Origin of the sequence: Mesorhizobium sp. C372A (genome assembly GCF_030323245.1) — a bacterium.
Classification (GTDB): domain Bacteria; phylum Pseudomonadota; class Alphaproteobacteria; order Rhizobiales; family Rhizobiaceae; genus Mesorhizobium.
The window spans coordinates 4,424,305-4,536,197 of record NZ_CP100475.1; the positions used below are offsets into that span (position 1 = coordinate 4,424,305).

Annotated in this window: 117 protein-coding genes, 2 tRNA genes and 2 pseudogenes (1 of these 121 running past the window's edge); 67 read left to right on the plus strand and 54 right to left on the minus strand. The window is 61.4% G+C overall.

Annotated features, from left to right (window positions below; genetic code table 11):
* Positions 1-108: 108 nt before the first annotated feature.
* The 11 genes from eno to NLY42_RS21185 all read left to right on the plus strand — a co-directional run bounded on the left by eno (position 109) and on the right by NLY42_RS21185 (position 10,427).
* Complete coding sequence (gene eno, locus NLY42_RS21135; protein WP_023701745.1) at positions 109-1,383, plus strand: phosphopyruvate hydratase; 1,275 nt, start codon at positions 109-111, stop codon at positions 1,381-1,383.
* 137 nt (positions 1,384-1,520) lie between these two features.
* Entirely contained in the window at positions 1,521-1,844 is a 324-nt protein-coding gene (locus tag NLY42_RS21140; RefSeq protein ID WP_023682560.1) for an FtsB family cell division protein, read from the plus strand.
* A 195-nt stretch (positions 1,845-2,039) separates the two neighbouring features.
* The gene (gene pdhA / locus NLY42_RS21145) at positions 2,040-3,086 is read left to right on the plus strand and encodes a pyruvate dehydrogenase (acetyl-transferring) E1 component subunit alpha (RefSeq protein WP_023668914.1); all 1,047 of its coding nucleotides are present in this window, start codon (positions 2,040-2,042) and stop codon (positions 3,084-3,086) included.
* A 15-nt stretch (positions 3,087-3,101) separates the two neighbouring features.
* Positions 3,102-4,523, plus strand: a complete 1,422-nt coding sequence (locus tag NLY42_RS21150; protein WP_023696091.1) for a pyruvate dehydrogenase complex E1 component subunit beta — start codon at positions 3,102-3,104, stop codon at positions 4,521-4,523.
* Positions 4,524-4,541: 18 nt separating this feature from the next.
* Positions 4,542-5,960: a pyruvate dehydrogenase complex dihydrolipoamide acetyltransferase gene (locus NLY42_RS21155; RefSeq protein WP_023755212.1), complete on the plus strand. Its 1,419-nt coding sequence runs from the start codon at positions 4,542-4,544 to the stop codon at positions 5,958-5,960.
* Positions 5,961-5,972: 12 nt separating this feature from the next.
* On the plus strand, positions 5,973-6,392 hold the full coding sequence (locus NLY42_RS21160; protein WP_023748669.1) for a hypothetical protein: 420 nt from the start codon (positions 5,973-5,975) through the stop codon (positions 6,390-6,392).
* A complete protein-coding gene (locus NLY42_RS21165; protein WP_023755213.1) occupies positions 6,389-7,030 on the plus strand; it encodes an SGNH/GDSL hydrolase family protein in 642 nt (213 codons plus the stop codon). The genes NLY42_RS21160 and NLY42_RS21165 overlap by 4 nt, the downstream gene beginning before the upstream one ends.
* A gap of 22 nt (positions 7,031-7,052) precedes the next feature.
* Positions 7,053-8,501 (plus strand): dihydrolipoyl dehydrogenase, encoded by a 1,449-nt coding sequence (gene lpdA / locus NLY42_RS21170; RefSeq protein ID WP_023755214.1) that lies wholly within the window; start codon positions 7,053-7,055, stop codon positions 8,499-8,501.
* 102 nt (positions 8,502-8,603) lie between these two features.
* Positions 8,604-8,861 (plus strand): GlsB/YeaQ/YmgE family stress response membrane protein, encoded by a 258-nt coding sequence (locus tag NLY42_RS21175; protein WP_023668920.1) that lies wholly within the window; start codon positions 8,604-8,606, stop codon positions 8,859-8,861.
* Between the two features lie 127 nt (positions 8,862-8,988).
* Complete coding sequence (lipA, locus tag NLY42_RS21180; RefSeq protein ID WP_023668921.1) at positions 8,989-9,954, plus strand: lipoyl synthase; 966 nt, start codon at positions 8,989-8,991, stop codon at positions 9,952-9,954.
* Between the two features lie 11 nt (positions 9,955-9,965).
* Positions 9,966-10,427 (plus strand): type II toxin-antitoxin system RatA family toxin, encoded by a 462-nt coding sequence (locus tag NLY42_RS21185; protein ID WP_023668922.1) that lies wholly within the window; start codon positions 9,966-9,968, stop codon positions 10,425-10,427.
* On the opposite strand, the gene NLY42_RS21190 is transcribed toward NLY42_RS21185, so the two are convergent.
* Together NLY42_RS21190 and NLY42_RS21195 are read right to left on the minus strand one after the other, a co-directional pair.
* Positions 10,403-10,912, minus strand: coding sequence for a CinA family protein (locus NLY42_RS21190; RefSeq protein WP_023696095.1), 510 nt, complete (start codon positions 10,910-10,912; stop codon positions 10,403-10,405). The genes NLY42_RS21185 and NLY42_RS21190 overlap by 25 nt on opposite strands.
* On the minus strand, positions 10,909-12,132 hold the full coding sequence (locus tag NLY42_RS21195) for a bifunctional 2-C-methyl-D-erythritol 4-phosphate cytidylyltransferase/2-C-methyl-D-erythritol 2,4-cyclodiphosphate synthase (protein WP_023728017.1): 1,224 nt from the start codon (positions 12,130-12,132) through the stop codon (positions 10,909-10,911). Before NLY42_RS21195 ends, NLY42_RS21190 begins: the two co-directional genes overlap by 4 nt.
* Before the next feature lie 139 nt (positions 12,133-12,271).
* On the opposite strand from NLY42_RS21195, the gene dusB reads away from it, so the two are divergent.
* From dusB to hflX, 8 genes are all read left to right on the plus strand, one after another.
* Positions 12,272-13,294, plus strand: a complete 1,023-nt coding sequence (gene dusB / locus NLY42_RS21200; RefSeq protein WP_023728018.1) for a tRNA dihydrouridine synthase DusB — start codon at positions 12,272-12,274, stop codon at positions 13,292-13,294.
* A complete protein-coding gene (locus NLY42_RS21205) occupies positions 13,291-14,436 on the plus strand; it encodes a two-component system sensor histidine kinase NtrB (protein ID WP_023668926.1) in 1,146 nt (381 codons plus the stop codon). Before dusB ends, NLY42_RS21205 begins: the two co-directional genes overlap by 4 nt.
* Entirely contained in the window at positions 14,433-15,890 is a 1,458-nt protein-coding gene (gene ntrC, locus NLY42_RS21210) for a nitrogen regulation protein NR(I) (RefSeq protein ID WP_023755215.1), read from the plus strand. Before NLY42_RS21205 ends, ntrC begins: the two co-directional genes overlap by 4 nt.
* Positions 15,891-16,034: 144 nt before the next feature.
* Positions 16,035-18,323 (plus strand): sensor histidine kinase NtrY-like, encoded by a 2,289-nt coding sequence (locus NLY42_RS21215; protein WP_023755216.1) that lies wholly within the window; start codon positions 16,035-16,037, stop codon positions 18,321-18,323.
* On the plus strand, positions 18,313-19,674 hold the full coding sequence (gene ntrX, locus NLY42_RS21220) for a nitrogen assimilation response regulator NtrX (protein ID WP_023668929.1): 1,362 nt from the start codon (positions 18,313-18,315) through the stop codon (positions 19,672-19,674). The genes NLY42_RS21215 and ntrX overlap by 11 nt, the downstream gene beginning before the upstream one ends.
* A gap of 102 nt (positions 19,675-19,776) precedes the next feature.
* Positions 19,777-20,637 carry a D-amino-acid transaminase gene (locus NLY42_RS21225; RefSeq protein WP_023755217.1) on the plus strand — a complete coding sequence of 287 codons (861 nt, stop codon included), beginning with the start codon at positions 19,777-19,779 and terminating at the stop codon, positions 20,635-20,637.
* A gap of 145 nt (positions 20,638-20,782) precedes the next feature.
* A complete protein-coding gene (hfq, locus tag NLY42_RS21230) occupies positions 20,783-21,028 on the plus strand; it encodes an RNA chaperone Hfq (protein ID WP_006202172.1) in 246 nt (81 codons plus the stop codon).
* Positions 21,029-22,420: a GTPase HflX gene (gene hflX / locus NLY42_RS21235; protein ID WP_023755218.1), complete on the plus strand. Its 1,392-nt coding sequence runs from the start codon at positions 21,029-21,031 to the stop codon at positions 22,418-22,420. It begins immediately after the preceding gene.
* 6 nt (positions 22,421-22,426) lie between these two features.
* Here hflX and mazG read toward each other — a convergent pair whose 3' ends face one another.
* The 3 genes from mazG to NLY42_RS21250 form a co-directional block, all read right to left on the minus strand.
* Positions 22,427-23,251 carry a nucleoside triphosphate pyrophosphohydrolase gene (gene mazG / locus NLY42_RS21240; protein ID WP_023755219.1) on the minus strand — a complete coding sequence of 275 codons (825 nt, stop codon included), beginning with the start codon at positions 23,249-23,251 and terminating at the stop codon, positions 22,427-22,429.
* 80 nt (positions 23,252-23,331) lie between these two features.
* A complete protein-coding gene (locus NLY42_RS21245) occupies positions 23,332-24,516 on the minus strand; it encodes an amino acid aminotransferase (RefSeq protein WP_023691284.1) in 1,185 nt (394 codons plus the stop codon).
* A 129-nt stretch (positions 24,517-24,645) separates the two neighbouring features.
* On the minus strand, positions 24,646-25,083 hold the full coding sequence (locus tag NLY42_RS21250) for a DUF3592 domain-containing protein (protein ID WP_081839910.1): 438 nt from the start codon (positions 25,081-25,083) through the stop codon (positions 24,646-24,648).
* Between the two features lie 175 nt (positions 25,084-25,258).
* Between NLY42_RS21250 and NLY42_RS21255 the strand changes: the two genes are divergently transcribed.
* From NLY42_RS21255 to NLY42_RS21305, 11 genes and pseudogenes are all read left to right on the plus strand, one after another.
* Positions 25,259-25,792, plus strand: a complete 534-nt coding sequence (locus NLY42_RS21255) for a sigma-70 family RNA polymerase sigma factor (protein ID WP_023752287.1) — start codon at positions 25,259-25,261, stop codon at positions 25,790-25,792.
* Positions 25,789-26,565 carry an anti-sigma factor family protein gene (locus tag NLY42_RS21260; RefSeq protein WP_023755220.1) on the plus strand — a complete coding sequence of 259 codons (777 nt, stop codon included), beginning with the start codon at positions 25,789-25,791 and terminating at the stop codon, positions 26,563-26,565. Before NLY42_RS21255 ends, NLY42_RS21260 begins: the two co-directional genes overlap by 4 nt.
* Positions 26,566-26,621: 56 nt before the next feature.
* Positions 26,622-27,338 carry a Bax inhibitor-1/YccA family protein gene (locus tag NLY42_RS21265; protein WP_023755221.1) on the plus strand — a complete coding sequence of 239 codons (717 nt, stop codon included), beginning with the start codon at positions 26,622-26,624 and terminating at the stop codon, positions 27,336-27,338.
* Positions 27,339-27,512: 174 nt separating this feature from the next.
* Positions 27,513-28,391 (plus strand): aldose 1-epimerase family protein, encoded by an 879-nt coding sequence (locus NLY42_RS21270; protein WP_023668938.1) that lies wholly within the window; start codon positions 27,513-27,515, stop codon positions 28,389-28,391.
* 23 nt (positions 28,392-28,414) lie between these two features.
* On the plus strand, positions 28,415-28,852 hold the full coding sequence (locus tag NLY42_RS21275; protein WP_245263569.1) for an NAD(P)-binding domain-containing protein: 438 nt from the start codon (positions 28,415-28,417) through the stop codon (positions 28,850-28,852).
* Positions 28,828-29,190 (plus strand): hypothetical protein, encoded by a 363-nt coding sequence (locus tag NLY42_RS21280; protein WP_245263570.1) that lies wholly within the window; start codon positions 28,828-28,830, stop codon positions 29,188-29,190. Before NLY42_RS21275 ends, NLY42_RS21280 begins: the two co-directional genes overlap by 25 nt.
* 106 nt (positions 29,191-29,296) lie before the next feature.
* The gene (locus NLY42_RS21285; protein ID WP_245263572.1) at positions 29,297-30,073 is read left to right on the plus strand and encodes a DUF8605 domain-containing protein; all 777 of its coding nucleotides are present in this window, start codon (positions 29,297-29,299) and stop codon (positions 30,071-30,073) included.
* A 70-nt stretch (positions 30,074-30,143) separates the two neighbouring features.
* Positions 30,144-31,046, plus strand: coding sequence for an alpha/beta fold hydrolase (locus NLY42_RS21290; protein WP_023682543.1), 903 nt, complete (start codon positions 30,144-30,146; stop codon positions 31,044-31,046).
* 41 nt (positions 31,047-31,087) lie between these two features.
* A pseudogene (locus NLY42_RS21295) lies at positions 31,088-31,987 on the plus strand (translation factor GTPase family protein); the annotation flags it as partial.
* Positions 31,984-32,313: a hypothetical protein gene (locus tag NLY42_RS21300; protein ID WP_023755223.1), complete on the plus strand. Its 330-nt coding sequence runs from the start codon at positions 31,984-31,986 to the stop codon at positions 32,311-32,313. The pseudogene NLY42_RS21295 and the gene NLY42_RS21300, both read left to right, overlap by 4 nt.
* A gap of 341 nt (positions 32,314-32,654) precedes the next feature.
* The gene (locus NLY42_RS21305) at positions 32,655-33,416 is read left to right on the plus strand and encodes a GNAT family N-acetyltransferase (protein WP_023736650.1); all 762 of its coding nucleotides are present in this window, start codon (positions 32,655-32,657) and stop codon (positions 33,414-33,416) included.
* A 23-nt stretch (positions 33,417-33,439) separates the two neighbouring features.
* Here NLY42_RS21305 and NLY42_RS21310 read toward each other — a convergent pair whose 3' ends face one another.
* The 7 genes from NLY42_RS21310 to NLY42_RS21340 form a co-directional block, all read right to left on the minus strand.
* The gene (locus tag NLY42_RS21310; RefSeq protein ID WP_023755224.1) at positions 33,440-34,249 is read right to left on the minus strand and encodes an MBL fold metallo-hydrolase; all 810 of its coding nucleotides are present in this window, start codon (positions 34,247-34,249) and stop codon (positions 33,440-33,442) included.
* Positions 34,250-34,252: 3 nt separating this feature from the next.
* Entirely contained in the window at positions 34,253-35,041 is a 789-nt protein-coding gene (locus NLY42_RS21315; RefSeq protein ID WP_023755225.1) for a TatD family hydrolase, read from the minus strand.
* On the minus strand, positions 35,041-36,591 hold the full coding sequence (metG, locus tag NLY42_RS21320; RefSeq protein WP_023755226.1) for a methionine--tRNA ligase: 1,551 nt from the start codon (positions 36,589-36,591) through the stop codon (positions 35,041-35,043). The genes NLY42_RS21315 and metG overlap by 1 nt, the downstream gene beginning before the upstream one ends.
* A gap of 90 nt (positions 36,592-36,681) precedes the next feature.
* A complete protein-coding gene (locus NLY42_RS21325) occupies positions 36,682-37,737 on the minus strand; it encodes a DNA polymerase III subunit delta' (protein WP_023745049.1) in 1,056 nt (351 codons plus the stop codon).
* On the minus strand, positions 37,734-38,408 hold the full coding sequence (gene tmk, locus NLY42_RS21330) for a dTMP kinase (protein WP_023701723.1): 675 nt from the start codon (positions 38,406-38,408) through the stop codon (positions 37,734-37,736). The genes NLY42_RS21325 and tmk overlap by 4 nt, the downstream gene beginning before the upstream one ends.
* A 72-nt stretch (positions 38,409-38,480) precedes the next feature.
* Positions 38,481-39,647, minus strand: a complete 1,167-nt coding sequence (locus tag NLY42_RS21335; protein WP_023688475.1) for a D-alanyl-D-alanine carboxypeptidase family protein — start codon at positions 39,645-39,647, stop codon at positions 38,481-38,483.
* A 102-nt stretch (positions 39,648-39,749) separates the two neighbouring features.
* The gene (locus NLY42_RS21340) at positions 39,750-40,955 is read right to left on the minus strand and encodes a septal ring lytic transglycosylase RlpA family protein (protein ID WP_023701721.1); all 1,206 of its coding nucleotides are present in this window, start codon (positions 40,953-40,955) and stop codon (positions 39,750-39,752) included.
* Between the two features lie 295 nt (positions 40,956-41,250).
* Here NLY42_RS21340 and NLY42_RS21345 point away from each other — a divergent pair, with 295 nt between their 5' ends.
* The 3 genes from NLY42_RS21345 (at position 41,251) to NLY42_RS21355 (ending at position 44,186) form a co-directional block, all read left to right on the plus strand.
* The gene (locus NLY42_RS21345; RefSeq protein WP_027050850.1) at positions 41,251-41,730 is read left to right on the plus strand and encodes an MgtC/SapB family protein; all 480 of its coding nucleotides are present in this window, start codon (positions 41,251-41,253) and stop codon (positions 41,728-41,730) included.
* 442 nt (positions 41,731-42,172) lie between these two features.
* Positions 42,173-42,631: a hypothetical protein gene (locus NLY42_RS21350; protein ID WP_023755227.1), complete on the plus strand. Its 459-nt coding sequence runs from the start codon at positions 42,173-42,175 to the stop codon at positions 42,629-42,631.
* A gap of 496 nt (positions 42,632-43,127) precedes the next feature.
* Positions 43,128-44,186: a hypothetical protein gene (locus tag NLY42_RS21355; RefSeq protein WP_023755229.1), complete on the plus strand. Its 1,059-nt coding sequence runs from the start codon at positions 43,128-43,130 to the stop codon at positions 44,184-44,186.
* Positions 44,187-44,316: 130 nt separating this feature from the next.
* Here the strand turns inward: NLY42_RS21355 and NLY42_RS21360 are convergent, their stop codons facing one another.
* The gene (locus NLY42_RS21360) at positions 44,317-44,742 is read right to left on the minus strand and encodes a hypothetical protein (protein WP_023755230.1); all 426 of its coding nucleotides are present in this window, start codon (positions 44,740-44,742) and stop codon (positions 44,317-44,319) included.
* Positions 44,735-45,016, minus strand: coding sequence for a hypothetical protein (locus NLY42_RS21365; RefSeq protein WP_156933802.1), 282 nt, complete (start codon positions 45,014-45,016; stop codon positions 44,735-44,737). Before NLY42_RS21365 ends, NLY42_RS21360 begins: the two co-directional genes overlap by 8 nt.
* Before the next feature lie 207 nt (positions 45,017-45,223).
* On the opposite strand from NLY42_RS21365, the gene NLY42_RS21370 reads away from it, so the two are divergent.
* Positions 45,224-45,490 (plus strand): hypothetical protein, encoded by a 267-nt coding sequence (locus NLY42_RS21370; RefSeq protein WP_023755231.1) that lies wholly within the window; start codon positions 45,224-45,226, stop codon positions 45,488-45,490.
* Here NLY42_RS21370 and NLY42_RS21375 read toward each other — a convergent pair.
* Together NLY42_RS21375 and NLY42_RS21380 are read right to left on the minus strand one after the other, a co-directional pair.
* Complete coding sequence (locus tag NLY42_RS21375) at positions 45,487-45,687, minus strand: DUF768 domain-containing protein (RefSeq protein ID WP_023755232.1); 201 nt, start codon at positions 45,685-45,687, stop codon at positions 45,487-45,489. The two genes, NLY42_RS21370 and NLY42_RS21375, sit on opposite strands and share 4 nt — an antisense overlap.
* Complete coding sequence (locus NLY42_RS21380) at positions 45,684-46,544, minus strand: ATP-dependent DNA ligase (protein WP_023755233.1); 861 nt, start codon at positions 46,542-46,544, stop codon at positions 45,684-45,686. Before NLY42_RS21380 ends, NLY42_RS21375 begins: the two co-directional genes overlap by 4 nt.
* Positions 46,545-46,623: 79 nt before the next feature.
* On the opposite strand from NLY42_RS21380, the gene NLY42_RS21385 reads away from it, so the two are divergent.
* On the plus strand, positions 46,624-46,854 hold the full coding sequence (locus NLY42_RS21385) for a hypothetical protein (RefSeq protein ID WP_032896103.1): 231 nt from the start codon (positions 46,624-46,626) through the stop codon (positions 46,852-46,854).
* A gap of 1,504 nt (positions 46,855-48,358) precedes the next feature.
* Here NLY42_RS21385 and NLY42_RS21390 read toward each other — a convergent pair.
* The gene (locus NLY42_RS21390; protein WP_031197086.1) at positions 48,359-49,045 is read right to left on the minus strand and encodes an outer membrane protein; all 687 of its coding nucleotides are present in this window, start codon (positions 49,043-49,045) and stop codon (positions 48,359-48,361) included.
* A gap of 556 nt (positions 49,046-49,601) precedes the next feature.
* Between NLY42_RS21390 and NLY42_RS21395 the strand changes: the two genes are divergently transcribed.
* Both NLY42_RS21395 and NLY42_RS21400 read left to right on the plus strand, forming a co-directional pair.
* Positions 49,602-49,805: a CsbD family protein gene (locus NLY42_RS21395; RefSeq protein ID WP_023673385.1), complete on the plus strand. Its 204-nt coding sequence runs from the start codon at positions 49,602-49,604 to the stop codon at positions 49,803-49,805.
* A gap of 375 nt (positions 49,806-50,180) precedes the next feature.
* On the plus strand, positions 50,181-50,492 hold the full coding sequence (locus NLY42_RS21400) for a helix-turn-helix domain-containing protein (protein ID WP_245271307.1): 312 nt from the start codon (positions 50,181-50,183) through the stop codon (positions 50,490-50,492).
* Between the two features lie 96 nt (positions 50,493-50,588).
* On the opposite strand, the gene NLY42_RS21405 is transcribed toward NLY42_RS21400, so the two are convergent.
* Positions 50,589-50,747 carry a hypothetical protein gene (locus NLY42_RS21405; RefSeq protein ID WP_245271308.1) on the minus strand — a complete coding sequence of 53 codons (159 nt, stop codon included), beginning with the start codon at positions 50,745-50,747 and terminating at the stop codon, positions 50,589-50,591.
* A gap of 150 nt (positions 50,748-50,897) precedes the next feature.
* Between NLY42_RS21405 and NLY42_RS32025 the strand changes: the two genes are divergently transcribed.
* Complete coding sequence (locus NLY42_RS32025) at positions 50,898-51,194, plus strand: Y4oE-related protein (RefSeq protein WP_502882138.1); 297 nt, start codon at positions 50,898-50,900, stop codon at positions 51,192-51,194.
* 14 nt (positions 51,195-51,208) lie between these two features.
* Here NLY42_RS32025 and NLY42_RS21410 read toward each other — a convergent pair whose 3' ends face one another.
* Complete coding sequence (locus tag NLY42_RS21410; RefSeq protein ID WP_023673895.1) at positions 51,209-51,493, minus strand: hypothetical protein; 285 nt, start codon at positions 51,491-51,493, stop codon at positions 51,209-51,211.
* 669 nt (positions 51,494-52,162) lie between these two features.
* Here NLY42_RS21410 and NLY42_RS21415 point away from each other — a divergent pair.
* Positions 52,163-52,396, plus strand: a complete 234-nt coding sequence (locus tag NLY42_RS21415) for a hypothetical protein (RefSeq protein WP_023755240.1) — start codon at positions 52,163-52,165, stop codon at positions 52,394-52,396.
* 77 nt (positions 52,397-52,473) lie between these two features.
* Here NLY42_RS21415 and NLY42_RS21420 read toward each other — a convergent pair whose 3' ends face one another.
* Complete coding sequence (locus NLY42_RS21420) at positions 52,474-52,671, minus strand: hypothetical protein (RefSeq protein WP_023755241.1); 198 nt, start codon at positions 52,669-52,671, stop codon at positions 52,474-52,476.
* A 193-nt stretch (positions 52,672-52,864) separates the two neighbouring features.
* Between NLY42_RS21420 and NLY42_RS21425 the strand changes: the two genes are divergently transcribed.
* From NLY42_RS21425 to NLY42_RS21440, 3 genes are all read left to right on the plus strand, one after another.
* Complete coding sequence (locus tag NLY42_RS21425) at positions 52,865-53,074, plus strand: hypothetical protein (protein ID WP_023755242.1); 210 nt, start codon at positions 52,865-52,867, stop codon at positions 53,072-53,074.
* A 419-nt stretch (positions 53,075-53,493) separates the two neighbouring features.
* The gene (locus NLY42_RS21430) at positions 53,494-53,787 is read left to right on the plus strand and encodes a hypothetical protein (protein ID WP_023711577.1); all 294 of its coding nucleotides are present in this window, start codon (positions 53,494-53,496) and stop codon (positions 53,785-53,787) included.
* A gap of 269 nt (positions 53,788-54,056) precedes the next feature.
* A complete protein-coding gene (locus NLY42_RS21440; RefSeq protein ID WP_023711578.1) occupies positions 54,057-54,380 on the plus strand; it encodes a sunset domain-containing protein in 324 nt (107 codons plus the stop codon).
* A 285-nt stretch (positions 54,381-54,665) separates the two neighbouring features.
* On the opposite strand, the gene NLY42_RS21445 is transcribed toward NLY42_RS21440, so the two are convergent.
* The 10 genes from NLY42_RS21445 to NLY42_RS21490 all read right to left on the minus strand — a co-directional run bounded on the left by NLY42_RS21445 (position 54,666) and on the right by NLY42_RS21490 (position 58,523).
* Positions 54,666-54,965, minus strand: coding sequence for a hypothetical protein (locus NLY42_RS21445; protein ID WP_348528045.1), 300 nt, complete (start codon positions 54,963-54,965; stop codon positions 54,666-54,668).
* A 73-nt stretch (positions 54,966-55,038) separates the two neighbouring features.
* On the minus strand, positions 55,039-55,176 hold the full coding sequence (locus tag NLY42_RS21450) for a YHYH domain-containing protein (RefSeq protein WP_198022209.1): 138 nt from the start codon (positions 55,174-55,176) through the stop codon (positions 55,039-55,041).
* 154 nt (positions 55,177-55,330) lie between these two features.
* Positions 55,331-55,651, minus strand: a complete 321-nt coding sequence (locus NLY42_RS21455; protein ID WP_023711580.1) for a hypothetical protein — start codon at positions 55,649-55,651, stop codon at positions 55,331-55,333.
* A gap of 209 nt (positions 55,652-55,860) precedes the next feature.
* Entirely contained in the window at positions 55,861-56,067 is a 207-nt protein-coding gene (locus NLY42_RS21460; protein ID WP_023755245.1) for a hypothetical protein, read from the minus strand.
* Positions 56,064-56,774 (minus strand): hypothetical protein, encoded by a 711-nt coding sequence (locus NLY42_RS21465; RefSeq protein WP_023755246.1) that lies wholly within the window; start codon positions 56,772-56,774, stop codon positions 56,064-56,066. The genes NLY42_RS21460 and NLY42_RS21465 overlap by 4 nt, the downstream gene beginning before the upstream one ends.
* 89 nt (positions 56,775-56,863) lie before the next feature.
* Complete coding sequence (locus NLY42_RS21470) at positions 56,864-57,166, minus strand: DUF6074 family protein (protein ID WP_023755247.1); 303 nt, start codon at positions 57,164-57,166, stop codon at positions 56,864-56,866.
* Positions 57,167-57,319: 153 nt separating this feature from the next.
* A complete protein-coding gene (locus tag NLY42_RS21475; RefSeq protein WP_023755248.1) occupies positions 57,320-57,820 on the minus strand; it encodes a hypothetical protein in 501 nt (166 codons plus the stop codon).
* On the minus strand, positions 57,820-58,014 hold the full coding sequence (locus NLY42_RS21480) for a hypothetical protein (RefSeq protein WP_156933803.1): 195 nt from the start codon (positions 58,012-58,014) through the stop codon (positions 57,820-57,822). Before NLY42_RS21480 ends, NLY42_RS21475 begins: the two co-directional genes overlap by 1 nt.
* Complete coding sequence (locus NLY42_RS21485; RefSeq protein ID WP_023755250.1) at positions 58,002-58,295, minus strand: hypothetical protein; 294 nt, start codon at positions 58,293-58,295, stop codon at positions 58,002-58,004. Before NLY42_RS21485 ends, NLY42_RS21480 begins: the two co-directional genes overlap by 13 nt.
* Positions 58,296-58,523, minus strand: a complete 228-nt coding sequence (locus NLY42_RS21490) for a hypothetical protein (RefSeq protein WP_023755251.1) — start codon at positions 58,521-58,523, stop codon at positions 58,296-58,298. It lies immediately after the preceding gene.
* A gap of 132 nt (positions 58,524-58,655) precedes the next feature.
* Between NLY42_RS21490 and NLY42_RS21495 the strand changes: the two genes are divergently transcribed.
* The 3 genes from NLY42_RS21495 (at position 58,656) to NLY42_RS21505 (ending at position 60,529) form a co-directional block, all read left to right on the plus strand.
* Positions 58,656-59,165, plus strand: coding sequence for a hypothetical protein (locus tag NLY42_RS21495; RefSeq protein WP_023755252.1), 510 nt, complete (start codon positions 58,656-58,658; stop codon positions 59,163-59,165).
* The gene (locus tag NLY42_RS21500) at positions 59,162-60,367 is read left to right on the plus strand and encodes a site-specific integrase (protein ID WP_023755253.1); all 1,206 of its coding nucleotides are present in this window, start codon (positions 59,162-59,164) and stop codon (positions 60,365-60,367) included. The genes NLY42_RS21495 and NLY42_RS21500 overlap by 4 nt, the downstream gene beginning before the upstream one ends.
* A gap of 72 nt (positions 60,368-60,439) precedes the next feature.
* Positions 60,440-60,529 (plus strand) — tRNA-Ser (locus tag NLY42_RS21505).
* Between the two features lie 147 nt (positions 60,530-60,676).
* On the opposite strand, the gene NLY42_RS21510 is transcribed toward NLY42_RS21505, so the two are convergent.
* Positions 60,677-60,838, minus strand: a complete 162-nt coding sequence (locus NLY42_RS21510) for a hypothetical protein (RefSeq protein WP_023691300.1) — start codon at positions 60,836-60,838, stop codon at positions 60,677-60,679.
* Positions 60,839-61,024: 186 nt separating this feature from the next.
* Here NLY42_RS21510 and NLY42_RS21515 point away from each other — a divergent pair, with 186 nt between their 5' ends.
* Entirely contained in the window at positions 61,025-61,216 is a 192-nt protein-coding gene (locus tag NLY42_RS21515) for a DUF3606 domain-containing protein (RefSeq protein WP_023668952.1), read from the plus strand.
* A gap of 347 nt (positions 61,217-61,563) precedes the next feature.
* On the opposite strand, the gene NLY42_RS21520 is transcribed toward NLY42_RS21515, so the two are convergent.
* Positions 61,564-62,286, minus strand: coding sequence for a hypothetical protein (locus NLY42_RS21520; protein ID WP_023755254.1), 723 nt, complete (start codon positions 62,284-62,286; stop codon positions 61,564-61,566).
* Positions 62,287-62,717: 431 nt separating this feature from the next.
* Here NLY42_RS21520 and NLY42_RS21525 point away from each other — a divergent pair, with 431 nt between their 5' ends.
* The 6 genes from NLY42_RS21525 to rimO all read left to right on the plus strand — a co-directional run bounded on the left by NLY42_RS21525 (position 62,718) and on the right by rimO (position 68,200).
* Complete coding sequence (locus NLY42_RS21525) at positions 62,718-63,107, plus strand: sugar 3,4-ketoisomerase (protein ID WP_023682533.1); 390 nt, start codon at positions 62,718-62,720, stop codon at positions 63,105-63,107.
* Positions 63,108-63,150: 43 nt separating this feature from the next.
* Positions 63,151-64,371, plus strand: a complete 1,221-nt coding sequence (locus NLY42_RS21530; RefSeq protein ID WP_198024616.1) for an FAD-dependent oxidoreductase — start codon at positions 63,151-63,153, stop codon at positions 64,369-64,371.
* Positions 64,372-65,298 (plus strand): glycosyltransferase family 2 protein, encoded by a 927-nt coding sequence (locus tag NLY42_RS21535; protein ID WP_023755256.1) that lies wholly within the window; start codon positions 64,372-64,374, stop codon positions 65,296-65,298.
* A 119-nt stretch (positions 65,299-65,417) separates the two neighbouring features.
* Positions 65,418-65,825, plus strand: a complete 408-nt coding sequence (locus NLY42_RS21540) for a DUF930 domain-containing protein (protein WP_032889884.1) — start codon at positions 65,418-65,420, stop codon at positions 65,823-65,825.
* Between the two features lie 262 nt (positions 65,826-66,087).
* Positions 66,088-66,747: a TerC family protein gene (locus tag NLY42_RS21545; RefSeq protein WP_023668959.1), complete on the plus strand. Its 660-nt coding sequence runs from the start codon at positions 66,088-66,090 to the stop codon at positions 66,745-66,747.
* Between the two features lie 139 nt (positions 66,748-66,886).
* Positions 66,887-68,200, plus strand: a complete 1,314-nt coding sequence (rimO, locus tag NLY42_RS21550) for a 30S ribosomal protein S12 methylthiotransferase RimO (protein ID WP_023691314.1) — start codon at positions 66,887-66,889, stop codon at positions 68,198-68,200.
* Positions 68,201-68,339: 139 nt separating this feature from the next.
* Here rimO and NLY42_RS21555 read toward each other — a convergent pair whose 3' ends face one another.
* The 8 genes from NLY42_RS21555 to NLY42_RS21590 form a co-directional block, all read right to left on the minus strand.
* Positions 68,340-69,407, minus strand: a complete 1,068-nt coding sequence (locus NLY42_RS21555) for a BMP family ABC transporter substrate-binding protein (RefSeq protein ID WP_023682527.1) — start codon at positions 69,405-69,407, stop codon at positions 68,340-68,342.
* 50 nt (positions 69,408-69,457) lie between these two features.
* Positions 69,458-70,378 (minus strand): ABC transporter permease, encoded by a 921-nt coding sequence (locus NLY42_RS21560; RefSeq protein ID WP_023682526.1) that lies wholly within the window; start codon positions 70,376-70,378, stop codon positions 69,458-69,460.
* Entirely contained in the window at positions 70,378-71,502 is a 1,125-nt protein-coding gene (locus NLY42_RS21565) for an ABC transporter permease (protein WP_031193354.1), read from the minus strand. Before NLY42_RS21565 ends, NLY42_RS21560 begins: the two co-directional genes overlap by 1 nt.
* On the minus strand, positions 71,499-73,076 hold the full coding sequence (locus NLY42_RS21570; protein ID WP_023755257.1) for an ABC transporter ATP-binding protein: 1,578 nt from the start codon (positions 73,074-73,076) through the stop codon (positions 71,499-71,501). Before NLY42_RS21570 ends, NLY42_RS21565 begins: the two co-directional genes overlap by 4 nt.
* 216 nt (positions 73,077-73,292) lie before the next feature.
* Positions 73,293-74,270, minus strand: a complete 978-nt coding sequence (locus NLY42_RS21575; RefSeq protein WP_023730588.1) for a quinone oxidoreductase family protein — start codon at positions 74,268-74,270, stop codon at positions 73,293-73,295.
* Between the two features lie 18 nt (positions 74,271-74,288).
* Complete coding sequence (gene pcsA / locus NLY42_RS21580; protein WP_023682522.1) at positions 74,289-75,119, minus strand: phosphatidylcholine synthase; 831 nt, start codon at positions 75,117-75,119, stop codon at positions 74,289-74,291.
* Complete coding sequence (locus NLY42_RS21585) at positions 75,116-75,730, minus strand: DUF1326 domain-containing protein (RefSeq protein WP_023755258.1); 615 nt, start codon at positions 75,728-75,730, stop codon at positions 75,116-75,118. The genes pcsA and NLY42_RS21585 overlap by 4 nt, the downstream gene beginning before the upstream one ends.
* 14 nt (positions 75,731-75,744) lie before the next feature.
* Positions 75,745-76,632 carry a DUF2182 domain-containing protein gene (locus tag NLY42_RS21590; RefSeq protein ID WP_023755259.1) on the minus strand — a complete coding sequence of 296 codons (888 nt, stop codon included), beginning with the start codon at positions 76,630-76,632 and terminating at the stop codon, positions 75,745-75,747.
* A 95-nt stretch (positions 76,633-76,727) separates the two neighbouring features.
* Here NLY42_RS21590 and NLY42_RS21595 point away from each other — a divergent pair, with 95 nt between their 5' ends.
* Positions 76,728-77,939, plus strand: coding sequence for a UbiH/UbiF family hydroxylase (locus tag NLY42_RS21595; RefSeq protein ID WP_023755260.1), 1,212 nt, complete (start codon positions 76,728-76,730; stop codon positions 77,937-77,939).
* On the opposite strand, the gene NLY42_RS21600 is transcribed toward NLY42_RS21595, so the two are convergent.
* Positions 77,916-78,878, minus strand: coding sequence for an AEC family transporter (locus NLY42_RS21600; protein ID WP_023741221.1), 963 nt, complete (start codon positions 78,876-78,878; stop codon positions 77,916-77,918). The genes NLY42_RS21595 and NLY42_RS21600 overlap by 24 nt on opposite strands.
* 224 nt (positions 78,879-79,102) lie before the next feature.
* Between NLY42_RS21600 and hspQ the strand changes: the two genes are divergently transcribed.
* Positions 79,103-79,426 (plus strand): heat shock protein HspQ, encoded by a 324-nt coding sequence (hspQ, locus tag NLY42_RS21605; protein WP_023668971.1) that lies wholly within the window; start codon positions 79,103-79,105, stop codon positions 79,424-79,426.
* Between the two features lie 81 nt (positions 79,427-79,507).
* Here hspQ and NLY42_RS21610 read toward each other — a convergent pair whose 3' ends face one another.
* Positions 79,508-80,131, minus strand: a complete 624-nt coding sequence (locus NLY42_RS21610; RefSeq protein WP_023668972.1) for an invasion associated locus B family protein — start codon at positions 80,129-80,131, stop codon at positions 79,508-79,510.
* Between the two features lie 260 nt (positions 80,132-80,391).
* Here NLY42_RS21610 and NLY42_RS21615 point away from each other — a divergent pair, with 260 nt between their 5' ends.
* On the plus strand, positions 80,392-82,212 hold the full coding sequence (locus NLY42_RS21615; protein ID WP_023726575.1) for an extracellular solute-binding protein: 1,821 nt from the start codon (positions 80,392-80,394) through the stop codon (positions 82,210-82,212).
* 49 nt (positions 82,213-82,261) lie between these two features.
* Positions 82,262-82,942, plus strand: coding sequence for a DsbA family oxidoreductase (locus NLY42_RS21620; protein WP_023755261.1), 681 nt, complete (start codon positions 82,262-82,264; stop codon positions 82,940-82,942).
* A gap of 126 nt (positions 82,943-83,068) precedes the next feature.
* Here the strand turns inward: NLY42_RS21620 and NLY42_RS21625 are convergent, their stop codons facing one another.
* Positions 83,069-83,476 (minus strand): hypothetical protein, encoded by a 408-nt coding sequence (locus NLY42_RS21625; protein WP_196814090.1) that lies wholly within the window; start codon positions 83,474-83,476, stop codon positions 83,069-83,071.
* Positions 83,477-84,107: 631 nt separating this feature from the next.
* Here NLY42_RS21625 and NLY42_RS21630 point away from each other — a divergent pair.
* Together NLY42_RS21630 and mgtE are read left to right on the plus strand one after the other, a co-directional pair.
* Complete coding sequence (locus tag NLY42_RS21630) at positions 84,108-85,994, plus strand: ABC transporter ATP-binding protein/permease (RefSeq protein WP_023696128.1); 1,887 nt, start codon at positions 84,108-84,110, stop codon at positions 85,992-85,994.
* A gap of 372 nt (positions 85,995-86,366) precedes the next feature.
* Positions 86,367-87,320: pseudogene (gene mgtE, locus NLY42_RS21635) on the plus strand (magnesium transporter); the annotation flags it as partial.
* Positions 87,321-87,394: 74 nt separating this feature from the next.
* Here mgtE and gor read toward each other — a convergent pair.
* The 3 genes from gor to rpiA form a co-directional block, all read right to left on the minus strand.
* Entirely contained in the window at positions 87,395-88,786 is a 1,392-nt protein-coding gene (gor, locus tag NLY42_RS21640; RefSeq protein ID WP_023691326.1) for a glutathione-disulfide reductase, read from the minus strand.
* Positions 88,787-88,910: 124 nt separating this feature from the next.
* Positions 88,911-89,528: a DUF2059 domain-containing protein gene (locus tag NLY42_RS21645; protein ID WP_023668979.1), complete on the minus strand. Its 618-nt coding sequence runs from the start codon at positions 89,526-89,528 to the stop codon at positions 88,911-88,913.
* Positions 89,515-90,246 carry a ribose-5-phosphate isomerase RpiA gene (rpiA, locus tag NLY42_RS21650; protein ID WP_023755264.1) on the minus strand — a complete coding sequence of 244 codons (732 nt, stop codon included), beginning with the start codon at positions 90,244-90,246 and terminating at the stop codon, positions 89,515-89,517. Before rpiA ends, NLY42_RS21645 begins: the two co-directional genes overlap by 14 nt.
* A 155-nt stretch (positions 90,247-90,401) precedes the next feature.
* On the opposite strand from rpiA, the gene NLY42_RS21655 reads away from it, so the two are divergent.
* The 4 genes from NLY42_RS21655 to NLY42_RS21670 all read left to right on the plus strand — a co-directional run bounded on the left by NLY42_RS21655 (position 90,402) and on the right by NLY42_RS21670 (position 92,717).
* Complete coding sequence (locus NLY42_RS21655; protein ID WP_023691328.1) at positions 90,402-91,085, plus strand: phosphoglycolate phosphatase; 684 nt, start codon at positions 90,402-90,404, stop codon at positions 91,083-91,085.
* A 128-nt stretch (positions 91,086-91,213) separates the two neighbouring features.
* A tRNA-Val gene (locus NLY42_RS21660) sits at positions 91,214-91,288 on the plus strand.
* 470 nt (positions 91,289-91,758) lie between these two features.
* Positions 91,759-92,511, plus strand: coding sequence for a hypothetical protein (locus tag NLY42_RS21665; RefSeq protein ID WP_023755265.1), 753 nt, complete (start codon positions 91,759-91,761; stop codon positions 92,509-92,511).
* On the plus strand, positions 92,508-92,717 hold the full coding sequence (locus NLY42_RS21670) for a hypothetical protein (RefSeq protein ID WP_023755266.1): 210 nt from the start codon (positions 92,508-92,510) through the stop codon (positions 92,715-92,717). The genes NLY42_RS21665 and NLY42_RS21670 overlap by 4 nt, the downstream gene beginning before the upstream one ends.
* A 241-nt stretch (positions 92,718-92,958) precedes the next feature.
* Here the strand turns inward: NLY42_RS21670 and NLY42_RS21675 are convergent, their stop codons facing one another.
* The 3 genes from NLY42_RS21675 to NLY42_RS21685 form a co-directional block, all read right to left on the minus strand.
* A complete protein-coding gene (locus NLY42_RS21675; RefSeq protein WP_023730577.1) occupies positions 92,959-93,231 on the minus strand; it encodes a hypothetical protein in 273 nt (90 codons plus the stop codon).
* Positions 93,232-93,344: 113 nt separating this feature from the next.
* Positions 93,345-96,047 (minus strand): DNA/RNA non-specific endonuclease, encoded by a 2,703-nt coding sequence (locus NLY42_RS21680; protein WP_023755267.1) that lies wholly within the window; start codon positions 96,045-96,047, stop codon positions 93,345-93,347.
* Positions 96,044-96,841: a hypothetical protein gene (locus NLY42_RS21685; protein ID WP_155923873.1), complete on the minus strand. Its 798-nt coding sequence runs from the start codon at positions 96,839-96,841 to the stop codon at positions 96,044-96,046. The genes NLY42_RS21680 and NLY42_RS21685 overlap by 4 nt, the downstream gene beginning before the upstream one ends.
* Between NLY42_RS21685 and NLY42_RS21690 the strand changes: the two genes are divergently transcribed.
* Positions 96,833-97,363, plus strand: coding sequence for a hypothetical protein (locus NLY42_RS21690; RefSeq protein WP_155923874.1), 531 nt, complete (start codon positions 96,833-96,835; stop codon positions 97,361-97,363). The genes NLY42_RS21685 and NLY42_RS21690 overlap by 9 nt on opposite strands.
* Positions 97,364-97,478: 115 nt before the next feature.
* Here NLY42_RS21690 and NLY42_RS21695 read toward each other — a convergent pair whose 3' ends face one another.
* Positions 97,479-98,462, minus strand: coding sequence for a trypsin-like peptidase domain-containing protein (locus tag NLY42_RS21695; RefSeq protein WP_023755269.1), 984 nt, complete (start codon positions 98,460-98,462; stop codon positions 97,479-97,481).
* Between the two features lie 16 nt (positions 98,463-98,478).
* Positions 98,479-100,743, minus strand: coding sequence for a DNA/RNA non-specific endonuclease (locus NLY42_RS21700; protein WP_286488727.1), 2,265 nt, complete (start codon positions 100,741-100,743; stop codon positions 98,479-98,481).
* 508 nt (positions 100,744-101,251) lie between these two features.
* Between NLY42_RS21700 and NLY42_RS21705 the strand changes: the two genes are divergently transcribed.
* A complete protein-coding gene (locus tag NLY42_RS21705; RefSeq protein WP_023668987.1) occupies positions 101,252-101,938 on the plus strand; it encodes a Crp/Fnr family transcriptional regulator in 687 nt (228 codons plus the stop codon).
* Positions 101,939-101,945: 7 nt separating this feature from the next.
* Here the strand turns inward: NLY42_RS21705 and NLY42_RS21710 are convergent, their stop codons facing one another.
* On the minus strand, positions 101,946-106,268 hold the full coding sequence (locus NLY42_RS21710; protein ID WP_023748793.1) for a cytochrome P450: 4,323 nt from the start codon (positions 106,266-106,268) through the stop codon (positions 101,946-101,948).
* 129 nt (positions 106,269-106,397) lie between these two features.
* Positions 106,398-108,170, minus strand: coding sequence for an adenylate/guanylate cyclase domain-containing protein (locus tag NLY42_RS21715; RefSeq protein ID WP_023726586.1), 1,773 nt, complete (start codon positions 108,168-108,170; stop codon positions 106,398-106,400).
* Positions 108,171-108,526: 356 nt separating this feature from the next.
* On the opposite strand from NLY42_RS21715, the gene NLY42_RS21720 reads away from it, so the two are divergent.
* From NLY42_RS21720 to NLY42_RS21730, 3 genes are all read left to right on the plus strand, one after another.
* Positions 108,527-108,784 carry a PepSY domain-containing protein gene (locus NLY42_RS21720; protein WP_023726587.1) on the plus strand — a complete coding sequence of 86 codons (258 nt, stop codon included), beginning with the start codon at positions 108,527-108,529 and terminating at the stop codon, positions 108,782-108,784.
* Between the two features lie 83 nt (positions 108,785-108,867).
* Positions 108,868-109,608, plus strand: coding sequence for a lysozyme inhibitor LprI family protein (locus NLY42_RS21725; RefSeq protein WP_031244658.1), 741 nt, complete (start codon positions 108,868-108,870; stop codon positions 109,606-109,608).
* A gap of 91 nt (positions 109,609-109,699) precedes the next feature.
* A complete protein-coding gene (locus tag NLY42_RS21730; protein ID WP_023668992.1) occupies positions 109,700-110,170 on the plus strand; it encodes a hypothetical protein in 471 nt (156 codons plus the stop codon).
* A 97-nt stretch (positions 110,171-110,267) separates the two neighbouring features.
* On the opposite strand, the gene NLY42_RS21735 is transcribed toward NLY42_RS21730, so the two are convergent.
* Positions 110,268-111,893 carry the 3' portion of a L,D-transpeptidase family protein gene (locus tag NLY42_RS21735; protein ID WP_023755272.1) on the minus strand. It continues 255 nt past the right edge of the window, so the window shows 1,626 of its 1,881 coding nt (coding positions 256-1,881); its start codon lies off the right edge, out of view; its stop codon occupies positions 110,268-110,270.

Sequence of the window (111,893 nt, forward strand, 5' to 3'; positions counted from 1 at the left end):
CGCATGGGGCGACTGTCACCATTATTTCATGCCATTCCTGATTGCCTTTTGCGGCACTTTGGCTAAGAGGGGCGCGACGCTTTCAATCGATCAATCGGGGACATCGCAATGACCGCCATCATCGACATTGTCGGGCGTGAAATCCTGGACAGCCGTGGAAATCCGACCGTCGAGGTCGACGTCGTCCTCGAAGACGGCTCGATGGGCCGCGCCGCGGTGCCGTCGGGCGCGTCGACCGGCGCGCATGAGGCCGTCGAACTGCGCGACGGTGGCGCCCGCTATCTCGGCAAGGGCGTGCTCAAGGCGGTCGAGGCCGTCAATGGCGAGCTGTTCGAGGCGATCGGCGGCTTGGAAGCCGAAAACCAGATCCACATCGACCAGACCATGATCGAGCTCGACGGCACGCCCAACAAGAGCCGGCTCGGCGCCAACGCCATCCTCGGCGTCTCGCTGGCGGTCGCCAAGGCCGCGGCGGAAGCCGCCGGCCTGCCGCTCTACCGCTATGTCGGCGGCACCAAGGCGCATTTGCTGCCGGTGCCCATGATGAACATCATCAATGGCGGCGCGCATGCCGACAATCCGATCGATTTCCAGGAATTCATGATCCTGCCGGTCGGCGCGCCGACGCTGCGCGAAGGCGTGCGCTGGGGCTCGGAAATCTTCCACACGCTGCGCAAGAAGCTCAAGGATGCCGGCCACAACACCAATGTCGGCGACGAAGGCGGCTTCGCGCCCAATCTGAAGAGTGCGCCGGTGGCGCTCGATTTCATCATGGAATCGATCGAGAAGGCCGGCTTCAAGCCGGGCGAGGAGATCGCGCTTGGTCTCGACTGTGCGGCGACCGAATTCTTCAAGGACGGCAATTACGTCTATGAGGGCGAGAAGAGGACCCGCGATCCCAAGGCGCAGGCCAAGTACCTGGCCAAGCTTGCCGCCGACTATCCGATCATCTCGATCGAGGACGGCCTGGCCGAGGACGACTGGGAGGGCTGGAAGTACCTGACCGATTTGATCGGCAACAAGACGCAGCTGGTTGGCGACGACCTCTTCGTCACCAACACGGCGCGGCTGCGCGACGGCATCCGCATGGGTGTCGCCAATTCGATCCTGGTCAAGGTCAACCAGATCGGCTCGCTCACCGAAACGCTCGACGCTGTCGAGACCGCGCACAAGGCAGGCTACACAGCCGTCATGTCGCACCGTTCGGGCGAAACCGAGGATTCGACCATCGCCGACCTCGCCGTCGCCACCAATTGCGGGCAGATCAAGACCGGTTCGCTGTCGCGCTCGGATCGCATGGCCAAGTACAACCAGCTGATCCGCATCGAGGAAGAGCTCGGCAAGCAGGCGCGCTACGCCGGCAAGTCGGTGGTCAAAGCTTAAATTCTGCCGAACTGGCGAAAACGACGAAGGGCGGGATTTTCCCGCCCTTTTTCGTTGCGGCCGCTGGCTAATGCACCTGTCCGTAACCGTCCATTAAGCACAATCGAGCGACAAATGGCGGTCAAAGGATTGCGACCATGTGGACACGCCAGCACAAGCAGAGAAACACCGGCCGGCTGATCATCCCGTCGCTTTGCGTGGCGTTCCTGGCCTATTTCGGCTTCCATGCCTATCATGGCGAGTTCGGCATCAATTCCAAATATCAGCTCGAAGCGCAGACCATCGAATTGCAGGCCAAGTACGATGCCATCAAGGCGCGCCGGATCGATCTGGAGCGGCGCGTCCAGCTGATGCATGAGGGCACGCTTGAAAAGGACATGCTCGACGAGCAGGCACGCCGGGCGCTCAATCTGTCCCAGCCCGATGAAATCACCATCATGCTGCCGGCCAATTCGAAATAACCGAATTTCGGTTAATCGCTGATATCTCTAACGATTCTGGGCGTTTAGGCGCATGCCAGCCATGCGTTTTTCTGCATGGCGAAACGCCGTCTCGCATGTTAGCTTCCTTCCAATCGGTGGGGAGGAGCTGATCCTCTCCGGAGCAGACATGGTCTGCTTTAGTGTCCGCGAAGAGACGCCAACAGGGAGTGATGCATGGCCACCGCCGCCAAAAAAGCGCCTGCCAAATCCGTTAAATCGACATCCGCCAAATCAACGGGGCTTTCCGCCCCCAAGCCGGCCGACTTCACCAAGGACGAGGAGCTTGCCGCCTACCGGCACATGCTGCTTATCCGTCGCTTCGAGGAAAAGGCCGGCCAGCTCTACGGCATGGGCTTTATCGGCGGCTTCTGCCACCTCTATATCGGCCAGGAAGCGGTCGTCACCGGCATGAAGATGTCGCTGATCAACGGCGACCAGATGATCACCGCCTATCGCGACCATGGCCACATGCTGGCGATGGAACTGTCACCGCGGGGCGTCATGGCAGAGCTGACCGGACGCCGTGGTGGCCTGTCGAGGGGCAAGGGCGGCTCCATGCACATGTTCTCCAAGGAGAAGCATTTTTACGGCGGCCACGGCATTGTCGGCGCGCAGGTTTCGCTCGGCACCGGGCTGGCCTTCGCCAACCGCTACCGCGACAACAACAATGTCTCGCTGACCTATTTCGGCGATGGCGCAGCCAACCAGGGCCAGGTCTATGAAAGCTTCAACATGGCCTCGCTGTGGAAGCTGCCGGTGATCTACATCATCGAGAACAACCGCTATGCCATGGGCACCTCGGTGTCGCGCTCGTCGGCGGAAACCAATTTTTCGCATCGCGGCGCATCGTTCAAGATTCCCGGCATTCAGGTCGACGGCATGGATGTGCGTGCGGTCAAATCCGCCGGCGATCAGGCGACCGAATGGTGCCGTGCCGGCAACGGTCCGATCATCCTCGAGATGCAGACCTATCGCTATCGCGGTCACTCGATGTCGGATCCGGCAAAATACCGCTCCAAGGAAGAAGTGCAGAAGATGCGCTCGGATCATGATCCGATCGAGCAGGTCAAGGTGCGGCTGACGGCCAAGAAGTGGGCGACCGAGGACGAACTCAAGAACATCGACAAGGAAGTCCGCGACATCGTCGCCGACGCCGCCGAATTTGCCCAGCACGACGCAGAGCCGGATCCGTCCGAGCTCTGGACCGACATCGTATTGTAACGGGAGGGCAAGGACATGCCGATCGAAATTCTCATGCCCGCTCTCTCGCCGACCATGGAAGAGGGCAATCTTTCCAAATGGTTGAAGAACGAGGGCGACAAGGTCGTCGCCGGCGATGTCATCGCCGAGATCGAAACCGACAAGGCGACGATGGAAGTCGAAGCCGTCGATGAAGGCACGATCGGCAAGATCGTGGTTCCCGCCGGCACCGAAGGCGTCAAGGTCAACGCGGTGATCGCCGTGTTGCTGCAGGACGGTGAAAGTGCAGGCGATGTCGAAAAGAGCGGCAAGCCTGCCTCCACCCAGGATGCCGTTTCCGCTGGCGGTCAGCGGACCGATGCAGCCGAGGAAGGTTCAAAAGCGGCTCCCCAGGATGCCGGCGAGGCTCCGAAGGCAGTTCCCGCCGCTCCGGCGGCCAAACCTGCGGCCGATCCCGATATTCCCGCCGGCACCGAGATGGTCTCGACCACGGTGCGCGAGGCCTTGCGCGATGCCATGGCCGAGGAAATGCGCCGCGACGGCGATGTCTTCGTCATGGGCGAGGAGGTCGCGGAATACCAGGGCGCCTACAAGATCACGCAAGGCCTGCTGCAGGAATTCGGGCCGCGACGCGTGGTCGACACGCCGATCACCGAGCATGGCTTTGCCGGCGTCGGCGTCGGTGCGGCAATGGCCGGCCTGAAGCCGATCGTCGAATTCATGACCTTTAATTTCGCCATGCAAGCGATCGACCAGATCATCAACTCCGCCGCCAAGACGCTCTATATGTCGGGCGGCCAGATGGGCGCGCCGATCGTGTTCCGCGGCCCGAACGGGGCTGCCGCCCGCGTCGGCGCCCAGCATTCGCAGTGCTATGCCGCCTGGTACAGCCATATTCCCGGCCTGAAAGTGGTGATGCCGTACACGGCTGCCGATGCCAAGGGCCTGCTCAAGGCGGCGATCCGCGATCCGAACCCGGTCATCTTCCTCGAAAACGAAATCCTCTACGGCCAGTCCTTCGACGTGCCGAAGCTTGACGATTTCGTGCTGCCGATCGGCAAGGCGCGCATTCACAAGCAGGGCAAGGACGTCACCATCGTCTCGTTCGGCATCGGCATGACCTATGCCATCAAGGCGGAAGCCGAGCTGCGCGGCATGGGCATCGATGCCGAGATCATCGATCTCAGGACCATCCGTCCGCTCGACCTCGACACCGTCATTGCCTCGGTGAAGAAGACCAACCGCTTGATCGTGGTCGAAGAAGGTTTCCCGCAAAGTTCGGTCGGCGACCACATCGCCAACCAGGTTTCGCAGCGCGCCTTCGACTTCCTCGATGCGCCGGTCATCACCATCGCCGGCAAGGACGTGCCGATGCCTTATGCGGCGAACCTCGAAAAGCTGGCCTTGCCCAATGTCGGCGAGGTCATCGAGGCGGTCAAAGCCGTCACGTATCGCTGAGCCGGTCGGGAGGACATCATGCCAATCAACATCACCATGCCGGCGCTCTCGCCCACGATGGAAGAGGGCAATCTTTCCAAGTGGCTGGTCAAGGAGGGCGACAAGGTTTCGCCGGGCGACGTGATCGCCGAGATCGAGACCGACAAGGCGACGATGGAAGTCGAGGCCGTCGATGAGGGCACGGTTGCCAAGCTCGTCGTTCCGGCCGGCACCGAAGGCGTCAAGGTCAATGCTCTGATCGCCATTCTGGCTGGCGAAGGCGAGGATGCAGGGGCGGCGGCAAAGGGCGGCGGCGATGCCGCGCCCGCGAAAGCCGATGCCAAACAGGATAAGGCGTCAATCTCCCCACCCGTGGGGGAGATGTCGACGAAGTCGACAGAGGGGGGCGCTGTCCCGCCGACCTCTCAGTCTGTCGCGCCCCCCTCTGGCCTGCCGGCCATCTCCCCCACAAGGGGGGAGATCAGCCAATCGTCAGGCGAGCGCACTTTCGCCTCGCCGCTGGCGCGGCGCATAGCCAAAGACGCCGGCGTCGATGTGTCCGCCGTGAGTGGCACCGGCCCGCATGGCCGTGTCGTCAAGGCCGATGTCGAGGCGGCGATCGCCGGCGGTGGCGCCAAGGCCGCGCCGGCCGCGAAAGCCGCACCTGCCGGCGCTCCGGCGTCTGCGCCGGCTGCGGCACCCAAGGCGATGTCGGACGAACAGGTGCTGAAGCTGTTTGCCGAAGGGTCCTATGAGCTCGTCCCGCACGACAATATGCGCAAGACCATTGCGCGCCGCCTGGTCGAGGCCAAGACAACCATCCCGCATTTCTACCTGACGCTCGACTGCGAGCTCGATGCGCTGCTGGCGCTGCGCACACAGATCAATGCGGCTGCTCCGACGAAGAAGACCGACAAGGGCGAGGCTCCCGTCTACAAACTCTCGGTCAACGACATGGTGATCAAGGCGATGGCGATGGCGCTGATGGCGGTGCCGGATGCCAATGCATCGTGGACCGAAAGCGCCATGGTCAAGCACAAGCACGCCGATGTCGGCGTTGCCGTGTCGATCCCCGGCGGCCTGATCACGCCGATCATCCGCCACGCCGACGAAAAGACGCTGTCCACTATCTCCAACGAGATGAAGGATCTGGCGAGCCGTGCCCGCAGCCGCAAGCTGAAGCCTGAGGAATATCAAGGCGGCACGACGGCTGTCTCCAATCTCGGCATGTTCGGCATCAAGGACTTTGCCGCCGTCATCAACCCGCCGCATGCGACGATCCTGGCGGTGGGTGCGGGCGAGCAGCGGCCGGTGGTCAAGAATGGCGAGATCAAAATCGCCAATATCATGTCGGTGACGCTGTCGACCGATCACCGCGCCGTCGACGGTGCGCTCGGCGCCGAACTTCTGGTCGCCTTCAAGCGCATGATCGAAAACCCGATGGGCATGCTGGTCTAGGAAGGAAAGGCTGTGCGGAAATTCGTCACCAGCCTTTTCGCCCTGATCCTTTCCGGCCTGGCCGGCGGGCTGGTGGCGCTGTGGCTGGCAATCGCCACCAATGCGAACTCGGAATTCATCCTTGTCTTCATGGCCTCGGCGCTGGTCTCTATCGTTGCGACGGTGGCGTTTTTCATCGCGCAATTGGTGCCAAACCTACAAAGGGCGATCAATCTGACGGGGCTTGTTGGGGTTGCGTTGTTCGTGCTGGCCGGGATCGGGCTGATTGCCTGGACCTTCTCTCAGCCGCCGGGCAAAGCCCAGTGGTCGGGCGATCTCCCCGTTGTCGCCGGTCTGATTTTGCCAAGCATCGCCACGGTCATCGTGCAGTGGCTGTTCGTGGGATGGCGCGTGCGGCGCGGGCTTAAGGCGGAGGCGGGTGCGGGTGCATGAAGACGATCCTCTGCTACGGCGATTCCCTGACCTGGGGCTATGACGCGGCAAGCCTCGGGCGCCATGCGCTGGAGGATCGCTGGCCGAGCGTGCTCAAGGCGGCGCTGGGCGACGATGATATCGAAGTCATTGCCGAAGGTCTGAACGGCCGCACCACGGCTTTCGACGATCACCTGGCTGGTGCCGACCGCAATGGCGCCAAGGTGCTGCCGACGATCCTGACCAGCCATGCGCCGCTCGACCTGATCATCATCATGCTTGGCGCCAACGACATGAAGCCCTGGATCCACGGCAATCCGGTCGCGGCCAAGCAGGGGGTGCAGCGGCTGATCGACATCGTACGCGGCCACGATTATCCGTTCGACTGGGCCGCGCCGCAAATCCTGATCGTCGCGCCACCAGCGGTCAGCCGCACCGACAATGCCGAATTCAAGGAAATGTTTGCCGGCGGCGACGAGGCCTCGAAGCGGCTGGCGCCGCAATATTCCGCGCTCGCCGACGAGGCCGGCTGCGGCTTTTTCGATGCCGGCACGGTGGCCGAGACCACACCGATCGACGGCGTCCATCTCGATGCCGAAAACACGCGAAATATCGGCCAGGCGCTGGCGCCATTGGTGCGCGTGATGCTGGAACTCTAGAGAAAAATCAGGGAGAAACCCCGTGGCTGAATCCTACGACGTGATCATCATCGGCTCAGGCCCCGGCGGCTATGTCACGGCGGTGCGCTCCGCCCAGCTCGGCTTCAAGACTGCCATCGTCGAGCGCGAGCATCTCGGCGGCATCTGCCTCAACTGGGGCTGCATCCCGACCAAGGCGCTGCTGCGCTCGGCCGAGATCATGCACTATTCCGATCATCTGAAGGACTACGGCCTGAAGCTCGAAGGCGGCAAGGTCAGCGCCGACACGGCCGCTGTCGTCGACCGCTCGCGCAAAGTGTCGTTGAGGCTCAATGGCGGCGTCGCCTTCCTGATGAAGAAGAACAAGGTCGACGTTATCTGGGGCGAGGCCAAGCTCTCCAAGCCGGGTGAAATCGTCGTCTCCAAGACGGCCAAGAAACCGATGGAGCCGCAGCCGCCGGTGCCCAAGGGCGTCAAGGGCGAGGGCACCTATACCGCCAAGCACATCATTCTGGCCACCGGCGCCCGGCCGCGCGCGCTGCCCGGCATCGAGCCGGACGGCAAACTGATCTGGACCTATTTCGAGGCGATGGTGCCGAAGGAGATGCCGAAGTCGCTGCTGGTTATGGGTTCGGGCGCCATCGGCATCGAGTTCGCCTCCTTCTATCGCACCATGGGCGCCGAGGTGACGGTGGTCGAGCTTTTGCCGGCGGTGATGCCGGTCGAGGATGCCGAGGTCTCGAAATTCGCGCAGAAGCAGTTCGAGAAGCAGGGCATGAAAATCATCCTCGAGGCCAAGGTGACCAAGGTCGAGAAGGGTGCCAACTCGATCACTGCCCACGTCGAGATGAAAGACGGCAAGGTCGAGAAGATCACCGCCGACCGCATGATCTCGGCCGTCGGCGTGCAGGGCAACATCGAGAATCTCGGCCTCGAGACGCTCGGCGTGAAGACCGATCGCGGCTGCGTCGTCATTGACGGCTATGGCAAGACCAACGTTCCCGGCATCTACGCTATCGGCGATGTCGCCGGACCGCCTATGCTTGCCCACAAGGCCGAGCATGAAGGCGTGGTGTGTATCGAAAAGATCGCCAATTTCCCCGGCGTGCATGCGACAGACAAGCTGAAGATCCCGGGCTGCACCTATTGCAACCCCCAGGTCGCATCGGTCGGGCTCACCGAAGCCAAGGCCAAGGCCGAAGGCAAGGACATTCGTGTCGGCCGCTTCCAGTTCGGCGCCAACGGCAAGGCGATCGCGCTTGGCGAGGACCAGGGCTTCATCAAGACCGTCTTCGACAAGAAGACCGGCCAGCTGCTCGGCGCGCATATGGTCGGCGCCGAGGTGACGGAGCTGATCCAGGGCTTTGTCGTGGCGATGAACCTGGAGACCACCGAGGAAGAACTGATGCACACCATCTTCCCGCATCCGACGCTGTCGGAGATGATGAAGGAAAGCGTGCTTGATGCCTATGGCCGTGCGCTCAACGCGTGATAAATTGCTGCCGCGAGACTCAGACGCATGCGCCGGAGGAACCTTACGGCAAGACAGTTCGTTTCCGGATGCATTTTCACCTGACACTGGAGGAGTTGGCATATGGACGTGAATGGCGTGGGCTGGATTGCGGCCATCATCATCGGCGGTTTGGCCGGGTGGCTGGCCGAGATGGTCATGAAGAGCAATACCGGCGTCTTGATGAACATCATTATGGGCATTGTCGGCGCGGTGGTGCTGAACGCAATTCTCAGGGCGCTCAACATCGAACCCTTCGGTGTCGGCTGGCTCGCCTACCTGATCACCGGCTTCATCGGCGCCTGCCTGCTGATCTTTGCCGGGCGGCTGATACGCCGCTAGACTACCGCTATGCGAAAAAGGCTGTGGCGGCATGCGCCGCCGCGGCCTTTTTCTTTGCACCGAAAAGTCCTAGATGACGTCAGAAGGGCGAATGCCGACGGGCAGACGCCAACAAGTCAGGTTTGAGATGGTCACCGTCCTCGACACGATCGCCAACGCGCCGCGCCTGCGGCACCCCGAGAAGGCGCACAAGCCTGATCAGGACGTGCTGCGCAAACCCGACTGGATCCGCGTCAAGGCGCCGATGTCCAAGGGCTATGCCGAAACCCGCGAGATCGTGAAGTCGCACAAGCTGGTCACGGTGTGCGAAGAGGCCGGCTGCCCCAATATCGGCGAGTGCTGGGAAAAGAAGCACGCCACCTTCATGATCATGGGCGAGATCTGCACGCGCGCCTGCGCGTTCTGCAATGTTGCCACCGGCATTCCGACCGCGCTCGATGCCGATGAGCCGGCGCGTGTCGCGCATGCCGTAAAGCAGATGGGGCTGACCCATGTCGTCATCACCTCGGTCGACCGCGACGATCTCGCCGATGGCGGCGCGCAGCATTTCGCCGAGGTTATCCGGGCGATCCGGGCAGCGACACCTCTGACCACGATCGAAATCCTGACGCCCGATTTCCTGCGCAAGGAAGGCGCGCTGGAGATCGTCGTGGCGGCCAAGCCCGATGTCTTCAACCACAATCTCGAAACCGTGCCGTCGAACTACCTGACGGTGCGGCCGGGTGCCCGCTATTTCCACTCGATCCGGCTGTTGCAGCGGGTCAAGGAGCTCGATCCGTCGATCTTCACCAAGTCCGGCATCATGGTCGGCCTCGGCGAAGAGCGCAACGAGATCCTGCAGCTGATGGATGACCTGCGCTCGGCCAATGTCGACTTCATGACCATTGGCCAGTATCTGCAGCCGTCGAAGAAGCACCACCCGGTGATCCGCTTCGTCACGCCGGAGGAATTCAGCTCCTTCGCGACGATCGGCAAGACCAAGGGTTTCCTGCTGGTGGCGTCGAGCCCGCTGACGCGCTCCTCGCATCATGCCGGTGACGATTTCGCCAGGCTGCGGGCGGCGCGTGAGGCGCAGCTCAAAAAAGCCAGTTAAATCCTGCTTCAATGCCGAAATTCGAAGCCACACGCCGCGTTGCCCACACGCCGGAGCAGATGTTTGCGCTGGTCGCCGATATCGAGACCTATCCGCAATTTCTGCCGCTGTGCGAGGCGCTGACGGTGCGCTCTCGCAAGGAGCGTGATCGCCGCACCATTCTCCTCGCCGATATGAGCATCGGCTACAAGGCGATCCGCGAGACCTTTACGACGCAGGTGCTGCTGAAGCCGGACGAGAACACAATCGACGTCAAATACATCGATGGGCCGTTCAAATATCTCAGCAATATCTGGCGCTTCGAGCCGGCCGACGGCGGCGGCTGCAACGTTCGCTTCTTCATCGACTACGAGTTCAAGAGCCGTATCCTCGGCGTGTTGATGGGCACCATGTTCGATCGCGCCTTCCGCATGTTTTCCGAAGCCTTCGAAAAACGTGCGGACGTCATCTACGGAACGACGCCCATCTCATGAGTGTCGCCGAGCGCGCGCAGGCCGATCTCCAGCGCATGCTTGACCGTCTCGCGGCGGATGAAGTCGCGGCCATTGTCGGCAAACATATTGAGCTCGGCAGCCACCGGCCCACCTCTTAGGGCAACTCCGAACCAGACGAGGCCGACCGGTTTTTCCGGCGAGCCGCCGCCTGGGCCGGCAATGCCGGTGACGGCAAGCGCAAGCCCGGCGCGCGAGCGGGCCAGAGCGCCCTCCGCCATCTCCAGAACCGTTTCGCGCGAGACGGCGCCATGCGCCTCGAGTGTGGCGGGCGAGACGCCGAGCATCTCCATCTTTGCTTCATCGGAATAGGTGATGAGGCCGCGATCGACGACAGCGGACGAGCCGGCAATGTCGGTCAGTGCCGAGATGATCATGCCGCCGGTGCAGCTCTCGGCCGTCGCCAGCATGATGCCGCGTTGCTGGCAGACCTGGAGCAGGGCGTTGGCAAGATCGCTGTTGTTCATGCGGGAACCTCCCCGGGGAAGACGACACTGGCGGTGGCGATGGCGGCGATGCCTTCCTCGCGGCCGACAAAGCCGAGTTTCTCGTTCGTCGTCGCCTTGATCGAGATGCGATCGCTGGAAATGCCCAGCATCGCCGACAGCGCATTGGTCATGGCCCCGCGATGCGGGCCGACGCGCGGCGCCTCGCAGATCAGCGTGATGTCGGCATTGGCGATGCGGCCGCCGCGTTCGCGCACCAACCTGGCCGCATGCTCGACGAAGATCTTTGACGCCGCGCCCTTCCATTGCGGATCGGAAGGCGGGAAATGCGTGCCGATGTCGCCGGCGCCGCAAGTGGCGAGCAGCGCATCGGTCAGCGCGTGCAGGCCGACATCGGCATCCGAATGGCCGGAAAGCTTCTTGCCGTGCGGAATGGCGACGCCGCACAGGGTGACATGGTCGCCGGCCTCGAAGGCGTGCACGTCATAGCCATTGCCGGTGCGAATGTCTGGAAAACGCTCGCCAGTAAGCCGTTGATCCGCCATCGCGATATCCCTTGCCCAGGTCAATTTGACATTGTCCGGCGACCCCTCGACGATTTTTACCGGAATATGCGCCCATTCGGCGATCGCGGCATCGTCGGTGAAATCCGTCTTGCCGAGATGATGGGCTTTTTCGTGCGCGGCGAGCAACGGCCAGAACGGAAAGCCTTGCGGCGTCTGCGCGGCATGAAGGCCGGCCCTTGGCACCGTCTCCTCGATCATGCCGGTGGCCGACTCGCGCTTCAGCGTATCGGCGACGGGCAAAGCGGGCAGCGCGCCCTGGCGCTCGCCAATGGCGGCGATGATACGGTCGATCAGGGCCGTGTCGACAAACGGCCGCACCGCGTCATGGACAAGGACACGGCCGGGCGTACGTTCCCTCAGCGCCAGCAGGCCGAGCCGGACCGAGGCCTGGCGCGACTCGCCACCGACCACGGCGGTAACCCGCTCGGCATACACGCCGGCTGCCTTGTCGAAAAGCGCGCGGTCATCGGCATGGATGGCGACGACGACGGGGCCAATTTTGGGATGCGCCAGGAACGTCTCCAGCGTGCGCGCGATGACGGCACGGCCACCGATGCGTTGATATTGCTTCGGCCCGTCGGCCTGTCCGGCACGCGCGCCGCGGCCGGCTGCAACGATGACCACGCCGACCTTGTCGGTCGTCGCCTCGGCCGGTTTTTCGCTTGCGTCTGTCATGCCGAGAGGCTTAGTCGCGGCTTATGGCGAAGGCCAGCATTTTCCCAAATGCGCCGCAATGTGACGTCATTGCGCGTTGCAGAATGCCTTTCTTATGGCTAGAGAATGTGCAGCAATCCGATATGCTTGGTTTTTGTGCATGCTTGAAGTGACAAAATTGGCTTCGCCGCTCGACGTTGGCGGCGTGACAATCCGCAACCGCGTCTTCCTCGCGCCCATGTCGGGAATAACGGACGAGCCGTTCCGGCAGCGCGCCGACGCGCATGGCGCGGGCCTGGTCGTGTCGGAAATGGTGGCGAGCGGCGAGCTTGCCAAGGGCAGGGCCGGATGCGACCTGCGCATCCGTCATTCCGGGCTGCCCGTCCATATGGTTCAGCTTGCCGGCCGCGAGGCCGAGCACATGGCCGAGGGCGCGCGCATCGCTGCCGGCGAGGGCGCCGACATCATCGACATCAATATGGGCTGCCCGGCCAAGAAGGTGACCGGCGGCTATGCCGGCTCGGCGCTGATGCGCGATCTCGACCATGCGCTGTCGCTGATCGAAGCGGTGATCGGCGCGGTCCAGGTGCCGGTCACGGTCAAGATGCGGCTCGGCTGGGACGACAATGCGCTCAATGCACCCGTTTTGGCGCGCCGCGCCGAAGAGGCCGGTGTTAAAATGGTGACCGTGCATGGGCGCACGCGCTGCCAGTTTTATCAAGGCAAGGCCGATTGGGGCGCCATCGCCCGCATCAAGGACGCCGTCTCGATCCCGGTCGTCGCCAACGGCGATGTGGGCTCGCCCGCGGAGGCCGCCGAAATCCTTGAACAGTCGGGCGCCGACGCGGTGATGATCGGTCGTGCCCATTATGGCGCGCCATGGACGGCGGGCCGCATTGCGGCGAAGGCTGCGGGCGACGCGCTCTCCGGCGTGCCGGAAAGCCCGCAAGCCATGGCCGACTACATCGTTTCCCACTACGAGGACATGCTGACGCTTTACGGCGTCGAAAGCGGCTTGCGCCAGGCGCGCAAGCATCTCGGCTGGTATCTCGACCGCCACTCTGCTGGCGTTTCCGATGAGCGGCGGAAAGCCATCCTCACCTCTTTCGAACCCGCCCGCGTCATTGCCTTGCTGCATGAGGTGTTTTCCGGCGAAGCCACGCCCTTGCGGAGCGCCGCATGAACGCCACCGTCACACCGAGCTCCGACATGGCGGATGCCGCCAGTATCGTGCTGAACACCATCCGCCGTCCGGTCATCATGGTCGATCCGGACGGGTTCATCACCTACGCCAATGCCGATGCGGAAGACTTCTTCCGTTCAAGTGCCAACATGCTTGCCCGCAACACACTGTCCAAGCTGATCCCGTTCGGCAGCCCGTTGCTGCAGCTGGTCGATCAGGTGCGCGAGCGCCGTGCGCCGGTCAACGAATACCGTGTCGACGTGTCGTCGCCGCGTCTCGGCATCGAGAAGGTCGTCGATCTCTATGTCGCGCCGGTGCCGGAATTCCCAGGCTCGATCGTGGTGATGTTCCAGGAACGCTCGATGGCCGACAAGATCGACCGGCAGATGACACACAGGGGTGCCGCGCGTTCGGTCACCGGCCTTGCCGCCATGCTGGCGCATGAGATCAAGAACCCGCTGTCCGGCATTCGTGGCGCCGCACAGCTGCTCGAACTCTCGGCGTCCGACGAGGATCGCGCCCTGACCCGCCTCATCACTGACGAGACTGATCGCATAGTCTCCCTGGTCGACCGCATGGAGGTGTTTTCCGACGAGCGGCCGATTGACCGCTATCCCGTCAACATCCATGTCGTGCTGGACCATGTGAAGGCAATCGCGAAGAACGGTTTTGCCAAGAGGATCAGGATAATGGAGGACTATGATCCATCATTGCCTCCGGTTTTCGCCAACCGCGACCAACTGATCCAGGTGTTCCTCAACCTGGTCAAGAACGCCGCCGAGGCCATCGGCGGCGACCCACAGGGGGAGATCGTGCTGTCGACCGCGTTCAGGCCGGGCATCCGCGTTTCCGTTCCCGGAACCCAGGACCGCGTGTCGCTGCCGCTTGAATTCTGCGTGCGCGACAATGGTTCGGGCGTTTCGGAAGACATTCTGCCGATCCTGTTCGATCCGTTCATCACCACCAAGCCGAACGGGTCGGGGCTCGGCCTGGCGCTGGTGGCGAAAATCGTCGGCGAGCATGGCGGCATCATCGAATGCGATTCGACGCCGCGCGGCACCACCTTCCGAATCCTGATGCCGGCCTGGAAAGAAACACCCATCGACACTGCCGATGATGAAGGCGAAGGAGACCGCAAATGACGGTTCGCGGCAATATTCTCGTCGCCGACGACGATGCGGCCATCCGCACCGTGCTCAATCAGGCGCTGTCGCGCGTCGGCCATGAGGTGCGCGTGACCTCCAACGCCTCGACGCTGTGGCGCTGGGTGGCGGCGGGCGAGGGCGATCTGGTGATCACCGACGTTGTCATGCCGGACGAGAACGCCTTCGACATGCTGCCCCGCATCAAGAAGGCCCGGCCGGAGCTGCCGGTCATCGTGATGAGCGCGCAAAACACTTTCATGACGGCGATTCGTGCTTCCGAAACAGGTGCTTATGAATATCTGCCGAAGCCGTTCGACCTGACCGAGCTGCTCAACATCGTCAATCGTGCGCTGTCAGAGCCGCGGCGGCCGAAGATCGATACGCGGCCGGAAGAGCAGCCTGACTCGATGCCGCTGGTTGGCCGCTCGGCCGCCATGCAGGACATCTACCGGATGCTGGCGCGCATGATGCAGACCGACTTGACGGTGATGATCTCGGGCGAGTCCGGCACCGGCAAGGAATTGGTGGCGCGCGCGTTGCACGAATATGGCCGTCGCCGCGGCGGTCCGTTCGTTGCCATCAACATGGCGGCGATCCCGCGCGATTTGATCGAATCGGAGCTGTTCGGCCACGAGAAGGGCGCCTTCACCGGCGCACAGAACCGCTCGACCGGCCGCTTCGAGCAGGCCGAGGGCGGCACGCTGTTCCTCGACGAGATCGGCGACATGCCGATGGAGGCGCAGACGCGGCTGCTGCGCGTGCTGCAGCAGGGCGAATACACAACGGTCGGCGGGCGCACGCCGATCAAGACCGATGTACGCATCGTCGCCGCCACCAACAAGGATCTGCGCACGCTGATCAACCAGGGGCTTTTCCGCGAGGATCTGTTCTATCGCCTGAATGTCGTGCCGCTGAGACTGCCGGGCTTGCGTGAGAGGTCGGAAGACATTCCCGACCTGGTGCGGCATTTCTTCAAGATCGGCGCCAGCGAAGGCTTGCAGACCAAGCGCATATCGACCGGCGGCATTGAATTGATGAAGCGCTATCCGTGGCCCGGAAACGTGCGCGAGCTGGAAAACCTGGTGCGCCGGCTTGCCGCGCTCTATTCGCAGGACGAGATATCAGCCGAGATCATCGAAGCCGAGCTGAAGACCGGCGAAAGGCCGGTCGTTCCTGGCGGCGGCAATTTGATCCCGGACGATCTGTCCATCGGCCAGGCGGTGGAGCACTTCCTGCAGCGCTATTTCGCCTCTTTCGCCGGTGAATTGCCGCCGGCAGGTCTCTATCAGCGCATCCTGTCCGAGGTCGAATATCCGCTGGTGCTGGCTTCCATGACGGCAACGCGCGGCAACCAGATCAAGGCCGCCGAGTTGCTCGGCTTGAACCGCAACACGCTGCGCAAGAAGATTCGCGAGCTGGGCGTCAACGTCTACAAATCGTCGAGATCATGAGCGCCTACCGCCCGAAGTGACGTGGGGTCATCCCCTTTTCAGGGGATCGGCGGCCGAAAGATTTCCGTCACGGCCACACTTGTTGCATAATCGCCACAATGCGTTGCATACATCCGACGCAATCACTGGCTCTTAGACGGCGACATGGCTTCGCAAGCTCTGACATCAAACGAACCGCTTTTCAGCAGACCCGGCCAGAGGGATGGACGGCGGCTGCTTGCGTTGCCCGGCGTTGTGGCAATTGCCGGCGCGCTGGTTACGGCGGCGATCTCGTTTGCGATTCTTGTCGGCGCGACGCCGATCACGCCAGACGCAAACACAACGCTGACGCTGATTGCGGCCAACGCCGTATTTGTGCTGGCGCTGATCGCCCTGGTCGGCCGCGAGGTGCATCGCATCACCATGGCGCGCCGGCACGGCAAGGCGGCCTCGCGGCTGCATGTGCGCATCGTGACGATGTTTGCGCTGGTCGCCGCCATCCCCGCCATCATGGTGGCCATCATTGCCTCGATCACGCTCGATATCGGCCTCGACCGCTGGTTCGAGATCCGCACCAAGGCGATCGTCAACTCGTCGCTGTCGATCGCTGACGCCTATGTGCAGGAAAACGCTCGCAATCTTCAGGGCACGACGCTGTCGATGGCCTACGATCTCGACGCCTCGCGCACGCTTTATGGCCTCGATCGAACCGGCTTTCTCGACTTGATGAACAAGGAAGCCGTCGGCAGAAGCCTGGTGCATGCGGCGCTGGTCAGGGAAGACGGCTCTTTTGTCGTGAGTGCCCAGACCGATGCCAATTTCGCCATGCCGGCACCGCCCGAGGGCGCGGTGGCGAGTGCGGCCGACGGCAAGCCGGTGCTGATCGAGCCGAAGACGCGCAACATCATGGGCGCCATCATCAAGCTGCGCGAGATCGAAGGCCTCTATCTCTACACCAATCGCCTCGTCGACCCCGAAGTGATCAAGGCACGGGCGATCGTCCAATCCAATACCGCGGAATATCGCGGCCTGGAAGACAACAGGCGGACGTCGCAGGTGGCGTTTGCGCTGCCCTATCTGTCGCTGACGCTGATCATCATCCTGTCGGCCATCTGGACCGGCATAGCGGTGGCCGACCGTCTGGTGCGGCCCATCCGCCAGCTCATCGGCGCGGCTGACGAGGTTGCGACCGGCAATCTCGATGTCGCCGTGCCGGTACGGCCTTCCGACGGCGATGTCGCCTCGCTTGGCGATACGTTCAACAAGATGCTGCTGGAGCTTAAATCGCAGCGCAACGAGATCCTGTCGGCCAAGGATTTGATCGACGAACGGCGTCGTTTCTCGGAAGCGGTGCTGGCCGGCGTCACCGCCGGCGTCATCGGCGTCGATCCCTACGGCATCGTCTCCATCGTCAACAAATCGGCCGAAACGATGCTGGCCATATCGGCCACGGCAGCACTTGGGCAGAACCTGTCCGCCGTGCTGCCGCATGTCGGCCGCGTCTTCGAGATTGGCCGCAAGTCCGGCAAGCCGGTCTATCGCGAGCAGGTCACCTTCTATCGCACTGGGGCCGAGCGCACCTTCAACGTGCAGATCACCATCGAGGCCGGCGACGACGGCGAGGACGAAAAATCCTACGTCGTGACGGTCGACGACATCACCGATCTGGTCCAGGCGCAGCGCTCGTCGGCGTGGGCGGATGTGGCGCGGCGCATCGCACATGAAATCAAGAACCCGCTGACGCCGATCCAGCTCTCGGCCGAGCGCATCAAGCGCCGCTTTGGCAAGGTCATCACCGAGGACCGTGAGATTTTCGACCAGTGCACCGACACGATCATCCGACAAGTCGAAGACATCGGCCGCATGGTCGACGAGTTCTCCGCTTTCGCCCGCATGCCCAAACCCGAGATGAAGGCTATCGATCTGCGCGAATCGCTGCGCGAGGCTTCGTTCCTGGTCGAAGTCAGTCGCGCCGACATCGCTTTCGAACGCGTGTTCGGCAACGAACCGCTCAAGGGCACGTTCGATAGCCGGCTGATGGCGCAGGCTTTCGGCAACGTGATCAAGAACGCGGCCGAAGCGATTGACGGACTGGAACAAAAGGACGGTTCACACGGCATAATCCGGATTCAAGCTGCCCGGCAGAATGGCGCAATCAGAATCGACGTCATCGACAATGGCAAAGGCTTGCCGCGCGAGAACCGCCAAAGGCTGCTCGAGCCCTACATGACGACGCGCGAGAAGGGCACCGGGCTCGGTCTCGCCATCGTCAAGAAGATCGTGGAGGACCATGGCGGGCGGCTCGAATTGCACGATGCGCCCGCGGATTTCCACGGTGGACGCGGCGCGATGATCTCGATCATCCTGCCGCCAGCTGCCGCAACCGCGCCGCCACGCGGTCAAGGCGAAACGGAACACGAACGAGAAACTGAAAAGGTCGGTAATGGCGTCTGATATTCTCATCGTCGATGACGAGGAAGACATCCGTGAACTCGTCGCGGGCATATTGAGCGACGAAGGGCATGAAACCCGCACGGCATTCGATGCCGACAGCGCGCTCGCGGCAATCGCCGACCGGGCGCCGCGGCTGATTTTCCTCGACATCTGGTTGCAGGGCTCGCGCCTCGACGGGCTGGCGCTGCTCGACGAGATCAAGACGATGCATCCGAGCCTGCCGGTGGTGATGATCTCCGGCCACGGCAATATCGAGACAGCGGTGTCGGCCATCCGCCGCGGCGCCTATGATTTCATCGAGAAGCCGTTCAAGGCCGACAGGCTGATCCTGATCGCCGAGCGGGCGCTCGAAACCTCGAAATTGCGGCGCGAGGTGTCCGACCTCAAGCAGCGCAGCGGCGAAACCTTCGACCTGATCGGCATGTCGTCGGCGATGAGCCAGCTGCGCCAGACCATCGAGCGCGTGGCGCCGACCAACAGCCGCGTCATGATCATCGGTCCGTCCGGCTCGGGCAAGGAGCTCGCCGCGCGCGCCATCCACACGCTGTCGACGCGCAAGGGCGCGCCCTTCGTGACGCTGAGCGCGGCCAACATCACGCCCGAGCGCATGGAGATCGAGCTGTTCGGTACCGAATCGAACGGCACCGAGCGCAAGGTCGGCGCGCTTGAAGAGGCGCACCGCGGCATTCTCTACATCGACGAAGTGGCCGACATGCCGCGCGAGACGCAGAACAAGATTTTGCGCGTGCTGGTCGAACAGCAGTTCGAGCGGGTCGGCGGCACCAAGCGGGTCAAGGTCGACGTCCGCATCATCTCCTCGACCTCGCAGAACCTGGAGGCGATGATCGCCGACGGCCGTTTTCGCGAAGACCTCTATCACCGCCTGGCGGTGGTTCCGGTCATGGTGCCGGGCCTGGCCGAGCGGCGAGAGGACATTCCCTATCTCGTCGACAATTTCATGAAGCAGATCGCTCGCCAGGCCGGCATCAAGCCGCGCCGCATCGGCGACGATGCGCTTGCCGTGCTGCAGGCGCACAACTGGCCGGGCAATGTCCGCCAGCTGCGCAACAATGTCGAACGGCTGATGATCCTGGCGCGTGGCGACGATATCGATGCGCCGATCACCGCCGACCTGTTGCCGTCGGAGATCGGCGATGTCATGCCGCGCACGCCGAACCAGTCCGACCAGCACATCATGGCGCTGCCGCTGCGCGAGGCGCGCGAACAGTTCGAGAAGGACTATCTGATCGCCCAGATCAACCGTTTCGGCGGCAACATCTCGAAGACGGCGGAATTCATTGGCATGGAGCGCTCGGCGCTGCACCGGAAACTGAAGTCGCTGGGGGTCTGATCCCCATTGTTGTTGGTCCAGCGGGCCGTGGCCCGTGCAATTGCCGGTTACGGCAGCGGCGGAATCGCCTAGAAATAGCGAGACTGTTCTGAGGGATAACCCATGCCGCGCATTGCCTATGTGAACGGGCGCTATGTCGCCCATGCCGACGCTGCCGTGCATATCGAGGATCGCGGCTATCAATTCGCCGACGGCGTCTACGAGGTCTGCGAGGTGGCGCAGGGCTTTATCGTCGACATGCCGCGCCATCTTGCCCGGCTGAACCGCTCGCTTAGCGAATTGTCGATCGACTGGCCGGTCACCAAGGGCGTGCTGCCGCTTCTTCTGCGCGAGATCGTCCGGCGCAACCACGTCGTCAACGGCCTGGTCTATGTCCAGGTTACGCGCGGTGTTGCCAGCCGCGACTTCGTTTTCCCGGCCGATACACCGTCATCGCTGGTGATTACGGCCAGAAAGGCCGACCCGGCGGCGGCCGCCAAGCGAGCCGAGGCGGGCATCAAGGTCATCACCGTGCCGGAAAACCGTTGGGACCGGGTCGACATCAAGAGCACCGGCCTGCTGCCCAACGTGCTGGCCAAGCAGAAGGCCAAGGAGGCCGGCGCCCAGGAGGCCTGGTTCGTCGACACCGATGGCAACGTCAAGGAGGGCGGCTCGTCCAACGCCTGGATCGTTACAAGGGACGGCGTTCTGGTCACCCGGCCGGCGGAGCATGGCATCCTGCGCGGCATCACCCGCACGACCATGTTCGAAGTGGCGGCAAAGCTCGGGTTGACGATCGAGGAGCGCGGTTTTTCAGTCACTGAAGCCAAGGCTGCGCGAGAAGCTTTCATCAGTTCGGCAACGACAATCGCCATGCCGGTCGTGGCAATCGACGGTGCCGCGGTCGCCAATGGGCACCCCGGTTCGATAACACTTTCATTGCGGCAAGCCTTTTTTGACGTTGCGGAAAAAAGTCCAGCCTGATAACCGCACAGACGGACTGCACATCAATATATCTCGTTCTGCTTGTCGTTACTGACGGCAAGGGGGTGTTTGCAAGCTTGACATGTGCCCGCTAATTTGGCGCATTAGCCTGCAAACCGAAGGGGATCGGCGAAAGACAAGAACAATGGCGGAACGATCGCAAAACCTTCAGGACCTGTTCCTGAATTCTGTTCGCAAGAGCAAAAATCCACTCACCATCTTTCTCATCAACGGCGTCAAGCTGACCGGCGTGGTCACTTCCTTCGACAATTTTTGTGTTTTGCTGCGCCGTGACGGCCACTCCCAGCTCGTCTACAAGCATGCCATTTCCACGATCATGCCGAGCCAGCCGGTTCAGATGTTCGATGGCGAGGAAAGCCAGGGCGCCTGATTGGCACGTGAAAAAGACGCGGACCGCGGCGTCCGCGGGAAACCAGCACATAATTCCGGGACGGAAGCCACAGGTCCGACCCGGGCGGTTGTCATTGTGCCGGTGCTTACCCGGCATCAGCGCAACGATGACGAAACGAACCGTCCACGGCTGCCGCGTTCGGCGGATGCGCGCCACGACGAAGCGGTCGGCCTTGCCCGCGCCATCAACCTGGATCTGATCCACACGGCGGTGGTCACCGTCAACGATCCACGCCCGGCAACCTTGCTCGGCAGCGGCAAGGTCGCGGAATTCGCCGAGATCGTCAAAGAGGGTCACGCGGAGGTGGTCATCGTCGACCATCCGCTGACGCCGGTGCAGCAGCGCAATCTCGAAAAAGAAATGAATGCCAAGGTGCTCGACCGCACCGGATTGATCCTGGAGATTTTTGGCGAGCGCGCGCGGACCAAGGAGGGCACGCTGCAGGTCGAACTTGCCCATCTCAACTACCAGAAGGGCCGTCTGGTGCGGAGCTGGACCCACCTTGAACGCCAGCGCGGCGGAGCCGGCTTCCTCGGCGGCCCCGGCGAAACCCAGATCGAGTCGGACCGGCGGCAGCTGCAGGAAAAAATCATCAAGCTCAAGCATGAGCTGGAAACGGTGCGCCGCACCCGCGACCTGCACCGCGCCAAGCGCAAGAAGGTGCCGTTCCCGGTGGTGGCGATTGTCGGCTACACCAATGCCGGAAAGTCGACGCTGTTCAACCGGCTGACCGGGGCCGACGTGCTGGCCGAAGACATGCTGTTTGCAACGCTCGACCCGACGCTGCGCCGCGTGCGCCTGCCGCACGGCACGCCGATCATCCTGTCGGACACAGTCGGCTTCATTTCGGACCTGCCGACGCATCTGGTCGCCGCCTTCCGCGCCACGCTGGAAGAGGTCGTCGAGGCCGATCTGGTCATCCATTTGCGCGATATTTCGGATCCGGATACCGCAGCGCAAGCCGAGGACGTCGAGCGCATTCTCGCCGATCTCGGCGTCGATGCCGGCGATGCCAAGCGCGTCATCGAAGTGTGGAACAAGGTCGACCTTCTCGACGACGGCAACCGGGAGCGCCTGCTCGCCGACGGCACTGACGCCAACAAGGCGCCGCCGATCGCCATCTCGGCGGTCACCGGCGAAGGCATCGATGCGCTGAAGGCGCTGATCGAGACCAGGATGTCGGGCGAACTCGAGGAATTGACGGTGACGATCGAACCGCCGCAGTTCGGCCTTGTCGACTGGCTATACCGCAATGGCGACGTCGTTTCGCGGGTAGACAATGAGGATGGCAGCGCGACCATCGCACTCAAGGCCACGCACACCGCCCGGCAAGAGATCGAAAGCCGATTGCACCGCAAAAACAGGCAGTAAGCCTGATTATTTCACGCCCTTGGCCTGCTGCCAGAGCACTTCCATCTCGTCCAGCGTGGCTTTTTCGAGCGTGCTTCCCGATGCATCGATCGCGCGCTCGACATAGTGGAAGCGCGAGCGGAACTTTTCGTTGGTGCCGCTAAGCGCCGCTTCCGAATCGAGCTTGAGGTGACGCCCCAGATTGACGACGGCAAACAGCATGTCGCCGAATTCGTCCTTGATCTCAGCCGTTTCGCCCTTAGCCAGTGCCTCGCGCAGCTCGCCGATCTCTTCCTCGATCTTGTCGAGGATGGGTGCTGCCTCGCTCCAGTCGAAACCGACACGCGCTGCCTTTTCCTGCAGCTTCAGCGCACGAGTCAAAGCGGGCAGGGCGACGGGCACGCTGTCCAGGAAACCCTTGCCATGGTCTTCGGGGTCGAGGCCGCGGGCGAGGCGCGCACTTCGCTTTTCGGCTTTTTCCTCAGCCTTGATCTTTTCCCACATGCCCTTTGCCATGCCGGCGTTGCGCGCCTTCTCGTCGCCGAAGACATGCGGATGGCGCCGGATCATCTTGGTGGTGATGGCCTCGACCACATCACCGAAGGCAAAATCGCCGGCTTCCTCAGCCATCTGCGCGTGGTAGACGACCTGCAGCAGGAGATCGCCGAGTTCGTCGCGCAGATCGTCGGGATCGCCGCGCGCAATGGCGTCCGCCACCTCATAGGCTTCCTCGATCGTATAGGGCGCGATGGTCGAGAAATCCTGCTCGATGTCCCAGGGACAGCCGGTCTTCGGCGCCCTGAGCGCCGCCATGATCTCGATCAGCCGGGAAATGTCGCGCGAAGGTTTCATGCGGCGAATGCTATCCCGCTGCCTGTCGTGCGGCCAACGCTGTCAGCTGGCGGCCTGACCTTGTCCACAGCTCAGCCGTATCAGCCGAGTACCGACACAACCGCCTTGGCGAGGTCATCCATGCCGTCCTCGGGCAGGCCGGCGACGTTGATGCGGCTGTCGCCGACCATGTAGACGCCATACTCGGCACGCAGCCGCTCGACTTGCGCCTCGGTCAGGCCAAGCCTGGAAAACATGCCGCGATGGCTGGCGATGAAGTCGAAGCGGTCGGAGTTGGACTGCCGGCGCAGCGCGTCGGCGAACTGGACGCGCAGCCTCAGCATGCGCAGCCGCATCTCCTCCAGCTCCGCCTCCCAGTCGGCGCGAAGGCCATCATCTTCCAGCACCATGCGCACGGCGGCGGCGCCATGGTCCGGCGGCATCGAATACATGGCGCGCGCCGCCGCCAGCATCTGGCTCATCGCCACATCGGCTTGCGCACCATCCTTCGCCAGGATCATCGCCGCGCCGACGCGGTCGCGGTAGACGGCAAAGTTCTTCGAGCAGCTCGAGGCAACGACCATTTCAGGCACCTTGCCCGCGAGAAGGCGCAAGCCGGCCGCATCGGCGTCCAGGCCTTCGCCAAAGCCCTGATAGGCAATGTCGACAAAGGGCAACAGCCCGCGCTCGACGACAAGATCGGTGACGCTGGCCCATTGCGCGATATCGAGATTGGCGCCGGTCGGGTTATGGCAGCAGCCATGCAGCAGCACGATATCGCCGGGCTCGGCTGCGCCAAGGGTTGCCAGCATCTCGTCGAAGCGCACCGCGCCGGAAACGGCATCGAAATAGGGATAATCGCGCACCTTGAGGCCGGCCCCGCGCATCACCGGCGGGTGGTTCGGCCATGTCGGGTCCGACAGCCAGACGGTTGCGTCGGGGCGGGTCCGCTTCAACAGCTCCGCCACCAGCCGCAGCGCGCCGGAACCGCCAGGCGCTTGCGCGGCGCGGATGCGCGTCATGTCGGCAGCGGGGCCGAAGGCCAGCTTGACCATCGCCGTGTTGAAGCCGGTGTCGCCGGCAAGGCCGAGATAGGTCTTGGTGTCCTGGTCCTGCAGCAACCGCTTCTCGGCCTCGCGCAGGGCGCGCATGACCGGCGTCCTGCCGTCGCGGTCCTTGTAGACGCCGACGCCGAGATCGATCTTGCCGGGGCGCGGATCGGCGCGATAGAGGCCGATCAAGGCGATGATCTTGTCAGCCGGGGCAGGTTGCAGGGTCTCGAACATCAATACGGCTCCAATGGCGGCGGAGTAATACGCAAAGCGGCCGCGTTTCGCCAGTGCTTCCATCTGCGCCAGTCCGCTAGCGTACTGGACCGCTACGCCAAGCTTTGTCTGTACGGCAGGGGTCGGCGGCTATGGCGACGGGTTCATTCCAATCCGCCGGATAAGCACCCGTCCAATCACGGCGAGACCGGTGCCGGTCAGCAGGGAGAAACCGCCGAGCATGCCGGCCAGCCCGGCAAGGAACCAGCGTCCGGCGAAGCTGTCGACGGAGGCATTTTGCGGATTGGTTGGGTCGTAAGCGACAGGGACGCTGTCGCCATCACCCCAGAACGAGCTGTGGACGGCATTGTTGAAGCGGATAACGGTGCCGTCGGCGGTCGAGAACTCGATGCGGGGATTGTATTCGGCGGCGACAATCCTGCCTGTCGCCGAAGCGGTACGAGGGCCGTACATCTCGACGATGGCCAGCACGCCGGAAGCGATCATTCCGACAATGCCAAAGATGATGAACACCCTGCCGACGATCGGCAACGCTGCAAAACCCGTTACACGACTACCATTGGCCATCTTTTGCTCCTGGGACAGACGGATAAGGCTAGACTTCATCCATAAAGCAAACATCTGCCGCACGGGAGATGGGTAAGTGCGCAGCGGACTTCTGATTGCATGATGCCTATTGTGGCGACGCAAAAAAGTTTTGGTGGCGATGGATTAAGATCCCCGCCTGTTTCGTAAACGGGGCATGAAACGGTCGATGCCACGCTTCGATATTGTCGGACAGCTGGGTTCGCTCAGGCGCTACGCACGCTCGCTGACGCGCGACAGCACTGACGCCGAGGATCTGGTGCACGATGCGCTGGTGCGCGCCTACGAGCGGCGCGACACATTCCGCTCGGGCGGCAATCTGCGGGCATGGTTGCTGTCGATCGTCCACAACGCTTTCATCGACAAGATGCGCTCGCGCCGGTCGGAAGCAGCGCGTGTCGAGCAGGCCGGCTATCTCACCGATGCCAGCACGCCGGCGCCTCAGGAACATTCCGTGCGACTGGCGCAGGTGCGCGAGGCCTTTTTCAGTCTGCCGGAGGAGCAGCGTTCGGCGCTGCATCTGGTCGCCATCGAGGGCCTTTCCTACCAGCAGGCCGCCGACGCCAGCGGGGTGCCGCTGGGCACGCTGATGTCGCGCATCGGCAGGGCGCGCGCAGCACTGCGCGAGATGGAAAACGCTGCACCTTCGCCGGCCAAAAGCCATCTGAGGATCGTGGGAGACCCGTCATGACCGACCTGTTGCGGGACCCGGTGACCGATACCGATCTCGATTCTTATGTCGACGACCAGCTGGATGTCGCGCGCCGCATCGAGGTCGAGGCGTTCCTCTCGGTTCGTCCGGAGGCTGCGGCGCGGGTGATGTCCGACTTGAGGACGCGCGACGAACTGCGCCTGGCGCTGGCTGCTTCCACAGGAATGGCGCGGCCGGCGACGACTGAAGTCGCGCGCCGGCTGGGCAGGGGGCTGGCCAGTCGCCGCGTCTTCGCCGTGCTGCAGCGGGCGGCCGCGGTCGCCGTCTTTGTCGCTGCCGGCTGGCTGGCGAACGGCCTCTTCGGGCCGCTGCTGGTGACCAAGGTCGTGGCTTCGCCGCCGCCGCCCGCCTATGTCGAAGAAGCGATCCGGGCGCACAAGACGACGCTCATGCGCGAGGCGATGCCCTCGCAGCTGGAGGCGCCCAACTACAATGGCGACGAAATCCGCGCCGCCACCGCAATCGTCATGCCATCGCTGCCCAAGGACTGGAAGGTCCGCGACGTGCAGATCTATCCGTCGCGCTTCGGGCCGAGCGTCGAGGTGGCGCTGGAGACGAAGGATATGGGGCTGGTCTCGCTGTTTGCGATCCGGCCCGGAACCTTCGACGTGGTCAAGCCTGCCATCGCGCCCTCCGGCGACATCTCCTCTGCCTATTTCCAGATCGGCGAGGTCGCGTACGCGGTCGTCGCGCGCAGCGATGTCCACGACCTCGACCGCACCGCCGAGACGCTTGCCAAGACACTTTACTGATCAGGACACTTTACTGATCAAGACGCTTTACTGAGACCACATAAGGAGAACCCGCAATGAATACCCCTGACCTCGGATACCGCATGGGCACTGGCGCGCGCGCCGGCGCCGTCTATGACGAGGGCCTGCGCAGCCACATGCTGCGCGTCTACAATTATATGGGCATCGGCCTCGTCGTCACCGGCATCGTTGCCATGGTGGTGTCCTCGACGCCGGCCCTCTACGTGCCGATCTTTTCCAGCCCGCTGAAATGGGTGGTGATGCTGGCGCCGCTCGCCTTCGTGCTGTTGTTTTCGTTCAAGATGCAGACGATGTCGGCGGCGAGCGCCCAGTTGATGTTCTGGGCCTTCTGCGCGGTGATGGGCCTGTCGCTGGCTTCGGTGTTCCTGGTCTTCACCGGCACCAGCATCGCGCGCACCTTCTTCATCACCGCCACCATGTTCGGCGCCACCAGCCTCTACGGCTACACGACCAAGCGCGACCTGACCCAGTTCTCGTCGTTCCTGATCATGGGTCTGATCGGCGTGGTGATCGCCAGCGTCGTCAACATCTTCCTCGGCTCGACCGCGCTGCAGCTCGCCATTTCGGTGATCGGCATCGCGGTGTTCGTTGGCCTGACCGCCTGGGACACGCAGACGATCAAGGAACAGTATGCTGAGAATTTCGACGCGGAATCGCAGCAGAAGCTCGCCGTCTTCGGCGCGCTGTCGCTCTACCTGAACTTCGTCAACATCTTCCAGCTGCTGCTGAACTTCACCGGCGAACGCGAATAGTCGAACCGTAGCAAGGCAACAATCTCGATCTCGCAGTGGCCGGAGGAGAATCTCCGGCCACTGTCGTTTTGGCGTGGAGACATCGCTCCTCTATCAGCGCGATGTCGCTGCGCCCTTGAGTCCATGCGGGCTTTTGCTAACCTGCCGCTCGCACGCAGCTTTCCGCGAGAACGCATGGAACAAGTGACGCTTCAGGGCGACGGCATCTCGGCAACCATTGTCGGGCAGGGGGCCGAGCTCGTCTCCTTGCGCAATGCCGAGGGTCTGGAGTTTTTGTGGCAGGCCGGGCCGGAATGGCGGCGGCATTCGCCGGTGCTGTTTCCGATCGTCGGCCGGCTGAAGGGGGACCAGCTTCGCCATCGGGGCCGGGTCTATCCCCTGACGCAGCACGGATTTGCCCGCGACAAGCCATTTGTGTGGGCTGACGCGAGCCCCCGATCCTGCACGCTGGTGTTGACCGACGATGCCGATACACGCACGCGCTATCCGTTCGCCTTTCGCCTTGCCATCACCTACACCCTCGAGCGTCGCGAACTTGGTGTGAGCTTCGAGATTGCCAACACCGGCGACGAGACGCTGCCAGCCTCCATCGGTGCACATCCGGCTTTCAATTGGCCATTGCAGCCGGGGCTCGCCAAGACAGACTACCACCTGACCTTTGCCCAGGACGAGCCGGCGCCGATCCGCCGGCTGAAGGATGGCCTGGTGCTGGCTGCACCGCGGCCGACGCCTATCGAAGGCAAAACGCTGGCGCTTTCCGAACAGCTGTTCGAGGCAGACGCCGTGATCCTCGACCGGCCGGCCAGCACCAGCGTGCGCTATGCCGCCGCGAACGGTGCGGCGATCGAGATGTCGTGGCAGGGTTTTAAGGAATTGGGCATCTGGTCGAAGCCGGGCGGCGCTCCGTTCCTGTGCATCGAACCCTGGCACGGGCTTGCCAGCCCCGTGGATTTCGATGGCGAGTTCGCGGACAAGCCGGGCGTGATGCTGATCGCGCCCGGTGAAAAGCGCGTGCTGAGCTATCAGGTACGGCTCGAGCATGCGCCGCTGTGACCGATGAACCAGAGACAGGCGCGATGAAACTTGGCTTCATCGGCACGGGTGCCCTTACAGCGGCCATTGTCAGCGGGCTCAAATCCGTCGCGGATAACTCCGTCTCCGTGCTGCTGTCGCCGCGCAATGAAGAGATCGCCGCAGAGCTGGCAGCCCGTTATCCGGATGTGCGTATCGCTGATGACAATCAGGCGGTTCTCGATCAATGCGACCTGGTCATGCTGGCTGTCCGGCCGCAAATTGCGCATGACGTCCTGCCGGGTTTGCGGTTTCGGCGCGAGCATCACCTCATCAGCTTGATCGCCACGCTGCCGCGCGAGGAGATTGCCCGCTTGACCGCACCCGCGCACCAGGTGACGAAAGCGCTGCCCATGCCGATGATCGCCCACCGGCTGGGGCAACGACCATCTGCCCGCCGGATGCCACTGTCGCTGCCTTGTTCGGCAATCTGGGGAAAGTGATCGAGGTCGAGAACCCAGCCGAATTCAACGCGTTGAGCGTGGCCACCGCAACCTATGCCAGCTACTTTAGATATCTCGATACGATTAACAGCTGGCTCAAGAGGAATGGCGTGGAGGAAGGGAAGGGGCGCGATTACATCGCCTCGCTTTTCAAAGCCTTGGGATGCGCTCCTGATATGTCGCCGGATGCCGACTTCATGCATCTGGCGCAGGACTATGCGACGCGCGGCGGCATCAACGAACAGGTTCTTCGCGAACTCACGGCGCGAAACATGTTCGAGGCGCTCACCGAGAGCCTGGACGGCGTACACCGGCGCATCGTCGGCGATACGCCTTGATGGGCGGTACCTTGAAATTCCCTGATGATCAGGAGTATGGCTCCAACGGATGTTCCGGACCGTTCGGGAGGGTCGGCGGGTGCCTGGATGCTTGAAATTGGGCTTTGTGGCAGCGGCGCTGGCTGTGCTGATTGTCTTTCCGGTCGCTGCCGCCGACATCGACCGCGCCAGCCTCTACCGCGCGCAATCGGTGACCAGCGGCACTGGCGAGGAGAACCGGGCCTGGGGCCTGGCGCCGTGCCTTGAAGAGGTGCTGGTCAAGGTTTCCGGCGACCCGCGGCTGATCGGCGACCCGCGTGTTGCGGACATGAGCCGGCACGCGGCCGACTATGTCACTGGTTTCGGCTACCGCGACCTGCTCAACAACCGCCCGCCGCATGACGAGCAGGGCACCCACGACCGGCCGCATTACATCACCGCCGATTTCGACCCGGACAAGATCGATGCCTTGCTGGCGTCGCTCGGGCGCAAACCGTGGGCGGTGCCGCGGCCAAAAATGGTCGCACTGCTGGATGTAAGGCCGATGAAAGGCGACGGCTTCACGCTGGTGCGCGATGGCGGCGGCGAGCTTGCGGCGGATATGCGCGTTGCGCTGGCGGACGCGGCGCACCGGACCGGTTTGCCGCTGGAGTTGCCTCGGCCGTCCGACGTCGCGCTCGCCGACGTGGCCAACACGCTGGATGGGGACGCCCTGCTTGCCGGCACTTTGGTATGGCGCCAGGAAGCGCTGGGCTGGGTCGGCGACTGGCGGCTCAGCTTCAAGGATAAGGAGTATCGCTGGCAGGTACGTGGCGTCAGTTTCGACGATGCGTTCCGCAACGCCACGCGCGGAACGCTGCAGATCCTGTCGGGCAATGGAGAGCCGGAAGCCGTCACGCCCTGACTTCAAGGGAACCTTCTTGCCCGAGCGCCGTAAACAAAGTGGCGGGCAAGCTTTGAGCAAGGAGGTATAATTGCAACATCGCCGGATCGACATTGACGGAAACAGCATCTTCTATCGCGAAGACGGCCCGCCTGATGCTCCCGTCCTTCTCCTGCCGCACGGCTATCCGTGCTCGTCCTATCAATTCCGACGGTTGATGCCGGCACTTGCCGATCGCTGGCATACATTCGCGCCGGACTTTCCCGGCTTTGGCTACAGCGGCACGCCCGAAATGTCGGACTTTGGCTATGATTTCGATGCCTATGCCGGGTTTCTGACAGCTTTCGCCGATGCGCTCGGCACGTCGCGCTATGCGCTCTGGCTGCACGATTATGGCTCTCAGATCGGACTGCGCCACGCCATCGCACATCCCGAGCGCATCGCGGCACTCATCATCCAGAACGGCGATATATACCAGGATGTTCTCGGGCCGAAATACGCTGGGATAAAAGCCTATTGGAAGGAAAAGACGCCCGAAAAGCACCGGCCGTTGGAAGAGGCGGTAAGCGAGAAGGGCTTCCGGCACGAGTTTGTCGGAGAGGTGGATTACGCTGTAGCCGAGCGCGTGCCTCCCGATCTTTGGAAACTCCACTGGCCTTTGATGGACACGCCGATCCGCCGGCGGCTCGCGGTCGGCCTGATGGAGAAGCTGGAGGCGAACCTCGGCTGGTTCCCGCGCTATCAGAGCTATCTGCGCGAGCACCAACCGCAAACGCTCATCGTCTGGGGCCCCGAGGATGGTTACATGCCGGCACAATCGGCGCATGCCTACCAGCGCGATTTGCGGGAAGCGGAGCTTCATCTGATCGATGGCGCCGGCCACTGGTTGCTCGAAACGCATTTCGATGAGGCACTTCCGCTGGTGCGCGATTTCCTGGCGCGCGTCCACAGTCAGGAAGCGAAAGGGACGGGCAGGGCGGCCGGCCGGGCGTAGACCCCTCCGTTGCGGTCATCGGATCGATCTGCAACCATGGCGTCATGATAGAAAAGTCTGCCGCGCCCTGGCCTCTGCTGCAAATCGCGATCGAGCCGAAGTCGCGGGCGGATCAGGAGAAGCTAGCTACTGCCTTGTCGAAGCTGGCGGACGAGGATCCCTGGTTGCACGTCAAGCAGGATGCGGAATCGGGCCAGACGATCGTCGCCGGCAGGGACGAACTCCACCTCGACATAGTCATCGACCACCTGCGCCGCGAGTCTCGCATTGAGGTGAATGTCGGCGCGCCCAAGGTAGCGTATCGCGAGACGATCACCCGTAAGCACGAGCAGGACTACACGCACAATAAGCAGTCCGGTGGTACGGGTCAGTTCGCCCGCGTCAAGATTGCGTTCGAGCCGAATGGCGGTAGCTGGGACTTCGTCTTCGGGTCCAAGGTCGCCGACGGTGCGCTTCCGAACGAATATGTTGCGGGCGTCGAAAAGGGGCTGCGGAACATTCTGTCTTCAGGCCCGTTTGCTGGCTTCCCGATGCTTGGCGTGAAGGCAACGCTGATCGACGGCGCGTATCACGATACTGATTCCTCGCCCCTGACTTTCGAGATCGCCGGCCGAGCCTGCTTCCGTGAAGCCGCTCCCAAGCTGGGCGTGCAGCTCTTCGAGCCGATCATGCAAGTCGAGGTGAACACGTCGGCGGCCTATGTCGACAAAATCATCGCCGAACTGCACAGCCGCCGGGGCCTGATCCGGAGTCGGGAAATCAGCGGCGTGGTCGTCGTTGTCAAAGCGACAATGCCGCTCGCGAACATGTTCATGCTGGAGGATGCGCTCCGGTCCTGTTCGAACGGACTGGCACGCCTGCGCGCCGACTATTCCGGATACGCTCCCGTACCACTGCCACCCGGCGGCGACCCACCGGCCGCCATGGCCATGGCCAGATGACGTCGCCAAAATTCTCCTCGCGGGCAGGGTTCCTTGTCGGCCTCGGCGTCACGCCGGCCGCCTTTTTCCTGGCGCTCTATTCGGCCGGGGCCGGGCATGGCGACTATGTGCTGGCGCGACTTCTCTATCCGGTCCCCATGCTGGCAACGCTTTTGACCAACACAACGATCACCAGCCTTTCCATCGGATTGGCTGCGCTGCAGTTTCCTGCCTATGGGGCATTTGTTGCGGGCGCCGGCGGCTCCAGATGGCTGGCCCTTGGCGTCTTCCATCTTGTTGCAATCGCAGCAGCCTTCAGCGGCCTCCTGGAAAGCTTTTCGGGATGACGCTCCTGTTCGTTATCCCGGCGCGGGCCGGTCGAGCAGGAAGTCGAGGCCTTTGCGAAAGGCGCCATCCCTTGAGAAATGAAGACCACGCCAACTCATTTCGCCACTGCTTCGTCAACGTTCCTCCCGCCAAGCAATCAGAGCCGCCGGCCCGCATCTCAGTCAGCAGGGCGTATATTGGCACGTCCGTAATGGAAGCAGCAGCCACATATGAAAGTCGCATAAGATAGATTATGGAACTTATGCATCAGGCTGCAGCTGGGAAAGGACGCGGACTTTCATAGGCTTGGCATGATCGACGCGTGTTGCCTTGAGCCGATGGCCAACGCTACGCTGTGTTGATGACAACAGGAAAGCGTGACATCGAAGCGGCGATCGAAGTGTTCGTGCACGGCTTCAGCACCGACAAGAGCCGCACCTTTCCATACGAAGCCAGCCGCGTCGGACCCTTGTGGCTGATGCGCGATGCCGAGCGCAAGAATGCACGCGACTACCGTGGCGAAGAATGGATCGTCCATGACGTCGCCGCCGAGGAAGCCGATGCCATCGTGCGGCAGCATGCGCGGCCGGGCTTTGCCGTTTCGGTCGTGATCGCGAATGACGGCCCGGACGAACCGACGCGAACGGCCTACAAGGCGCTCGGCTACCGGCTGCTGCGGACGGAAGGCTTTTTCATCCAGTCGCTGCGCCAAATTCCAGACCCGCCAGCAATCGTCTCTATCGAACGCGTGAGGACGGCTGAACGCGCTGCACAACTGGGAAAGGTCATACGCAGGCGGCCACTTCCAGACGATCAACTCGGCGACGATGCGCCGTTTCGCCAGTATGTGGCGCTCGATGGCGACGCCATCGTCGGGCGTGTGCGCAGCATAGACGCCGTCGGCGCCACATGGTGCTCGGCAATGTTTGTCGAGCCTTCGCACCGGCGTCGAGGCATCGGCCAGGCGCTGATGGCCAAAATGCTGCATGACGACAAAGCGCATGGGTCGCGGTGCTCGATGCTGTTGGCGACGCGTGCCGGAGCGCTGCTTTATCCCCGCATGGGCTATGAGCGGATTGGAACGCTGCTGATCTTCGCGCCGAAGAACCGAACGTCCTTATAAAGATATGCTCGTATCATGCTGTCTCATAAAGGAATTTCGATCACCATGCCGTCATAGGCCGGAGTGACGTTGGCCGGCACCTCGGCCTTCACCGTGGCATAGTCGAGCGGCACATGCATATGCGTCAGCACGGCCTGTTTCGACGCCAGTTTTTCAATCCAGCCAAGCGCCTGACCGAGCGACAGATGACTGGGATGGGTATGGTACTGCAAGGCATCGATGACCAGCATTTCCAGGCCGCGCAGCCGCTCGGCGGTGGTATCCGGGAAGTCGCTTATATCGGGGCAGTAGGCCAGCCCGCCGATGCGGAAGCCGAGCGAAATGATGTCGCCATGGATCTGCGGCAGCGGCTCGAGGGTGAGGGCACCGCCCTCGCCTTCGATCGTCACCGCCCTTGCGTGATCGATGATGTGCGGCCTGACGATCGGCGGATAGGAACTGCCAAACGGCGTCTCGAAGCAATAGCCGAACGCTTCGCGCAGCCTGAGCATGGTCGGCTGGTCGGCATGGACATCGATCAAATGGCGCTGCTCCAGCACGTAGCCGCGCAGATCGTCGATGCCGTGGATGTGGTCGGCGTGCGGATGCGTATAGACGACGGCGTCGATGCGCCGGACGGCCGCCATCAGCATCTGCTCACGGAAATCAGGCCCGGTGTCGATGACGACCGTGGTTCTGGCGCCGTTGGCTGCTATCCGCTCGACGAGCGCGGCTGAGCGTGTACGCCGGTTTTTCGGATTGGCCGGGTCGCAATTGCCCCAGTCGCCGGTGATGCGCGGCGTGCCAGGTGACGAGCCGCAGCCGAGGATGGTGAGGCGCAGCCGGTCGCTCATGCGTCAGAGCCCGGCGGGCCGCGGCATCTTGCCGAACAGCCGGAAGAAGTTCGCCGTCGTCAGCGTCGCGATCTCGGCTTCGCCAACGCCGACCGTCTCCGCCAGCACCTTGGCTGTATGCGCGACATAGGCCGGCTCGTTGCGTTTGCCGCGGAACGGCACCGGCGCCAGATACGGTGCGTCGGTCTCGACCAGCAGCCGGTCATGCGGCACATCGGCTGCGATGGCGCGTAAATCGGCTGAGTTCTTGAAGGTCAGTATGCCCGAGAAGGACACATAGCCACCAAGCTTGACGCCCACGTCGGCCAGCCGTCGCCCCGACGAAAAACAATGCAGGATGAAGGGGAAGGCGCCCTTCCCTGTTTCGTCTTCGAGGATGGCAGCCATGTCGTCATCGGCATCGCGCGAATGGATCACCAGCGGCAAGCCGGTCTCGCGCGCGGCCGCTATGTGAGTACGAAAGCCCTGCGCCTGCGCATCGCGTGGCGCCTTGTCGTAAAAATAGTCGAGCCCGGCCTCGCCGATCGCCACCACCTTCGGGTGCGCGGACAGGCGCACAAGGTCCTCAGCCGTCACATCCAGCTCTTCGCCGGCATTGTGAGGATGAGTGCCGACCGAGCAATAGATTTCGTCGAAACTCTCGGCAATCTCAAGCACTTGCGCAAACCGCTTCACGCGTGTCGAGATGGTCACCATGTGACCTATACCGGCAGCCTTGGCGCGGGCGACGATGGCCGCCCGCTCCTCGGTGAAATCCGGAAAGTCGAGATGGCAATGGCTGTCGACGAGCATCAGGCGCTCGCCTCAGGGTTTTCGACATAACGCGGAAACAGGCCCTCCGGCGCGGGCAGCGCCGTGCCGGGCACCAGCGCATAGTCGGCATGGACATGCGCGAAGTCACGCTTGTCCGCCGGCACCGCCAGCAGGTCCAGCAGCTTGCCGGCCGACCCCGGAATGTAGGGCTGGCACAGCAATGCCACGCGCCGCACCAGTTCGGCGGTCGTCCACAGCACTGTTTCCATGCGCGCCGGATCGGTCTTCTTCAGCGCCCAGGGCGCCTGCGAGGCGAAGTAGCGATCCGCTTCCGCCACAACGCCGAAGATCGCCGCCAACGCGAGATGGATGCCCTGTTCCGCCATCGCCTGGCGCGCGGTACCCAGCGCTTCCACCGCCTGGTCGAGGATCGCGCTGTCGGCTTCGGTCAGCTCGCCGCGATGCGGCACCACGCCGCCGCAGTTCTTGGCGATCATCGACAGCGAGCGCTGCGCCAGATTGCCGAGACCGTTGGCGAGATCGGCATTTGTGCGGTTGACGATCGCGTCATGGCTGTAGCTGCCGTCCTGGCCGAATGGCACCTCACGCAAGAAGAAATAGCGCACCTGGTCGAGGCCGTAATGCTCGACCATGGTGAAGGGGTCTACGACATTGCCGACCGACTTCGACATTTTCTCGCCGCGGTTGAACAGGAAGCCATGCGCGAAGACGCGCTTCGGCAGTTCGATGCCGGCCGACATCAGGAAAGCCGGCCAGTAGACGGCATGGAAGCGGACGATGTCCTTGCCGATAATGTGCGTGGCCGGCCAGTAGCGCCATTGCTCGGCCTTGGTGTCGGGATAGCCGGCAGCGGTGATGTAGTTGGTCAAGGCATCGACCCAGACATACATCACATGCTTGTCGTCGCCGGGCACCGGCACGCCCCAATTGAAGGTCGTGCGCGAGACCGAGATGTCCTTGAGGCCGGACCTGACGAAGCTCATCACCTCATTTCGGCGCTCGGCCGGACCGACGAAATCGGGCTGGCTTTCGTACAGCGCAAGCAATTTGTCCTGATAGGCGGAAAGCCTGAAGAAGTAGCTTTCCTCCTCATTCCATTCGACCGGCGAGCCAAGCGGCTCGCGGCGCACGCCGTCGTCGCCGAGCGTGGTTTCGCTCTCTTCGAAATAGGCTTCCTGGCGGATCGAATACCAGCCACTGTAGCGGTCGAGATAGATGTCGCCATTGGCCGCCATCGCCTTCCAGATCGCCTGGCACGACTCGTAGTGGCGTGGTTCCGTCGTGCGGATGTAATCATCATTCGAGCCGCCCAGGACCTCTGTCATCGAACGGAAGATCGCCGAGTTGCGGTCGGCAAGCGCGAGTGGCGTTATGCCTTCCTTCTCGGCCGTCTGCTGCATCTTGAGGCCGTGTTCGTCAGTGCCGGTGAGGGAGAGCACGTCCCTGCCGTCCAGGCGCTGGAAGCGGGCCAGCGCGTCGGTCGCAATGACCGTATAGGCGTGGCCGATATGCGGCTTGCCGTTCGGATAGAAAATTGGTGTCGTGATGTAGAATGTGTCGCGTGACATGAATTAACCGTCATGAATGGCCGAATGAATGTGAGCGGTGGATATCGCATCGAGACGGCGATTGCCATCCCGCCCCAATGCCGAAACCGGTCACATTCGCATTGCGGAATTCAGGCGGTCGATCATGGTCAAGGCGTGCTGCTTCTTGTCAAGATTGTAGGTATCGGTCTCAGATATGGCGTTCAGCGCCTCGTGCCAAGTGTCGGACAGCGTTTTCGCCCGCGCGAGATCCCCAGCCAGCGCGGCTTCACTGGCGCCGGTGGAGAGCAGATCGAGCGCGCGGCGGTTGAAGATGTCGAACTGGATCGCCTGGTCGCGGCCGGCGACGGCCTCGGCAAGGCGATAGGCGCCGGCGATGTCGCTCCTGCCCGACGTGACCAGGGCGTCGAGCGTGCCGGCAATCTCCAGCCCGCCATATTGGGTCAGAAGGATCGCATTGCGGGCGCTGCCCCCTGCCCGTTCCGCCAGTGCCGCGCGCGCGGCAGGATCGGAAGGTGGCGGCGGCTCAACGGTTTCCAGAACGCTCATCAGGCTGCCGGCATCGAGCGGCGTCAGCCGCACCATCTGGCAGCGCGAGCGGATGGTCGGCAAAAGGCTGCCCGGCGCATGCACGATGAGGATGAACAGCGTGCGGCTCGGCGGCTCCTCGAGGTTCTTCAGCAAGGCATTGGCGGCGTTGGTGTTCATGTCGTCGGCCGGATCGACGATCACCACCCGGTAGCTGCCGTCATGCGAGGTCAGCGACAGGAAGCGGTTGACCTTGCGGATCTCGTCGACGGTGACGACCGTCTTGAAGCTCTTGGTCTTGTCGTTCAGCGGCCTGGTCAGATGCAGCACGCCGGGATGCGCCCCGGTGGCGATCTGGCGAAACAGCGATGAGGCCGGATCGGGAACGGCAAACACATCCGGCGCCTGGTCGAAGGCCGGATGCTTCAACAGATGGTGCGCCAGGTGAAAGGCAAGCGTCGCCTTGCCGATGCCGATCGGCCCGGCAAAGATCACCGCATGCGGCAGTTTTCCCGAGCGATAGGCGGCAGCGAGCATCGCGGCCGCCTGCTCATGGCCGACCAGGCGCAGCGTCTCGGACGGCTCCGGTACACCGTCCAGCGTGTCGTGCTGCTCGGGAGCGATGCGTTCGAAGATCATGCGGGCGCCGCCTGTCGGTTGCGCGCGGGCGCCCTCGCCTCAAGTGCGGCGAACACCACCGCGGTGATGACATCCTCCACCGTAGCGGGAGGCGCCGACGCGTCGATCACGATGCAGCGGTCCGGCTCGGCGGTTGCGATCGCCAGGAAGGCGTCACGGCGGCGCTGGTGGATGTCCAGCGTCTCCTTTTCGAAGCGGTCCGGACCGTCCTCGGCGCCACGCCGCGCGGCGGCGCGCCGCAAGCCCTCGGCGGGGTCAATGTCAAGGATCAGCGTCATGTCCGGCATCATGCCGTTGATGGCGACCTCCTCCAGAGCTTCCATGAAAGCCGGATCGAGGCCGCCGGTGACGCCCTGATAGACGCGCGACGAATCCAGGAAACGGTCGCAAAGCACGATGGAGCCGCGCTCCACCGCCGGCCGGATGACCTGCTCGACATGGTCGGAGCGCGCGGCGGCAAACAGCAGCGCCTCCATCTTCGGCCCGAAAGGCTCGGCGGCGCCGGACAGGAGCACGTGCCTGACCGCCTCGGCGCCGGGTGACCCCCCGGGTTCGCGGGTGAGGAGGACATCGTATTTCTTGGCGCGCATCTTCTGGGCCAGCCGTTCGATCTGCGTCGACTTGCCGGCGCCCTCGCCGCCTTCGAAGGTGATGAAAAATCCGCTTGCCAATCGAAAGGCCTTTGTCCTGCTTTGCGCTGGTGTCTTAGTCCGCGCCCGAGAAAAGGTCCACGCCGCAGGAACTCAACGCAGCCAGCCTACGGCCAGTTCCCTGGCGGCATCAAACGCGCGTTGCGGCAGTGTGCCGACGCCGACCGATTCGGCGGCGAAAAGCGGCGTTTCCTGGCTCAGCGTATCGCCGATCCAGACGCGCAGCGCGCCGACGGGTTGCCCCTCCTCCACCGGCGCCGATACCGGCCCCTGATAGACGATCCTGGCGGTCAGCTTGTCGCGGTTGGCGATCGGCAGCAGGACGTCGATCGGCGCCTTTGCCTTCAGCGCTACGCTGGATTTGGCGCCGCCGAACACCTGGGCCTCGCCGACCACTTCGTTGCCAGCGAAAATCTCGGTCTTCTCGAAGGAGCGGACGCCCCATTCGAGCAGCTTGCGCGCTTCCTCGGCGCGCTCGCGATCATTGGCCAATCCGCTCATCGCCGCGAACACCCTGGTTCCGTCATGGCTGACCGAGCCGACAATGCCGAAACCGCCCGCCTCGCTCGACCCGACCGCCAGCCCATCGGCGCCGATGCCCATGGCCAGCAACGGGTTGCGATTCTTTTGCGAGATCTTGTTCCAGGTGAAATCGGCCCGGCCGTAATAGAGATAGAGATCCGGATATTCGCGCCATATATGCAGGCCAAGCTGCGCCAGTTCGCGCACTGTCGTCTGCTGGCCGTCGGCCGGCAGGCCGGTGGAATTGACAAATGTCGATTTCGGCAGCCCGATCTGGCGCGCGCGATCGTTCATCTGCGCCGCGAAATTCTCTTCCGAACCGGCCATGCCTTCGGCCAGCACCATGCAGCCGTCATTGGCGGCCTGTATGGTGACCCCCTGGATCAGATCCTCGACCCGGATCGCCGATTTGAGCTTGGCAAACATGGTCGACGTTCCCGAAGGCGCACCGCCCTTGCGCCAGGCATTTTCCGAAACCACGAAGGTGTCGTCGAGGCTCATGCGCTTCGACTTGATGGCGTTGAAGACCATCTCCATCGTCATCAGCTTGGCCATCGAGGCCGGCGGGATCGGTTGGTCGGCATCCTTGGAAAACAGCACCGTGCCGGTTTCGGCATCGATCATGAAAGCCTGCGTCGCCTTGGTCTCGAAAAGCTGCGCGTTGGCCGGAACCAGCGCGGCAAGCAAGAAGCCAAGGCCAAAAAGCCCGGCAAAAGGGTGGAAAAGGCGAAATCGCATGAAGAGGCTCGACTGTTAGCCGGCAGAAACTTGCCGCAACGCTATCAGGCTTCTTCCCGGCGGATCAACCGCGCAATGACAAAACCGGCGTGCCTTTGTTGGTCAGTTGCGCACAGCCAGCGCGTCCGGCGCGCCATGCGACCATGCCGCGCGCAAGAGGTCGTCGACATTGCCATGGCCATCCGGATAGAGATTGACCGCGTACCAGTCATTGCCGTCGAGTTCGGTGCTCTGGATTTCGGTCCTGCCGAACGGTTCGAGAGCCGCAGCCACCCGCTTTGCCTCGGCGGCATCGTCGAAGGATCCGGCGGCGACATAGTCGGAAACGGCAGGCGATGCCTGCGGGTTGGATTTCTTCCACGATTGCAGGATGTCGGCTGGCGACATGCCCTGGTCGTCAAGCGCTGCAAAGACGTCGGCGCGCTGTACGCGCTCATCCGCATAGGAGAGCGAAGCCACGGCAAAGGGCGATTCCGGGCGCTGAGGCACGATCGGCCCGAATTCAGGCAGCGTCACATCGCTTGAGGCCGGTGCCTGCATCGACATCACTGGCTGTGTGTCGGAATTCGTCAACTGACCAGGAAACGGCACTACGGCAGGGGGTGCGCCAACAGATAGGCTCGGCGAAGGTCCGTTCATCGCCACCATGACGCCGGTCGGCAAGCCATCGGACGGGTCCGGGCGGTTGCCCGGGCGGTAGGAGGCGACCAGATATTGGTCGTCGTCGCCGTCGAGCGGTGCGCGGCCAATATATTCCACCTTGACCCTGGCCGTGCCGACCTTGGCATAGTCGAGCATTTGCGCGGCGCGTTCCGAGACATCGATGATGCGTCCCTCGTGATAGGGGCCGCGGTCGTTGACGCGCACGATGACCGAGCTTCCGGTCTCGGTGTTGGTGACACGGGCGTAGCTTGGCAGCGGCATGGTCGGATGCGCCGCCGTCAGATGGGTCATGTCGTAGACTTCGCCATTGGCTGTGAGGCGACCGTGGAAGGCATCGCCATACCAGGAGGCGAGACCGACCTTGGCGTAGCGCTTGTCTTCCTTGGGGTAATACCACTTGCCGCGCACCTGATAGGGCTTGCCCAACTGGTCGCGGCCGCCGCCGCGCCGCATGTACTGAACGCGCGGGCTGGCCTTCACGCCGTACTCGGTCTCGGCAAAATATTCCTTCGAGCGAGGCTTCTTGTAGACCATGGCTTTCGGCTCGGACTGCGGCGACGCGCACGCGGCCAGCAACGCAGCCGAAAGAGCGCACAACACCAAAGCAGGAGCGCGACGAAGACGCCGATGCGTCGTGGTCTGCATGTTTTCCGATGTCCCCTACCGTCTCGACACAGGCGCCGCTTCTAGAATTTCGGCGGAGCCAGATGAGCAATGCCTGCGACGCGCCAATCCCCATCCCTTGTGCGCAGGAATTGTTTATCAGCGTATTAATCGATTGTGTCCGGAACCGGGCAGGAATGTGGCGGCCAGGTCCCGGGCTGGCCGGGCGCCTGTGAGGAGGCATCCGAGACCTCTGTCCTTTGGAGTCTGGAAGTGAACCTGTGGCATGAAGCGCGGCTGCCTGGAACCGACCGACCCGAGATACGTTCTGCGCCTCATGGATGAATTCATTGAACGTTTCGGGCAACAGACGTGGCTGCCCTTTTCCGTAATTTCAGCCAGGCTTTTGCTCGCGGCCGTCCTTGGCTCCATCGTTGGGATCGAACGCGAATGGCGTAACCGACCGGCCGGATTGAGGACACACATCCTGGTCTGTGTTGCGACGGCTCTAATTGCCATCCTCACGATCGAGATTACTCATCTTCACGTCTTCGATGGTCAGGAAATCGCCATTGATCCTATCCGCTTGATCGAAGCCACGACTGCCGGCGTGGCATTTCTGGCCGCGGGCTTGATCTTCTTCTCCAAGGGCGAGGTTCAAGGGCTTACCACTGGGGCGGGCATGTGGCTGGCAGGCGCCATAGGCCTGGCGGTTGGGCTCGGGTTCTGGCAGATCGCGGCTTTGGCTACCTTGCTCGCACTTGTCGTGCTGGGTCTTCTGCAACTTGTGCAGGTCGGCAGCAAGGATCGCAATTAGATCCCGGCTCCTTCGAAAACGGGTTCGCAGCTCCGTTCGGGTAACGAACGCCACCCCCTATTATCCATGGCAGCGCCGATGGTTGACTTGGCGATGGGCAACGCTCTAGAGAAATGAACCGCAAGCTGGTCCGGAAGGATAGGTATCATTCGATACCAACTGTCGTTCACTGGGTCGGTTGATGTTCCTAGATGATTGAAAAGTCACGTTGGAGGGATGGCCGAGCGGTTTAAGGCACCGGTCTTGAAATTCGGTCATTCACATCCCTTCCCATCCCACTACGTCCTTCCAAGTGCCGTCTTTCCAAGGCGTTGAGGCGGCGCCCATACCTTTCAGTCCCGCCTCGTACCTTCGAGTGCTACGCAGTTTAGTTGCAAAAAGCGTAGCAGTTTGTTGCGGAATTGTTCTGGCTAGACATGCCGGACGGCGGAGGAAGATGACAATGGTTTTAAGCGATCTCCTATATTTCTCGCCCATCATCCTGGGCGGCGTCGGCATGATCCTTTCAAAGCTGCCCGACATGATCGACGCCGTCACCGGCGACGATCAGGCCCCTTTCGAGCGGTTCATGATGGATGCCGGCCGGCGCGGCCTCGGCTATGTCGAGGCAACGCGCGAGCTCGATATCCGCACCATCTTCGCCCGGCTCCGGCGCGAGGCCTCCGGCGCCGTAGCCGTCGATATCGAGAATTGGGCAACGATCCTGGATGCGGCCGTCGAGAGATGCCTTGCCGACAACCCGCAACATGATCGCGAGCTTAGGGCGATGATGCGGGGCCTATCCTATGGGCATATCTTGTACCCAGCCGAGGCCGCCATGGTCGATGATCTCTACAGCGGCTTCAGGCGGGGCCGTGGTGGGTTCACCGTTGACGAGCAAGCGGCCTTGCGGGTGACGTGATAGGCGCGAAAATAATTCCGTTTAGTGAACTAGTTTCGCGGCCGGAAATGCTCTTAATGGGAAGCCTCGATGAACACGGAGGCTTCTCATGTCGTTATATGTCTATGAAAACTGGACCAGAGATCGCGGCCGTATCCATCGCGCCGAGTGCTCCGCATGCAATCACGGTGCCGGTATACATGAAGAAGATTCCGGCCGGAACGGAAAGTGGCACGGTCCTTACAATGATCGCGACCAGGCGTTTCGCGTGGCCGCAGATTTAGGCCGAGCGGAAATGTCTGCTTGTGCCCGCTGTGACCCGTAGTGCGCCTACACGGGATTTGCTCCAGCCCGCCGGCCGTGCTTCGCCCTTGCTGCAAAACCGGCGTTTCGCATACTCCGACCGGATGATGACCGTATAATTTCTGGCGTCGCCGGCCGGTGTGACGCGCATCAGGGGTGGTTGAACGACTCCAGGAAAGGCGTCATTGATTTCGCCATCGGGAGGGACTGCATAATGGCTAAGGAACGCTACGCACTTTTCCCTGTGCGTGGAATATTGATGGATCCCGCCGACATCACCTTAGAGCTCTTGAACAGGAATTGGGCTCTCGTGAGTCCTGAACCCGACGCCATCGACGCGCTTGTTCAAAGTCCGGATGGATTCGGCGGCAATGTGGCCATGATACGCGATCGAATGAAGCCCGACGCAATGTTGATAGTTAAGTGCTTCATGGAAGAAATTGACTATGCGGGCTGGCAACGGGCCAGCCTCAAGGCCGAACAGATCATTTCGGCATTAAATGTCATGGCCCTCTACAAGCCAATGTATGAGTTGGCCACCGGCGATGGTCGAGTAGGCGTCCGATCGCTGCCTGTCCCGGTATGGGTAAATCGCGTCCCCGAACATCCAGAATTGCCGATAGTTTTTGACCGAGAGAGGTTCTGGATGTCCGGTCATGCTCAGCCACTCAGCTGGCCGAATACCATGATGATGAAGCCCTTCCGTAAGCGAACGATGGCCGACGTCGATGCCGCAATTCTTGGTGCACCAACCATATGTGCGAATCTACTCAACGGCCAAGCTTCTGGAGGGGTCGAAAGCTGTGCGCACGCTTTGATGCTGGCGTTCAATTCGACGACACCCGGTCAATTTGTGTCTCAAGCAGTTGGAACGCTAGATATTCTGTTTGGCGAGAACGACAGCGCCAGATGGGCGAGCATGGAGACCTATGTCTCGACGCTCTGCCGCCCCGCGCCAGCTGACCTCGTTCGCAACCTATTTAAGGTGCGCCACAAATTTACGCATCGCCACCAGGAGCCCAAATCGCCGGAAATTCATTTAACGACTCTCGCGGTTGTCGCCGCCTCCATTATTCATTGGATCGAGATGTTGGACGCCTATGGTGATCGCGCTGCAGCTCTAGATGTCTTAGAGGCAATAGGCAGGCTAGAAAGAGCGTCTAGGACAGGTTCGCAGTCCATCGCTGATGCCAAAAACTGTCTTCTAGAAATGAGACCTCTCCCTCAGTGGGTGCGGGACTGGCTACAGCCATTTGGAAGCCTGCCGGACTGATGAAGCGCCCGGACGAATTAAGCCGGGCCTAGAGCGTGAAGCACTTGCGGCGCGAGGAAGACTTGCGCCATGCGTCCCTACAGGATTTTAGGGAAGAGCTTTGAATCGCAATTTGGCGTTCTCGGACCGGCTAATGAGCCAGGCGCGCACCAATCGCCAGAATTGTGGATACCAAGCCGACCACCCAGGCAATATCCAAAATTGCCTGCCGCCGTGTCGGTCTCTTTTCGATATCGATTTTCAGTGCGGCAAGATCAGCCTTGTTTACCAAGGACGGCATACCGTGCCGAATGAAAGCCAGTACGTCCTCTACCTTAGGTGTCAGCGCGGTAATCTGGGATTTCAGCTCTGCGGTGGCTTTCTCATTGTCCTCAACCCGAGATATCGCTCGTTGCGCACCTTTTTCGAGCGATCTAATTGCCTCCCGGATTTCTCCCAACGTGCCCTGCATCTCAAAAATCATTTGATGAGTGTTCATTTCATCATATGATCTTGTGCTAGCTGGCGCTGTCTGCACCATCGATTCCGGCGTGCTGGTCTTGGGTTCATCAACCATTTTTGGTTGAATCCCAGTTGGCCTTTATCCAGGACCATGTGTTCGGATTTGCGCGCCCATAATAGGACGCGGCCTCGACAATCACTGCCGCACCGTTTGAACCATCGGTTATCCCTAGGCGCCCGGACAAATCCATTACGCTTAGGTTTGCCGAAACCAGCCAACCTGCCTCGCCCTCCAACGCATAATTGGCGTTTGGAAAGTTGGCAGCGATGGCGGGGCCGAGCTTATGCCCGGACGTGTGTGGTTGCGGAACAATCAGAAAAATCGCCATGCCATTCCAAACTTCTCGCGCCCGGAAGTCGCGGCGCGGCGTGCCAAATGTAATCGCTGTTGCAATTTTTGCAAATGTTCGATCATGCGCGGGCCAGCTTACCGGGTAAATAATTGACAGGGTGGTAACGCATCAGGCACTTGCGCTCAAAGAGCGAAAATTGGAAAGATCATCCAGTTGCCGCGACCCCTTCAACGGAGATCGCCAATGGCCAGAACCAAACCTTCCAAGCAGCTTTCGCAGGACGAGATCGACCGTGTCCTGGCGGCAGCGGAGACGCTGTACAAGAGCATTGTTCGACCGCTACTGTCCTACAACAGCGAGCACTACCAAGCTCTACGTGAGGTCCATCGGCCCCTGTTGAAGTCGATCGAGACCATCACCGGCCAGAAGGCGCAGTTCATCAAATGGAACGGGACAGGACCGGCTTCAGCCGCGAGAGCCGTCGTCGACCTCGCGGAAATCCTGACTTAGCGCAACTCTTGCATGATTAATTTGTAGATCGTGCCGATTTCCTCATCGATCTCCTGGCCGGGGATGCCTTGGGTTTCGGCCGCCCGTTTTGCTTCCGCAGTCATATCGATCACCAGCAGCACCGGATCGATAATCGGATCGTCCGACAAATGATCCGAGATCCAATGGTAGAGAAAATCACTACCCCGCTTGCTCATTCTTCTCGAAAGTCCTGCAGCGATGCATGCCGCAGGTCATCCTCGCCGCGCAGGTGCTTCACGCGGCCGATCAGCCCCGGCTTGACCCATTGCGTGGCCGGCCGCTTCATGATGCCCTTGGGCGCCGTGCCTGAGTGCTCCTGGACGCGTTTCCATAGCCTCTCGCGCATTTCCCGGTTCAAGGTGACGAATGCGCTGCCGACATAACGCCCGGTGCCGCGCTCAGCCATCAGAGCGAAAGCCGGCTTGCCCGCTTCACGCTCGACGCCGAGCAGATCGAACTCGTCAATCGCATAGCACTTGGCCTTCAGCCAGTTGGTCGACGGACCGCTTCGGTATTTGCTGTCCTTCCGCTTCGACACCATGCCTTCAAGTCCGGCCTTGTCGAGCAAGTGAAAGATGGCCTTGGCTTCCCCCGGCAGGGGCTCGCTGAACTGAATACGCCCGCCGGGCTCGATCATGCTGGCCAGGATCTCGCGCCGCTCCTCTAGCGCCTTATCGCGCAGATCGTGGCCGTTAAGATGAAGCAGATCAAAGGCAACAAAATACAAGTCGTGCTGCCGGCGGGTGATGGCTTTGCGCAGCGCTGCGAAGTCCGAAAGGCCCCTATCGTTCAGAACGACTATCTCGCCGTCGACAATGGCGCTTTCGGTACCAAGTCGCTTGGCCTCTCTCACCAGGTCGCGATATTTCGCCGTCCAGTCGTGGCCGTTGCGCGTATAAATGCGCGTCCCGTCCTCATCGATGATCATCTGGGAACGGTAGCCGTCGAACTTCACCTCATGGGTCCAGTCGCCGCCCTCGGGAGGCTTCTCCACTAAGGTCGGCATCAACGGCTCAATGAACTTCAAACGCATGCACTGACCCACCCTCCGGCGATTCAAGCTGGAAGCCCGAAATCGGTTCCGGAACATTTTAGACGAATTGCATGTTTCAATGGTTATGAAGATCGAAGCCGACCAATGCCGGGCAGCGCTGACGCTCATCCGGCGCACTATCGAGGATCACTGTCCGCCTGGCGTGTTACCGAGCGAAGAGATGGTGAATGGCCTCTATGGGCCGGAACTGATCCACGAGGCGGAAGCACTGGCAGCTGCAATCGTCGCAACCATTGACCAGATGCAATTGCGCGTGATGATGAAAACGCCGTCTCCTAGTATCAAATAGACCGACACAGGGAAGCTCGCTTGGTCGCGCGACGGTGGGCTCGCACCGACCAGGGCAGGTGATGCGAGCCCGGCCGAGTCTTGCGGGACCTCGACCAGCAGCGAACACCCACTCGCTGCCGTTCTATCAACAAGCCCCCAAATTTCAGGTTCCGCTAATGTACAAAAAAGCCCACCTCCGTTCAGGAGTAGTGGGCAGTTTTGGGAGACACTGAAGTGGGAACAGTGCGACCCGCCCGAAGTGTTTCGAGGCGACGATGTTCCAGGGGATTCACAGATTCGCGCTTTCGATCTTCAGAGAAGGGCGGTCAAGTTGCTCGGTTCGGGGGAGCTTCCAATCCTAGACGAGAAGACTGATCGCCAGCGAAAGCGACGGCATCTGCCTCATTTTCGAATGCTCGGGAATACGTTGCACCGTTCCTCCCTATAATGCGAACAACCCACTCGCCCAACGAATGGCGGATCTCTAGGAAGAGGGAAGACGAAGACGGCGGCCGGTACGTGACGCTGTCCAATGCCCTCGGGAGGCTTGTCCCGCCAAAATCGGCTCCATCATCGGAGCAATGAACTTCACGCATGCACTGACTCCCGAGACCGCGAGTCAATTAGCGCGTGCTTAATTAGTTCCGGAGCGTTTTAACGAATCGTTGACCGCGCTGTCCCAGAATAGGACGGCGCGGTCAAACCCCAACCTTGGCTGCGCAGGCGGCTTCGGCATTGAGTTCCACCCCGAACTGTCGGAGCCGCCACCCACCCCACACTTATACCAGCAATGGTTGAATCAACCGTTACTACACGTGCTTTCCAGGGCGCTTCCCTGATCGTTAGACTTTGACGGAACAAACCGGCGATTCATAGATTCGAGGTGGGTTTCGATCTACATTGCCCGGATGAAAGCTTTTTCGACGATATCGCCAACGCCCTAGAGAGCCCCGCCTGGACGTGTGGCGCCCTGTTGCGCCTTCGCCCTCGCTCTTGCCAGCAAGCTGTTCCTTGGCCCTCACTATCGGCCTTGGTGTTGGCATTGGAATTGCGCTGGCTCGTTAGCTGCCCTTCGCCTTGCCATAGGCGTTCGGGCTGGTGTCCGGCGAGTAGATCAGCCCGACTTTGTTGCTGCCGCACTTGGCGCATTTCAGCTTGGGCCGGCGCCTCTAGGCTGAAACGGTCGCGGAGCTTCACCAGTTCAAGCTCCCTGCTTATGATGGCACGCTGGGGTGTGGCAGTACGCCGTGACGTCATCTTTTGGTCGATCAGCGATTGGAACGTCCAGCCTTTTCCCATCCGGCCGATATAGAGCCAAGCCAGTCAATCCGCCAAGCTGGACGCACCAAGGAGCTCGGAATGTGGCGGTAACAGAACTTATGTTGCCACCGGGCCCGGGGAGGATGGACCGCCAGCGATCACAGCCGACAGTTTACCGCGCTTCGCCAACGTTGGCTTCAAATAAATTTTCTTCACCGAGGTTTTCTCCTCAAAATAAACCGACGACAGAAAGGCGTAGAGCCTCAGAAGTGATAGTTGATGCCTACGCGGACCGTGTCGAAGTCGATATTGTCAGTCGATGGGACAGAAGAAGGCGTGTTGAACTCGGGAGTGCCCAGGTCGACGTGCATATACTCAGCCTTGAACGACAGCTGCTGGTTCAGCGCCCATTCAAGTCCTGCGCCGGCCGCCCAGCCCCACCTGGTCTCGTCATAGCCGCATGTTGGCGTAAAGCCGCAGGCTCCCAGGTCAGCCGTGCCCTTGACCTTACCGACAGCAAAGCCGCCCGTGAGATATGGGAGGAAATTCTCGAACGCATAGCCAACGCGCACTCGGCCCGTCCCGTACCAGTCTACATCGGCTGTACAGCCTTCATTGCCGCATGGCGGCACAAACGGAACCTCAAGGGCGCTACCGTGAATATTGGCGTATGACACGTCGCCCTCAACGCCGAACACGATCTGGCCCCGCTGCCAATTGTACCCTGCGGTCAGGCCGCCAATGAAGCCATCCGAATCAACATCGACGCCGGGGGGGCCGAAATCGTAGTGATCGCTGTTCCAACCATATCCGGCTACGGCGCCAATATAGGCTCCTGACCAGTTGATGGCGCTGCTTTCAGATGGAACGATGGCCATCGGGTCTGCGGCAAATGCCGCTCCGGCCAGCATCGTCAAAATACCTGCAATTGCAATTGAAAGGCTGCGCATTATCGTCCCCACATTAACCGGAGCTAATATGTACCAGAGTTCGACAAATTTACTGTCTCATTCGTGCAACACTTGAGCCTTGGTTTCTTTGGCTTGACACAGCAGGCGCATCCGGCGCGTCCATGGCGCAGGTCCTCCGCTGCTACGCAAGTGCTTCACTCGTCCGATCAGGCCCGGCTTGCCCATTGCGTCGCCAGGCAGCCGCCACGTTAAGGCGGCTTCTCGTGAATCCGCTCATCCTGTGCCAGACCTGGCAGGTCCATCACCCGGCTACCCTCAGAAGCAGTGCGACACCGATCCCATAAGGGATCAGCAGTGCCGCCAAGGCGACCCACAGGCCCGGATCGGCGAATACCTGCATCTGGCTGCGAAGCTGTTCCATTGCACCCAACGGCGAAAGGCCCGCTGTGTTCCAAAACTGAAAAGGCCGGCGCACTCAAGCTGGCGCTGGGCATTAGGTTCCATCGCTAGATCACGAGCAAGCGCGCTTACCTGCAGAGGAACCTGACGGCCATACGACCGTTATTCGAAAGGACAACGAAAGGAGATCGCCATCATGGACTGGAATCGCGTCGAAGGAAATTGGAAGCAATTCAAAGGTAAGGTCAAGGAGCAGTGGGGCAAGCTCACTGATGATGATCTCGACCGCATAGCCGGCAACCGCGATCAGCTCGAAGGTACGATCCAGGAGCGCTACGGCATTGAGAAGGATCGCGTGCGGCGAGACGTCGACGACTGGTATGGCCGACAAGACTCGTAGGATACGACAGTTGAGCCAGTTCAAATAAAGGGCGCGTCACGAACCGCGCCCTTTTCGCGTTTTTGGCATCCGTGTGCCGTTCGGCTCGGCCTTGAACAAGCGATTTTTGGGAACGTGTCGGCTTCCGGCCGCGTTGATCTCCACAATGGAGATTGTAGAAATGTCCATCCACAAGAAGACTATCGAACGAACAGGGCTGACTACCTGATAGCGAAAAGGCCAGGTCTGGTTGAGAAGACCAAGCCGAAAAAGAAGACGTTGCGGCGTGACGATCAGCGTTCCGCAAAGTTATTGGGAAGCCCCGCCGCGTTACCCGAGAGGTCGGCCTCACGCCGTTAGAAATCGCGGAAGGTCAAGAGGAACATTTTAGCGATATTGAATGTTCGACTGTTTATGGACAGCCGAACCGTACTCTCAGCAGATCAATCCAGAGCAGCACGAGCCCTACTGAACTGGTCGCGTGTGCGACTTGCCGCAAAGGCCAATCTTAGCGAAATGGTGATCAGCGATCTTGAGAACGGATTCAGCAAATCGCGTCCCCACAACATCGCAGCCATCCGCAAAGCGTTTGAGGATGCCGGAATTGTCTTCACAGTCGAAGGCACTCCATCGCTCGCCCGCTCAGAAGGTGATAGCGGCCTCGCCGCCGATAATAGACAGTGGCGCCGCCGGGAGAAAAAAGGATAAGCGGAAAAGCCAGCCATTGTTGGATGGAAACGGTTGAACCATCCTGAATGGGCAGTACGCAGGCGGGCGAATGGCTAACTTGTCATGCCACCTCAGTCAGGCGAACCCTCCGGGCAACCTCCCGTGAGATAGCCTCTGCTTCAGGTCTTCGGCATTCAGGATGGCGGCCAGATCTTCGGCATACTCCATATCGGGAAGGTCGACAGATGCGTGGCCCGCCACAATAGCCGGCAGCCCGGTGAACACGTCGAACACCGTCCACGTCCCATCCGGTTCCCGCCTTACCTCGTACCGCAGAGTTGCCATGAGGGGATGCTAAAGGAGGTCTAAAAAGGTTGGCAAGTGGCCAAGAGCGTTTTAGGCTCGGTGCTTATACCCCGGAGCAGAGCGCTGACCTTTGCGGCTGTGAAGATTGCCGATCTCGTCGACCAAGATCAGGCCGCTCGAGCTGCGGTCGAACTATACGGGTTCGAAGCGGCGGCCGCGGTGGCGCACTGCGCCTTGGAGGCTCATTTCGGCGGTCGCCCAGATGACGGCTACCCACATCGTCCACGCATTCCGGCTTGCGCCATGGAGGACATCAGGCCCGACGGGCGATTGACAGAGTCTCAGATCGAGTGGCCCGCGCCATCCCAGGGGAGCAACTGTGCGAATTGGCCCGAACGCCCGCCGGCCGGGGCCAGCGGGCGCATATTATATTAAGCTAGGTGCTGGGCCTATTTGCCCATCATCATCGCAGCTTTGCAGAAGTTCTCATGGGCCTTCGCAATATCTGCGTCAGCGCAGTCCTTCATCACCGCGTCCTTATCCTCCTGAGACATAGCCGACCAGGCGGTTTTCGCTTCGGCCTCAGACTTCATGGTCTTCATGCTGCTGTCCGTGAAGAAAGGAGACATTTTTGCAGGATCGTCGAGCGCAGACGTGCCAGTGGAACTGCCGGCAAAGGCCGATCCGGTCATAAGGGCAAATGTCGCGCCGAGAATGAGCATTTTCGAATTCATCAAAATTCCTCCGAATGCAACTGCTTGAATGCAGCCGTGCTAATTCAACGCTTGCGGGTAGAAAGGGTTTCCAGCCAAATTGAAAATTGTAGAAATTGCTACCGATCGTTGGTCGTCAGCCTAGGAGGCATTGGCCGCAAGTTCGGCCAAGGCGGCCGCGCCCACACATCGATGCTGCAATTGCCTGCCGGTTGCCCCGGACTTGTTCAGGGATGGGCCGCGCTTGCTTCCGAGCGCGGGCCGACCATGATGAGTGAGGGGCCATCTTGGTCACCGGCAGGGACCGCTGCAGAAGTTGCTGGAACGAGCCAGCATAGGTCAACGAGCGGCGAAGGGGTTGGTTGCGCGAACTAGAAACCGACCAGTCAGAGGAAGCCTTTGACCGCGTGTTCGGGTCACAGGCAAACACGGCACAGAACGGGCTGATAAACACTTCCGCGTGTTATTAGCGGCCATTCCCCTACGGCTGGGTAGCGCCAAATGCTTAGTTGCGAAATTGCTAATATGAAATACGTTAGGCACTGCGGGAGGGACGATCCAATCAAAACCCGCTGACCGGTGCGGCCTGTACCCCCGAACGAGAGCCCCGGGCCGCACCGGCTATTCCCTCATCATTTGAAGCCGCCAGCTATCGCCCTATGTGCTTACCGCAGAGCATTTGGGATCGGCATGGCCGAACTGACTAACGCCGCAGAAATGGCGACCGCTGCGGGCATTGACCCGGAGACGTTTCGCGAGGCTTTGCGTGATTCAGACTTCCCGTGGCACAATCCCCCTGACGACTGGACGGTGGAAATTGATAGCCGCCAGCATGAGGCAATGCGCACCGTGCTGCTGATAGTCCTCCTGAAGCGGAAGCCCAAGGAAAATATGACTAAGTTTGTCAACGACATTTCGCCATGAAAGCTCGTGCAGATGTTCCGCGATCCGACCTCTGCATGCCGGCCCGACTTAGGTCCTGATGGCGCGCCGGTGGTGCTTTAGCCACCGCCGTCCTGGCCACCCTTCTTTTCTTTGGCCGCCCTGTGTTCGGTTTCCCACGGCAATTCGTCGAAGTCGGGCTTGTGCCCCGCATCACGGTAGGAGGCCTGAGTGAGGTAACTTGCTTTGTCCCGCTCCACAATGCAGACAAACGGCGGATTTCCCGGGCACCTGTAAACGCCTACTGCTTTTTCCATGCAACAGGTGTGCTACGGGTGCTCAAAGATGTCGTCCTTCATTGCGATGACAGAACAAGAGCGAGGATAGCAGCGGTCCGGCATCACTGAAGGTGCGGGAATTGGTAAAAATCGTACAATTCTTTTCATTGAAGAGAGAGTTTCGGCGGGCCTATAAAGATTGCGTTTACCATTGCCTTATCGGGAGGATGCGATGGTTGCGACGCCCAAAGATATCGCTCAAGCGGCCACTGCGAATGCGGCCACCTTGCTGAGGTGGCAGAAGTCCATGGAGGAACGCGCCACGTTCCGCCAGAGCATGGATCAATCGCGCAGGGCGATCCAAGCCTCACGCGAATTGCTGAAGCGCCTTCGTCAACGTCAGCGCGAAAACAATAGCGTCGCGGACGCGCTAAAGGACTAGCCGACAAGGCAGATGGTGAGACGGAGGTCCGGGAACCTTGTTGCCGCAAACCGCTTAGGGTTGCGGAGCAGGCTCATGGAAAAACAGCGTCAAAAAGCTGCTACGCGGCCGGACCCGCTTTAGAGTTCTCCTCCGAAGGTCGGGCGGGTCTCATTGGTGCCTTCCTGCTCCAGCAAGATATCGCTCGCCTTCGCTGCGGTGCTCCATGCAGAACCAGTGCGATGCCATGCGCGGCTTCGCAAAGCCGAACCCGCCATCCCGGCCGCAGCCGGCATGTTCGCACGCATGGTTGTCGACGCGCCGTCGATCGCGCGGGGCCCCTGTCATGCCTTCGGCAAGCCGTGAAGGTTCATCGCTCATGTTGAAAAGATTCCACAAATCGGCTTGACGATCAAGAAGAATGTTCTCTATTCGTTCTCATGGCGCACGATCCGATCGACACGCTGGGAAAGGCGACCCGGCACAACATGCTTGTGAAGGCCGAGTGCAGCTGCGGCAACGTCCGCTACTGCCGATCGGCCGATCTGATGATGGTCTATGGCGGCGGCGTCGATCCCTTGAAGCTCAAGTTCGACTGCAACCGGTGTAAGCCGCAGATCAAAATCACCTTGCTGGAGGTGCATCCCGAACACCTGCCAAAGCGCCTAGTGATCCACAAGCCGATGAAGATCGATGGCAAGGTCGTCTGGCACACAGAGAGATTTCGAGGATAGGCCATGGCACGATCGAAAGGTTCGCAATATTGAGCGCTTTGTGGCGGCAGCGGAAGCGCTGCACTTGAGTATCATCAAGCCGTTTATATCCCCGCACTGCGACCACTGCCGTCAGACGCGCGTCCTGCATGACGTGCTGTAGCGGGGGGTGCGGGACGTCACCTGGGAGGAAGTAACGTTCATCCAGTGGAACGGGACAGAGCCAGCAAAGCCGCCCATCTGGACTCCAAGTCCTAGGCGTCGCATTCTCCCATCGGGGAGTGAGGGGCGTGGGCAAACGTCGCTACTACGCAGACAATGAATACAACCGGCGAAGGTATGGCAGGCGCCATCGTTCGCGCGACGCGCCGTTATGGCTAAAGATCGGGGCCTTCGGTGCGGTTATGGCTGGCCTGCTGGCCTTTGAACTCGGTCCCCCTGCTGTTGGCTGCGGCATCAAGGGCAATATCAGCTACAACACTGGCGAGCGCATCTATCACGTTCCCGGGCAGGAACATTATTCCGAGACCCGCATCAGTCTTTCGAAGGGCGAGCGGTGGTTCTGTTCGGAAGATGCAGCGCGCGCGGCTGGGTGGCGGAAGGCTATGCGCTAGTGTCGGCTTTAGCCGTTTTCGCAGCCTATCCCGTCGCCGTCTCGGTCGAGATCATAGATATCCGTGCCTATGACGGTGACCGGCCCGCGCACATATGCGGGGCCGTTGCCCTTTCCAGAGGAACAATCGACGTCGCTGGCTATTGGAACGCAGGCCCCAGTGTAGTTTTGGTCGCACGCGTCTTCGGCATGAGCGCAGCCGATGAAAGATGCCACACCAAAAGCGACCGCGCATACACGATGGGAAACCGCCGGCTGGATCCTTGTCCAGATCAGCGCTGCCACCTCAGTCGTCAATCTCTTCGCCCTCATCGTCTTCGTCCGAACCGCGAGATGGATCTTCGACGAAGGTCTGGCAGCCCTCATTAAATGATTGGCTGTTTGAACTGCAGTCGCTTTCGTTGGAAATCTGGTTTTGCTCTGCCCAGTCGTAGCCCGCCTTATGGCCGGAACAATCTTCGGTGCAGTCATTTCCTCCGAAAGTCTCCTGCGCAAAACACGGCGTGGCCAATGACGCCGCAAGCATCAATGTCCCCAGGTGGATCACCGTTCGAATTCTCATCTGCGCCCCCATGAAGACCAGCACCAGCGCCTGCTATCTAGGCGCCGCGTATATGCCTACGCGCACGCCATCCAAATCACGCAGTTTGGCCCTGATATCAATGGCAGTGGTACTCACCAGTTTTATGGTTGGTATGGCACCCATTGGAATCGGTGCCTCCGCCGTGCGCGAAGGTATCGATCGAAAAAGCCAACATAGTCAAAGCCGCCACGGCGGCAAGAATCGTACTTTTCATATTGCCCTCCCAAAATAATTTGAACAGAAGAGCACTATCGCGGAGCCAGCACAACCGGTAGCTCGCAAACACCAATTGAGTGCGCCCGTCTTTGATATCAATATTGCCATCGTGCCAGCAAGGGCTTGCCAAAGACAAACGGTCGGAAACAGGCTTAGATCCCCAATTTTGAGGCCATCTTTTGCGCGGCTGCCGTCGCCCTGTCGATGTCGCGGGCTATTGCAAGCAGATGACGTTGGCTCGACTCGAAATCACTATCCCGGCAGGCTACCATCGCCCGCTTGAATAGCCCACGCAGGGCAGTGACGCGGCTACGGGCGCTGACCAGATCGCAGATCGGTATGACATCTGTTTCCATAACTGGATTCCCGGCGGCTTTTCGGATCGAATTCAGCCTCTTAAACTCGAGCTTTTCGGTGCGCGTCATCCATCTTGGTGCCGGAAATTCATGGGTTTTGGGATTGGCCTTGGTCATTAATCTTTCCAAGTCGCGGAATCGCACCTTTCGCAATAAAAAAAGTGCCTGAATGAAGCAATCTGCGGTTGTGAACACATCAATGATACAACCCGACTATCCCCCGCCGCGCACGTCGTGTGGTAATGGAGGCGCCGCCACGCTGGCGTCACAGCGCGGCGGCCAGTGAGCCTGGGAGGAAGGGGAAACGCCCAGGCTAACGACAGGTTTCAATGGACTGGGTAACGCTTCTTGATCCCTTCAATCGAACGCTGGAACCAGGTCTCCATCTGCCGCCGATAGGTGGCAAGACGTACGCTGATTTCGCGTTCGTTGATGTCCTGCTTCTTGAGGGTGGCTTCGTAGTCGACAAGAACTTTATCGCGAACATTGCCAAGCGCCTCAGTGGCGAATGCAATTGCCTGCGACGGGGTCATAGCTTCACCTTGGTGGCGCGGGCCTTCGCAACGCCCCGCTTGGCATCGTTTTGCGGGCCGGTCGCAAGTTCGAGCAAACGAACGCGGTTTGCCAATGACTTGGTCTCTTTTTCGACGGTTGCCTTGATTACATCGGCGACGTCTTGCAAGAATTCGGGATCATCGATGTGAGCAGAACCAACGTTGTTCTCAGCCTTGGTCAAAGCTCTTGCCAGTCTGAGGACGGCATCAAGGTCTTGGCGATTGAGATGACTCGTCAATGTGTTCACGATTAAGCCTCCGGTAGGATGAGGCTTGAACATAGCAGACCATAGATCGGTGACCGGGAACGCGTTCCGCGACCGCTCGCGGTGACAGCTGGCGAACGGGTCGGATGGCAACCCTACAAGTGTCCTGACACTGACTGTGTCTAGATCGAAGGGCAATTTACCGTGGCCGCTCACGAACCTGATTACAGCTTTCACGATGCGAGATGCGATCTCGCCAATTTCCTTAGGATCCTCGGAGTCCCATTCAGGCAATACGCCAGCAATCAGGAATGCGTCTCGGGCCTCTCCGACTTTGAGGGTTAGGGGGAATACGGCCTCGCCTCTTTCCTGTCGCGCTTTCCATTCTTCTTTCCGCTGCTTTGCGGTCTTGGCGGTTGAGGCCCTGGATCTATCTGGCGCCGCCGATTTCGTATTTTTGCCAGTCTTTATCTTGCTCATTTTTCATAATCCATCCGCTCCTTTTTCTGATTTTCTGATTTTCTGATTTTCTGATTTCTGATTTCTGATTTCTGATTTTTCGATTTTTTCTATGGTGTCGCGCCTCCCCTGCCATGATCGCGGTAGGCGATGCGCTGCATTTCAATCCTGACTGAAGACCAGAAAGCGGCCACCTCGGCGTCTATGGCCTCAGGCCTCAGGCGTGTCTTCGCCAGATGCGTTCTTAGGCCAACATCGACCTGGAGCCGGTAGGAGACCGCATGCTTCTCTGTCGTCTTCCCTGACAGCTTGGTGGCGACGTCGCGGACCTTGCCGACGCGGCACGCCAGGGGGAAGGCCAGTATTTGGCAAGGCCGGGCCGCGCATTCGAACAACGGGAGATCACGCTGCATAACGGACTCCCACCCAAGATCTATAAAGTAGTTCCCTTTCTACTACTGGGCAGCGGTCAGGAAAGGGAACCGATGGAGCCGGTTTCGAGGCAGGAAAGGGAACCGGTGAAAGGCAGGAAAGGGAACTGGGAAGCTGTTTTTCGATGCACATGGTCAGGCCACCTTTTTCGATCTATTGGCGTCGACTTTTTCATCATCGGAAGCACGGCGAAATTGCTCGATAAAATCCTTTGCCTTTTCGACCGTAATTTTTTTCCAGTCATCGGTCGGCTCGCGCCTTCCCTTGGCCGGCACAAATGTCAGTCGGTATTTATTGGCGCCGCGAATGTCCCCCTTGGGATTGTCATCCAGGATGCATTGGATAAGGCCAAGTTGTTCACCCAGGGTGACCGCCGGCCGGATTGTCTTTTTTGAAATGCCTGCGGCGACGAACTGGGAATAGGTGACGTACAGGTCCCCGTTCTCATATCCGCCATGGCGAAGGTGTTCGATCTCCAGCCGCTCAATAATCTTACGTAGGGGTTGTGGCGCCAGTCCCCAGGCCGGGCTGAGGAGCATTTCGAGGCGATGGGCAATGAAGAACCCATCCTGGAGATACCGGCGCTTCTTGCTACCGGCGGCGCCGGCCGTGCCGCTTTTGGTATCGGCGCCCATCACCGGCCCTCCTTCGCCTGTTCAGCGCGGATCTCAGCGGCACGCTTGACCGCAAGGATCGCGGTGACGCTCTGGATACCGAAATGCCGGCAGACGCTCGGTACCAAAGGCCTGCCGAGATCGCGGAAATTCTTTGCGATCTGGATGGCGACGAACTCGACAAGTTCGAGATCGATGCGCATCAGAATGGGCACGGATCATGTTCGCCGATTGTCCGGCTGCGAGGGGCAGCCGGTTCCGGCCGCAACACCTTGCTAAAGCCTTCGACGGCGCACTGGGCTTTCAATCGTCCCAAGGCGAATTCGGTCACCTCTTGTTCAGCCTCATAAACGGCCTGGAGCCTGATGGATTCCGGAACCACGGGAAACCGGTTCGCCTCATTAAGGATGTCCTTACCGTGCACCAAAGCGTGAACCAGATGCTGACGCAGGTGTGCAACAACACGCCCTTTGAATTCTTCAAGGGAGGCTTCCATTTATGCGCTCTCCCCTTGGAGAAGGCCTAGGCGCTTTGCCTCCTGCGCCACCGGAACGCGGCGGAGACGGCCCATTTTCAATGTCTTGATGTCACCACGCGCCGCAGCCGCATAGGAGGCATTGCGCGACAAATCCAGGAAGACACGACCGAAGACGGTTACGGGCAGCGTTGCATACTGCAGGGCCTGCTCCCTCGTCGTGATTTCATTACTGGGGATTTTGCTCATAGCAATCGTCCTTTCAAAATCGGCGCTTCTTGTGCCGTTTTGTGACGCTATGGCATTTCAAATACCAGTCAATACCATCTTGTGCTTCTTGTGCCGATTTTGTAGAAGGCTTCAGGCGAGGACTGAAGATTGATGGCGAAAAAACCTCGGGAAAACCGCGTACCGATGATGCTCTCCGATGAAGAGCTCACCGAAATCGACAATTGGCGGTACGCGAATCGAGTGGCCACAAGATCAGATGCAATCCGCAGATTGGTTGAGATCGGGCGCTGGTGTGATGCATCCATTGAAGAAATCGACGCTGCGAGCATGACCTTGATCCCAACGCTGACAGAGTTGTCCGGTCAGCTTACTGAAATCGGGTTCCATAGTATCTCCGTCGAGAAGCGCGACTTGTTTGCTCAAGCGCTGATCGCCCTTTCAGACTCCATCGCCAAGGCAATTTCGCAATCCATTGAGATCAGAGAACTCAGACTTTCTACCGTGGAAATGCGTGGTGCTGGCGAATTCGAAAAGGCCTCCAGTCAGGCGCGACTGGCGAAGGAAGCCATGTCTGGTGTGCGATTGGATCAGGCCGTCGAACAAGCCTCAAGGCTTGCCACCAATCTAGCCATTCTTGCCGAATTGGGACCAAAGAAATGAAGGGCCATCTCAGAGAACGTTCGCCGGGGCATTGGGCAATCGTCCTCGATATCGGAGAGCGAGATCCAAAGACCGGAAAAAAGAAACGTAAGTGGCACAGCTTCAACGGCACGAAGCGCGAGGCCGACAATGAATGCTCCCGGCTCATCACGGCCCTTACCCAAGGCCAATATGTCGAGCCGACTAAGCAGACTCTCGGCCAATTTTTTGAAGAGTGGCTGACGTTCATTAGGCCATCGGTCGCGCCGAAGACGCACGAGCGGTATGCCGAGATATGCCGAAAGGGACTTGGCCCGCTAATCGGGGATGTGATCCTATCGAAGCTGAAAACGGACCGGATTGACGCGGCCTTTTCAACGGCCTTGACGGCACCGCGCATGGATCACCGCAAGAAGAAAAACGAGGAGCCGTCCAAAGCTCTTCCGCCATTGTCTCCCCGTACGGTTCACCACTACAGGCGGGTGCTGGTCAAGGCGCTTGGCCAGGCGGTGACATGGGACAGGCTGTCTCGAAATCCAGCGCTGGCGACGACGCCGCCAAAGGTCGAACGCAAGAGGGTGACGGCCTATGATGCGGTGCAGACAGCGATCCTGCTGGACACGCTTCGGCCGACGCGAATGTTTGTTCCCATACTCCTAGCTGTGACCTGTGGGTTGCGCCGTGGCGAGATTCTTGCGCTGCGCTGGCGCCACCTCGAACTTGGCGAAAACAGCCGACAGATGTCGATCCAGGAAAGCGCAGAACAAACGAACGAGGGCGTCCGATACAAAGAGCCTAAGAGCGGCCGGGCCAGAACGGTGGCTCTGTCGGCCAGCACTGTCGCCGAACTGAAGGCGCACCGCGCCCGGCAGGCCGAGGAGCAGTTGCGCCTGGGCATTCGTCCGGATGCCGACAGCTTCGTTGTGGCACAGGTCGACGGCCAGCCCCTGCAGCCCCGCTCGCTGACGCATGAGTGGGTGCGCGTTCTGGCCAAGACCTCCCTGCCCCGCATCCGGTTCCATGATCTGCGGCACACCCACGCAACACAGATGCTTTCCGCAGGCGTTCACCCCAAGATAGCAAGCGAGCGCCTGGGCCATTCCAACATCGGGATAACGCTCGACCTATATTCGCATGTCATGCCGGGAATGCAGGCCGACGCGGCGGAGCAAGTTGACGTGGCATTGCAGGCGGCTATAAGCAGCCAGCGAAAAGCCAAATAGTTGCAAAGTGCGTAGCAAACGCACGAATGAAGTTTCTTGGCACAAGGAATAACGTAGTAGGATCAATACTTTGGAGGGATGGCCGAGCGGTTTAAGGCACCGGTCTTGAAAACCGGCGTGGGTGCAAGCCCACCGTGGGTTCGAATCCCACTCCCTCCGCCAGATATTTGGCTACCGTGCTGAATTGCCTCTGTATTTTCAAAGAGGGCCAAATCTTTCCTAAGTTATTCCTAACTTCCTAAAACGAAGAAGCCTGCCACCGCGAGGCAGCGGGCCAGCGTGAGCGCAAACGTTGCGCCAGCCTCAGGATCAACGTTCGTCCTGGCGATAGAGCCGTTTGGTCGCGCGGTCGCTTTCCATGCGTTCTGCAGGACCACGGTGGCGTCGGGTCATAAGAACGTATGCCATCAATAGGGCCAGCAACAGTGGCCCACCAGCAACGACGATCAACCACATCACACTTTCAAACATGAGGCATCTCCTTCACGTCACAACCGTCAAGGAGAAGAACCGTTCCGTTCAAAGTTACAGCAACACCAGCACCTCCTGCGACTGAGGGCCGTTTTCCCATGTGACCGTTTCGGAAATCCGGGCTCCGCTGCAACAAAAGGCTGCGGCTGCACGTTGCGGTTGATCATTCAACCAGGAGCAAAGCAAATGGCTGACGACAAAACGAAGACGGACTTCCGCGATCGGGACCGCGTCTCTGCCGATGAGGATTATGAAGTCGAGTATTTCGCCACCAAGGCCGGCATCACCCCGCAGCAGGTCAAGGAATTGATCGCGAAGCACGGCAACCGACGCGAGACGCTGGAGCGGGAAGCGAAGGCTCTGGGGAGCGGTAGGTAGGCCGGCATGCCAGAGTACCAGGTGGAAGAGTGGCATGGAGAGGAGTGTGTCTCAACTCAGGCCACGAGCGCCGATGATCCGTTATCTGCGGTAGAGAAGGTCACGGGCCAAAGGGTGTCGCCTAGAGCGCTTCAGGAGCATTGGTTTCGTGTGGTCGATGAAGATGCGCGAAGCACGCATGAATTCAGCCTTGAGGACGGCGGCCCGGCTGGAGATTTCGCAAAATAGCCATGACCAGAATCTCGGACCTGCATTGGGACCAACGCTGCAGATAGGCGAGAAAGGTGCAGCCGCCGGGCGGACCCGACGGCTTATCGTCGATTGGATCGCTGCCGCCGCATGGGGCCTTAAGGCGCGGCCGGCGCCAGCTTGGCGGCTACTTGGTCGATCTTGTCGGCAAGTACGCTATTGGCCCAATCTGTCACCTCAGGGTCAACGGGCTTGTTGGCCATTTGGGCAAGGGCTGCATCGATCGATGGGACGTTGGCAGCGGCAGCTGTGGCGGCGGTCTGAGCAGCGGCCGCATCCTGGGTGGCGTCATCGAGCGCTGCCTGTGCTGCATCGAGGTCGGCCTGCGTCGGGACATCTTCGGGCGGGGTATTCGGGTCAGCCGCTTTCGCATTCAGCGCGTCGAGCGCCGCTTTGGCGTCGGCAACCGCCTGATTAGCGGCATCGAGCGCCGATTGAGCGTTCTTGGCTATTGCCGACTGTGTCACATAAGCCTGCACGCCAGCGAAGTTCTTGCTCTTGGAGTGCATAAAGGCGTTGGCGTTGCGCTGCAGTGAGTTCAATCGGCCCAGCTTGGCATGGATATTCTTTTCCTTGGACACTGAACCGGTAGCGGCCTTGGCGACCTGGCCCTTGGCGGATGCCGACTTGCCGAGCGAACCGCCGCCTCCGCCATTGCCGCCAGCATTACCGTTTCCTCCGCCATTGCCATTGCCATTGCCGTTACCGTTACCATTGCCATGGCCGTTACCATGGCCGTTGCCACCAGCAGCAGCCAGGGCCGGCGACACCAGAAGCGAGAACACCGCAAATGCAGCAAAAAGGGTCTTTCGGGATGTCATAACTACCTCCGAGATTGCCACCGCCACTAACCGCTATAGCGGGCAACATGAGGAATCGCTAACACAAAGGGTAAACTTGGATATAGCTGTGCTTTCATTGCGAGAACGAAGCGGCCGGCCGGCGAAACGCCAACCAGCATAACTCTTTGAAATTGCTGAAGTAGATCACCCTCGTTGGGACCGGCCGGCCTTCCGAACTCAAAGGTCCTAGACCGCTCGGACCAAGGTCTTAAGCCGTGGTTTCGGCCGCGACTCAGAAGTCGTGACGGCGCGGCGACCTTCGGTAGTCGGCACCGTATCGGCCTGAGGCCGAGCTCGACATCGATCCGCTGCTGTGTCCCAAAACACCTCCTAAGTGCTTGTATTCTCTGTCTTTTGATATAAGCGCTAGTCTGAGGTAAATTTCGACCGGCATATGGCGGGCTTACGTTATGCAGCATCGAACGTTCTTTGGCGGCAAGGTCACCGAGATCCCCACTTCGTTACATTGCGATCCCAGGGGAATGCTGACCGCTATCGAGTTCAGCGGTTACAATTTCCAAGCCGTGCGGGCGTTCGTCGTCACCGCGCCGCGCGGCACGTCGCGGGGCGGACATGCACACGGCTCGGGCCGGCAATTGATGATGCAGCTGTCGGGCGAGATCGGCATCGAATTTCGCTATCAGGAACAGGTCGAACGGCTGACGCTCACCGCATCGAACCGCGCGGTGCTGGTCGATGCCCCGGTGTGGGCGCTGCAGACCTATGAAGGCGAGAACCCGTCTTTGCTGGTTTTCTGCGATACCGAATACGACCCTGAAAACTACGTATCGAACCCCTGAGGACACTCATCGGGAAAGGAGAGGCCGCGATGCGCGCCAGGACATGACAGCGCCTCGCGGCAGAATGGCTATTCTCGGCGCCGGCATCATGGGCGCCAGCCTCGCTCTCATGATGGCCCGCAGAGGCTACGCGGTGTCCCTCTTCGACAAGGAGAGCGAGCCGATGGCCTGCGCCAGCCGTTGGAACGAGGGCAAGATTCATCTCGGCTATCTCTACGGGAACGATCCCTCGCTGCTGACCGCCCGGCATCTGCTTTCGGGAGGACTGTGTTTCGGCAGGCTTGTTTCCGAGCTGATCGGAAGCAATCTGGAAGCGCACACGACCCTTTCGGAAGACCTTTATCTGATCCATCGCAACTCGATCGTCGCTGCCGAGGCGCTGGGGGCGATCTTTGAACGTGTGGATGTATTGGTGCGCAGCCACGCTGACGCCACGAGCTACCTTGCCGACGTATCGGCGGCGCGGTCGAAACGGCTTTCCAGAACTGAATTGGCCGATGTCACCAACTCGGACCAGATCGTCGGCGGCTTCCAGGTGCCGGAGCGATCCGTCAACACGCGATGGGTTGCCGACCGGCTTTGCGCGGCGCTTCGGGGTGAACCCAATATCAGCTTGCGGATGGCGTCCAAAGTCCTGTCGGCACAGCCGGTGGACGGAATTGACGGGAAATGGCGCGTGGCGGTCGCAGGCAAGAAAAGTGAGGCGTTCGACATCGTCGTCAATTGCCTTTGGGAGGGGCGGCTGGCTGTCGACCGCACGGCCGGCATCGAGCCGGTTCCCGGATGGTCGCACCGCTACAGGCTTTGCCTGTTCGGCCGCACCAGGCAGCCTGTCAATGTGCCATGCGCGGTCGTCGCCCTTGGCCCGTTCGGCGACATAAAAAACTATGACGGGCGCAACTTCTATCTCTCCTGGTACCCGAGCGGGTTGCTTGCGGAGAGTGGCGAATTGTCGATCGAAACGCCGCAAGCGCTCGATGCCGACGCACGACAGCGGTTCATCGGCGACGTTCGCGCCACGCTCGCCCGGTTGGTGCCCAGTGTTTCCAGCATGTTCGACGATGCCGAGGAGCTTGAGGTACGCGGCGGCTTCGTGTTTGCGCAAGGGCGTGGTTCGCTCAGCGACCCGAAAGCCACAATCCATCGCCGCGACCAATTCGGGGTCAACCGCCTGGGCAACTACATCTCGGTCGACACAGGTAAATATTCGACGGCGCCGTGGCTTGCCGACAGGCTGGCGCGGCAAATCTGCGGGATCGAGTGAATGGGTGAGACAGAACAGGGCGGCGCGAAGCAGGTAGCGCAGAAACAAGTCCAGCTTCGATCCGGCTGGCGGCCGAAGGTCACGGCGCTGGTGCCATGCTACAATTCGGCGGCATTCATTTCGCGTACGCTGGACAGCCTCGCCGCGCAGACCTGGGACAATATCGAGATCCTGGTCGGGGAGGACAATTCGACCGACGCGACATTCGAGGCCGTTTCAGCCTTCGCCGGCGGCCGCGACGATGTCCGTATCCTCCGCCGGGACAAAAACCTGGGATGGCTGAAGAACTCCAACGATCTGATGGCCAATGCCAGCGGCGAATTGATGTTCTTTGCCTTCCATGACGACGTCATCGATCCAACCTATATCGAGGCGCTGGTGCGGGCGCTCGATGCCAATCCCGCGGCCGTACTGTCGTTCAGCGACGTCGAAGTGATCGAAGTCAGCGGCGAAAGTGCCACGTGGAAGTTCGACCTGCTGGAGGGCTTGCAGGACGGTTTTGCGCGTGGCCGGGCGATGGCGCGCCAGCCGCATGGATGGTGGGTTCCCAATCGTGGGATATTCAGGGCCTGGGCGTTCCACCGTAGCGGCGGGATCAAGCCCAACAGCCAAGGCGAATTCAGCGCCGACTGGACCTGGCTTCTGCATCTGTCGCTGCTCGGCGGCTTTGTCCGCGTGCCGCAAGTGCTCTGCCACAAATACTACCGGGCGGGCAGCATCAGCCGGCGCTGGGACCGCAACAGCACCCAACGAAGGGCCTTGCGGGCGGCGGGGATAAGGGAGGTCTGGCACAGCGAGGCCGGCCTTGCACAAAGAGCCTTCCTCGCTGTCTATATCGCCTTGCGGCCGTGGCGGTGGGTGCCGCGATCGCGAGAAGCGCAAAGACGGCGAAACAGGCAATCGGTGCATGGCAGCCCGGACAAATAAGAATGGCGCCGGCGACGTATCAAAGCGGCTGCGTCAAAACACCCTGCCCGGCCAACGGCGATTTCCGCGCATATCCGGCTGCCCCAAAATGGCACTCCGGTTGATTTTTCACGCGAGTTATGGTCGTTCTCCCGCCCATGAAAAAACTATTCCTTGCGGCGCTGGCCTCGGTGACGCTGGCCTGGCCCGCCCACGCGATGGACGCCGCCCTGCGCGCCGGCCTGCTGAAACTCGACCCGGAGACCCGGCTGGAGCAGAGATGCGACGCCGAAGTGCTCGACCGCATCAGCCATGACGACCACAAGTACAAGGCAGACCGCGTCGTCGCCTACGCCTTCGCGACGCCGGAAATGAAGGCCGATGCCATCCGCAGCCCGGGTGCTGCCTTCCGCAGCAAGGGGCAGTGGTACCGGCTGAAGTTCAAATGCGAGACGGCGCCTGACCATATGGAGGTCCTGCAGTTCCGTTACCGCATCGGCGACGAGATTCCGGAAGCCGACTGGGCGAAGTACAATCTCTACGACTGAATTCGCTGCGACCAGAATTCTCTCTGGCAGAACGACCTTCCCTATTCCCGTGGCTTTCAGCGTCGGCCGTTAGAGCGGTTCAGCTTTTTACAGAGCAGCTGACCCACTCTAACTCTTTGTTTTTGCATGATTCCGGACGGAAAACCGCTACGCACTTTTCCTGGAATTGCGCCGGCAGTCTCTTGACGCGCGGGAACCATACACGTTAGGGCGTCGGCATATCCGACGACGAACACGCCGATACAGCAAGGGGCTCCGGTCGATGGACATTTTCAGCGCTGCAAGCATGACGGCCCTCCTCCAGGTCATCGCCATCGATCTGGTGCTTGCCGGCGACAATGCCATCGTCATCGGCCTTGCCGCCGCCGGCCTGCCGGTCGAGCAGCGCAAGAAAGCCATCCTGATCGGCGTGTTGGCGGCGACTGTGCTGCGCATCCTGTTTGCCGCCGTCACCGTCAAGCTTCTTGCCATTGTCGGCCTGCTGCTGGCCGGCGGCATCCTTTTGTTGTGGGTGTGCTGGAAGATGTGGCGCGAGCTGCGGACGTCGCATGCCGACGAGTTCGAGGCGACCGAGGCGCTCTCCGATTCCGACCTCAACAGCGACAGAACGGTAGGTGGCAAGGCGCCGCGCAAGACGCTCGGCCAGGCGGCCCTGCAGATCGTCGTCGCCGATGTTTCGATGTCGCTGGACAATGTGCTGGCGGTCGCCGGTGCGGCGCGCGATCATTTTCCGGTGCTTGTCATAGGCCTGGTGCTGTCGATCGCCTTGATGGGCTTGGCCGCGAGCTTCATTGCCAAGCTGCTGCACCGCCACCGCTGGATCGCTTATGTCGGCCTGCTGATCATTCTCTACGTCGCGATCGATATGGTCTATCGCGGCGTTGTCGAGGTCTGGCCGCATGTCAGTCCTGTGGTGAGCTGACGCTGCCGGTCCTACAGCTTCTGTATATTACGGGTATCTGCCGGAGGCAGTGGTCGCGTTCGCCGCAGCCGCTGCCCATACCAATGCCGCAATAAGTGTGGTACTGGCCGCCGATCCCGAAAAACCCGGAATGTTTCTCATGTCTGCGCCTCGCGTCAGTTTCGTCAGCCTTGGATGCCCGAAGGCGCTTGTGGATTCCGAGCGCATCATCACGCGCCTGCGCGCCGAAGGCTATGAGATCGCACGCAAGCATGACGGCGCCGACCTTGTCGTCGTCAACACCTGCGGCTTTCTCGATTCAGCCCGCGACGAATCGCTCAACGCCATTGGTTCGGCGCTTTCGGAAAACGGCCGGGTGATCGTCACCGGCTGCCTCGGCGCCGAGCCGGACGTCATCCGAGAGAAGCACCCCAACGTCCTCGCCATCACCGGCCCGCAGGCCTATGAGAGCGTGATGGCCGCGGTGCATGAGGCGGCGCCGCCCAGCCACGATCCCTATATCGACCTTCTGCCGCCGCAAGGCGTCAAGCTGACGCCGCGCCACTACGCCTATCTCAAGATTTCCGAAGGCTGCAACAACCGCTGCACCTTCTGCATCATTCCGGCACTGCGCGGCGACCTCGTCTCGCGCCCGGCGGCCGATGTGCTGCGCGAGGCCGAGAAGCTGGCCAAGGCCGGCGTCAAGGAACTGCTGGTCATCTCGCAGGACACCAGCGCCTACGGCATCGACATCAAGTACCAGACGTCGATGTTCGGCGACCGCGAAGTGCGGGCGAAATTCCTCGACCTTTCGGAGGAGCTGGGCAAGCTCGGCATCTGGGTACGCATGCACTATGTCTACCCCTACCCGCATGTCGCCGATGTCATCCCGCTAATGGCGGATGGAAAAATCCTTCCCTATCTGGACATCCCCTTCCAGCACGCCTCGCCGCAGGTGCTGAAGAACATGCGCCGTCCAGCCCATGGCGAAAAGACGCTGGAGCGCATTCGCGGCTGGCGCGAGGTGTGCCCGGATCTGGCGATACGCTCGACCTTCATCGTCGGTTTCCCCGGCGAGACCGACGAGGATTTCGAGATGCTGCTCGACTGGCTGGACGAGGCCAGGATCGATCGCGCCGGCTGCTTTAAATACGAGCCGGTCCGCGGCGCCCGCTCCAACGATCTCGGCCTCGAACAGGTGCCGCAGGAGATCAAGGAAGCGCGCTGGCATCGCTTCATGCAGCGCCAGCAGAAGATCTCGGCGACGCAGCTGGCCAAGAAGGTCGGCAAGCGCCTGCCGGTGCTGATCGACGAGGCGCATGGCACGTCTGCCAAGGGCCGGACAAAATACGACGCGCCCGAGATCGACGGTTCGGTGCATATCCAGTCGCGCCGCCCGCTGCGCCAAGGCGACATCGTCACGGTCAAGATCGACCGCGCCGACGCCTACGACCTTTACGGCTCGGCGGTTTAGAAAATTACCAAAAAGGGCGCCTCCCGGCGCCCTCGGATTTTTGGCACAGCCCTCGGCGCGGTTTCGCAGTCGAAGCGTGCAGCCCGCGAAATGAAAAAGGGCGCCGCGCGGCGCCCCTTCTCCTTTGCGTTTCCGATATTTACTGCGGCAACTTGTCGTCGACGCCCTTCACATAGAAGTTCATGCCGAGCAGCGTGCCGTCGTCGGCGACTTCGCCGTCCTTGAGCCACGGCGTGCCGTCCTGCTTGGCGACCGGTCCGGTGAAGGGGTTCCAGCCATCTGCGATTTTCTTGGCGGTTGCCTCGGCCATCGCCTTCACATCGTCCGGCATGTTGGTGAAGGGCGCCAGCTTGACGGCGCCGTCCTTGATGCCGAGCCAGACATTGTCCGGCTTCCAGGTGCCGTCGAGCGCTGCCTGAACGCGGCTGATGTAGTACGGCCCCCATTCGTCCGTCAGCGAGGTCAGCTGCGCGTTCGGCGCGAACTTGATCATGTCGGAGGACTGGCCGAAGCCGTGCAGCTTGCGCTCTTCCGCCACCTGCAAGGCAGCGGTGGAATCGGTGTGCTGAACGATGATGTCGGCGCCCTGATCGAACAGTGCCTTGGCCGCGTCAGCTTCCTTGCCCGGATCGAACCAGGAGTTCACCCAGACGATCTTGGCCTTGAAGTTCGGGTTGACCGACTGCGCGCCGAGCATGAAGGAGTTGATACCCATCACCACTTCGGGGATCGGGAAGGAAACGATATAGCCGGCGACCCCTGCCTTCGATTCCTTGGCGGCGATCTGGCCGAGCACATAGCGGCCTTCATAGAAGCGCGCATTGTAGATGCCGAGATTGTCAGCGGTCTTGTAGCCGGTGGCGTGCTCGAACATCACTTTGGGGAACTTCTTGGCGACCTTCACTTCCGGGTCCATGAAGCCGAAAGAGGTGCCGAAGATGATCTTGCAGCCTTCGCGCGCCAGACGCTCGAAAGCGCGGTCGGCATCGGGACCTTCCGAGACGTTCTCGAGATAGGCGGTTTCGACCTTGTCGCCGAGCGCCTTTTCCACCTCGAGGCGGCCCTGGTCGTGCTGGTAGGAATAGCCGAAGTCGCCGATCGGGCCGGTGTAGACCCAGCATGCCTTCAACTTGTCGGCGGCCTGCGCGGACGCCGCCAGTGACATGGCGGCCGTCGTGGTCATCAACGCAATAAGCAGTTTTTTCATTGTGTTACCTCTCTGAGTTTAGCCTTGGAGCTTCCCGTTTGTTTTTGTTGTCAACGATCCGGAACGAATGGCTGCCCCAAGGAAGCCGGCGTGTTCATCATCGTCAGACGCTTGTTGCGCGAGATTAGAACGAGAACCACGACGGTTGCCAGATAGGGCAGAGAAGAAAGCAGCTGCGAAGGCACCGGAATGCCAAATGCCTGTGCATGAAGCTGGCCGATCCACACCGCGCCGAAGATGTAGGCGCCGGCGAGCACGCGCCACGGCCGCCAGGAGGCGAAGACGACCAGCGCCAGCGCGATCCAGCCGCGGCCCGCGCTCATGTTCTCCACCCATTGCGGCGTGTAGACCAGCGACAGATGGCCGCCGGCAAGGCCGGCGCAGGCGCCGCCGAAGATGACCGCGAGATAGCGGTAGCGGATGACCTTGATGCCGAGCGCATGCGCCGATGTGTGGCTGTCGCCGATCGAGCGCAGAGTGAGGCCGGTGCGGGTCTTGAACAGGAACCACATGACGGCCGCCGTCAGCGCGATCGAGATGTAGAAGATCGGGTCCTGGCCGAACAACAGCCTGCCGACCACGGGAATGTCGGTGAGCACCGGAACGTAGAGGTTTGGCAGCCGCTCGCCGGGCTGGCCGACGAAGCTGGTCCCCATCATGCCGGAAAGGCCGAGGCCGAGCAGCGTCAACGACAGGCCGGTCGCCACCTGATTGGTGGCGAGCGACAGCGTCATCACCGCAAACAGCAGCGAGAACACCGCGCCCATGGCAATTGCCGCCAACAGGCCCATCCAGGGCGATCCCGTGAGATAGCCGGCTCCGAAGCCGCCGACGGCGCCCATGATCATCATGCCTTCGACGCCGAGGTTGAGCACGCCGGAGCGCTCGACCACCAGTTCGCCGATGGCCGCTATTAAAAGCGGCGTCGCCGCCGTGGCGATGGTCAAAAGGATGTTGACGGCGATGTCCATCAGCGGGCTTCCTTCAACTTCGGCGCGGCTTCAAGCTTCGCCGCGCTTTTCGTCAGCGCCATGCCGACCAGACGGATGCGATAGTGGATGAGCGTGTCGCAGCCGAGCACGAAGAACAAAAGCATGCCCTGGAACACGCGTGCCACTTTGTCGGAAATGCCGAGCGCGCTCTGCACCGCCTCGCCGCCGAGATAGGTCAACGCCAGCACCAGGCCGGCGGCGACAATGCCGAGCGGATTGAGCCGGCCGAGGAACGCGACAATAATGGCGGTGAAGCCGTAGCCGGGCGAGATCACCGGCTGGAGCTGGCCGATGGCGCCGGAGACTTCCGAAATGCCGGCAAGCCCAGCCAGCGCGCCTGACAGCAGGAAGGCGAAGAACACCATGCGGTTGAGGCCGAAACCGGCGAAGCGCCCTGCCCTCGGGCTGGAGCCGAGCACGCGGACCTCAAAACCCTTGAGCAGGCGGCTCATCAGCACCCAGATCAGCACGGCTGCAACAAGCGCGAAGACAAAACCCCAATTGGCGCGGCCGGCATCCGGCATCAGTTCCGGCAGGACCGCCGAGTCATTGAACTGGATCGTCTGCGGGAAACCGTGGCCCTGTGGATCGCGCCAGGGGCCGCGCACCAGCCAGTCGAGGAAAAGCTGGGCGACATAGACCAGCATCAGGCTGGTCAGGATTTCGTTGGTGCCGAAGCGCGTCTTCAAGAGAGCCGGGATTGCTGCATAGGCGGCACCGCCGACCATGCCGAACAACAGCATCAGCGGCAGCACCAGCGGGCCTTCGAACCCGGGAAACAGCACCGGAATGGCCGAGCCGAAAATGCCGCCGAGGATGAACTGTCCCTCAGCGCCGATGTTCCAGATGTTGGCCTTGTAACAGACCGACAGGCCGACCGCGATCAGGATCAACGGCGCGGCCTTGATCGCCAGCTCATGCAGCTGCCAGACCTGGCTGATCGGCTCGATGAAATAGATCTCAAATGCGCTCAGCGGGTTGACGCCGAGCAGCGCGAACAGAACCGCGCCGGCGATGATCGTTAGGGCGAAGGCGATGAAGGGCGACAGCGCCGAAAAGAGCATAGAGCGCTGCGGGCGTTTGACGAGTTCGAGGCGCATCATGCCGTCTCCAGACCATGTTCGGCGTGGCCAGGCTCGGCGCCGCCCATCAACAGACCGACCTTTTCGAAAGTTGCCTCGGCGATCGGCAGCGGTTTGGACAATTCGCCATTGTGCATGACCGCGATCGCGTCCGAAATCTCGAACAGCTCATCGAGGTCCTGGCTGATGACCAGAACTGCCGAGCCGCTGCGCGCCAGTTCGATCAGCGCCTGGCGGATGTGGGCGGCGGCACCGGCGTCGACGCCCCAGGTCGGCTGGTTGACGACCATGACGGCAGGGCTGCGGTCGAGTTCGCGACCGACGATGAATTTCTGCAAATTGCCGCCCGAAAGGGCCGCAGCTTCCGGATCGGGCGCGCTCTTGCGCACATCCATCGCCACGATGATGCGCTGGGCGGCGGCATAGACCGCACCGCTTTTGACGGCGCCGCCGGCGCCGACAAAAACCTTGCCGTCGGTGGCGTGCCGCGACAGAAGCAGATTTTCCGAAAGCTTCATGCGTGGCGCCGCGCCATGGCCGAGGCGTTCTTCCGGCACGAAGGCAGCGCCCATCAGCCGCCGGCCTGTGATCGAGAGCGAGCCGGCATCCTTGCCGCGGATGCGCACGGATGCGGCGTCCTGCTGCAGCACCTCGCCGGAGACGGATTCGAAGAACTCGCCCTGGCCGTTGCCGGCGACACCGGCAATGCCGATCACCTCGCCGGCGCGCACAGTGAGGTTGATATTCTTCAGCGGGATCGAAAACGGGGTTGCCGGCTTGCGGCTGAGGGCGCGGATTTCGAGCAGCGGCTGCGCGGCCTCGATGCCTTCGGCCGGTGCGCGCACCACGGCCTTCACCTCGTTGCCGACCATCATGCGGGCCAGCGACGAAGCCGTTTCCTCGCGCGGGTTGCAATGGCCGACGACCTTGCCGTGACGCAGCACGGTGGCGCGGTCGCAGATGCGTTTGACCTCTTCCAGCCGGTGCGAAATGTAGAGGATGGATTTGCCCTCCGAGCGCAGGCGCTCAAGCGTTTCGAACAGCTTGTCGGCTTCCTGCGGCGTCAGCACCGAGGTCGGCTCGTCGAGGATGATGAGCTGCGGCGTCTGCAACAGGCAGCGGATGATCTCGATGCGCTGGCGTTCGCCGACCGAGAGATCGCCGACCAGCGAGTCCGGATCGAGCGGCAGGCCATAGCTGAAGGAAAGCGCCCTCGCCTTGGCCGCGATCGAGCTGATCGGTGAGCCGTCATCCAGAGACAGAGCGATATTCTCGGCCGCGGTCAGCGCCTCGAACAGCGAAAAGTGCTGAAACACCATGCCGATGCCGAGCTTCTTCGCCATGCCCGGACTGGTGATCCGCACCGCTTCGCCGTTCCAGAATATCTCGCCGGAATTGGGCTCCAGCGAACCGAACAGCATCTTGACCAGCGTCGACTTGCCGGCGCCGTTTTCGCCAAGCAGCGCGTGGATCTCGCCCTTGGCGATGTTGAGGTCGATATGATCGCACGCAGTCAGCGTGCCGAATATCTTGGTCAGGCCACGAACCTCAAGCAGGTTCGCTCCATCATGATCTGCACTCACAGTGCCTCCCATCCGGTTTCCGGATATGTTCTGTGTTCCCGCCAACATCGTATGCGCTGGCCGCTCTCGTGCGAAAGCAGCACCCACCTTGAAAGAGCTTCAAGAATTTCAGCGGAAACTCAAGGGGTAAAGATAGGCCCGTTTCGCACAACAAACCGACCGACCGGTTTTTCGTGCAAACAGTGCCTGGGCGCCGCGGCAAAGCACTGAAAGGAAGGCAAACCTCCGTCAGGGGATCAGTATTGTCGTACCCGTGGTCTTGCGCCCTTCGAGATCGGCTTGCGCCTTGCCCGCGTCCTTCAGCGCATAACGCTGGTTGATCTTGATCTCGACCGCACCGCTCAACACCACGTCGAACAATGCCGCGGCGGAGACTTCGAGGTCTTCACGCTTGGCGTTGTAGACGAACAAAGTCGGCCTGGTAGCGAACAGCGAGCCCTTCTGCGCCAGCAGCGACATCGAAAATGGCGGGATCGGTCCAGAGGACTGACCGAAAGAGACGAACATGCCGAGCGGCTTCAGACAGTCGAGCGAGGCCGGGAATGTGTCGTTGCCGACCGAATCGTAGACGACGTCACATTTCTTGCCGCCGGTGATGGCGGCGACCCCGGCGACGAAATCCTGCTCCTTGTAGTTGATGACATGGTTGAAGCCATGCGCCTTGGCGAGCTCGATCTTGTCGGTTGAGCTTGCCGTGCCGATGACGGTGGCGCCGAGATGTTTTGCCCATTGTCCCAGGATCAGCCCGACGCCGCCGGCGGCGGCATGAAACAGGATGGTGTCGCCTGCCTTCACCTTGAAGGTCCGGCGCAACAGATACTCCGCCGTCATGCCTTTAAGCATCATGCCGGCGGCCTGTTCGTCGCTGATGCGGTCCGGTACCTTGACCACGCGGTCGGCGGCGACAATGCGCTGTTCGGCATAGGCACCGACATTGACGGCATAGGCGATGCGGTCGCCCGGCTTCAGCCAGTCGATGCCTGCGCCGACCTCGAGAACCACACCTGCCGCCTCGCCGCCCGGGATCAGCGGGAAGCCGCCGGGCGGCGGATAGAGGCCATTGCGGTGATAGACATCGATGAAATTGAGGCCGATCGCGGTGTGCCTGACCAGGATCTGCCCGGCGCCGGGTTGTCCCGGATCGGCGTCTTCATAGGTCAGGACTTCCGGACCGCCATGGGCGTGGATACGGATTGCTTTGGACATTTGTGGGCTTTCCTGCGGTCAGGCTTTCTTAGTGTCCGGCTTGGCGCCGAGTTTGGGGAAGAACTGCATGATACCGCCGATGCAGGCGAGGTAAAGTCCGGTGATGGTGATGCCGACCTTGGTAAAGACGCCGACCTGTTCGCCCAAAACGCCGATCTGGTCGTAGAAGGCGGCAAGGGCCGCCTGCGCCAGCGCCAGCGCACCGAAAGCGCACCAGAGCAGCGTCATGCCAAGATTGATTGGCCGCAGCCGCACCACCCGCACGGGATGGATGAAGTTGATCGGCACGAAGGTCAGGATGCCGGCCGCCACGACGACGCCGAAGGACACCCACTGTCCGGGCTCGATGACGAACAGCGTGAACACGACCATGTTCCAGACGACCGGAAAGCCTTTGAAGAAGTTCTCCTTCGTCTTCATTCCGGTGTCGGCATAATAGATGGCGCTGGACACCACGATGATGGCCGCCGACAGGAACGACAGCCCTTCGCCCATGAAGCCGCGCTGGTAGAGTGCGAAGGCCGGGATCAGCACGTAGGTGACATAGTCGATGATGTTGTCGAGGAGTTCGCCCGACCAGGTCGGCAAAATCTCCTTGACCTCGAGCTTGCGGGCGATCGGCCCGTCTATGCCGTCGACGAACAGCGCCAGCCCCAGCCACCAGAACATCGCCGTCCAGCGTTGCTCGCTTGCCGCCACCAGAGACAGGAAGGCCAGGAACGAGCCAGACGCGGTCAACAGATGCACCGAGAATGCCCGCGCCTGCGGCCAGGTGACCTTTTTCTTCGGCCTCGGAATCCGGTCGGTGATCTTTTTGGCGGCGTTTCTGGCCGTTGTGTTCTTGCTCACGGGCCCCGCCAATCCAGTTTGCAGATTTCGGCCGAGCGGCCGGCAAAGTTCCAGTTGCGGCCGAAAGCCCGCATCTTGCTCTTGTCGGACCTGGCCACGATGATCTCCGGCGCGATCCAGTATTCCGAGTTGCCGATCACGGTATCCTTCTCGCGATCCTTGCCGGGAATCGGTGTGACCACCCCGTCGATGATCTTCGGTATCTGGAAAATACGGGTCTTGTCACGCGTCTCGTAGGTGATCGGCACCTGCTCGACACCGAGGAACTTGCCGACAAGGATCGACAACAGCGAGGTGGTTCCGCCGGCCTTCCCGGTGAAGATCCTGGTCAGCGCTTTCACCGCATAGACGGAGGCTTGCTTGTCGATGAACAGGCCTGCGGTCCAGTTGCCGCGGCTCATGTAGCCGGGGATTTCCATGACCAGACCGAGATTGAGGCCGGACAGGTCGACCTCGCCGAAATGGCCTGCGTCGATGCGGAAGCCCGCCCAGGTCTGGCAATAACCCTCCGTCGGCGGATGGCTGCCAAGCGACAGTACGCAAGGACAAAAAACCGTGCAATTGCAGGAGAGTACGAGCTCTCCTTTCATTGCCCAGCCTTGCTCTGCCATGGAATTATCCCCCGTCATGCCGAGACTACTAGCAGGGCGACTGCCCAGACAAGCAGTATCGCACCGGCCACTCGGGTTGGAAGGCTGGCGGTGGTCTCTTTTTCGATCAAGGTGAACAGGCCGATCAGCGCCATCCAGAACACGTTCATCGCGCCGACGGCAAACATCACCAGCATCAGCGCCCAGCAGCAGCCGAGGCACCACAGGCCCTGCTTCAGCCCTAGCCGGAAGATGCCACCCGGCTCCGCGCTCCAGTTGGAAAACAGTGTCGAGAACGGGTTCCGGCATTTTGTCAGGCAGGCCTGCTTGAGGCTGCTGAACTGGTAAAGGCCGGCAACCAGCAGCGCGGCCGCCGCGGCAAGGCCGCTCACCGGATCGAGCAATCGAGCGGAGGACGCAAATGCGTGGACGAGCAACGTCAGCACCGCGAAGCCGATAGAGGCGACAAGCCATGTCGAGAGGTAGCCGGCAACCAGGACCAGCGGGTGGGCCACCGGCTCGCCCTTGAGGCGGGCGGTGTCGGCGATTTCACAATAGGTACGGATCATCGGCGCCGCCGACGGCAGCATCTTCGCCACGGCCATCAAAAACCACATTACGATCAGCGCCAGAACCGGTGCGCCGCCAGCATCAAGTGGTGCGGGCGTCAGGCACATGCCGAAGAAGCGGTCGAGGACATCCGGCAGCGGCAGTTGCGGCAGATATCGCAGGACCACATCGCCTGGTACGCCGGGGAGCCGGCCTTCGGCGCCGCGGATCGCCATGGCGCCGAGAATGAACCAGGCGAGCAGAATGCCGCCGGCGATGGCGATGTTGACCGTCAGGCGGGGGCTGCGGGCCAGGCTTGCCGTGGCGCGGCCGGCGCGGTCGAGATGGCTGAAATCGTCCTGCTGGCCGGTCATGACAACCGAATGAGCCTAATCGCCGCGTTGATCAAGCCGCATGGTCTGACCTATATCCATGGGTAGACACCTGCATCGCAAACTGGAAGTCCAATTTGGATCATCGCGAGACAGCACGGATACTGGTAGCCGGCAGCGGCCCTGCCGGACTGATCGCGGCGCTCGGTTTCGCCGAGGCGGGCTTTCCGGTAACCCTGGTCGGACCCGAAGCAGGCGGGCCCGATGGCCGGACCACGGCGCTGATGAACCCTGCTCTCAAGGTTCTCGATCGGCTGGGCGTGCTGGCCGAACTTGCGCCGAAGGCCGCGCCGCTGAAGGTCATGCGCATCGTTGATGCGACCAGCCGGCTGATCCGCAGCCCGGTGGTGACTTTTCGCGCCATGGAGATCGGCGAGGAGCAGTTCGGGCTCAACCTGCCCAACAGTGCGCTGAACCCGACGCTGGCCAAGTCCGTCGCGGCGCATCCCGGCATCGAATGGCTGACGTCGACGGTCGAGAGTTGGCGTCTGGACGCCGATCAGGCGCATGCCGTCTTGACTGATGGTCGCGAAGTCTCGGCCGCGCTTGCGGTCGCTGCCGATGGGCGCCTGTCGCCGGCGCGCGAGGCGGCAGGCATAGTGGCTTCGGTGCGATCCTACCGCCAAGCGGCGCTGGTGCTGAATTTTGGCCATCGCAGCGAACACGGCTTCACCTCGACCGAGTTCCACACAGAGACCGGGCCGTTCACCCAGGTGCCGCTGCCCGGCAACCGCTCCAGCCTCGTCTGGGTGGTGAAACCGGAGACGGCCAAGGACCTCGCCGCACTCGATGACGCGACGCTTTCCGAGCGTGTCGAGCAGCAGATGCAGTCGATGCTGGGCCGGGTGTCGGTCGAGCCCGGCCGACAAATTTACCCGCTTTCAGCGGCATCACCGGGGCGCTTCGCGCAAAACCGGGTGGCGCTGGTCGGCGAGGCTGCACATGTGTTCCCGCCGATCGGAGCCCAAGGTCTCAACCTCGGCATCAGGGACATCGAGGATCTGATTGGAATCGCTGGTGAAAATCGCGGTGACCCCGGCGCCGCGAAGGCCCTGGCCGCCTATGATTCCAGGCGCCGTCCCGACATTCTGGCGCGTTCCGGCGCGGTCAATCTGCTCAACATGTCGCTGCTTTCGGACATGCTGCCGGCGCAGATGGCACGCAGCGCCGGCCTCAATGTGCTCGGCAGTTTCGCGCCGCTGCGCGCCTTTTTCATGCGCGAAGGCTTGAGGCCGGGCAGCGGCTTTGCGGCGCTTACCGGCGGTTCAGGGAAACAGGTCCGGCGGTAAGATGCCGTGGCGGATCATGTAGAGCAGCCCGGTCACCGTCAGCACCGAGAGGCAGGTGGTGATCAGCACGCTGGCCGAGGCGCGTTGCACCCAGACGCCATATTGCTGGGCGATGACGAAGACGTTGGTTGCGGTCGGTAATGCCGCCAAAAGCACGGCTGAAAAAACCCAGATTTCGGAAAAGTTCCCGATCCAGCTCAGCACGACGTAGCAGAGCGATGGATGCAGGATCAGCTTCAGCGCCGCGATCGACGCCAACTCATGCGGCACGCGGTTGAGGGGCCGGAGCGCAAGCGTCACGCCCATGGCAAACAGGGCGCAAGGGGCGGCCGCCCGAGACAGATATTCGAGCAGGCGATCGACCGGCTGCGGTGGGTGAAAGCCGAGATAGGCGGCGCCGACGCCAAGCGCGGTCGCGATGATGAACGGGTGCAGGACGATTTTCCTGACTACGCCGAGGATGAGCCGCCACGGCGATGTCTTGTCGTCGCCCGACAGCGCCATCATCATCGGCGCGATGGCGAAATGCATGATATTTTCGAAGCAGAAGATCAGCGCGACGGGAACCGCCGCCTGTTCGCCGAAGGCGAGCAGCGCCAGCCCCGGCCCCATATAGCCGATATTGCCGTAGGCCGCGGCCAGCGCCTTGATCGTCGACTGGGCGATCTCGCCGCGCGACGCCGTCACCGACCATACGAACATGATCGAGAAGATCGTGTAGGTGGAAAATACCGAGCCGAAGATGAAGCGCCATTCGGTCAACTGTTCGAACGGCGTGCGGGCCAGCAATTGGAAGAACAGGGCAGGAAGCGCGACATAGACGATGAAGGTGTTCATCCAGCCAAGCGCTTCCAGCGGCTGCCTGGTCATGCGCGCGACCAGAAAGCCGATGAAAATCAGCCCGAAGAACGGAAGAACAAGACCGACAATGTCAGACATTTTTGCCCTGGCCCGAAACCCCGGGACCGGGCTAGCCCGTAGCTTCATCAGGCGTCAAGCGCTTCGGCATTGAACTGACACGCTATCTGCGCCAAATAAAGCCTGATCCCAGACCTAAGTCGGGCTCGATTTTTGGCCACGGTGTGTGTAAATTCAAAGTCTTAGAGCGCTCTTCGCACATTCGAGGGGACGCCGGGCGCTCTAGAGGCTTAGTGGTGAGTATGATGAAAACGGCCAAATTTTCGATCGGACAGGTGGTTCGTCATCGGCTGTTTCCGTTCCGCGGCATCATTTTCGATGTCGATCCGCAATTCGCCAACACCGACGAATGGTACGAAGCCATCCCGGCCGACGTGCGGCCGCGCAAGGACCAGCCGTTCTACCATCTGCTCGCCGAGAATTCGGAAACCGAATACATCGCCTATGTCTCCGAGCAGAACCTGCTCGAGGATCAATCGGGCGAACCGGTCCGGCATCCACAGATCGGCGAGATGTTCGACAAGCGGCCCGACGGACGCTATGAGCCAAAACGCCAGTCGAGACACTGACATCACCTTGCATCGACGTGACGACAACAAAAAAGCGGGGCATGACCCCGCTTTTTGTCGCTCCGGTATCTGTCCCGGCGATTAGTTGGCGGCTTTGGCCTTGGCCTGCTCGTCCTTGAGCTTCTTGGCGAAGTCCTGGTTGTTCTTGACGACGAAATCCTGAAGTTTTTTCTGCCGGTCCTCGATGTCCGACTGCTGCAGCGGCGCGCCGTCAAAGGCGCCGCTGAAGCCGGTCAAGGCAACCTTGATTGGATTTGGCTGACTCTGGAAGTTGATCGAGGTCAGCGTGATCGCCTGTCCCTTCTTGAAGGAAGCGACGAGCGCGTCGGTCAGCGGCACTTCGGCAACGCAACGGTCGGCGAAGCAAATGACATAATCCAGCTTCGTCGCCTTGCCGGCGTCTATTTGCAGGGCGATGCCGGGGGGCACCAGGCGACCTGGGGGAACCGTGACCTGGAAGACCTTGCGGTTTACCTTGCCCTTCAACTCGATCAGGCTGACGCCGGTGACGAACTGGCCGTTGCCGGCAGTGATGATGTTCTGGACATTGCAGATGTCGACATCTTCCTGCTTGGTGCAGGCCTTGAACCAACCCTGCGGAATCTGTTGCTGTGCCGAAGCGGTGGGAAGTCCGGCGCCCAGAAAGCCGACCACGCCCGCGGCCAGGACCGAAAGGCGGTATGCGTTGCTGTTCAGGCTCGTCATGTCGTGCATTTCCTCTCAAATGATCCCGGGACCGGCTTCTTCGCGCCGTGTGGTCCTGCTACCTGTTGCCGAATTGAGGCAACAGAATGACTTCGGAGCGCGTGTTACACTGCATGAGCAGCCGAATCCAGCCCGCCGCCTGCAATTCTTGGCCTCGCAATTTGGGTCGTGCGATTTGGATTAATGTATCTGGCCGGAGCGCCGCGGCGCCATGTTAGGGTGCACTCCGAATCATCAAGCCGCCCAGTAAGGAGACGGTCATGGGCCGCATTCTTGTTTGGCTGATCGCCGCAATCTCGTTCTTCGCCTTTGCACCCGGCGTGGCGATGTCGGAACCGAAACATGCCATCGCCATGCAGGGCGAGCCGGCGCTGCCAGCCGACTACCAGCATTTCGACTACGTCAATCCCGATGCGCCCAAGGGCGGCAACATCACTTACTGCGTCGTCGGCAGCTTCGACAATCTGAACCCGTTCATCCTGAAGAGCCTGCGCACCACGGCGCGCGGCATGCAGGACCTCATTTTCGGCAATCTCGTCTTCGAGCCGTTGATGATGCGCAACTACGACGAGGCCTTCACCCTCTATGGCCTGCTCGCAGACAGCGCCGATATGGACCTGGAGCGCAAATCGATCGAATTCCACCTTAATCCAAATGCGAAGTGGTCGGACGGTGAGCCGGTGACGCCGGATGACGTGCTGTTCACCTACGATGTCTTCACCGACAAAGGCCGCCCGCCCTACAGGGATCGCATGAGCCTGATCGCCAAGCTCGAAAAGACCGGCGATCACAGCGTGCGCTTCACCTTCAACGACAAGGCCAATCGCGAGACCCCCTTGATCATCGCGCTGACGCCGATCATCCCAAAGCACGCCTTCAACAAGGATACCTTCGACAAGACGACGCTGAAGCCGGTGATCGGCAGCGGTCCCTACACCATCGACAAGGTGCAGCCGGGACAGCGCATCGTCTTCAAGCGCAATCCGAATTACTGGGGCAAGGACATCCCTTCCAAGCGCGGCTTCGACAACTACGACCAGATCACCATCGAGTACTTCCTCAACGCCAATGCCAAGACGGAAGCGTTCAAGAAAGGCATCTGCGCCATTTACGATGAGGGCGATCCGGTCAAGCGCGAGCGCGATATCGATTTTCCCGCCTTTCATCGCGGCGAGGTGATCGCCGAGACCTTCGACACCGGCATACCGCCCGTGGTGACCGGGTTCCTGTTCAACACGCGGCTGGAGAAGTTTTCCAATCCGGAGGTGCGGCGCGCGCTCGGCATGCTCTACGACTTCGAATGGGCCAACAAGAACCTGTTCGGCGGTAAGTACACGCGCACGATGAGCTACTGGCAGAATTCCGAACTTTCCGCGCTCGGCCATCCCGCCAGCGACAGGGAAAAGGCGCTGCTGGCGCCCTACCCCGGCCGCGTGCCGGCCGATGTCATGGACGGCAGCTGGCGCCCGCCGGTGAATGACGGCACCGGCCAGGACCGTAAGGTGCTGAAGGTGGCGTTCGACCTGCTGAAGAGCCAGGGCTACACCGTCAAGGACGGGGTCCTGCTGGACCCAAAGGGAAACCCGTTCGGTTTCGAGATCCTGACGGCCTCGCAGGACGAGGAACGCTTTGCCGCCATCTATCAGCGCTCGCTGGAAAAGATCGGCATCGCGGTGACCATCCGCAGCCTCGAGGCCGACCAGATCCAGTCGCGCAAGCAGCGTTTCGACTTTGAGGTTCTTGTCGGGTCGAGCGGGTTCAGCAACTCGCTGTCTCCCGGTATGGAGCAGAACCTTCGCTGGGGTTCTTCAGAGGCCAAAAGAGAAGGTTCATTCAATCTGGCCGGCGTCGCCGATCCGGCGGTCGACGCGGCGATCGACGCGATGCTGAGAGCACGGACCAAGGAAGACTATGTCGCCGCCGTGCGCGTGCTCGACCGATTGCTGATCTCCGGCAATTACATGGTGCCGATGCAGTACAACGCGCAGCAATGGCTCGCTTATTGGAATTACCTGGACCATCCCAAAAAGACGCCCATATTCGGTTATCAATGGCCGACCTGGTGGCGCAAGCCGAACTGAGCGTGGCCGAGATCGGTCTCGCTGAAACGTTCGGCTGCAGGAGATCAAGATGAGCGATGACAATTCCATTACCGTCGACGTGGTTTCCGACGTCGTCTGCCCCTGGTGCTTCGTCGGCCAGAAGCGGCTGGATAAAGCGATTGCCGCTGCCGGCGACGTTGAGGTTCATGTGCGCTGGCGGCCGTTCCAGCTCGACCCGACCATCCCGCCCGAGGGCAAGGACCGGCGCGAATACATGCTGGCCAAATTCGGCAGCGACGAGCGCATCCGTCAGATGCATGCCCGCATAGAGCCGCTCGGCGAAGCCGAAGGCATCGATTTCGCTTTCGACGCCATCAAGGTGGCCGCCAACACGCTGGACGCGCATCGTGTCATCCGCTGGGCCGGTGCCGCCGGTGAAGCCGTGCAGAACCGGCTCGTGCGCCGGCTGTTCCAGCTGTATTTCGAGGAAGGCGGCAATATTGGCGACCACGCCGTGCTGGTCGATGCCGCCCGCGAGGCAGGCATGGACGCTGCCGTGGTCGAAACGCTGTTGCCGACCGATGCCGACGTCGAGGAGGTGCGCACAGAAATCGCCACGGCATCGCGGATGGGGATCACCGGCGTGCCGTGTTTCCTGCTCGAAGGCAAATACGCCGTCATGGGCGCGCAGGACCCCGACACGCTGACGGATGCCATCCGCCAGGTCGCGGCTGCAAAGGCCAAGGGCGAGCTGGAAAAGGCCGGCTAGAGCCTGTTCCATCCCGATGGAAATCGGGATGGGGCTCTATCTCCTTGTTTGAGCATGATCTCTGGACAAAACGGTTTCCCGTTTGTCCGAGAAAACCGGCAACCACTTTTCGGGATCATGCTCGGGTTATTTCACCGTCACCTTGGCTTTGCTGAGGAAGAATCCGTGGCCGTTGCTGCCCGTGCAGGTCAGTCCCTTGGTTGACGACTGGCAGGTAAACGGCCCTTTGCTCCAGCTGCTTCCGTAAGCCAGCTTCGCCACATCGCTGCAGCAGCCCTGCTCGCCCGGATTCTTGATCAACGTCGCCGGGCCGTTCGGCCCAAGGATCACGGTGACGTAGCTGGGCTCGACGCGCGAACAGCTCAGTTCCGGACCGCCATCCTGTGGTTCGTAGGTGCTGGTGCCGCCCTTCGGCGTGTAGATGCAGCCGATGTTGCCGGACGGAGCATTGAACTCGATTTGCCCTTCGGCGCTTGCCGGAATGGTCTGGCTGACGGCATGCGCAAGAGGCAGCCAGGCAAAGAGCGTCACCATTGCGGGAACGGCTGCGCGTGCAAGCATTGGGGAGCTTCCTTGTTGGGGACCGGACATGCATCGGTGCCGACAGTGCCCGGCAAGGTTCATTCCAGTGCGCTTGATTGTCAAACGGTGTTGAGCTGCAGCTAAAAAGCGTGGGCCAACTCATGAGCAGTCGCCGTGCAGGAGCGACGATCTTGCGTGCCCAACCATGATGGCCGGTGAAATGATTCGGGCGGCCTGGGGCGATCACGGACGGCAATTTTTCGGGCGATCCGGTTAGCGCGCGGTGGGAAAACCGGCCGACGGGCAGGCCTTTTGGTCACAAAGCCGTGTATGAGCCTTCCCTCAGGGAATATATTCGCACATCTGAGCGTTCTCGCAACACATTGAAACAAAGGACAAATTCGGCCCAAAGACGGCGGTCTCGCAGCACCAACTGTTGCCTCATGGCAACGGCGGGTGGGCTGCTTCACATTCGCCGGGATAAAATTCATAGAAAATGATCAATTGGTGTTACTATCCGTAACAAAACTAAAAAGGTTTGGGCGGGATTGTGATTCGGGTCGACAGACCGCGACGTTCAATATCGGCACTTTGGAACCGCGACGCCCCCGCCGGGCCGTCGCCCCTGACGCCAGTATCGTCGATGCGGACCTTCTGGGGACTGATGCGGGCCTACTGGTTCTCGGACCGGTGGAGAGAGGCCTGGGCTCTCACCGTCGTCCTCGCACTCATCATAGCCCTGTCGAGCAAGGCCGACGTCTGGTTTACCGTGTTGGCGGGCGAACTGGCAGCCTCAATCGCTTTTTTCCACGACGCCGCGAATACCACGCCCCTTGAATCAGTGCTTACCAATGCCGGCCTGCTTGTGCTGCTGGTCGTGTTCAAGGACATGGGAATCATAGGCGCCTGCAAATTTGTATCGGCGACATTGCATCGCAAATGGCGCGCCTGGTTGAACGCGCGTTTCAATGCGGCGCTGCTTGATACCAACCATACTCACTACCACGCTCAGAATGGCTCGCCAGATGCGCCAGCGCCCGACAACATCGATCAGCGCGTGCAGGAATCCATCAAAGACATGGCGGGCGGCGCCATCGGGCTTGCCCAAGGTGTCTTCGGCGTCTTCACCTCACTTTATTTTGTCGGCGGCGCTTTGCTGGCGAATTCCGTGGAGGTAAAAGGCCTGGATGCCCTCGGCAGCTATGGCAGCGCCGTCCTCGCTCTGCTGGCGGTTGCCATCTATGTGCCCGTCAATACCTGGATCGCGATCAAACTCGGCGGAATGCTGGAGTGGCTCAATGTCAGGATGCAGAAGGCCGAAGGCACCTATCGCAGCGAGCTGATCACCTTGTTGCGCCGCAGTTTCCATGTGTCGGCGTCGCAAGGCGAAGACGTGCAAAAGACGATACATGGACGGCTCTATCTCGATATCGATACCACCTGGTCGAAGCTCAACATCGTCAACACCCTCTATGCGGGATTCGAATCGGTCTATAATTTCGTCGGGGCCAAAGTTGTCGCCTACGGACCTGGTCTGGTGCCGTTCATCCACAACGGCGTCGACCTCAAGGGCTACATAACCGGTTCCGAGCAGGTCAACGCGCTGATCAGCAAATGTTCCTGGTTCATCCATGTCATGCCGAGTCTCGCCACCTTGCGGGCCAACAGCCAGCGCGTCATTGAATTGGCGCACGCCATTGAAAACGTCCAACAGCCGCAGGAATTCTACAGCCAGACCGGCCGTTCCGATTTCCACTATGCCAGCCAGAACCCGGTCTTCGGCCTGACCATCCAGAAGCTTGAACTGGCGCATCAGGGTGAAGACGCCACGCCGTTCCTGAGCGCAGCCAATCTGCGCTTTCGGCGCGGCGAGTGGGCATTCCTCAAGGGCGAATCCGGCTGCGGCAAGACTTCGCTGATCAAGGCGATCAACGGCTTGTGGCCTTATGGCCGCGGCACCATCGTCTTCCCTGACGGTGTGAGGAGCTTCTATGCCGCACAGGAGGTCAAGCTGCAGCTGGTGTCGCTGAAGCAGCTGGTGTGCCTGCCCGGCTCCGAGGACGACTATGGCGATGCGCAGGTCGCGGCAGCCCTGCACAAGGCCGGCCTTGGCGATTTCATCGAACACATGGCCGATGAAAGCCGCGAGGGAAAGATCTGGGACCAGCTGCTGTCCGGCGGCCAGAAGCAGAAGCTGGTTGTGGCCCGCATCGTGCTGCAGCAACCGGGACTGTTGTTCCTCGACGAAGCGACCGGCGCGCTCGATCCGGATGGCAAGATCGCCTTCCACCAGGCCATCAAGGACAACTGTCCCGATGTCACGGTGATCAGCATCATGCATGAGGCGGTGCCGCCACGTTCGGCCTCGGGCGAGGAATTCTACCATAGCGTGGTCGCGATCGCCGACGGCGTCGCCACCAAGAGGCCGCTTGTTCCGAACCTTCCGCGCGAGCTCACCACCATCCTTACGCAGCCGCGGCCGGTCGAGGACAAATGGATGCGTTTTTCACGCCGGCTGAAGCAGAAATAGCAGCCACGCCGAAGCGCGTTCCGCCACTGGCGGCGGGGCACTCGCTCCCTCCCCCTTCAATAATCATCACAGTCTCGCGATTGGGCCGGCTCCCGGCTGTTTTCCGCCACCCCCGCGATTGACTCGCCAAGATGCGCTCCTATGTTGCGCCCGCTCGCTGAATTCCAACTCGAACCCGCGAGCAGAAAGGTCACCGCGCCATGCCTGGCGACAGTAGTCGAACGCAACCGCCGTCCGCCTCGATGTGACCTCTAACGGCTCACGTCCCGCCGGACGGCAAGGAGTGAGCCATGAACGAATTTACCCCCGTCGTAGCGGGCGACGATGCCGTCGCTATCGCGCGTATCCTTGCCAATGATCACGTCGCCGATGGTGCCGTCGGACTGGTCCGTCGGGCGCACGCTCGACTACATCCGCAAGGTGGAGCGGACGCGGGAGACCGTCTACGCCATCTACATCGTCGATCCAGACACGCATGTGCTGGTGCGCTCGACCGGCCTGCGCCGGCTGATCACCGGCGAGCCGGACGATCCGATCCTGTCGGTGGCGCCGGATCGCGCCCCGGTGACGGTGACGCCGCTGACCGATCGCGAGACACTGGCGCAGACGATCTCCAAATATGACCTGCTCGCGGTTCCCGTCGTCGACCACGGCAAGATCCTCGGCATCGTCACCATCGACGACATCATCGACACCATGATCGAGGAGACGACCGAGGACGCGCATCGTTTCGGCGGCATGGAGGCGCTCGACGAGCCCTACATGAAGATGAGCTTTCTCGCGATGATCAAGAAGCGCGGCGGCTGGCTGTGCGCGCTGTTCATCTCGGAGATGCTGACCGCCAATGCCATGCAAAGCTATGAAGGCGAACTGCAAAAAGCGATCGTGCTCACTCTGTTCATCCCGCTGATCATGAGCTCGGGCGGCAATTCCGGTTCGCAGGCGACCTCGCTCGTCATTCGCGCGCTGGCGCTGCGCGAGATCGGCCTTCGCGACTGGTGGCGGGTGGCGTTGCGCGAATTGCCCACCGGCTTCGTGCTCGGCGCCATGCTTGGCGTGGTCGGCATCTGCCGCATCGCGCTCTGGCAATATATGGGCTTCTACGATTATGGGCCGCATTGGCCGCTGATCGCGGCGACCGTGGGGGCAGCACTCGTCGGCATCGTCACCTTCGGCTCGCTGTCGGGGTCGATGCTGCCGTTCGCGCTGAAACGGATCGGCTTCGATCCGGCGAGCGCCTCGGCGCCGTTCGTCGCCACGCTGGTCGATGTCACCGGCCTCTATTTCTCGGTGGCGCTGGTCATCCTGCGCGGCACTTTGTTGTAATAAGCTTCAGGCCTCCCATCGCGGTGGCAACAGCGGCTGCCATGGGGGGTTCTTCAAGATCGAGCGCGCGGGCGTCAATCGACCCGCACGCCGTTCTTCACGCGGTAGGTGGGCTTGTACATGGTGACCAGTTCCTCCGCTGCCGTCGGGTGGACGGCCATGGTGCGGTCGAAATCATCCTTGGTGACGCCGGCCTTCAGCGGAATGCCGAGCAACTGCGCCATCTCGCCGGCGTCCGGCCCGAGGATGTGCGCGCCGAGCACTTTTCGCGTGGCGCCATCGACCACCAGCTTCGTCAGCATCTTTTCGTCGCGGCCCGACAGCGTGTGCCGCATCGGCCGGAATGTGGCGCGGTAGATTTCGATATCGGAGTAGCGCTTGACGGCATCGTCCTCGGACAGCCCGACGGTGCCGATCTCCGGCTGTGAGAAGACGGCGGTCGGAATGGTGTCGTGGTCGGGCGCGGTCGGATTGCCCTTGAATGCGGTCTCGATGAAGCACATGGCTTCGTGGATCGCCACAGGCGTCAACTGCACGCGGTTGGTGACGTCGCCGATCGCCCAGATGTTGTCGATGTTGGTGCGGGAATACTGGTCGACAACGATGGCGCCGGTTATGCCGAGCTCGATACCGACGCCTTCCAGGCCCATATTCTCGGTGTTTGGGAGGCGGCCGATGGCGAGCATGACCTGGTCGATCGTCAGCACCTTGCCGCCGGTGACCAACGCATCCAGCCTGCCGTCCGGCCGTTTGCGGACCCATTCCGACACGGCGTGGCAGAGGATCTTGATCCCCTTCTTTTCCATGGTTTCGTGCAGCATGTGCCGCAGGTCCATGTCGAAGCGCGACAGTATCTCCTTGCCGCGATAGACCAGCGTGGTGTCGACGCCCAAGCCATGGAAGATATTGGCGAATTCGACGGCGATGTAGCCTCCGCCCTCGATCATGATCGCCTTCGGCAGTTGCTTGAGGTCGAAAACCTCATTGGAAAAGATGCAATGCTCGTGACCGGGCAGCGCCGGGTGCGGCGCCGGCCGGCCGCCGGTGGCGATCAGGATCTGGTCGGCGGTGACGGTGCGGTCATCGCCCAGGAGATGCACGACATGCGGGTCGACCAGCATGGCGCGCGAGTGGAACGTCTCGCCGCCGGCGCCTTTCACGTTCTTTTCGTAGATCGCTTCCAGACGGGCAATCTCGCGGTCCTTGTTGGCGACCAGCGTCGGCCAGTCGAAGCTCGCCTCCGGCACCGTCCAGCCATAGCCGGCGGCGTCGGCAAAATGCTCGGGAAATTGCGAGGCATAGACATAGAGTTTTTTCGGCACGCAGCCACGGATGACGCAGGTGCCGCCATAGCGGTATTCCTCGGCGATGCCGACACGCTTGCCGAGCGCTGCCGCCACGCGCGCCGCCCTCACCCCGCCGGAGCCGCCGCCGATGACGAAGAGATCGTAGTCGTAACCGGCCATGCTGCTGTTCCTTGCCCCAAGAAATGTTTGAGACAGGTAGGCTGCATGAAGCCAAAAGAAAAGCCCGGTTTCCACCGGGCTTTCTGGTCCAGCGGCAAGGATGCCGGTGGCGAAATCAGACGTCTTAGTTCTTCGGCGCTTCCGGCTGGTCACCGTCTGCGGGCGCATCGCCGTCGGCAGGTGCAGCGCCATCGGCGGGGGCAGTTGCGTTATCCGGCGCAGGCGCGGCCGGAGCAGCGGCCTTCGCGGCGGCTGCCAGCGTTTCGCCGACCTGCTGGGCGAGATCGCGCGCCAGGCCGTTCTGCCAGATGTCGGCGGCCTTGACCAGTTCGCGCGTCACGTTGGGGCCGTTGTCGAGCAGCTTCTTGCCGGCATCGGAATTGTAGAAGGCGGCGATGTCGGTGAGATCCTTCTCGGAGAACACCTTGGCATAGGCGAGCGCTGCTTCCTTCTCCAGATCGGCACGGCGCGAGGCCAGCGCCAGTGCCTTTTCGCTGACGGTCTTGCCGATCAGCTCCTGCATATCAGGGTTCTTCTGGATAAGCTGCTGCTCGAGCGAGGCCGCCGCTTGCGGCAGGATGTTGTCGAACGAGTCGGTCGCGTGGATTGCCGTGACCGCCGCCCGTGCTGCCTTCAGATGCGATTCCGTGATCTCCTGCGAGAACGCCGGGGAGGAGAAGGCGAAAACGGCCGAAGCCGCCAGAACGGCGCAAAGATTGCGAACCCGGTTATGCAACATCATGATCGGTAGAACTCCCTGGTTTTCGGGCGGCATGGACGGTTTGGATGCCGTCGCCGCCGGCGATGATGGCCGCTGACGCCAGCCCGATGAAAAGACCATGCTCGACCACACCAGGAATGGCATGGAGAGCATTCGAAAGCGCTCTTGTATCCGGAATGCGGCCAAAAGATGCATCGAGGATAAAATGGCCGCCGTCTGTAACAAAAGGCTGGCCCCCCGTCATCCTCAATGTAACCGGGCCGGAAAGGCCGAGACTTTTGGCCGCTGCCGCGACCGCGATTTCAGTGGCGCGCAGGCCAAATTGGTTGACTTCGATCGGCAACGGAAACTGGCCAAGGGTGTCGACCATCTTCGAGCGATCGGCAATGACGATCATGCGCTGAGATGCCGCCGCGACGATCTTTTCGCGCAGCAGCGCGCCGCCGCCGCCTTTGATCAGCGTCAGCGCCGCGTCGATCTCGTCGGCGCCGTCGACGGTGAGGTCGAGCTCGGGCGTTTCCTCAAGCGTCGACAGCGGCACGCCGAGTTCGCGGCAAAGGGCTGCAGTGCGCTCCGACGTCGACACGCCGATGACGGACAAGCCGGTGGCGATCTTTTCGGCCAGCAGCCGCACGAATTCGTCGGCCGTCGTCCCGGTGCCGATGCCGATGCGCATGCCGTCACTGACATGGGCAAGGGCAGCCCGCGCGGCCTCGACCTTCAACTGCCTCGCATCCATGCTCGCCCCGGGGATTTGGCTTGGTTCTGATTTTTCTGGATGCGCGCTCCTAGCACTTTTGCCCGCAGGGTCAAAGACTTTGGCTCGCACCGGCTTGCCTGAAAGAAGCGCAGCCGCTATCGCCTGCCTGCAATGCATCAGCCACAGGACAGGCCATGACCCAACCGATCATCGTGTTCGACCTCGACGGGACGCTGATCGACACGGCGCCGGACCTGCTCGACAGCCTCAACCACAGCCTTGCCGCCAGCGAGCTTGCCGCTGTCGACGAGGCCGGCTTCCGGCGTTTTGTCGGCCAGGGCGGACGGGTGATGATCGAGCGCGCGCATACCGCGCAGCAGAAATCGCTGGCGGTGGAGGAGCACGACAGGCTGCTGAAGGTGTTCCTCGACCACTACACACTCAACATCCCCGGCAAGTCCCGCCCCTACCCCGGCGTGGTCGAGGCGATCGCCCGCTTCGAGAAGGCCGGCTACCTGCTTGCCATCTGCACCAACAAATATGAGGCGAATTCGAAAGCGCTGATCGAGGCGCTCGGCCTGACAAAGCATTTCGCCGCGATCGCCGGCCAGGACACGTTCGCCTTCCGCAAGCCCGACCCGCGCCATCTCACCGAAACCATCAGGCTCGCCGGCGGTGACCCGCACCATGCGCTGATGGTCGGCGATTCGCAGACCGACATCGACACGGCCAAGGCCGCCGGCATTCCCGTGGTTGCCGTCGATTTCGGCTACACCGACCGCCATGTCAGGGAATTCGAGCCGTCGGCGGTGATTTCGCATTTCGACGCGCTGACGCTCGACCTGGCGGAACGGCTGATTGCAGCTGCGGCCGGCTGAGCGAAACGGGCGATTGCGCGGCAGCGCCTGCCCTCGCCTATTTCAGGCACAGAAGGCGGGCGCATCGCCTTGACTTCACAACCCTGCCTCCCTTATATCGCGGCTCGCTTGGCCTTCGGGCAACGAGCGGGCGATTAGCTCAGCGGGAGAGCACACCCTTCACACGGGTGGGGTCGCAGGTTCAATCCCTGCATCGCCCACCATCCAATCTGCTTGGAATCCCTAGATAATTTACTCAGCCGCCATCGAGTGAGCGCCAGTCATTGGCGCGCAAACCGAAAACCCTCCGGCATGGCGTCATACCGGCCCCACCCGTTCCACCGGTTAGCCGGTCCGGATAGTGGTCCCGCTTGCCCACGCGGGAAGCCCATTTGCTACCGCCGCTACCAGCTTATTGAGCGCCTTAGCGGCACACTTAAGGCACGCCGGATCATCGGCATGTATGTCTCCGCCGTGCCCGGCCGACGATGACCAATCTGGGTGGCGGTATCCCATTCGGTTACTCCGTTTAACCTCATCATCGAGCACAAATGTGCCGTAAGCTTCACGATAGGCCGGAGCCTCTTCGTCTGAATCTTGCGAGAAACCCGGCGCTTGCCTAGGCAAAAACCTTTGACCCTATTAAACCGGTGCCACCGAGAGCGGCGATTGCGCCTAAGCGGTTCGGGTGACCATGTTTAAGAAGAAAACTGTCTTCATTGTTGGTGCTGGCGCCAGCGCAGAAGTTGATTTGCCGATGGGAGATGCGCTTAAGGGGCGCATCGGCAAGGCGCTGGGCTTTACCTTCCCGGACGGGTTCAATCCGAAAGAAGGAAATTTGGCTGTTTATTGGGCTGTCCAAGAGCATATCAAGAAGCTGGAAATACGAGATTCTAACCCTTGGTGGCGCGCTGGCCGAGCCATCAAAGCCGCCATGCCGCAAGCTATTTCGATTGATAACTTCATGCACACCCATTCCCATGACGAACACATCGTCTTCATGGGCAAACTCGGGATTGCCGTCTGCATCCTAGATGCCGAACGGGCTTCTAGCCTTCGCGGCGACAAAGATCGGGATGGCAAATTGAATTACGACTCAATCAAAGAGAGCTGGCATTCAACCTTCGTCAAAATGCTTTTGGAAAATGCCCAGGCGAAGGCCACTGACACGCTTTTCGACAATGTGAGCTTTATCACCTTCAACTACGACCGGTGTATCGAACTCTATTTGGAAAAGGCCTTACAAAACTACCTGCTCATCTCGGAGCAGGAAGCGCAGAAAGCCGTCAACAAGCTGACCGTCATCCATCCCTACGGTCAGGTCGGCAGGCTACCGTGGCAACCAAACGGCCAGGTTAAATTCGGCGCCGAACCACATTCAACCGAGCTTTTAGAGATTGCCAAACAGATTCGAACCTTCACCGAACGCGTGGAAACGAGGAGATGATGGCCAGAATTCACGGCCTCATCGCAGAGGCCGAACAGGTGATTTATCTTGGGTTTTCGTATGGGACCATGAACCTTGAGCTGCTGACTGTTCCAGAGAAGGGAAAAAAGAAGTCGCTTGTCCTTGGCACCAGCATAGGTATCTCAGACGCGAACGCTTTCTCATCTCCGAGGAAATTCAAACTTCGCTCGGACCAGAGGCGGTGACTTTTGGAAAAATCGATCTCCCTCCGACAACCTGCAATGAGCTTTTGCGTAATTATTGGAGGCCAATCGCGCGGTGACCGAAGTCTCTTGGCACGGTTAAGAAAACGGCGAAATGCCGGCGAGATGAAAAGACGGAGGCTGAACGAAGGTTGATTCCCCAGTTGTGGATGCGATTGACGCAGCCTTATCCGGTATGAGTCAGGAGTCGGTGTCGGCGCCCCAAATCGCACGCCAACAAAAGCTAACAGCTGCAGTCCGCCCCTTCCCCACCAAAATTCTTCTGGGCAAAATTCAAGGCGCTTGAGTAGCTCGTATAGCTCTGGAATTGGCAGACATCGGAGCCGTTGCGCACCTTCATCTGCTCGAGATCCCAGAACGAAACCTCGATGTGGTCGTTGGCGCAATAGACCGTGTATTTTTCAGGCTCCAGCGCGCTGGCTTTCTGCAGCGGCATGGAGACGGCAGGAATGGAAAGCGCTGCAAGTGCAAGCATGACGGCGTGGCGTGTGCGCATGGTAAACCCCCGGAGTGAAACCGGCCCGTATTATCGCCGCTATTTTGAAGCGCTGCATCACGGCTTTTTGACGAACCAGATTTTCTTCCGGCAGCCCGTGCTTTCTGCCGCTGCTATATGCTGATCCAGATCTCCAGCGTGTTGGCGCCGATAACGGGGACTGCCTTTATGGTCACCGCTTGGCCGGCAGCGGTAAGGTCGGCGGCCAGCAGTTCGGCGGCGCGGTGGTCGGCGTCGCTGTCGGGATTGTAGCGAACCTCGTTTTTGCCGGCCGCAGCGGCGACCCGTTCTTCACCAGGGCTTGGAATATTCCAGCCCAAGGCCCGCATCTTGGCGGAGAGCGCCTGGGCGTCCTCGCGTGTCATGCCGGCGAACTGGACGTAAACCGTCTGCGGGCTCCGCTGGATATGCAGCCGGTCCTTCAACGTGTTGAGGGCTTCGCGGTCCTGATCGTCGATGATTGCATGCCCATCGACCTCGGACATATGGAGATCCGCGACGGCGCGGCGCGCGGCGGCAAGCACAGGCAGCCAATCCGGGCGGCTCCACAGGTCGGGCGGAACGCTGAGCAAGGTCTCAAGCACGTTGCTGCGCCCGGCAGGCGTCAGTCCGGTCATGTGTCGGAGGCCGGCCATCTCGACGAGAGCCGCCACGACCTTGCGCCGTTCAGGTGCCGGCAGGTCCGGATTGCCGAGGACGGCAATCAATTCACCGCGCAGCGCATCGCTGGCGCCGTCGGCGCTGTCGAGCAGCTTGACGCGGCCCGCCAACGCGTCTGCCGCGGTTCCATCCGGGCCGGGGTTCTTCACTGAATCCGTCCATTCGATGAGCGTGCCGAAATTCAGACTGGTGCGCTTTTCAAGCTCGGCAACCGGGAGCCGGTATCGCTCGGGATCGAATTCGCCTATTGCGTCGGCTGGAATGAAGAACGCGTCGACGACGAATTCGGGCTCCCTCACCTCTCCCATAACGGCAGCCGGGACGGAAGAAACGGCGAGTTTCCAATAGGCGTAAGGGGCCGGCACGCCGCCGATCGGCTGGTCCGCAGGCCGGAAGACCGGACCGCTGAAAATGATCACCCGGTTGGCCAGTGGATTATGTTGCGTGCCCACCCAGCTTTCGAGCCGCGTCCACCTGAGCCGATAGAATTCACGCGCCTGCGGCATCGTGTTCGGCAAGATACGGGTATATTGCGCCAGTTTGAGCGCTGCCGCGGCCGGATCACCTGCGAATTCGGGACCCCACGCAATGTCATTTGCGCTTGCCAAACGCGCCGGCAGCCAGCTTCGATTTTGGCCAAGATACCAGTTGAGATCCGGCTGCACTGAAGTCGGTTGGCGGACATCGTACCGCAATCCGCTGCCGGTGATCTGGAGGCTCACTCTTTGCGAGCGGTCCAGATTGACCGCTGAATAGATGGCCATGCGGTGACTTCGGCCCATGACCAACGAATAGTTGAAGTAGGCCAGCGGCGCCGACAGGCCGACGTCGCTCGCCAAATCGCCGGTTAGCCTGGGAAATCCGATTTTGGCCTGGATAAAATCGATGTTGTATCCCGTAAGGCCGCTGGGCAAGTTGTCGGTAACTTTGCCGAGCAGCGGTTCGAGTGCACTCTGCAGCGGTGCCGGCAACTGGGCGAGAACGACCTCGCCGCTCCTGACCTGATCAGCCAATTCCACAAGCACGGCCTGCCGCAGACTGGGAGTCAGCTCGTCGATGGCCATTTTTTCAAGTTTGAGCTGTGTGATCACCAGCACGGTCGCCGACCGCAGGGTGCCCTGCATGGCTTGCTGCTCGGCGAGCCTTTTGGCGGCGTCATCGACACTCTTCCGCGCGACGTCAAACGCGGCCTCGGCCTGCTCGCGCGCACTTTTTGTCTCTTTAAGGGCCTCGCTAAGGGCTATGTTGAGCGTCGCGAGCCTGTTCGCTGATTCCTCTGCTTGAAGCAGCGCCTTGTCGGCAATCCAGCGCGCATTGAGAGCTTCGTTTCTCTGGGCATAAGCGAAATAGGTCACTGCTGCGAGTATTATCCCAAGCGCGGCGAACACCAAGGTCAGCAGTGTCTTGCGACGATCGCGCGATTTTCTCTCCGTCTCCGCCTTGGCACTCGCCTTGATGAACTCGGCGATGTCGGGGCCCTGCGACAGCTCCGACGCCTCCTTCAGCGCTTCGCCGCGCAGGAGATAGCCGGCATAGCCGGTGTTCTTCCACTGCCGGGCCTGCGCGGCAACGCGGATGCGAAAGCGCTCGATCAGCTCGTCCGAACTCAGTTCGTCGTCGGATGCGAAGCCGTCGCCGGATACGGCACTGTCCTTGGTCACGACGGCAACCGGTTCGGGAACGGCGATGGCAATGTCCCCCGAATCGGTGATTTCACGCGATGCGGATTCGGAGTCGACCGCGACGGCAATTGGCTCGGCTGTTTCGAGGCCGCCACTGCCTGCGAAGGGCGCTAGACGCGCCGGGCTGACATCGGCGGAGGTGATGCCGGGACGCGTGACCAGTTCGGCAGACCAATAGTCGAGTATACGCTGCGCCGCGCGCCGGTCGGATTCCCGTTCGATAGTACTACCCGCGCGCCGCGCCTGGGCGAGGAAGTCGCGGATGGTTTGTGCATCCGGAATCGCGTTGTCGGCATCAGCGTCCGTCGTCTCGGCGCCGGCCTTGTCGCTGCGCTTCATCGAGGGGTCGACGGCTTCATTGCTGCTGGCGATCCGCATCAGTTCGAGATGCGCGACCCGGATGTCGCTCAGCGAGTCGAAATCCGCATCAGCCGAGGTTGCGGTCTGAGCGTCGGTCGCCGGTTCATCGCTCATGGCCCTAGCTCCTCAATGATCCTGTGCAAAGGCGTGCTGACGCGGACGATCGAGGCACATTCGGTTTTGAGCGCCAGATCGACCTGGACGAAGCGCTGCTGGGCCTCATCCCGATAGGCTTCGAAGGCAAGGATGAAGGCGGGGTCGACGGTCTCGCGCGCCAGCTCGTCGTTGACGTCGGTGGAGTAGCCGGCGAGCGTGGTTCGCCATTTTCCGTTCGGGTCGAGATCGGCGAGAACCTGGACCTTCACTTCCAGATTTCGCCACAGCGGCGAAAACTGGAAAGGCAGCGACTTGTCCGCCGCCGCCCCCCCTTCCACCGGTTCGATCAGATCGGTGAGGTTGGCCAGTTTGTTGTCGATGTCCTGCCAGAGCTTGTGCTCGACTACGCGGGCATAGATGGTCGAAGACAGTACCTTGATCGCGTCATGCGCGGCCTTTATCGCAGGCACGGAAGGCTCGCCGGCTGGAAGTTTGCCGGCTATTGTTTCGAGCCCCGCGGCCAGGATGCCGAAAGGCAAGTTCTTTGCGGTGACGAATATCTGCTGGTTCAGCCGCGAGGGTACGACGCGCAGCACGGTGCGCACATCCAGCAAGGCATCGTAGGCGTCGGCCGATGTGTTGGGGATTGCGCCCTGCAGTTTCGCCGCAGCCTGCCCGAGGTCGTCGAGCCATGCCTGCTCGATGTCGCGAAGCGCCGGCCCAGGGGGCAATACAGTGACCTTGTCGCCGGCGGATGCGCAGAAGAGCCTCAACTGGTTGAGGAATTTGCGCAGGACGCGGACTTGATTCAAATCAGCGCCCATGTCTCGCCCGGCGATCATCAGGGTCTGGAAGCTGCCGATGCCATATTGAAAGCTCTGCAGGCCATCATGCAAGTTCTTGTAGGTCGCAAGAACATCGATCTGGCTGGTGACGGCGGTGAGCCCATCGCCGGCGGCGAGTACGGCCTGAATGTCCTTTGGCTGCTGGTTGACGGCATCGAAGCCGGCAACGGCCGTGTTGACGCGGTCATCGGTGGTCAGGCCCGGCAGTTCGGGCGTCGGTTTCTCGCCCGCGGCAAGTTCATCCAGATAGGCTTTGCATATTGCGGCGCATTGCGGATTTTGCTGAACGACAGTGTCTATCAGCGGCTGCGACAGCTTGTTGGTCAAGGCATAGTCGAGGATGTTGAACCAGACTGTGAGCGCCGCGCCCTGGAAGTTGATGGCGCCAGCGACGATCCCAGCGTCCTTGGTTACCTGCAACCAATCGGGAGGCAATGGGTAGAGATCAGCCAGTTGAAGCCTGAGGTCGAAATAGGCGCTGATCTCTGAACTCCCTGGTGTTTGGTGTGTGGCGTTATAAACCGTCACATCCGAAAAAATTTACATGCCGTAGTCCCAAATCGCCGCGCATCGAGCTGCGCCATCGGTCTGCATAGCTCACCATCTACACAGGCTTTGCCGCGAGGTCTTGGATGATGGTGTCGATCGCGATGCCTTCGTTGCGATAATATGTGCTTTTGGCAGGCGCGTTGGGCTCGGTGAGCCAGCCTCCGCTGTGATGCAGCGCAATCAGGTTCCAGTCGGTGTCGAAGACCGGCGAGCCCGACGAACCCGGCAGTGTGTCGGTCAGATACTGGACGCGGCCGCCGCCGACGAAGGCCACGACATTGGCGACGAACGAAATCTGTTTCTGCGCACCGCCGGGATGCTGGATGATGTTGACATGATCGCCGGCCTTGACGGTCATGGTTTTCAATTCCAACTCGCCCCATTTGGAGGCATCGCCCTTGATGCGGACGGCGGACCAATCATTGTCCTTGGAGGTACGAAGAGGCACGGCGGTGTCGATGTCGAACTGGTCGAGCGGCGCGTCGAGCCCGGCAACGGTGCGCTGATAGTTGAACTGGACCACCGTGCCCGCCAATGAAGCGCCGTCAGGCAAGACATGGTTGTTGGTGATCAGTATCCCGCCGGTGGTCATGAAGCCGGTGCCGGAGCTGCCATCCGCACGCTTGATGCGCACCACCGATCTTGCCCTGACAAGGCCGAGTTCGAGATAGCTGATCGGCACCAGCGTGCTCTTGTCGCCAAGGATTTTTTCGAGCTGGGCCGGCGCCGTCGCGCCGCTCCAATTGGCGGTCGCGGGGCCTTCGACCGGCGGCGGCGGGGCGTGCTGCTTTGCCTGCAGCAGTGCCTGGTCGCCGGGATTCTCATCGAGTGCAAAGGCGACGAGGTCGTCGGCCCTGGTCTCCTGCTTTGCGCGCTGGACAATCGCAAACCAGTTGTTGATCGCCTTGTTGTCAAAGGCGATCTGGGCCGTCGAAAGACCGACACCTTTGGCAACACGCACGCCGTCGCCGATCATCGGGTAAAGGTTGGCGAGGATGCGGTTGAGACTGTTCAGTTCGGATTGCGTCCATTCGGTCATGGGATTCCCTCCGACCCTAAGCCTTCTTCTTCCGCTTGCGTGATCCCGCCCGCATGGCAATTTCGGTGCCGCGAACCGTTTCGTACTGGTCGGCATCGACCAGCGACTGGTCGAAGCTGACGCCGGTCATTTCGGAGATTTCGGTCAGCGGGTACATGGCGCCGATGAACTCGTCGGAGACGGCAAACTCAAGCTGCGTGTCCGACAGATCCTGTTCGAGCACGAAGCCGTAGCTGGCGATGCCGTCACTGACGCGGGCGACCACCACCTTCCAGAAGCGGCGCGGCACTAGCGCGCGAAGACTGGTGCCTTTGGGACCCTTGCCGGCAAAGGTCCGGTCGTCTTCGGCGAGGACCGGCCCGGCGAAGACGCAAAGCCGCTCGCTCGCCGCCTCCGACAGGACGTGGTTCTCAAGATCGCCCCAGTTCTTCTCGCCGCTGTCGGAGCGGTTGTAGCCTTCGACCTGGGGCGAGCAGTTGGTGACATGGAAGGAGCAGACATTGCCCCTGAGCAGCAGCTCGAAGGTGCTGCCCCAGGCCACGTCATCGCGCCTGACGATATGGCCCTTGTCGAAGGCGCCCTGATCCTGGGTGTAGAAGACATCGGGGATCTGATACTTGTCGTCGAGCCGCAGATCCGGGAACCAGCGCTCGCTGAACAGGCCGCCACGCGAATAGTTGCGGCCCTTTTCCGGCTCGCGCAGATTGCTCTCCTCGGTGACGTTGGAGGCGGTGAACAGCGCCAGCCGCCGCTTGGCGTGCATCTTGAGTGAAAAATTCTGGTAATCTAGCCGCGTGCCCCCTGCCTTGAGCTGCGCCAGCACGGACAGGTCGGTGGCCTCCGGCATCGGCACCACGACGGGCGCGAGTTTAGTGCCGCCGGACAGGAATTTTTCGTCGTAGCCCTTATAGCCGGCATAGTCCGCGACCGTTTTGGGAACGAATGCGCCGCCTGGAGGGGTCGGCTTGGCCGCTTCCAGTTCGACCGATTCCGTGACCGCTTCATGGCCAGGCGTTGCGCCGAGCGAGACGGTGATGCGCAACGGCACTTCGAAGGTGACGCTGCCGCCCGGCGAAACGACGACGCCTCCGGATGGAGGCGTCTGGGTGGCGACGCCCGGGATCTGCTGGGCGCCGCCGACTTCAACCAGGTTTACGCCCTCGGCCGGCGACCCACTGTCCGCCTTGTTCCACCATGCGCCCCAATCGTTGGGGCCGCCGCTGGCGGCGCCGGCGAAATTGAGGCCGAGGTCGACGACACGCTGGTCCTTGGCGAGCGCGCCGGTGGGCACGGCGTAGTTGCGCTCGAGATAGCGGCCGGCAAAATGCAGCGCCACGACCTCGCCGGTGGCGAGGTTGATCATGGCGGTGCCGGAGTTGCCGCCAGTGGTCGAGCAATCATGTGTCGCCGCGCTGACGATCTTACCGAAACTCTCCGTATCGAAGCCGCCCTGCAGCATGCCCGGTTGCAGGCGCTTGACCTGGAAACGATTGCGCATGAGCTCGTTCTGGACATCGACCGCGTTGCGATTGTCGAACGCGGGATAGCCGATGGCGACGACTTCCTGGCGCAGCATATCGCGCGCGTCGGCGACCGCGAGCGACAGCGGCGTGATGTTGTCGGGCAGGCCTTCGACTTCGAGGATCGCCATGTCCCAATAGGGATGGATCATCCGGACATTGCGGATCTTGAAGACGTTTCCCGCCGCCGAATCGCGCTTGAAGTCGATGCCGGCGGCGCGGCCGTTGATGAATTGCACATTGCGGTCGCCAAGGCCGTCCGCAAATATCTGCGCCACATGACGGTTGGTCATCAGCAGGTTGCGGCCGACGACGAAGCCCGTGCCGCCGTAAGGGATATTGGTGTTCCACAACAGTTCGATACGCCCGATCGCCGGCAGGGCGGCTTCGATGCGCTGCTTCAATGCGGCCTCGCTGGTAAGCTTCGTCCACAGCGAATGGCCAGGTGTCGGAGCGCCGTCGAAAGTCAGCGTCGTAAAGGTGCCATCCTTGATGTCATAGACCGGCCGCAACTCCGGGATGATTATGGCTTCCAGATCGGAAAGCTGCTCGGGCGCGACTTCGGCGCCCCGCGCGAGGCTCTCCATGCCAGCGCGCGCCGATTCAAACGCCGCCTCCGTCTTGCCGGCTTCCGCAGGCGCAAGGGATTCCAGTCCGCCGCCTGCCATCGTCTCCATGTTGCCGAGGACCGATTCAGTCCCCTCGCCCCCGGTGACGAGATCGAGATATCGACGGATTCGCTGCTCTCTGCTGACCGGCATAGTAGCCCTCTAACGTTCTGTCGAAGTAAAGAACTGTATTGCCCCATTTTAGACTGGTGCAATTCTGACTGGCAGGCAAGGAAACAAATCAACTCGCGTCGAAGATGACCGCAGCGCAACGTCGGCATGTCTCTTTGCGGCAGTCGCTCGCGCGATGTATGACGCTCGCATTATTTCAGCGATGCCGTATGTGATCTCCGTCACAGACGCTCACGCTGTTTGCCCCCACCTATCGCAACGGGTGGAAGGGCCATTGCGGCCGCTCGGTTTTACAGAAATTTTATCACCTATCCATTTTTATCAGTTGGCGCCTGCACGCGCGGCTCCTCCCGCCGCGCGTGCAGGCGGCTTTCCGCCCGGCACGAGCCAGGCACTGGGCGCGACCACTGCGCCACGCCTTTACAAGGCGTAATCGCAAGGGATGAACGCCGGCCTTTGACGCGGTGCACTCTTGCCTTAGACTTCGGCCCTTAAACTTCGCCGATTGCGGCAATTGGGAATTTGGAACATGGCTTTTGGCGGCCCTAACGACAGAAACGATCTGCCGCGCCTGGCACGCATCGATCCAAAGCTGTTCGATATCCTGTTCAGCGGCTGCAAGGTCGAGCGCTACGCCGCCGGCCAGCATCTGTTCGTCCAGGAAGATGCCGCCGACCGGATCTACGGGGTGATGAGCGGCACGGTGGAAATCTCGATCTATTCGCCTGGCGGGCAGAAGCTGGTGGCCAATATCGAGCTGTCGCGCAGCCTCGTCGGCGAGATCGGCGCGCTTGACGGGCGGCCACGCACCGCCACCGCCATCTGCCTGACCGCTTGCGAGCTGGTTTCGCTCAGCAGGACACAACTCTTTGATCGCATTGAGAGAAATCCACCGCTGGCACGCGCGATGATCGAACTTCTGTGCGCCCGGCTGCGCTGGGTCAGCGGCGAACTCGGCGACCAGGCCTTCTTCGGCATCGAGGCGAGGCTCGCCAAACGCCTGGTCTTCCTGGCCAAGGTGATGGCCGACAGCGCCGGCTGGATCCCGATCTCGCAATCGGAACTCGGAGAGTTCCTCGGCGCCACGCGCGAGTCCGTCAACAAGACGCTCAACGACTGGCGCAACCGCTCGTTCATTGCCATCAAACGCGGCGGCCTGCGCATCACCGACACCGGGGCACTGCGCCACATCGCCGAGTCGCAGGACGACGACTGACGCCGAATCAGAGCCGCGAAATCAGGTAGCGCAGCGCCGAGCGGCTGGGCATGAAGAAATATCCACCCCCCTTGGTGGTGACGAATTGCGGCATGTCACGGAGCGTCGTGACCTTTTCCCATGACGGAATGGTGAACCTGCCATCGCCGCCGCGCGAACCAATCGTCGGGTCCTTTTCAGCGACGAGGCCCTGGAACGTGGCCGACGAAACCCAGGTCTGCTGAATGAATTCGTACTGGCGCTCTATGTCGGCGTTGAGGCACATGAACAGCAGCCCCTTTTCGACCTTGCCATTCTTGCCGTCCTGCTTCTGATAGGTGCGGCCGACCCGCAGGATACGATGGCGCTTGCCGATATTGATCTGCGTATCGCGGTCCTCACCCAGCGAGTCGCGTGGGTTGGAACGGCGAATGTGGGCACCAAGCGGGCAGCGATGGCCTTGCGGATCCTCGGCGCCAGCGGCGAAGTTGTTGTCGATGACGCGTCCCGGATGATCGGGGTTGCGCACCAGCGAGCTACCGTTCTGCCAGCGGCCGAGCATCTTGGCGGCAATCCAGTCTTGCGTGATGGCTTGGTTGCCGAGTTGGCTCGCGACCAAGGCTGCAGCCTTTTTGCAGTAGTTGTTGAAGACGTCGACGTGCTGCTCGAACTGGCGAATAACCAGGAATGAACCGTTGCGCCCGAAATCGCGCGGCGGTGGCGGCAGGCCCGGAATCAGCCGGCTACGGCGCACCTGCGAAAGGATTCCAGTCCGATCGCGTGATGCGCTTACCGAGGGCGAGGCTGGATAGAACCCATGCTCATCACGATAGCCGAACAGGAACTCGCCGGGCGCGACCAGATGCATGGGCGCGGCGCCCCTGCTGGCGCGGGTCGTGCCCCGGACAATCGGCTGCGAAATCCCGTCCGCGAAACCGAAATGCTCGTAGGCTGGCCCACGTTCCGACCGATCGTCACGCTTTGCCCCGTCGGACGATTTCGTCTTCGTGTCGGTCGGACCCCGGTTTACGGCGAGCGGCAGTTCGGCAACGACCTTCATGCCTGCACCGGTCGTCTTTCGTCTCACGGTGGCAATCTCGGTCTTCAACCGTCCCGGGTCTTCAGCATAGCAGACGATGACCAGGTCCACAGGGTTCTCCAGCGACCCCCACTCCCATTCGTCCGGGCCGTCGCGGCCTCGGTCGTCCAGTATGCGCCCACGCTCGGGGTTGCCCATGCCATGGCGAAAGGCGATCGGAAATGTTTCCAGTGGATCGCCCTCCACACCCTCGTCGAGCCCAAACTGCCGCAGGCCACCGGGACCAAAGGCGACTATCATAGCGCGCCCGGCGGGCCTGCCTTCGCCGAAACTCGTCTGCTCGACAACGAAATCGAGCCAGGCTCTGCGCTTGGGCGCCGGCAACTTGTCCGGCACCCGGATCGCAAGCATATGCGAATAAGCGAGCGGGCCGAGCGGGCCGAAGAAGATGGACTGGATCTCGCCGGTTTCCAGCTGCTGTTCGAGAGGCGCCGGAAAGGCAGAGCTGATATTGGCCAGCAGCGAAGTGGTCTTTTGAACGGTGGTTGTTTCGCTCGCCGGGCGCCGTAGCGAACCGAACAAGCTCAGCCAGTCGCGCGCCTCGTTGCCGACGGCGGAAGCAATGCCGCGCCTGACCCGGGAATTGATCCGGATGCGCTCTGTGTTGATTTGCGGATAGGCGGAGTACCAGAACAGGGTCGGCACCTGCTGGCGCCGCGCCCAGCGCTTGAAACGATCGCCGTCGCGCGCGCCGTCCAGGAACAGCCATCGTGTGCGTGGATAGCCCACGGTGTTGCTCCACACGCCGGTCAGGCCAGCGGACGCCTTGGCGATGAAGTCCTCAAGATAGCTTTCCCAGCTGCCGCCGTAGTTGGAGAAGAACATCAATCGGTTGGAGCCGGGCAGCAGTATCCAGCGGGCGAAATGGATGGTGTTGATGGTGTTGAGGAAGCCTGGCTTGAATACCTTCTGGGCAGCTATCGAGATCAGGTAGAAAGAAAACCTGAGCGCCAGCCGCCGCAGAATGCCGGCCTTCATCGTCGAAATCGCAGTCAGATGGTTTTGTGCCGCGTGGCCCTCCTTGACGAGTATCGCGTTCAATTCAGATATGCCGATCGATGTGCTTTCCGGCCGATCCCTGTCCTCGCGGCGTCGCAGCGCCAGCAAGCACGAAAACGCCAGCAGCGCCGCTGCCACCAACACTCCAAGTCCCGACAACAGAAGTGAGGTGATTGCTACCGCTATGGCGGTGAAGGAGATTTCCTGGGAACTGATGTCGATAGATCTGCCGAACACCACACTGTAGGTCATGTACCAGCAAGCAGCCCAGATGATCGCCACCGTGACGAAGACCGGTGGTACCAGCAACGTCGTCATCAGGGCACGGCCCCAATGACCCGGCGGCTTTTCGAGCAGGCTTTCGGCCGGCTCGAACGCCCAGGCAAACGTCCCTAATGACTGGACACGCTGGCGAACTTCAGCGAGCACGGCAGGAGCGTTGCCGGCCCCTTTGCGTGGCCGCTCGACGATGTCGCGCACGGCTTCGAAAAGCTGCTGCTCGGCCTTGATACGCTGGACCGAGTGCCCCGGCGTGCCCGAAAACACCAGTCCGGCATTGCTGCCGAAGGACGGCGATATGTCGACATTGTGCTTGCGCAGGAAATCGTTCAATGCGCCGCCATCGCGCAGATCGCAGACATCCTTGAAGATCGGCCGCAGCCGGTGCCCGATGGCGTGCGTGACCGCATCGATGACATCGTCGATGCTGCCGTCACCGGAAATCTCGAGAACCAGAGCTCCTTTTTCCTGACCGGAATCAGCGCCGATCTCGCCGGTGCCGACCACGGTCAGGCTGGTGAAGTGGACGGTGCCGGCAATGTCGAGCGCGGTGCGGATCTCTTCGACGGCCGGGTTGCCGAGGCTGGCAACCTTGTCGCGGACAGCATCCAGCGACGCGGACCGGGTGACCGGGCAGACCACCGTCACCATAGACTGCGTTACGGTGCGGCAGAGTTCTGCCCGTTCGAAATCGACCTTGAGGGTTTCGGGATAGGCGCCGATGCGGGTCATGCGCCCGGCCTTGCCGGGCATGCGGCGCACGCCCTGCTTCTGGAACAGGGCGCGCAGGCTTTCGCCGATCTGGATCCTGGCGATCTCGGCGCCGATGCACTGATGAATGCCGTGGCCGAACACCATGTAGTCGCGATGCGGGCGCGATGTGTCGAACTGGTCCGGGTTCTGCACGGCGTCGGCATCGAACATCGCCGACAGCGTCGCCGGCATCACCACCGTGCCGGCCTTCACCAGGCGCTCGCGGCGCGTACCCTTGCCGATGATCGCGTCGCGGGCCGTGTAGCGCCAGGGGCCGACCCAGATCGGCTTGAAGCGCATGGCTTCAAGGACGGCCCTGTCGAGCTTGGCGGTATCGTTTTCGGCCAATGCGGCATCGATAGCCTGCCGTGCGTCGGGCCGCGACAGGATCACGTCGAGGCAATTGCCGGCGGCCAACACATTGGTCGGGACGAAGCCGGCGATCATGCCCAGCATGATCGAATTGAGGTCGTCCCGCGACAGGCGGCCCTGATCCATCTGGACAACCAGCCTCGCCAGCGGTTGCTCGGCCTTCAAGCCCCGGTCCCTGGCCGACTGGATGGAGCGATCGATGACTTTGAGAAGACGGTCGCCCGCCACCACTGCGAGTTCGCGCATGACGGGGCTCGCCGTCGGGTCCGAAAAGAACAGCGCACTCAGCGCGATCGCCCAGTCGGCGAATTCGGATTCATCGTCGATCTCGACGCCGAAATAATCTCGACAGATGTGCACCGGGACGATCTTCATCAACCTGGAGATCGCATCGAAGCCGGGGCTAGCGCGCATCATGATCTCTTGCGAATGACGCGCCGCGATCGGCCTGACGGCGGCTTCGACCTCGGCCGGCGGGAATGCACTCAGCACCGACGATTTCATGCGCCGGTAGTCGGCGCCGTCCTGCATGCCGAGGATGAAGTTGGATCCCCGGGCAAGCTCGGTCATTTCCGGGCCGTATGGGGTCTGGAATTCGTCGCCGCGCTCCAATATGTCGCGGACATCGGCGTTCTTGGTGACCACGAGAACACCGAAGAGCTTGCCGGTCGGCCGGAAACGCCGCAACAAGGAAAGCGCCCAGCGGGGGTCTTCGGCCAGAGACCCGACGATGCGCGCAATCAGCCCTGTCTTCCGGATCCGGCCGAGATCGAAGGGCGGCATTTCCGACAGCGGGCGCTGGTTTTTCTGGGCCGCGCGAATAGCGTCGAAATACTTCAGTTCGGTCATGCGCGTTCAAGCCCCCCGGCTATCCACGTTATTGCGATGCCGGCCGTTCAACGCCTAGGTTTGCATCGGTTGCACGTATGTGAATCTTTTCACAGTTGGTCCATGTTCCAGCCAGCATTGACGCCATGTTCATTTGGCCAGTCGGAAATTGGCGACGAGGATCTCGTTCGCGGCCTTGTCGGTGAACGGTATCCAGCGCACACGCTGTTCTGAAAAATCGGGATGCCGGGTGGTGAAAATGGTCATCTCGCGCCGCGCCTGTTCCGGCCGGCCGCTTCGCATCAGCGCGCCGATCTTCAGGAACCTGGAATAGAAATAGCCGGGAGACAGGTTGAGCGAGCGGTCAGCGGCAGCGATCGCCGCCGGCCAGTTCTCGACCAAACAATAGGCCGCCGTCAGTTCCCCCAGATTGTGGAAGCGGTAGAGGTCGAACGGGCTCAATCGCTCGGTATCGAGAAAGAACGGTATCGCGGTCGCGGCATTGCCGAGCAGCAGCTGGGCGCTGCCCATGGCCGAGCGCGCGAAGGCAAAGCTCGGATTGATGTGGATCGCTTCCTCGAGATGGTCGACGGCCGACCGCGGTTCGCCGCGCATGATGTCGACGGCGCCGAGATGGGCGTGCGGGCGCGCATCCAGGCTGTCCACCAGCAACGCCTTGCGGGCAAACTGCTCGACCTTGTTCAAATCGTCGCTGTCGCCGAAACGCAGCCATGCCCGCCAGAAATACCACCACGCCAGTTCGTTGAGCACGGCGCTCGAGTTGGCGTCCTCGCGGTAGGCCTTCTGGAAGAACTCGAGTGCGGTTTCGGTGTCGCCGCGGGTGCGCCGGTTCATGTGCCAGCGGCCCCGTCGCACCAGTTGCCAGGTCTCCAGGCTTTCCCAGGGAACCTGGAAGGTGCGTGCCTGTTCCGCCCGGTCGACCTCCTTGTCGAGGATCGAAACGATCTCAGCGCCGATCTGGTCGCGCAGGTTGAAGATGTCGACCAGATCGCGATCGAAGCGCTGCGACCACACCAGCCGCCCGTTGGACGCGTCGGCCAGCGAGGTGTTGAGGCGGATCTGACCACCATTGCGCATCAGCGTGCCGCTGACGATGTAGCGCGCGCCGAGCGCGTTGCCGATCACCCGCGTGCCCAGCGTGTCGTCGCGGAACTGGAAGCTGGAGCCCTTGGCGATGACCGAGAGCCATCTGGTGTTGGATAGACCATAGATGATGTCCTCGGCGATGCCGTCGGCCATGTAGCCGATGTCATGCTCGCCGCCATCGGCGTGGAAGGGCAGGACGGCGATCGCCGGCGGCCCCTTGGATGACAGCTTCTGCTGCGCATTGGCCTGGGGAATGGCCGCGAACGACGCCGCCGGCGAGGATCCGTTGCCGCTGCGGCCGGCGATCAGAACGCGCACCGGCAAGGCGATGTTCTTCAGCATGAATTCGCCGAGATCGGTGAAATCGGCCGCCGTCTTGTCCTTCACATGGTGCCAGGTCGTCTCCGAAACGGCGAGACCGTTGCCCGGCGCGAATTCCTGGATTCTCGCCGCGATGTTGACGTCGTCGCCGTAGAGGCGGCCACCACGCACGATGACGTCGCCGGTGTTGATGCCGGCGCGAAACGGCATGCGCATATCGTCGGCAACCTCGGCGTTGAGGGCGACGATGCGGCCCTGGAAATCAAAGGCTGCGCGCAACGCCTCGATCGGATTGCCGAACTCGGCCATGATGCTGTCGCCGGCGTCGCCGAACGTGCGGCCGCCAAATGTGCCACAGCTGTCGGCGATGATGTCGCGCCGTTCCTCGAATGCCGCGACAGCAGACTCGTCGTCGATGCCCATCAGCCTCGAGAACCCGACGGCATCGATAGAAATGATTGTCGCCAGCTGACGGGTGTAGTTCCGTACAGCCATGTTCGAGCCCCCGCTCCCTTTCTGGTTCTGGTCCAGCACAGGCGACGACCCGTTCCTGAAACACTTCGCCGCGCGCTGAGAGATGAAGATTCCGGCGGGGTTGGCGCGCCATGCCACCCCGCCAGGACCAGAAGTCTAGCAGGGTCTTTGGCAAAGCTCTACCACCATCGGGTTGTCCAGCGCGGGCCGTGGCAGCACTCATGGTTGGCCGGCCGTTGGCGCAAATATGGGCGTGCCGTCGCTCTGATCGCCGCGATCCAGGGCTTCACGGAACCTGCGCGACGTCAGCTATCGGAACAAACTGTGCTGCCTGCGAGTTTCCGGTGCGGTTCAGCCAACGTGAAATGAGGGTAATCATGCGAAATCTTGTTCTGGCGACCGGTGTCGTCGTTGTTCTGGCCGGCTCGACGGCCTTTGCCGCGGATGACAGCCCGCTGCCGCCGACGAATGCCCAGAAACTGTCGGCAATCATCGCCAAGGTCGAGCAGCGCGACGGCTTTCGCTATGTGAAGGAGGTCGACTGGGACAAGGACGGCTACACCGTGACCTATTACACCGCCGACAAGGCGAAAGTCGAAATCACCTTCGATCCCGTGACCGCCGAACCGAAATAGCGCCGATACCGCACCGCTTCGGCAATTCCGTCCGCCGCGTTTTTTGCCTACGATGGTGGCAGTTGTCGGACAACGGGGCGACCATGCTTTCTTCCAATCGAATTGCCAACTCGCTTGCGCTTGTCGTTGCACTGGCTGGCGCGGCGGTCTGCCTTGGTCCAGCGCGTGCCGACGGGCCATCCTTCGACTGCCGCAAAGCCAGCCTGCCGGTGGAAAAGGCGATCTGTGCCGACCCGCGACTGTCGGCAATTGATGCCTTGGTGGCCGAGGCCTTTACGGGTTTCGAGCCAGCCTTTGGCGGCGACAAGCGCAAGATCGCCCGTGCGCTCATCGCCGACAGGAACGCCTGTGGGCAGGATGCCGCCTGCATCGTCAGCGCCCAGAACAATGCGCTGCAGACCTACGGCAATGCGCCGTCCTGGGTGCAGGACTACAACATCGCCCTGATCGGCAAGAAGGCGCTCGACACCGCGGCCCGCCATCCGGGCAGCCTCGACCAGCCCCTGCCCTCGTCGATCGGCCAATGCGCCTTGACCCACATCACCGCGCTGACGACGCGGCTCGGCGACGACCCGCTGGAAACCGCCGGCCCTGAAGCCGGCAGCCTGGCGCGGTTCAGCAATGGCGGCGCCGGGGTTTCCTACGAGCGGGAGCCTGGCCTTGCCAGTTCGAAAGCCGGCGATCCTGTCGTCATGTGCCTGATATCGATCCCGAGGGATTGTCCGCAGGGCGACGAGCGCGGGCGGGTCTATTACGGCGTCGACCTCACGATAAAAGGCACATGGGTTTTGCCGGATTCACAACATCTATGCGGCGGCGCCTGAAGATTTGCCGCAAAGCACTGCTGGATGCACTCTTGCGCCGATCCGCCTTTGATGGCTGAGTGCGCGTAACAGTTGCAGGGCACGGGGGTGCATGGCCATGGTTAAGCATGTTTTGAAGCGCATCCTGATGATGCTTGCCGGCTATTTCGTTTCGGTGCTGATCGGATTGTTCGCGGTCGTGGCGATATATTGCGCACTCGCCGTATTGCCCAACGCGCCGGACTATTTCGGCGCCATGCAATTTTCGCCCATTGTCGTGCTGCTGTGGCCGCCGCTCGGCATGGTCGTCTATTTCCTGACGATCGTGCTGACCGGCCTGCAGACGCTGATCTTCGCGCTGCTCGCCGAATTCTTTGCCCTGCGCAATTTCCTGGTGCACATGCTGTTTGGCGCCGCTGCCGCTGCAGCCGGCTTCTTCCTGGTCTGGCCGGCCGCGGAAGAGGATGCCGGACGCTGGGCCGATATCGGCATCATCGCCGCCGCCGGCCTCGTAGCCGGCCTGGTCTATTGGCTGATCGCGGGCCGCGACGCCGGCTTCCGGCGTCCGCTCATCCAGCGCTGATCGCAGGAAACGGGCGACCGTCTATCGGCCAAAAATCTAATAAAACCAGAGAGACAAAGTGAGTTCCTCGTTTCGTTGAACGAGGAACTCCGCTGGTTCAGCTCGTCGGCGAACGCACCGCTTCGGTCGCGTCCAGCGCCTGCATCAGCCGCGTGTCGCGGTCGTAGACGTCGTTGAAATATTCGACTTTGCCGGACAGGTCCGGCCAGGCAGTGAAGTAGGAGACATAGACGGGAATCGTGCGTGTCACGTCTTCGCTGGCATGGCCGTGCTTGAGCTTTTCGGCGATGTCGTCGACCGAGACGCCGAGCACCGCCGCCGCCATCCCACGTGGATCCTGAAGGCGAATACAGCCATGGCTGAGCGCCCGCATATCGCGCTGGAAGAAGGATTTTTGCGGCGTGTCGTGCATGTAGATGGCGTGCTTGTTGGGGAACAGGATCTTCAGTTCGCCCAGCGCATTGGCTTCGCTCGGCTGCTGGCGCACGCTGTAGGGAATGTTGGCGCCGTAGGCGCCCCAATTGACCGAGGAAGAGGGAACCCGCCTGCCGCGCGAATCGGTCACCTCGTAGCCGGCACGGTCGAGATAGCCCGGATCGCTACGCAGCCTTGGCAGCATCTCGTTGACGATGATCGACTGCGGCACGCCCCAATAGGGATGGAAATCGACCTGCTTGATCTCCTTGAAGAAGAAGGCGGTCTGGTTGGTGGTCCGGCCTATGACGACGCGGGTCTTCAGCTTCTCCTCGCCATTGTCGATATAGCTGGCGGTGAAGGCGGGCTGGTTGATGAACACCCGCGGGCTGCCGAGATCGGACGGCAGCCAGCGCAATTCTTCCAGCGCGACCTGCACCTTCTGCAGCCTGTCTGCCTTGGATGCGCCGGCGAGCGAGGCGACGGTGCGCGGGCCGATGACCCCATCGCCCTTCATGCCGGCCTTCACCTGCACGGCCTTGATGATCGGAACCAGTTCGGGAACATAGACATCGCTGGTGCCGAGACGAGACAGGATCTCGCCATAGGCGCCGCCCATCTCGTCGTCGAGATTGCGCGCGATCAGCGTCAGCAGCTTCGGCAGTTCGGCGCTGGTCTCGCCGGGCTTCAGCAACAGCTTGGGATCGACGACGATTTCGTTTTCGGCGCTCGCCTGCAGCGATTCAAGTTCGACGCGCAGCGCCTGATATTCCGCGTTCTGCGGGTGCCGCGATTCGAGGTAGGTGCGCACTTCCTGGGTGTGGGCCAGCGTCTTGAGCGCGCCTTCCATGTCGACCGGCTTCGGCGGAAATTCATAGTAGCCGGTGATGCGATTGGGATCGACGCGCCCGCTCTGGGCGTCACGGGCATAGCGCAGTACGCGCGCTGACAGCGCCATCTCGAAGCGGACGAGTTCCTTCAGATGGGCGTTGGCATCGACTGCCGATGCGTTGGCTGCTGGCACTTCGACCGTGTAGTCGGCCGACGTGAGACCATAGCTTGCGGCTTCGCCAAGCACCCGCACCGCATCCTGGGCGCGGGCATTGGGATTGCCCTCGTTCACCCAGATGAAATCAGGATTGGCAGAGTAATAGGCAATCAGTGCCTTGGCGATATCGGGCTCGGCATAGAGTTCATAGTCACGAAGGCCTGCAACGGCTTCGCGGAAGGCAGTGCTGGTCGCCGACGGCACAAAGGCGGCGTCTTCAGCTGTTGCCACCTGGGGAGGTGCCGCCACCAACGCGGCAAA

Coding starts and splice junctions, on each gene's coding strand:
- eno (WP_023701745.1), top strand. CDS start 109: ATGACCGCCATCATCGACATTGTCGGGCGTGAAATCCTGGACAGCCGT.
- NLY42_RS21140 (WP_023682560.1), top strand. CDS start 1,521: ATGTGGACACGCCAGCACAAGCAGAGAAACACCGGCCGGCTGATCATC.
- pdhA (WP_023668914.1), top strand. CDS start 2,040: ATGGCCACCGCCGCCAAAAAAGCGCCTGCCAAATCCGTTAAATCGACA.
- NLY42_RS21150 (WP_023696091.1), top strand. CDS start 3,102: ATGCCGATCGAAATTCTCATGCCCGCTCTCTCGCCGACCATGGAAGAG.
- NLY42_RS21155 (WP_023755212.1), top strand. CDS start 4,542: ATGCCAATCAACATCACCATGCCGGCGCTCTCGCCCACGATGGAAGAG.
- NLY42_RS21165 (WP_023755213.1), top strand. CDS start 6,389: ATGAAGACGATCCTCTGCTACGGCGATTCCCTGACCTGGGGCTATGAC.
- NLY42_RS21175 (WP_023668920.1), top strand. CDS start 8,604: ATGGACGTGAATGGCGTGGGCTGGATTGCGGCCATCATCATCGGCGGT.
- lipA (WP_023668921.1), top strand. CDS start 8,989: ATGGTCACCGTCCTCGACACGATCGCCAACGCGCCGCGCCTGCGGCAC.
- NLY42_RS21185 (WP_023668922.1), top strand. CDS start 9,966: ATGCCGAAATTCGAAGCCACACGCCGCGTTGCCCACACGCCGGAGCAG.
- NLY42_RS21190 (WP_023696095.1), bottom strand. CDS start 10,912: ATGAACAACAGCGATCTTGCCAACGCCCTGCTCCAGGTCTGCCAGCAA.
- NLY42_RS21195 (WP_023728017.1), bottom strand. CDS start 12,132: ATGACAGACGCAAGCGAAAAACCGGCCGAGGCGACGACCGACAAGGTC.
- dusB (WP_023728018.1), top strand. CDS start 12,272: ATGCTTGAAGTGACAAAATTGGCTTCGCCGCTCGACGTTGGCGGCGTG.
- NLY42_RS21205 (WP_023668926.1), top strand. CDS start 13,291: ATGAACGCCACCGTCACACCGAGCTCCGACATGGCGGATGCCGCCAGT.
- ntrC (WP_023755215.1), top strand. CDS start 14,433: ATGACGGTTCGCGGCAATATTCTCGTCGCCGACGACGATGCGGCCATC.
- NLY42_RS21215 (WP_023755216.1), top strand. CDS start 16,035: ATGGCTTCGCAAGCTCTGACATCAAACGAACCGCTTTTCAGCAGACCC.
- ntrX (WP_023668929.1), top strand. CDS start 18,313: ATGGCGTCTGATATTCTCATCGTCGATGACGAGGAAGACATCCGTGAA.
- NLY42_RS21225 (WP_023755217.1), top strand. CDS start 19,777: ATGCCGCGCATTGCCTATGTGAACGGGCGCTATGTCGCCCATGCCGAC.
- hfq (WP_006202172.1), top strand. CDS start 20,783: ATGGCGGAACGATCGCAAAACCTTCAGGACCTGTTCCTGAATTCTGTT.
- mazG (WP_023755219.1), bottom strand. CDS start 23,251: ATGAAACCTTCGCGCGACATTTCCCGGCTGATCGAGATCATGGCGGCG.
- NLY42_RS21245 (WP_023691284.1), bottom strand. CDS start 24,516: ATGTTCGAGACCCTGCAACCTGCCCCGGCTGACAAGATCATCGCCTTG.
- NLY42_RS21250 (WP_081839910.1), bottom strand. CDS start 25,083: ATGGCCAATGGTAGTCGTGTAACGGGTTTTGCAGCGTTGCCGATCGTC.
- NLY42_RS21255 (WP_023752287.1), top strand. CDS start 25,259: ATGAAACGGTCGATGCCACGCTTCGATATTGTCGGACAGCTGGGTTCG.
- NLY42_RS21260 (WP_023755220.1), top strand. CDS start 25,789: ATGACCGACCTGTTGCGGGACCCGGTGACCGATACCGATCTCGATTCT.
- NLY42_RS21265 (WP_023755221.1), top strand. CDS start 26,622: ATGAATACCCCTGACCTCGGATACCGCATGGGCACTGGCGCGCGCGCC.
- NLY42_RS21270 (WP_023668938.1), top strand. CDS start 27,513: ATGGAACAAGTGACGCTTCAGGGCGACGGCATCTCGGCAACCATTGTC.
- NLY42_RS21275 (WP_245263569.1), top strand. CDS start 28,415: ATGAAACTTGGCTTCATCGGCACGGGTGCCCTTACAGCGGCCATTGTC.
- NLY42_RS21300 (WP_023755223.1), top strand. CDS start 31,984: ATGACGTCGCCAAAATTCTCCTCGCGGGCAGGGTTCCTTGTCGGCCTC.
- NLY42_RS21305 (WP_023736650.1), top strand. CDS start 32,655: ATGACAACAGGAAAGCGTGACATCGAAGCGGCGATCGAAGTGTTCGTG.
- NLY42_RS21310 (WP_023755224.1), bottom strand. CDS start 34,249: ATGAGCGACCGGCTGCGCCTCACCATCCTCGGCTGCGGCTCGTCACCT.
- NLY42_RS21315 (WP_023755225.1), bottom strand. CDS start 35,041: ATGCTCGTCGACAGCCATTGCCATCTCGACTTTCCGGATTTCACCGAG.
- metG (WP_023755226.1), bottom strand. CDS start 36,591: ATGTCACGCGACACATTCTACATCACGACACCAATTTTCTATCCGAAC.
- NLY42_RS21325 (WP_023745049.1), bottom strand. CDS start 37,737: ATGATCTTCGAACGCATCGCTCCCGAGCAGCACGACACGCTGGACGGT.
- NLY42_RS21335 (WP_023688475.1), bottom strand. CDS start 39,647: ATGCGATTTCGCCTTTTCCACCCTTTTGCCGGGCTTTTTGGCCTTGGC.
- NLY42_RS21340 (WP_023701721.1), bottom strand. CDS start 40,955: ATGCAGACCACGACGCATCGGCGTCTTCGTCGCGCTCCTGCTTTGGTG.
- NLY42_RS21345 (WP_027050850.1), top strand. CDS start 41,251: ATGGATGAATTCATTGAACGTTTCGGGCAACAGACGTGGCTGCCCTTT.
- NLY42_RS21350 (WP_023755227.1), top strand. CDS start 42,173: ATGGTTTTAAGCGATCTCCTATATTTCTCGCCCATCATCCTGGGCGGC.
- NLY42_RS21355 (WP_023755229.1), top strand. CDS start 43,128: ATGGCTAAGGAACGCTACGCACTTTTCCCTGTGCGTGGAATATTGATG.
- NLY42_RS21360 (WP_023755230.1), bottom strand. CDS start 44,742: ATGGTTGATGAACCCAAGACCAGCACGCCGGAATCGATGGTGCAGACA.
- NLY42_RS21365 (WP_156933802.1), bottom strand. CDS start 45,016: ATGGCGATTTTTCTGATTGTTCCGCAACCACACACGTCCGGGCATAAG.
- NLY42_RS21370 (WP_023755231.1), top strand. CDS start 45,224: ATGGCCAGAACCAAACCTTCCAAGCAGCTTTCGCAGGACGAGATCGAC.
- NLY42_RS21375 (WP_023755232.1), bottom strand. CDS start 45,687: ATGAGCAAGCGGGGTAGTGATTTTCTCTACCATTGGATCTCGGATCAT.
- NLY42_RS21380 (WP_023755233.1), bottom strand. CDS start 46,544: ATGCGTTTGAAGTTCATTGAGCCGTTGATGCCGACCTTAGTGGAGAAG.
- NLY42_RS21385 (WP_032896103.1), top strand. CDS start 46,624: ATGGTTATGAAGATCGAAGCCGACCAATGCCGGGCAGCGCTGACGCTC.
- NLY42_RS21390 (WP_031197086.1), bottom strand. CDS start 49,045: ATGCGCAGCCTTTCAATTGCAATTGCAGGTATTTTGACGATGCTGGCC.
- NLY42_RS21395 (WP_023673385.1), top strand. CDS start 49,602: ATGGACTGGAATCGCGTCGAAGGAAATTGGAAGCAATTCAAAGGTAAG.
- NLY42_RS21410 (WP_023673895.1), bottom strand. CDS start 51,493: ATGAATTCGAAAATGCTCATTCTCGGCGCGACATTTGCCCTTATGACC.
- NLY42_RS21415 (WP_023755240.1), top strand. CDS start 52,163: ATGGCCGAACTGACTAACGCCGCAGAAATGGCGACCGCTGCGGGCATT.
- NLY42_RS21420 (WP_023755241.1), bottom strand. CDS start 52,671: ATGGAAAAAGCAGTAGGCGTTTACAGGTGCCCGGGAAATCCGCCGTTT.
- NLY42_RS21425 (WP_023755242.1), top strand. CDS start 52,865: ATGGTTGCGACGCCCAAAGATATCGCTCAAGCGGCCACTGCGAATGCG.
- NLY42_RS21430 (WP_023711577.1), top strand. CDS start 53,494: ATGGCGCACGATCCGATCGACACGCTGGGAAAGGCGACCCGGCACAAC.
- NLY42_RS21450 (WP_198022209.1), bottom strand. CDS start 55,176: ATGAAAAGTACGATTCTTGCCGCCGTGGCGGCTTTGACTATGTTGGCT.
- NLY42_RS21455 (WP_023711580.1), bottom strand. CDS start 55,651: ATGACCAAGGCCAATCCCAAAACCCATGAATTTCCGGCACCAAGATGG.
- NLY42_RS21460 (WP_023755245.1), bottom strand. CDS start 56,067: ATGACCCCGTCGCAGGCAATTGCATTCGCCACTGAGGCGCTTGGCAAT.
- NLY42_RS21465 (WP_023755246.1), bottom strand. CDS start 56,774: ATGAGCAAGATAAAGACTGGCAAAAATACGAAATCGGCGGCGCCAGAT.
- NLY42_RS21470 (WP_023755247.1), bottom strand. CDS start 57,166: ATGCAGCGTGATCTCCCGTTGTTCGAATGCGCGGCCCGGCCTTGCCAA.
- NLY42_RS21475 (WP_023755248.1), bottom strand. CDS start 57,820: ATGGGCGCCGATACCAAAAGCGGCACGGCCGGCGCCGCCGGTAGCAAG.
- NLY42_RS21485 (WP_023755250.1), bottom strand. CDS start 58,295: ATGGAAGCCTCCCTTGAAGAATTCAAAGGGCGTGTTGTTGCACACCTG.
- NLY42_RS21490 (WP_023755251.1), bottom strand. CDS start 58,523: ATGAGCAAAATCCCCAGTAATGAAATCACGACGAGGGAGCAGGCCCTG.
- NLY42_RS21495 (WP_023755252.1), top strand. CDS start 58,656: ATGGCGAAAAAACCTCGGGAAAACCGCGTACCGATGATGCTCTCCGAT.
- NLY42_RS21500 (WP_023755253.1), top strand. CDS start 59,162: ATGAAGGGCCATCTCAGAGAACGTTCGCCGGGGCATTGGGCAATCGTC.
- NLY42_RS21510 (WP_023691300.1), bottom strand. CDS start 60,838: ATGTTTGAAAGTGTGATGTGGTTGATCGTCGTTGCTGGTGGGCCACTG.
- NLY42_RS21515 (WP_023668952.1), top strand. CDS start 61,025: ATGGCTGACGACAAAACGAAGACGGACTTCCGCGATCGGGACCGCGTC.
- NLY42_RS21520 (WP_023755254.1), bottom strand. CDS start 62,286: ATGACATCCCGAAAGACCCTTTTTGCTGCATTTGCGGTGTTCTCGCTT.
- NLY42_RS21525 (WP_023682533.1), top strand. CDS start 62,718: ATGCAGCATCGAACGTTCTTTGGCGGCAAGGTCACCGAGATCCCCACT.
- NLY42_RS21530 (WP_198024616.1), top strand. CDS start 63,151: ATGACAGCGCCTCGCGGCAGAATGGCTATTCTCGGCGCCGGCATCATG.
- NLY42_RS21535 (WP_023755256.1), top strand. CDS start 64,372: ATGGGTGAGACAGAACAGGGCGGCGCGAAGCAGGTAGCGCAGAAACAA.
- NLY42_RS21540 (WP_032889884.1), top strand. CDS start 65,418: ATGGTCGTTCTCCCGCCCATGAAAAAACTATTCCTTGCGGCGCTGGCC.
- NLY42_RS21545 (WP_023668959.1), top strand. CDS start 66,088: ATGGACATTTTCAGCGCTGCAAGCATGACGGCCCTCCTCCAGGTCATC.
- rimO (WP_023691314.1), top strand. CDS start 66,887: ATGTCTGCGCCTCGCGTCAGTTTCGTCAGCCTTGGATGCCCGAAGGCG.
- NLY42_RS21555 (WP_023682527.1), bottom strand. CDS start 69,407: ATGAAAAAACTGCTTATTGCGTTGATGACCACGACGGCCGCCATGTCA.
- NLY42_RS21560 (WP_023682526.1), bottom strand. CDS start 70,378: ATGGACATCGCCGTCAACATCCTTTTGACCATCGCCACGGCGGCGACG.
- NLY42_RS21565 (WP_031193354.1), bottom strand. CDS start 71,502: ATGATGCGCCTCGAACTCGTCAAACGCCCGCAGCGCTCTATGCTCTTT.
- NLY42_RS21570 (WP_023755257.1), bottom strand. CDS start 73,076: ATGGGAGGCACTGTGAGTGCAGATCATGATGGAGCGAACCTGCTTGAG.
- NLY42_RS21575 (WP_023730588.1), bottom strand. CDS start 74,270: ATGTCCAAAGCAATCCGTATCCACGCCCATGGCGGTCCGGAAGTCCTG.
- NLY42_RS21585 (WP_023755258.1), bottom strand. CDS start 75,730: ATGGCAGAGCAAGGCTGGGCAATGAAAGGAGAGCTCGTACTCTCCTGC.
- NLY42_RS21590 (WP_023755259.1), bottom strand. CDS start 76,632: ATGACCGGCCAGCAGGACGATTTCAGCCATCTCGACCGCGCCGGCCGC.
- NLY42_RS21600 (WP_023741221.1), bottom strand. CDS start 78,878: ATGTCTGACATTGTCGGTCTTGTTCTTCCGTTCTTCGGGCTGATTTTC.
- hspQ (WP_023668971.1), top strand. CDS start 79,103: ATGAAAACGGCCAAATTTTCGATCGGACAGGTGGTTCGTCATCGGCTG.
- NLY42_RS21610 (WP_023668972.1), bottom strand. CDS start 80,131: ATGACGAGCCTGAACAGCAACGCATACCGCCTTTCGGTCCTGGCCGCG.
- NLY42_RS21615 (WP_023726575.1), top strand. CDS start 80,392: ATGGGCCGCATTCTTGTTTGGCTGATCGCCGCAATCTCGTTCTTCGCC.
- NLY42_RS21620 (WP_023755261.1), top strand. CDS start 82,262: ATGAGCGATGACAATTCCATTACCGTCGACGTGGTTTCCGACGTCGTC.
- NLY42_RS21625 (WP_196814090.1), bottom strand. CDS start 83,476: ATGGTGACGCTCTTTGCCTGGCTGCCTCTTGCGCATGCCGTCAGCCAG.
- NLY42_RS21630 (WP_023696128.1), top strand. CDS start 84,108: ATGCGGACCTTCTGGGGACTGATGCGGGCCTACTGGTTCTCGGACCGG.
- gor (WP_023691326.1), bottom strand. CDS start 88,786: ATGGCCGGTTACGACTACGATCTCTTCGTCATCGGCGGCGGCTCCGGC.
- NLY42_RS21645 (WP_023668979.1), bottom strand. CDS start 89,528: ATGATGTTGCATAACCGGGTTCGCAATCTTTGCGCCGTTCTGGCGGCT.
- rpiA (WP_023755264.1), bottom strand. CDS start 90,246: ATGGATGCGAGGCAGTTGAAGGTCGAGGCCGCGCGGGCTGCCCTTGCC.
- NLY42_RS21655 (WP_023691328.1), top strand. CDS start 90,402: ATGACCCAACCGATCATCGTGTTCGACCTCGACGGGACGCTGATCGAC.
- NLY42_RS21665 (WP_023755265.1), top strand. CDS start 91,759: ATGTTTAAGAAGAAAACTGTCTTCATTGTTGGTGCTGGCGCCAGCGCA.
- NLY42_RS21670 (WP_023755266.1), top strand. CDS start 92,508: ATGATGGCCAGAATTCACGGCCTCATCGCAGAGGCCGAACAGGTGATT.
- NLY42_RS21675 (WP_023730577.1), bottom strand. CDS start 93,231: ATGCGCACACGCCACGCCGTCATGCTTGCACTTGCAGCGCTTTCCATT.
- NLY42_RS21680 (WP_023755267.1), bottom strand. CDS start 96,047: ATGAGCGATGAACCGGCGACCGACGCTCAGACCGCAACCTCGGCTGAT.
- NLY42_RS21695 (WP_023755269.1), bottom strand. CDS start 98,462: ATGACCGAATGGACGCAATCCGAACTGAACAGTCTCAACCGCATCCTC.
- NLY42_RS21700 (WP_286488727.1), bottom strand. CDS start 100,743: ATGCCGGTCAGCAGAGAGCAGCGAATCCGTCGATATCTCGATCTCGTC.
- NLY42_RS21705 (WP_023668987.1), top strand. CDS start 101,252: ATGGCTTTTGGCGGCCCTAACGACAGAAACGATCTGCCGCGCCTGGCA.
- NLY42_RS21710 (WP_023748793.1), bottom strand. CDS start 106,268: ATGACCGAACTGAAGTATTTCGACGCTATTCGCGCGGCCCAGAAAAAC.
- NLY42_RS21715 (WP_023726586.1), bottom strand. CDS start 108,170: ATGGCTGTACGGAACTACACCCGTCAGCTGGCGACAATCATTTCTATC.
- NLY42_RS21720 (WP_023726587.1), top strand. CDS start 108,527: ATGCGAAATCTTGTTCTGGCGACCGGTGTCGTCGTTGTTCTGGCCGGC.
- NLY42_RS21725 (WP_031244658.1), top strand. CDS start 108,868: ATGCTTTCTTCCAATCGAATTGCCAACTCGCTTGCGCTTGTCGTTGCA.
- NLY42_RS21730 (WP_023668992.1), top strand. CDS start 109,700: ATGGCCATGGTTAAGCATGTTTTGAAGCGCATCCTGATGATGCTTGCC.